Origin of the sequence: Paraburkholderia sp. JPY465 (genome assembly GCF_050436725.1) — a bacterium.
In the GTDB taxonomy this organism is placed as follows: Bacteria; Pseudomonadota; Gammaproteobacteria; order Burkholderiales; family Burkholderiaceae; genus Paraburkholderia; species Paraburkholderia youngii.
Genome location: NZ_JBNDMT010000006.1, coordinates 403,280 through 518,622 on the forward strand (window position 1 = coordinate 403,280; position 115,343 = coordinate 518,622).

The following is a 115,343-nucleotide window of genomic DNA, read 5'->3' on the forward strand; positions in this document are numbered from 1 at the left end:
GGTCGCGCCGAGCGGACGCGTCAGGATGAACGCTGCCCAGAAGATGGCGGTCCGCGACAGCCGCGACCAGTAATACAGCGCGCCGACGATCAGCAGACCCGCACCGAAGATCAAAGCGCCGTTCTCATAGCCGAGCCCCAATCCGCCTTCGTCCGATCCCGCCACCCAATCGCCCAACGCCGTACCCAATGTCTGCGAAAAGAGGATCGTCACCCAATAGAACCACTCGGCTCTGGACGTGGTTACGCTCTGCACTGACACCGTACCTTCCGATTTGTACCAGACGCCCAGGCTCGCAAGCAGAAGCGCGAAGACGATCATGACACCGCCAGGATAGCCGACTCCCACGGATCGATCGAAGAAGTCGGCCAGCGTGGTACCGAGCGTGGTCGTTGCGACGATAGTCGCCCAATAAAGCGTGGCATTGAACCGCTCTGCCCTGATCTGCCCTGCGACCAGCGCAATAAAAATAACTGCAAAAATTGCGGTGCCGATCAGATAACCCAATTTGAGTGACATAGTCACCCAATCGCCGCCCGTTTCACCAAGTGTCGTGGCCGCGATTTTGATGATCCAGAAGCCCAGCGTGACCTGAGGGACTTTGCTGACTGCATGCGCGCGAATTTCCGATTGGCTGCTATTCATGTGAGGTGCTCACTATTTTCGTGGCTTGAACATAGGCTCAACCTTCGCAGAACAACGCTTAACAGACCCTTAAGCATTCCCGCAGAACTTTCAACGCAGCTCCAGCCACATCGGCTGATGATCGGACGAGCGGCTGTGCGGATCGACATCGCACGACGCAATGCGTGTGCCCAGGTCTTGCGTGACGAAAACGAAATCGCACGCGAAAGGTCCGTCGGGCCATTGCTCGCGATCGTACAGGCCGACCGTCGCGGCACGCGGCTCGCCAGGGTGCGCGCGGGCCCACGCATCGACGAAGCTCGGCGCGTCGGCGATCGGTTCGAGCATCCGGCAAAAGGCGCTGTCTTCGAATGCGCTGTTGAAGTCACCGCAGACAACCGCGCTGACCGGGCGCGCCGTATCGGCAAACGGGCTGTCCGGCTTTTCACCCCGCGCGGGAAAGTGCGCGTGATTGCACGCTTCCTGATGCAACTCGCGCAGTCTTGCGACTTGCGCGAGCCGCTGTTTCTCCGAATAGAACTCGAGGTGCGTGCTGATGACACGAAGCGGACCGACGTCGGCTTCGAGCACCGCTTCGAGCGCGACGCGCAGCATCGACGGCTTGGCGGGATCGGCAGGCCACGGCAGCGAATGGCGCAGCACTTGACGAACCGGTAAGCGGGTCACGATGGCATTACCGAACTGCCGCCGATGACGGCTCGCGCCCAGCGACGGAAGATCGGAGCCGATCGCATCGAGCACGGTCATCTCCGGCAGAAGAGCGGCAAGTTCGGCAAACTGATCGGACGATGGCGCGCCTTTCAGTCCACCTGCCGCCGGTGCTTCGTTGAAGCCGCGCGTGACTTCCTGCAGACACAGCACGTCGAAGTCGCATAATGCGCGTGCTTCCCGCACGATCCGGCCGAGGTCGACGCGGCCGTCGACGCCGCAACCCCACTGAATGTTCCAGTCGACCAGCTTCATGATGGCCTCCTTGAAAGCTCCGACTATAGGTCATCGCTGCGCTTGGCGCTGGCACGGGTCGCCGGGTCACTGAAAGTTAGCGATGAAATCGTGCAGTAAAAATTGTCAGTGAAAGTAAGCGCCAAAAAATGCCGTGCGCGCGATGAATTATGCTGACCTTCATCCCGCGACCGGCTCAATTTCCTTAGAAAATAATGAATAGCTTCGATTTATCCATCGAAACATATCTATCCAACATACATTTCAGTCATTTCGCGACGCTATCCATCCAAGCCATCGACAACCTGTACACCTTCAAAGGTCTCGTACTCGTTCCCGTGCTGTGGTGGATGTGGTTTCAGCAAGACGAATGCCGCGAATGGCGGCGAGAAATGGTTCTCGCGACGGTTGTCAGCGGCCTCGCGGCGCTCTTCGTCGGAAGACTGCTGACTCACTGGTTGCCGTTCAGGGTGCGCCCCGTCTATAACCCCGAACTGCATCTGAGCTTTGCCAGCGGCGATATCAAAAACGCCGTGCTGACCAACTGGAGTTCCTTCCCGAGCGATCACGCGATGCTATGGATGGCGGTCGCTACCGGCATTTTCCTCGTGTGGCGGGGCATCGGCGTGCTGGCGCTTCTCTATACCGCGCTGTTCATTTGCCTTCCGCGCGCCTATCTCGGCTTTCACTACCCCACCGATTTGCTGGTGGGCGCCGCGGTGGGGATCACGATCACCTTGATCATGACGCGCGATGCGATACGCCCGCGCTACGCGACGCCGGTGCTGCGATGGATCGACCTCCATCCGGGGCCCGCGGCAGCGCTGGCCTTTGTGCTCTGCCTCCAACTCGTCACGCAGTTCGACGAACTGCGCAGGCTCGCAAGCGGCATATTGAAGCACCTATGATGGAACGTAGCGCGCTTCGTTCAGATCCGACAGTAGCGTGGGACCGGTCGGTCGCCAGCCCAAACGCGCCTGCGTCTGCGCGCTCGATGCCGGCATATCGAGCGCGGCGAACATCGCCATCCATCCGAAGTAAGCCTGCGCTTCGCCGCGTGCGATCGAGACGACCGGCAACTTCAGGCCGCGCCCCAGCGCCTCGGCGATCTCTCGTGCACTAACACCCTCTTCGCCGACCGCGTGATAGCGCGCACCGCGTTCGCCCTTCTCGATCGCAAGCCGGTACAGCCGCACGACATCCGACAGATGCCCCGCCGGCCAGCGATTACGTCCTTCCTCCACATATGCGCACACGCCTTTGTCCCGAGCGATCTGGATGAGCGGCGTGATGAGGCCCTGCCTGTATGGGTTGTGCACTTGCGGCAAGCGCATCACCGACACGTTGACGCCGTCCTCCAGCAGCGCATTGCCGGCGAGCTCGGAGCCGATGCGCGGGTTCGGGTGGCTGGTGTTGAACACGTCCTCGGCGGCCGGCTGCCCGTTATCCCGGCTGCCGACGCCCGTGCCTGATGTGATCAGAAGCGGCCGATCCGAGCCCGCCAGCGCCGCGCCAAGCGCTGCGATCGCACGCTTGTCCTTCTCGCAGTTCTCCACGAAGTGCGAGAAGTCGTGATCGAAAGCAAGGTGTATGACGGCGTCGGACTTCGCAGCGCCGCTGCGCAGGCTGTCGGTGTCTTCGAGCGTGCCGCGGTGCACCTCCGCGCCCGCTGCGACGAGCGCCTGCGCGCCCTGATCGGAGCGGGTCATCCCGATCACCTGATGCCCGGCTTCGATAAGTTCGGGCACCAAAGCCGAGCCGATAAACCCGGTTGCGCCTGTCAGAAAGATTCGCATGGTCAAGTCTCCAGAATAGCCACGGACGCACTATGCGATCATTCGCTATGCTATTGAAGTAGTGAGCTTATCCCGGTAAAGCGACTAACAGGTTAATCGTCCAGTGAACACCGCCCAATCCCTCGGAGACTTTCTGCGCAGCCGCCGCACGCGGCTCGATCCGGCCAGCTTCGGCTTCTCGGGCCGCCGGCGTACGCCCGGATTACGCCGGGAAGAAGTGGCGCAGCGCGCGAATATCAGTTCGACCTGGTACACCTGGCTCGAGCAGGGCCGCGGCGGCGCGCCGTCCGCCGCGGTGCTGGAGCGCATCTGCGCGGCGCTGATGCTGACCAACACGGAGCGCGAACATCTGTTCATGCTGGGTCTCGGGCGCCCCCCGGAAGTGCGCTACCGCTCCACCGACGCAGTGGATCCGCGCTTGCAGCGCGTGCTCGATTCGCTCGAAGCCAGCCCGTCGATCATCAAGACGGCGACGTGGGACGTGGTCGCGTGGAATCGAGCGGCGGCGGTCGTGCTGACCGACTACAGCGCGCTACCGCCGGGCCAGCGCAACATCCTGCGCTTCCTGTTCGGCGACCCCGACGCCCGCGCAAAACAGCATGACTGGGAGAGCGTCGCCCGCTCCGTCGTGGGGACGTTCCGCGCGGACGTGGCACGCGCGGGGCTCGCCTCCGAGGTCGGCGATCTGGTCGACGATCTGTGTCGCGAGAGCCCCGACTTCGAGCGCATGTGGCGCGAAAACCAGGTATTCGGCCACAGCGAAGGCCAGCACGTTAAGCGCCTGCTGCATCCTGCGTTCGGGACCATCGAAATGGAATATTCACTGTTCGCCGTCGATGGCCGGCCAGATCTGAGCATGCTCGTCTACACCCCGCTCGACGCGCGAATCGCCAGGCGCATCCGTAGCGCCGTTTCATCGATGGACGAGACTGACAGCGCCGCGCCTCTGACCACCGCGTGATCGGCTTCGACGGTCTGGCGCGACCGACGGATCGCACTTCGGCCCACAAATTGCTTGTACGGCATCGCACAACCTTCGCGTAAAAAAATGCCTGAGCAAAACAGGGAGCAAAGCGACGATTCGTCGTCTCGCCGCCAGCGCAGCGGCGGCACGCTCGTGCTTGGCGCATTGGGTGTCGTATTCGGCGACATCGGCACGAGTCCCATCTATGCATTGCGTCAAGCCGCCATCGAAACCGGTTCGATCGACGTGCAGGTCATCATGGGTACGCTGTCGATGATCGTATGGGCCGTCGTCATCGTCGTCATGCTCAAGTACGCGTGGTACGTGATGCGCGCCGACAATGAAGGCGAAGGCGGCATCATCGCACTGACGGCGCTGGTCCGATCGGGCTATGAGGACGAAGGGCGGCGGGTGCCGCGTGCGCTTCTGCTGGCGGGACTCTTTGGCGCCGCGATGTTCTATGGCGATTCGACGGTAACGCCGGCCGTATCCGTGCTGTCGGCCGTCGAGGGACTGAGCGAGATCAGTCCCTCGTTCGATCCATGGGTCGTGCCAATCGCAGCAGCCATCCTGATCGCGCTCTTTTCGTTTCAGCGACGCGGCAGCTCGGTGGTCGGGCGCGCATTCGGTCCCGTGATGGCCGTGTGGTTTCTGTCTCTTGCCGCTGTGGGGTTGTATCGGATCGCGCAACATCCCGTCGTGTTGCATGCGCTATCGCCGCGATGGGCCATATCGCTGATGATCGGCCATCCCCGCATGGCGTTCGCGATTCTCGCCGCCGTGATTCTCGCGCTGACCGGAGCGGAAGCCTTGTATGCCGACATCGGTCACTTCGGACGCCGCGCGATCCGCATTGCGCTCTTCGCCATCGTGTTTCCGTCGATCATCATCGGCTACTTCGGGCAGGCAGCGACCTTGCTGTTCGTGCCCGGCTCTTTTCAGCAGCCGTTCTTCCACGCCGCGCCGTCGTGGGCGCTCGTGCCAAGCGTCATCATCGCGATGCTCGCGACGATCATCGCTTCGCAAGCGGTGATTTCAGGCGCATTTTCAATGACGAGTCAGGCGATCGAATTGGGCTTTCTGCCGCGCCTGCGGGTCGTCGAAACATCGACGGAGCAGCGCGGACAGGTCTATGCGCCCGCCGTCAACCTGATCCTGTTCGTGGCGGTGGTGTTTCTCGTGCTGGCGTTTCGAAGCTCGTCGAACCTGACTTCGGCGTACGGCATCGCGGTCGCACTGACGATGCTGATCACCACGATCCAGATGATCAGCGTGTCGCGCAACGTCTGGCATTGGCCCGTCTACGGCGTGGCGCTCGTGAGCGCGCCGTTGCTCGTCGTCGACGTGACGCTGGTGTCCGCGAACGTGCCGAAAATCGCTTCCGGCGGCTGGTTTCCTGTCGCCGTCGGGCTGATTCTTTTCGTGCTGATGTCGACATGGAATCGCGGTCGCGAGATTGCCGCAACCCATGCGAACGAAGCCGATGCGCTCGACGCATTCCTGCGCGACGCGCTAGCCGGTCCCGTACCTCCGGCGCGCGAGCCAGGCACGGCGGTTTATCCGGGCAACGCATCGGGCAAGACACCGGCGACATTCAGGAGCAACATCCGCCACAATCGCGTGCTGCACGAGACGACGATTTTCTTCGCCAACATATCGGAGTCAGCGCCGCGTATCGATGACGAAACGCGCATCGACGTGCGAGACCTCGGCCACGGATGCTTCGAGATCATTGCGCATCATGGATTCGTCGAGCGCCCTAACCTGCCGCGGCTGCTCGAATCGCTGGCGGGCCGGTTCGATGGCTGGCACTACGATCCCAGGCACACCACGTTTTTCCTGCCGCGCGATGAAGTCATCAAGGGACGTTCGCACGGCAGCATGACGCGCTGGCGCGAGGCGCTGTTCGGACAGATGGCGTTTCATTCCACGCCCAGCGCGGAATACTATGGGCTTCGAGCGGAAGACGTCGTTGAACTGGGCATTCAGGTGGCGCTTTGAACCGGTGAGTCAGCTACCGTTCACGATGGAGAGTCGACGATCACGATGACCGCCTCGCTGGCGGCAAGCAAATTGGCGCCCTGGACGAAGGCGTCACCGATGCGCGTGGTTACCGTCGATAGCAGCACCATGCCCGCGCGCGATTGCACGGTGGAAGCTTCGGCGCCCATGTTCAGCGCGATGAACAGACATTGATTGCCGTAGCGCCGCTCGTAGGTCAGCACGTCGCCGTCGGCAACGACATTCTCTATCGCGCCCCGCACGAGCGCGGCGCTGCTGCGGCGCAGGCTCAGCAAACGCCGATACAGCGACAACATGCTCGACATGTCGCCGTCCTGTTCGCGCACGCTCGTCGCGGTCGCAATCGGCAACCACGGTCTGCCGTCCGTGAAGCCCGCATTCGGCAGCGAGCCATCCCATTGCATAGGCGTGCGCTCGGGATCGCGTCCCTGGCAAATGCCCGGTTGCCGCAACTCCGCCGGGTCCTGAATCTCATCGGACGCGATATAGCCGTCCATCATGCCGATTTCATCGCCGTAGTAGAGCGTCGGCGTGCCTCGTAGCGTCAACAACAGCACAGCTGCTACCCGTGCCTGTGCCGCGCCGACGCGCGACGCAATGCGCGGATTGTCGTGGTTTCCCAGCACCCAGTTCGGCCACGCGTATTCGGGCAACGCAACGTCGTAATCGCGGATCATGCGGGCGATGTTTTCCGCATTCCATCTCGCGCTGAGCAACTGAAAATTGAACGGCATATGCGCTCCTTCGCCGTTCACGCCGTAATACTTCACCAGTTGCGGGACAGTCAGATAGATTTCGCCGATCAGCACGCGCTCGCCGTACTCGTCCAGCGTGGCTCGCATAGAGCGCACGAGTTCATGTACTTCCGGCTGATCCTCGGTGTAAGTTTGCAACAGTCGATGATGGTCCGGCTCGCCGGGCAGATAGCCTGGATTGGGGGGATTGTCGCGAAACTGCGCGTCCTTGATCAACAGCCACAGCACGTCCACGCGGAAGCCGTCCACGCCGAGATCGAGCCAGAAACGCAGCACCTGATCCATCGCGCGGCGCACTTCGGGGTTGCGCCAGTTCAGGTCAGGCTGCTCGCGCAGAAACGCGTGATAGTAGTACTGCCCCGTCAGCTCCTCCCACTCCCACGCCGAGCCGCCCATGCGGCTCAACCAGTTGTTCGGCGGCCCGCCATCGGGCGACGGATCGCGCCACAGATACCAGTCCCGTTTCGGATTGTCTCGCGACGAGCGGCTTTCTTCGAACCACGGATGCCGGTTCGACGAATGATTCGGCACGAAATCGAGCAGCACCTTGAGCCCGAGCCGATGCGCGTGGCCCATCAATTGCTTGAACCCGTCCAGAGTGCCGAACATCGGATCGATGTTGCTGTAGTCCGCGACGTCATAGCCAAAGTCGGCCATCGGCGACGGGTAGATCGGGGAGATCCACACCGCATCGACGCCTAGCGCCGCGACATACTCAAGGCGCGCGCTGATGCCGGACAGATCGCCGATGCCATCGCCGTTGCTGTCCTGAAACGAGCGCGGATAGATCTGATAGATCACACCGCGTTGCCACCACGCCAGCTCCGACATTGCAATTCCTCTTCACGATCGATCGTTTAGGCGCCACGCGCGGAACCTATGCTAAATGACCTCTGGTACAAGAACACGATCATTTATTGCCTCTCGGTAGGCACCTTCATGGACGCGAATGGCGACGGCGTCGGCGACTTCCAGGGCCTGATGCGCAGACTCGATTACCTGCAAGGGCTCGGCATGACGACGATCTGGCTGATGCCCTTCCACCCATCGCCAGGACGCGATAACGGTTACGACATTTGCGACTATTACAACGTCGATCCGAAGTACGGCACGCTCGGCGATTTCGCCGAGTTCACGCATGCGTGCGCCCAGCGGGGCTTGCGGGTGATCATCGATCTCGTCGTCAATCACACGTCCGACCAGCATCCATGGTTCCTGGAAGCACGCAGCGATCCTGCCTCGAAATATCGCGACTGGTATGTCTGGTCGGACGACAAACCGCCCGATGCGCAACGCGGCGTGGCGTTTCCGGGCGTGCAGAAGTCGACCTGGAGTTTCGACAAGCGGGCAAGACGCTGGTACTTCCATCGCTTTTACGATTTTCAGCCGGACCTGAATACCTCCAATCCGCATGTGCAGGCGGAGTTGCTGAAGATCATGGGCTTCTGGATTCAGCTTGGCGTGTCCGGATTCCGCATGGACGCGGTGCCCTTCGTGATCGCGACGAAGGGTCCGAAGGTGCGCTGCCCTGCCGAGCAATACGACATGTTGCGGACGTTTCGCGAGTTTCTGCAGTGGCGCGAAGGCGACGCGATCATTCTGGCCGAAGCCAACGTGCTGCCCAAATCGGATCTCCAGTACTTCGGCGACGAGGGCGAGCGCTTGCCGATGATGTTCAACTTCCGCGTCAATCAAAACACCTTCTACACGCTCGCGACGGGCAACACGAAGCCGTTGAAGGACGCGCTGCTTGCGACGAAGCCACGGCCGCCGACCGCGCAATGGGGGGTGTTTCTGCGCAATCACGACGAACTCGATCTGGGCCGGCTCACGCCCGCTCAGCGCGAGGCAGTGTTCGCCGCGTTCGCCCCGGACCCTGACATGCAGCTGTATGGGCGCGGCATCCGCCGCAGACTTGCGCCGATGCTGTCGGGCGACAGACGCCGCCTTGAACTCGCCTACAGCCTGATGCTGAGTTTGCCGGGCACGCCCGTGTTCCGGTACGGCGATGAAATCGGCATGGGCGACGATCTGCGCCGGCCCGAACGCCAATGCGCGCGCACGCCGATGCAATGGTCGGGCGAGCCGCAAGGCGGCTTCACCAGTCATTCAAAGCCGCCTGTCCCGACGATCTCCGGCGGGGCTTATGGCTTCGAGCGGGTCAACGTGGCGCAGCAGCGGCGCGATCCCGATTCGTTTCTCAACTGGACCGAGCGGATGATTCGCATGCGCCGCGAAGTGCCGGAAGTCAGCTGGGGGGACTTCGAAGTGCTGCCCACCTCGCGAAACGACGTGCTCGCGCTCGGTTATCAGTGGCGCAACAACTCCGTGCTGTTTCTGCATAACTTCCGCGCCGAAGCGTGTACCGTCGAATTCCGCCTGAGCTCCAACGAACCTGGCCGCGATTCGCTGATCAATCTTCTGTCCGACGACCACAGCCGCGCTGACGATGACGGCTGTCACACGGTGCTGCTCGAGCCGTTCGGATATCGATGGTATCGGGTGGGCGGCCTCGACTATCTGCTCAAGCGGAGCGAGGTCTAACAACGACGAGCCACGGCTAAACTGATACGATCGCATGCTCCTGGTCGTTCGCGGACTCACGCGACTTGCCGACTCACGCGAATGCTCAGCCTGCTCGACTCATCGGATACGCAATCGGAAAAAGGGATGTCATGGCAAAGGATCAAATAGTCTGGGGAATTTTGGGCGCCGCAAAGATCAACGACAAGGTGGTCGTGCCCATGCACAACGCGCCGAAGTGCCGGGTGAAAGGCATCGCGTCGCGCTCTCTGGAGAAGGCGCGGGAAGCCGCGGCCAAATATGGCCTGGCTGTCGCATACGACGGTTACGAGGCGCTGCTCGCGGACCCGGAAATCGACGCGGTCTATATTCCATTGCCCAATCATCTCCACGTGGAATGGACGATCAAAGCGGTCGAGGCGGGCAAGCACGTGCTGTGTGAGAAGCCGATCAGCCTGGACGCGCAACAGGTCGAACGACTGATCGCAGCGCGCGACAAGAGCGGCCGATACATCCAGGAAGCCTTCATGGTTCGCACGCACCCGCAATGGTTGAAGGTGCGGACCTTGATCGACGAAGGCGCAATCGGCGAATTGCGGGCAGTGACCGGCGGCTTCACCTATTACAACACCAACGAAGAGAATATCCGCAACAAGAGCGAGCTAGGCGGCGGCGGGCTGCTCGATATTGGTTGCTATCCGATCACGACGTCGCGCTTCACGATCGGGCGTGAGCCACGGCGCGTAGTAGCGCTGGTCGAGCAGGATCCTGCCTTCAAGGTAGACCGGCTCGGCTCCGTGCTGATGGACTTCGATGGCGTGCAGGCGAGTTTCTTTTACTCGACTCAAACCTATCCGTACCAGCGGATGCAATTTCACGGTACCAAGGGGCGAATCGAAGTCGAAATTCCATTCAATGCACCAAACGATCGACCGACGCGGCTGCTAATCAGTGAGCACAATAGCGACGGTGTCGCGACTGATCGCTGGCTGGAACTTCCGGTGTGCGATCAGTACGGCGTAGCCGCCACCACGTTCGCGGAAGCGATCCTGAGCGGAGGCCCGCAAGCTATTGCGCTGGAAGATGCGCGCGCGAATATGCGGGTGATCGATGCCGTGTTCCGCTCGGCTCAGTCAGGCGCGTGGGAAAAAATCGCACAAGATTGAAGTGCAATGCTCGGGGGCACTTGCGCGGGTCAACGCGCGGGAAGTGCCCCTGCTGTCTGATCTCTACTTGGCTGGCGCAGTCACATCGCAATCGCCGCCATGGGTGCCGCTGCCAGTGTTTTTCAGCGTCAGCACGAGTCTGCTGCCCCGGTTTGCCGTCATGATCTGACCGTAGCTAACGGTCGGAATGAACTGGATATCCGGCGCGACCGCCACTGGCGGATTTCTCGCCCCGTCGATGGTCAGGTCGAGCTCCACGGTGATCGAGTCGATTGCGGCGCCCAGGTCCTGCTTGCGGCCGGCCTGATCTTTGCGGAAATTGCACAGGCCCTGGAGAACCTGCTCGAGGGCAGTCGGGATATCGACCGGCTTGCCCGGTGCGATCGGAGGCGTGTTGCAGCCAACGATCATGAACGGCAAAGTGCAAAGCGCTACATATCGCCAGGCTCGCATCGGCTCCCCCGCTCGATCTGGTGGACGTGGTGTCTGCCTTCCCATGCTGTCGCTGGTTCAGTGCCCAGCCGGCGCACGCGAACGCAAACGCTCAATACTTGATATTCCTGGCCGCCTGACGGCCGCCCTGCTTGGTTTGCCGCTTGTCCTGCCGGCACTGCGAATTGCTCTTCTGATCCGCGGCTCTGCACTCCTGCTTCGTATGACGGGCACCCTGGCGTGTCTCCTGGCGCACGTCGCGTCCAGCACGACGTTGCTGAGCCTGTTCGGTTGCCCAGGCGCTTCCCGCGCAAGCCATCGCGGACACGGCCATGACCGCGAGCGCGAACTGCCGGCTCCATGAAAACATGGCAGCCTCCCTGTCAGGTTGACGATGATTATTCCGGCTTTGTACAAGGGTGCCACGCGTGGATGCCGCGTCAATCGGACCAAGGTCCTAGGACCGTCGCGATGGCTTTGCCAGCTGGGCGGAGCTCAAACGGGGGTGTAGATCGAGAGTTTCAGCGACGGGTCGTCGTTCGCCTGAAACGTAGCGTATTGGTAACGTTGGTTTCCACGCTGAGGATGCGCGAGCACCTTCTCGCCAGATGCGCCGCCACGGACGTCATGCGCGATCCACCAGCCGGCGAACTCCGCACTCGACGAACGCAGGCGCTCCACTAGCTGGACGAACGATGGATCGGTGGCAAACAGATCGTGCGTTGCGCGAAAGAGCGCGATCATGCGGCGCGCTTCGTCTTCCCACGCGGGTCCGAATAGCCGCCGAGCTTCCGGTTCGATGAACATGAAAACGAGGATATTGCGGTCCGCCTCGTTCAGGCGATCGAAGCCGAGCAGATCGGCGGCCGCCCGGTTCCACGCCAGGATGTCCCACCGCCTGCCGGTCACGTATGCCGGCAGACCCAGGTCTGAAACGATGCGCGCGATTGCCGGCGGCACTTTCTCGGCAGCAAGCGTCCGCCGATCGTTGCTGCGCGCGAGCGCCCGCAGATGCGCGGCTTCCGCTTTGCCAAGCCGCAGCGCGCGAGCAAGCGCGTCGAGAGTGGCATCGGACGGGCTGACCGTTCGCCCCTGCTCCAGCCGCACATACCAGTCCACACCGATGCCCGCCAGTTCGGCAACTTCTTCGCGCCGCAACCCCGGCGTACGACGGCGCCGGCCGCTGCCGAGCCGCGCCGATGCCGGGCTCAGCTTCTCCCGGCGCGAACGCAGAAAATCGCCAAATTCACTCCGTCTCGATGCCGGCATGTTCGTCCTTGCAAGGAGGTATCGATGAATCCTGGGATAGTACCAGGCCTTGTTGCCTATTCTAGGTTCGCCAGAATGGGCTCGTCAGACCATCCTTGACGGAGAACGACGATGAAAGCTGCAATCCTGAATTCACTTGACCGGCCCCTCGCGATTACGCAGATGCCAGATCCGGAAATCGGCACGGGCGAGGTGATCGTGGATGTCGCCGCCGCGCCGGTGTTGTCGTACGCGAATGAGGTGTTCAATGGTCAGCGCCGCTATCCGCTCGAGTTGCCCATCGTGCCCGGCTGCGGCGCGATCGGTCGTGTAAGAGCGAGCGGTCCCGATGCGACTCATCTGAAGGTGGGCGACTGGGTGTTCTGCGATCCCACCGTGCGCTCGCGCGACGACGCGTTGATGCCCGATATAACGCTGCAGGGCTGGAGTTCTCGCGGAGACGGCGGCTTGCAACTGCAGCGGTACTTTCACGACGGCCCGTTCGCCGAACAGGTGCGCGTGCCGACCGAGAACGCGGTTCGTATCGCCGACATCGAGCGTGGCGAGGCGGCGCGATGGTGTGCGCTCAACGTGATGCTCGTGCCTTATGGCGGCCTGCTTGCGGCCGCGCTGCGGGCTGGCGAAACACTGCTCGTGAGCGGTGCTACGGGCAACTTCGGCAGCGCATGTGTAGCTGTCGCCCTTGCGATGGGAGCGCGCTGTGTGGTCGCGCCGGGACGCAATGAGCAAGCACTCGACGATCTGACACAGCGCTTCGGCGAGCGCGTGCGCCCAGTCAGACTTTCAGGCGATGAACAGGCGGATCGCGAACGGATGCAGCAGGCGGCTCCTTGTCCGATCGATTGTGTCATCGATCTGCTGCCGCCCTCGGCGCCGGTCACGGCCGTGCGCGCCGCGATGATGGCCGTGCGGCCGTACGGCCGCGTCATCTTGATGGGTGGCGTGGGCATGCTGGGCGGCGCCGGTCTCGAGCTGCCGTATCCGTGGCTCATGCGCAACGACATCACCGTGCGCGGCAAATGGATGTATCCGACGGAAGCGGTGACGCTGATGACGGGCCTGATTCGCTCGGGATTGCTCGATCTCCGTCATTTCGACGTCAAGACATTCCCGCTCGATCATGCCAACGAAGCGGTGTCCCACGCGGCCGCGAACGGCGGTCCATTCAGAATGACCGTGATCCAGCCATAGCCAGCGATTCAGCGAGCCCTCACTCGTCCGCCAAAAAATTCGGATGACTCGTGCGAATCTGATCGATCTGGCTCAGCGTCCCCGACAGATGTTTGCGCAACGCCGCCTGCGCGGCCTCGACATCGCCCTTGTCGATCGCATCGACGATCTCCGTATGATCGCGCACGACCGCCATCGTCTTGCCCTCCACCGGCAGATTCAGGCGCCGCAGCCGGTCGATATGGCCGCTCAGCCTGCGCACCAGATCCCATAGCTGCGGCACGCCCGCCGCCTCGTACATCTGCCGATGAAACGCCTGATCGAGCAGCGAGAACTGCTCGTAGTTCTTCAGGTCGAGCAATTCCGTTTGCCGCGCGATCGTGACGCGCAGTTCCGCGATCAGCGTGGCGTTGCGCTGCTCCGCGAGCGTGCGCACCACTTCGAGTTCGATCGAGCGGCGAAGGAAATGCGCCTGCAGCGCGGACGTCACCTTGATCTGGCTCACGACCGTCGCGTGCTGCGGATAGATATCGACGAGACCTTCCTCGCCGAGCTTCATCAGCGCGTCGCGCACCGGCGTCTGGCTGAGCCCGTAGCGGTTCGCGAGCTCGGTGCGCGACAGCACCGTGCCCGGCGTCAATTCGAGCGAAAGGATCATTTCGCGCAGTCGTTCGAAGACTTGCGGCGCGGCGTGGCGGGAGCGGTCGAGCCGGGTGACCGTCGCCGAGTGAGCGTGGTTTTTCATGGCAAAAAATTGAAGCTTGGAAGCAGGCGGACCGACGGGGGTCCGCTGAGGCACTAGTACTATAGCCGACGCCTGCCGCTTCCAGCGGCCTTGCGAGCGCGATTCGCGACGAAGTCGGCATGAGAGTTTACCCCACTAACGCACTAATATATTAGTGCTTTACGATTCGGCCCATCAAACTCCACTTATGCCGATTGCCATCATGACTCGCGACATCACCATCACGCAGGTGCGCATCACCCCGATCGCCTTCCGCGACGGCCCCCTGCTCAACGCCGCCGGAATCCACGAACCCTGGGCGCTGCGCGCAATCGTCGAACTGGAGACGAGCGACGGCCGCGTCGGCATCTCCGAAACTTACGGCGACGAACCGATGCTGCGTGTGCTCGAACAGGCGAAGTCACTGGTGATCGGCTTGTCGCCGTTCGACCTCAACCGCATGGAAGAACGCGTGCGGGGCACGATCAAGGCGACCCGGGGCGCGGTCGAATTCGAACTCGCGCCTGGCTCGCACGCGGCGAAGAACGCGCCCAAAGTCATCAGCACGCTCGAAGTCGCGATGCTCGACCTGCAAGGGCAAATCGTCGGTGCGCCGATCGTCGATCTGCTTGGCGGCAAGGTGCGCGACGCCGTGCCGTACAGCGCCTATCTGTTCTTCAAGTACGCCGAGCACATCGACAAGCCCTATGCGCCCGATGCCTGGGGCGAAGGCCTGAGCCCGGAGCAGATCGTCGCGCAGGCGCGCCGGATGATCGAGCTTTATGGCTTCCAGAGCATCAAGCTGAAGGGCGGCGTGTTCGAGCCGGCACACGAAATCGCGTGCATGCGCGCGCTGCATCAGGCGTTCCCCGGCGTGCCGCTGCGCCTTGACCCGAACGCGAACTGGACGCTCGAAACGAGCATCGCCGCCGCCCCTGAACTCGACGAACTGCTCGAGTACTACGAAGACCCGTGCCCGAGCCTCGAAGGCATGGCCGAACTGGCGAAGCACACGCGCCTGCCGCTCGCGACCAACATGGTCATCACGACGATGGGAGATTTCCGCCGCGGCGCCGAGATGGGTTCGGTCAAGGTCCTGCTGTCGGATCACCACTACTGGGGCGGCCTGCGCGCGACGCAGACGCTTGCACGCATGTGCAAGCTGTGGGATCTGGGCATGTCGATGCACTCGAACTCGCACCTCGGCATCAGCCTGATGGCGATGACGCACGTCGCGGCCAGCATCCCGAACCTGACCTATGCGTGCGACACGCACTACCCGTGGCAGGAGGAAGAAGTCATCAAGGGCGGCCGTGTGACGTTCGACAACGGCTCGGTGCGCGTGCCCACCACGCCGGGCCTCGGCGTCGAGCTCGACCGCGAGCGGCTCGCCGAACTGCATGCGCAGTATCTGTCGTGCGGCGTGCGCAATCGCGATGACCTCTCGCAGATGCGCAAGTACGAACCGGGCTTCACCGGCAAGAATCCGCGCTTTTAATTCTCGCTTCCAATCCGCGCCTACGAGGCTCGCGACGCGCAATGCGCGTCGCCATCGAAGGAGACAACCCCATGAGTAGCCCGATTGCCGACACGGCGCGGCCCGCGCTCGCCGGCGCGCTGGCGAGCGCGGTGCACAAGATCAAATGGCGCGTGCTGCCGCTGTTCGTCGTGATGTTCATCGTCAATTACATCGACCGCGTGAACATCGGCTTCGTGCGCCAGCATCTGAGCGCCGATCTGGGCATCGGCGCGGCGGCCTATGGGCTCGGTGCGGGGCTCTTCTTCATCAGCTACGCGATTTTCGAAGTGCCGTCGAACATCCTGCTGCAGCGCTACGGCGCGAAGCTGTGGCTCGCGCGTATCATGCTGACCTGGGGACTGGCCGCGGCCGGCATGGCATTCGTGCGCGGCGAGACGTCGTTCTACGCGATGCGGCTGCTGCTCGGCGCAGCCGAAGCGGGCTTCTTTCCCGGCGTCATCTACTACTTCACGCAATGGCTGCCGAGCAACGAGCGCGGCAAGGCAATGGCGATCTTCCTGAGCGGCTCGGCGCTCGCGTCGGTACTGTCCGGGCCGATCTCCGGCGGGCTGATGCTGATCGAAGGCGCGGGGTTGCGCGGCTGGCAGTGGATGTTCATCATCGAAGGCATGTTCTCGGTCGTGCTCGCGGGCTTCATCCTGCTGTGGCTCGACTCGAAGCCGCGCGACGCCGCGTGGCTCACCCGCGCCGAGCAGGACGCAGTGCTGGATGCGATCGACGAAGAGCAACGCCAGCGCGCCGCCGCGCACCCGGTCAAGCCGTCGCTCGGAACCCTGCTGCGCGATCCGCAAATACTGATCTTCTGCCTGATCTACTTCGCGGTGTCGCTGACCATCTACGGCGCGACTTTCTGGCTGCCCAGCATCATCCACAAGATGGGCCATTGCAACGACTTCCAGGTCGGCCTGTTCAACTCGATCCCGTGGCTGATCTCGATCGCGGCGATGTATCTGTTCGCGATGCTCGCGGCGCGCTTCAAGTTCCAGCAGGCGTGGGTGGCGTGCGTGCTGCTGATCGCCGCGCTCGGCATGTATGCGGCCGGCCAGGGCGGCCCGGTGTTCTCATTCGTCGCGATCTGCTTTGCCGCGATCGGCTTCAAGGCGGCCTCGTCGCTGTTCTGGGTGATCCCGCAGGGCTATCTCGACGCGCGGATTTCCGCCGCGGTGCTGGCGCTGATCAACTCGATCGGCAACCTCGGCGGCTTCGTCGCGCCGGCCGCCTTCGGCTTCCTCGAACAGAAAACCGGCTCGATCGAGGGCGGCCTCACCGGACTCGCGGTGATGTCGGTGATTGCCGCCGGGGTCGTGTTCTTCTCGCGCATGAGCCCGCGCGAAGGATTGCCCGCCTCAGCGCATTGACCGTATCGAACAACCGCATAGACACCATTTTCAGGAACCTTCAGGAGACACGATGAAAACACTAGAAGCAACGACGGCTGCCGCACGGACGGCCGTCGGACGATACCGATGGACCATCTGCGCGATGATCTTCGCGGCGACGACGATCAACTACATGGATCGTCAGATGCTTGGGCTGCTCGCGCCGCTGCTGCAAAAAGATATCGGTTGGAACCAGGTGCAGTATGCGCAGACCGTGATGGTGTTTACGGTCGCCTATGCGGTGGGTCTCGCGATCTTCGGCCGCATCGCCGATCGCGTCAGCACGAAGAAGGTCTACGGCAGCGCGATGGCGCTGTGGAGTCTCGCGGCGATGCTGCACGCGGTGGCATCGACCGTGCCGGGTTTCGCGGCTGTACGCGGTTTGCTCGGCTTCGGCGAAGCGGCCAATTTCCCGGTCGCGATCCGCACTACCGCCACGTGGTTTCCGAAGAAGGAACGCGCGCTTGCGACGGGCTTCTGGAACATGGGCGCGACGATCGGCGGCATCGTGGCGCCGGCCTTCGTGCCGATCGCCGCGGTGATGTGGGGCTGGCGCGCGACGTTCATCGCGGGCGGCGCGACCGGTTTCGTCTGGCTGGCGGTGTGGTGGCTGGTTTATCGGCAGCCTTCGGAGCATCCGTCGGTGTCGAAGGAAGAACTCGCCTACATCAATGCGGATCGCGAGGAAGTCGTCGAGCAGAAAGTCAGCTGGTTGTCGGTGCTCAAGTACCGCGAAACGTGGGCGTTCGTCTTCGGCAAGCTGCTGACCGATCCGGTGTGGTGGTTCTATCTGTTCTGGCTGCCCAAGTGGCTCAATGAGTCGCGCCATATCGATATCGCCCACATGGGCCTGCCGCTGATCGCAATCTATACGATGTCGTCGGTCGGCAGCGTGGCGGGTGGCTGGCTGTCGTCGCATCTGATGGCGCGCACCAACCGGCCGAATTTCGCACGCAAGCTCACGATGCTCATCTGTGCATTGTGCGTGGTGCCGATCGCAACGTTGTCGGCATTCCAGAGCCTGTGGTGGGCGGTGCTCGCCGTTGGTCTCGCGGCAGCGGCGCACCAGGGCTGGTCAGCGAATCTGGTCACGACGGTCGGCGACGTGTTTCCGAAGCGGGTGGTCGGCACGGTGGTCGGTATCGGCGGCGTGGCGGGGATGGTCGGTTCGTTCTTCTTCTCCGGCGTGATCGGCGAGACCTTGCAGCGCACCGGGAATTATTGGGCACTCTTTGCGGTCGGCGCATCGGCGTATCTGATTGCGCTGGGCATCATTCACCTGTTGATGCCGCGGATGACGGCGGTGAAGTTGCGCGATTGATGTAACGGTTGTCGGTGACACAACCGAAGGGCGGGGGACGCATCAGTGGCGTCCCCCGCCCTTTTTTGTCTGGACGGGGATGCAGCCGAGTTGATCCAGTGAGTGATTGGCACTCGCGCTTACTGATTGATTGGCTTTGTCAGTTCATCGAGCCGATGCGTGGTAATTCTCGTCATGCAGTCCCAAAACTCGACGAATCGCAACGATGCCTGTCCAGCCTCATACACTTCCGCATAACACTCGTTGTCGCGATAGAGGTTCCAGCTCTCCTGTGCTCTCCGGAAATATGGAAGTGCCTCGGGTTCGCCATTCGCTCGTAGCTCCTGGTCGCCGTCAACCATGATCCGCTCTATTGCAGATATCTTCTTCTCGAGCGTCTCCGAGATGCGTTCGAAATCGTGCTGAGCGCAAGCCGAAACGTCCATTGTCGCTAAGGCGTCATTCTTGCAAAATCTGTCAATTTGCTCCTGAGTTTTCCGGTGAAATATTGGCTAGCCGGCGCAGCTTTCGTGTAGTCGAACGCAGAGCCATAGATAGAGCCTGACGAATATGTATGTAGTCGGCGATGCGTAAGCGCCAAGCGACACAATTAACTACAAGTTCCAGTACTCTCGGCGTACCTGTTGGGGAAACAAGAGTGCGTTCGATTCGGTCACGCGATCTCGTGTACCTCCAACGCGCTCGGCGCTAAATGATGTGCCGGATGACGCATTCTGCTGTGTCAGCGGCGGTTGAAGCGTCTTACGACGCAATAAAAGATCCACGGATGGATCTTGAGCATGGTCATAGTGATGGAAAGCTTCAGATGCCGATCGGCAAACAGGCCAAGCAGGTGCTTCACGCGCAGCTTCTCCGATACGCTTTGCAGAATAGGGCTCGCGAGGCGGTAAGTCGGCGCGGTGATTGCGGTCTGAAACGCGATCGCGCGGAATGCCCAGCTGTATTTGAGCCGGAAGAAGAGGCGCTTGTAGTCGGTAATCGGGAGGGACGCGGTATTTTTTTCCACGCGGTCCATGATGGCAAAAAGGTCGACGACCTGCGGGTTGAAGCGTCTCGAAATTCCTGATTCACGGATCATGTACGAATAGAGGTTGTCCGGGATGAGGCGCACCACTTTCGAGTTGGCGAGCGTTTGCACCGACACGCAAACGTCTTCGAAGATGAGACCGCACGGATGTTCGGCTGCAACGAAAATGGAGCGGCGCACAAGCTTGTTCCAGCAAAAGGCTTGCAGCTTGAGTTCGAGAATTTTCTGGACGGCTTCCACGCCAGTGATAATGCCGTCGCCGGAATCGATCCGAGCGTTGACGGCGCCATCGGGACTGATGCGCTCGGCGGCGAAAATGACGACATCGGCGTCGTGCTGGTCGGCTTCGCGCAGCACGGTGGAAATGAGATCGCGATGGACGTGGTCGTCGCTGTCAACGCAAAGCACATAGTCGCCCCGCGCTTCCGATGCTGCGATTTTTCGCGTTTCAGCGAGCCCTTTGTTGTCGATGTTTCTGATTAACTTCCACGAAATGCGATCCTGTTGCGCGAGAACCCGGGCGGCGATTTCACCGGAGCGATCGGGGCTGCAGTCGTCGACGGCGATGATTTCGAAATCGGTGCTGGATTGTGACAGCAGTGAGTCGAGACAGTCCTCGATATAGTCCTCGACCTTGTAGATAGGCAGCAGAACGCTGATTCTCGGTGCGGACATAGACAATGCTCCTGGAGGTAAACGAGGCGTGAACTACCCGTTCTATATCGCAAAATCCCGGCTTCGCGACGAAATCAACTAATCACGAATCATGTTGTGGGAGCAAATCGGGCCGACCTGAAGTGCCGGCAGTCTGGGTCTACCAAGATCGCCAGCAACTGAAATAAGCAGACAATAAATTGGGTAAAACGGGACTATGGTCGCGGCGCAATCACAGGACAAGTCGACCAGCATGCGACCGGGAACGAAGTACACTACAGACTAGCTGTAAACGCATCGCTGCACCAATATCTTGTAGGAATCGGCACAAATTGGTGAGGTATTGGCGTATTCCACCACTGCGGCAGTGGATCAGGCAAGTATGTCAGATAGGAACTTTTAATGAAATCGTTTTTGCGATAATGAGACGAATATGCCAATAGTTATCAATTAAATCCGGTGTGTGAATACGTGTCATCAAATTAGCTGGATAACCCGCGCCCCAATGCTATTCGCATGAGTTTGCGAACGCCTTCATCGCGGCCGACTCTCTCTTCGGCGTTACTGATCAACCTCTGCATCACATCCGCGGGATAGATCTCGTCGAAAAGCTGATCGGATCCAGTACTGGCAAACACGTGATGCAGGAATGACCCCTTCGGTGGACAGACCCGTTTGAACACGCCAAGCTTAACCACACGATTATTCCAAAATTTAAGCGTATATGCATTGGTGCAAAGCGCAGCGCACTCTTCGAAATAGTGGGGCAAAAAGACCTTATAATAGGAATCGGCATGCACCGGATAAAACACTTTTTCAGCCAAGCCGGCCTTTGCACCATAGATCTCCGTCAAAATATGGGAGCCAGTAGCACGCCATTTTATATCGGTGTTCTCCATCGCTTCTACCCGCTGAATTACATCATGCAGCCGTGGATTCCCCGGGTCGAGGCGCAGGAGTGCGTTGCAAAGCAGATCCGGCTCTCCCCGGCCGACCAAGTCGCCCGCAATGTTCAGGTCAAATCGTCTCAGGAGAAGAATATCTGTGTCCGCCCAGATTTCATCCGTTTTGGTAAACATTATTAACCGGAAATAATCTGTGAAATGCGCCAATGAAGGAACGCCATTAACGGGAAAAGCGCTCAGCGAGTCGGCCGAAAGGATCGACTGGGCGTCCTTTTCGATCACGCCTTTTGGCAAGTTGCTGATGGGTTTATAACTATACACAGCGATTTCGCTGCCATTAGCAATGAACGTATTCAAACAAGCGATTTCATAAGGAGACAATTCCGGACCATTCCAGAACGTTGCAAATTTTGCATCGCTCATAATTTAGCCTCCTCGATTTGCTTCGTTGAGAGCATCGCCGCGTTGCTGCATACCATTGGAGACTCGGCAGTGCCGTACGCGAGAAGGTGGTTGCAACGGACTACACGATACGAGAGTTTATACAGAACTAAATGCGATCCATGGAGCATGTCTCTTTTCGCCCGACTAATGTCGCCAATGGTTGAGTGTGACTAATTAATCATTTATCGAAAATCTCCGCCGTCGACAAGTCGATCCTGACGTTCATCACAACTGCCGACGGCCTTGAACTCATTGTGAGGATGCTCTTCCTGCCGCTTTTACGACGAGTCTCGATAAGTTGACAATGCCCCCGCGACAGGTTTGCTGCTTCGAAAACGGTCTATGCCCACGGCAGCGAAACGGTATCCGCATCAATCACACGCATTATCATTCTCAACGGCTTGAGCGCCTTTCCGGAGCCCGATGTATTGGCCACGTTGTGCGCTTGATATGATGAAGCCACGGCAGATACTCTTTCAGCAGCCTCATAAAACTGACGATATCTTTCCGTCGCACCGGATTGCTGCCCTTTACCGCATGAATGAACAACATTGGATTGCCCAGTCGTCCGCTCGCATATGATTTGCCTACATCGCTTCTTTTGCCACGAATGACCTTTATCGGAGTGCCCAGCATCCCGTATTGCGCGAGCGTCTGATTCAATTCAAAATTTGGGCTCGTAGTTGAATCGTCTCCCATGCCGCTCCCAGCCGAGCCGACCGGGCGTGTATGGAACACGGAAAAACGATCAATAATGCCAACCTTTCCAAAAGAAGCGACCCACTTGGGCCACAAGAAATCGAGGCCCCAGCCTGATTTGTTCATCCCGAAGCTGTGTTTTATCGCTTGCAAGGCATTCGAAGATAAACATGGCATCATCAACTCCACGAAATTTGTTTCGCGAAATTCAAACTCGCTGTTTTGCAACGTCGTTTGGTGACCGAAATAGCTTCTCTCGTCGAGAGACGGTTGCGCGAGTGCGAAATTCTCTCGTTCTACATACTCGAAGAAGTCGTTCAGGGTTTGAACATCCGTCAGGATGTCGTCGTCCGGGAGCCAGATGTAACGATATTGCAGAATCAATTGGGCATTTTGCAACATGAAGTCGTTAAGACCTTCCCATTTTGATCCTTTGAATCGATGTATGGCTTTGGCATAGATGTCTGCATAATCTTCGTTCTTCCCGTAGTAACTCAGGATCAAATCAAAGTTTGGGGCCTGTCCGCCGCTGAACCATTGCGGATGCAAGGAACTGTCTCCACACCTCAGAACGACCAGGTACTTGTTCATCTTTCAATTTCCCTATGCATAGATGCAGATTGCGCGGCACGTAAAGACAGTCACTGGCGAAGAATTGCATTTGACTGACACCAACCGCGCGAAATCATGAAACGACACACTCCGCTCGGCGACGCGCGCCCTTGCTCATTTCCATAGCGTGCGCACTCGCCGATAGATCGCGCGACTGACACGCTTCGACGCTTTAAGCGTCCCCTTGGTGGCCTGCGGCGGGTGGTCTTCGAGCCAGCGCAACCGCGCTTCGATATCGCGTTCACGGTCCGCGTAGAGTGAAATCGGAAAGGGATGGCCGAGCCTCGCGTCGTATAGCGCGCGAGCGGCATCGACGATGTCGCGGTTCTCCTCACGCTGGGTAAAGTACGCGATGTGAACGAACGGCACGCTGCGCGTACAAACGATTCGCAGCTGCTGTCGCGCGCAGTACATATGCATCATGTGCTCGTCGTCCTGCCCACCGTCGTCGATCATGTCCCATAACCGCTTGCGAAAAAGAATGCAGCCGATCGAATAGCGCGATTCTGAGGGCACTTCGCAAGGTTCGAGCGCCCGAGTGGCGGCGATGAAAGCATCAGGCTGAAGCGTGGTCCGTTCATGTAGCCAGCGCGCGATGTGCGGATAGCCCCATATCGTGCCATTGGTGCCTTTCTCGATCTGCTCAGCAGGGATGATTCGTATCGGACAGCGACCGTCCCCGGCGGCACCGACGAAATGCGGATGCGCCTGGTTCGTAAAGTACTCGCGCTCCAGGTTCATCGCACGCATCACTTCAGGGAAGCCCCAGTTGTTGTTGTTGATGAGCGGGGTGACGTAGGCAAGCCCGTCCCCGCTTTCCTTTTCCACCTCGTCGTACGTGGCGAGCATCTTGTCGAACCACCCGCCGGCGATCGGGAACGCGTCGTCGTCCACCTTGCAGATCAGGTCGATTTCGGCGAACGCCGGCTGCGAGAGTAGTTTTTTGATCGTGCGATAAGGTGGACCAGGCGGAATATCGTCGACGACCCGAACGACGCCCGGAAAAAGCCTTGCGTAGCGCCGCGCGACGGCAAGCGTGCGTTCCGCGTCATAGCCGCCCCGACAGTTCTGAAGCAGGATGAACTCGACGCCTGTTGGCCGGTACGCCATGTGACTGGCGAGGGTCAGTTCGAGCGCTGCGTAGTCGCGACAGAGCAGGACCAGAATAGCGACTCGCCTCGACGCCGAGTTAGAACGGGATGCAGTCATGCTACTCCTTCGTAGGACGAGTACATTAGTACAAGCAAAGATCAAGTTAGAAAGAGTTAGCGGCGAAGAATTGCATTTGACCGACGCCGACCGCGCGAACCATAGAACCGTTACTACGGCGAGCCCGATGCGCACGCAAACGAAGAGACGTTCAAGTACACGCTCCAAATCTTTCAGGCAATCCAGGCAAGCTCTCGGTCGCCACCAGTCAGAGCTTTCTTACTACTGCTCCTTCGACGAGTCCCTCTACTGCTTTGAGCGCCGCACCAACGACCTGGTCCATGTTGTAATAGCGATACTGCGCCAGCCTGCCCACAAAAGTCACATCGGTAACTGTCTCCGCGAGCGCGCTGTAACGCATGAACAATGCCTCGTTTTCCTTGCGCGGAATCGGGTAGTACGGCTCGCCTTCGGCTCGCGGATACTCCTTTACAATCGAAGTCCCCTGATGCTGTTGCCCGGTGAGGTGCTTGAACTCAGTAATCCTCGTATATTCGTGATCGTTCGGATAGTTGATGGTACCCGTCGTCTGAAAACGCTCCACGTCGTTCAGATGCTGGTGTTGAAAGTGGAGGCTGCGGTACGGAAGCTTGCCAAACCGATACCCGAAATACGCGTCGATCGGTCCAGTGTACACAAGGTGTCCACATTCGATATTCGCTTTCACCACGTCATAGTCGGTCGACAGACGCACGTCGATATTTGGACTGTCAAGCATCTTTTCGAACATCGCGGTGTAGCCGTGCGCCGGCATAAATTGATAAGTATCGGTGAAGTACCGGTCGTCGTCGTTCGAACGCGTTGGTATTCGCGCAGCGACACCCGCAGACAATTCAGACAGATCGAGTCCCCATTGCTTGCGCGTATAGCCACGGAAAAACTTGTCGCACAGATCCGGGCCAACGCTGCTCAGCACCACGTCCTCGCTGGTCGTATTGACCTCTCGCGCTTCACGTACCGACTCAAGGAACGCTATCGTGTCCTGCTCGCTCAGATCGAGGCCATATAGCTTGTTGATCGTCGTGCGATTGATCGGTATCGGATACAGATCCCCGTCTACATAAGCCTTTACGCGATGCTCGTAGAAGCGCCAATCAGTAAAACCCGACAGGTACTCGAATATCCGCTTACTGTTCGTATGAAAGATGTGCGGACCATACGGATGGATCAGCACACCGTTCTCATCCTCGCGGTCATATGCATTGCCGCCAATATGATTTCTCTTGTCTACGACAAGCACACGCTTGCCGCTTGCCGCCAGACGTTCGGCACAGACCGCGCCCGCAAAGCCGGCGCCTACGATAAGGAAGTCATAATTCATCTCTGCGCATCCTCGTATAAAAAGCTGGAATCTTGCATTTGATCAGGTGGAGAGCCATTAAGGCCGTAACCAGAAATTCGGTGGCAAGCACTGACATTGCCGCGCCCTGAGCGCCATAAGCCGATGCAAGAGGCACGAGCAGGGCAAGGTTGATCAAGCCGCAGACGACCAGTATCTCGCTGACTCTCTTCTTCATGCCGAGCGGCAGCATCACCTGAACGCCCAGTACATTGTTTAGACAGATGAGCAGCGGCAGGAGGGCCATCCACTTAAGAACGATGACCGCTGGTTCGTACCCAGGGCCCACGGCGATGCGAATGATCAAATCGGCGCCGGCCCAGAGCGCGACCGAAGCGAGCAACATGGCCGAGCCCCCCAGGTAGAGCATCTTGCGCACCAGCCCAAACGCCTTTTCGGAGTCTTCGGAAAAGAGCGCCGTCACGCGCGGGTAAATTGCGTTGGCGAACGGTACGAGCGGCGCCTGGGCGACATTCCGAATCTTGTCGGCTACGCCAAAGTAGCCAACAGCGACGTCTCCCGCAATAAATCCAAGCAACACGCTATTAGTGGTGGTGTACAGACTGATCGCTGCCGTGGAAATGAACATGTGCCAGCCTTCACGAAGCGCTTCGATGACGTCCGCCATGCTCGGCATCAAGGGGATGATCAGTCGGTTTTTTGCGATCAGGATCGATGCGACGACTCCGGCAGCAATCACGCTCATCGAACTGATGAGCGACGCGATCCACGTGTCGGCCGGCGAGTGCACCAGGAAGAATGTTAGCGGAAGCAGTAGCACCCGCGCGCTCAACGTGGAGACCGTAGTAAACGTCATCTGCTCCAGGCCCTGGAAAAGCCACTGTGGAAACAGGACCGTTCCGATAACGACCGGATAGGTAGCTAGCAGAACCGGCAGCAGTTCGCGCAATCTTGCTACGAAGAAAGCCGCTACAAGCAGGATGGCGAGGCAGACCACAGCGATAAGCGCCTTTGCGCCTTGTGTCGCCCAAAAGATCTTCGATACCGCGTGCCGATCTTTTTGGACCCGTGCGACGTGAGCAGTCGCTGACCAGTTAAAACCATAGTCCGTCAGCAGCACGAGATAACCAACTAAGGCTTGCGCGAAGACGTATGCACCAAAGTGTTCCGGGCGCAGAACACGCAACAGGTAGGGAAATGTTGCAAGCGGCAGCAGCATGTTGGCTGCTTGCAGAACTGACAGCGCAACGATGTTGTGTCGGAGGGGACTCGTCATGAGTTAGCCGTTGTCAATACATCGATGAAGGATCGCTTGGAGACATACCTTTATATCCCGTGGGCGGAGTGCGAGTAAGGTCTCCGCGCAAGCGAATACCTGATCAGGCCGACGCCGGTTGGGCCTTGCTACCGGCTCCCAAACTCTTCGTCCGAGGAAGCCACCGCTACCGGCAGTAAGCCGCACGACTCGTTGACGGTGCGCCACGAATTTCATCAGAGTCGTACAACAGTGACGCATCCGCGCCGGACCCTGGTGAGTTCCGGTATCAAGCAACCAGTTCGCCAGCCTGCTCTTGCGATCGCGCGGCTCATCAGTAAACGCCACCTTTGCTGTCGATGTTTCTGACGAGCTTCCAGGGAATGCGATTCCGTTTGCGCGAGAACCTCCGGCGGCGATTCCACCGGAGCGATCGGGGCTGCTGTCATCGCCCTTGTTTCGCGAAAAACCTTGTGGGAGCAAACCGGGCCCACCTGAAATGCCGGTCGTCTGGGTCCACCAGAATCGGCAGGAACTGAAATAAGCAGACAATTGATTAAGGTAGAACGGGTTTGTGCCGTTGCGGCGCAATCACAGGAAAGGCCGACCGGTGCGGCCAGGAAACGAAGTACTCTATGAATTTGTATATGCTTCGCTGCACCAATGTCAGGAACCGGCACAAATTGGTGAGGTATTGGCGCATTCCCCACTTCGATAGTGGACAGGCCAAGTATGCCAATAGATATCTACAAACCGGTGTGAGAGCGTCGCCGCGGCGATCCTGACGTTCTCACAACAGCCGACGAGTCTGCTTTTCACGCCGCAAACGGTCTGCTCGCCGGTGTCCTGGGCGACGGCTTGGTACGGTCGCAATAGAAGACGTCATGGTGACGGAGAGCTCCGGCCGCTCGTCGCATTGCGCTTGCCAGTCACGACAGACCATGCTCGGCGACCGTTTTTCCACAGCGTGCGCACTCGCCGATAGATCGCGCGACTGACACGCTTCGACGCTTTAAGCGTCCCCTTGGTGGCCTGCGGCGGGTGGTCTTCGAGCCAGCGCAACCGCGCTTCGATATCGCGTTCACGGTCCGCGTAGAGTGAAATCGGGAAGGGATGGCCAAGCCTCCCGTCGTAAAGCGCGCGAGCGGCATCGACGATGTCGCGGTTCTCCTCACGCTGGGTAAAGTACGCGATGTGAACGAACGGCACGCTGCGCGCACAGACGATTCTCAGCCGGTGCCGCTCACAGTAGACATGCATCATGTGCTCGTCGTCCTGCCCACCGTCGTCGATCATGTCCCATAACCGCTTGCGAAAAAGAATGCAGCCGATCGAATAGCGCAATGCTGCCGGCACTTCGCAAGGTTCGAGGTCCTGAGTCGCAGCGATGAAAGCATCAGGTTGCAGCGTGGTCCGTTCATGTAGCCAGCGCGCGATGTGCGGATAGCCCCATATCGTGCCATTGGTGCCGATCTCGATCTGCTCCGCAGGGATGATTCGCAGCGGAAAGCGCTTGTCCCCGTCGGCCCCGACGAAATGCGGATGCGCCTGGTTCGTGAAGTACTCGCGCTCCAGGTTCATCACGCGCATCACCTCAGGGAAGCCCCAGTTGTTGTTGTTGATGAGGGGAGTGACGTAGGCAAGCTCGTTGCCGCTTTCCTTTTCCGCCGCGTCGTACGTGGCCAGCATCTTGTCGAGCCACCCGCCGGCGATAGGGAACGCGTCGTCGTCCACCTTGCAGATCAGGTCGATTTCGGCGAACGCCGGCTGCGAGAGTAGTTTTTTGATCGTGCGATAAGGTGGACCAGGCGGAATGTCGTCGACGACCCGAACGACGCCCGGAAAAAGCCTTGCGTAGCGCCGCGCGACGGCAAGCGTGCGTTCCGCGTCATAGCCGCCCCGACAGTTCTGAAGCAGGATGAACTCGACGCCTGTTGGCCGGTACGCCATGTGACTGGCGAGGGTTAGTTCGAGCGCCGCGTAGTCGCGACAGAGCAGGACCAGAATGGCGACTCGCCTCGACGCCGCGTTAGAACGGGATGCAGTCATGCTACTCCTTCGTAGGTGCCGACGAGCACATTGTCTAAGGAACATACAGGCGAGCATCGGGACACACTGAATTCGGCGTCGTCTACATCACGAATTTACGAACACCAAGAGTGCCGATGCTAATAACCGCGCCTCAGGGTGCAGCACCGATCGCGGCTACTAAAGAGACAAGACGGGGACACGCCGGTTCATCATAGTACAAGCAACGATGAAATGAAGTCGCATTCCATAGCGCGTCGCCCCACTTCTCGGCGGCGAACGGTTACTTTAAGTATTGAGGCAAACAACTGCCGACCGGCCACGATCTTGCGCACACAGCGCGCAAAGCGCTCTGTTCGAGCGCCAACGCCTGTAGCGCATCAGGCTCGATCGGCAATTCCGCGACAGGGATGGCGGTGGGCGGCATGGCCATCATGATGCCCAACTCGCGCTACGTTTAGAAGCCCGGGGAGCCTTGTATTTGCGTGCGAGAGCAACGTCGACTCGCGCGCGTCACCGCGACGGCGCGATGCGGCGCGCGCGCCGGGAACGCCTCGACGTCATCGAATTGCGACGGGTCAGCAGGACGCGCGCAGCGGCGCGATACTGCGAATCACTGCGCGCAATCAGAGCAGAGTGGCTATGCTTGCGAAAAAGTTACGTTTCGCTAACGGGTTTAGCAGTCAGAGGCCATAGGCATGAACCACGTGGTCGCCACCAGCGACGAAGACTTGCCCGTTCACGACCATCGGCGACGCGAAGTTGCCCTCGCCGTTTTGAGCTGGCGTGTATTGGTCGTGGAAGAGTATGGTCCCGTCCGCGGCATCCAATGCATAAAAGTGGTTGCCCAAACCGTCCGCGTAATACACCACACCATTTGCGGCGACGGGCGGGATAGCCGGGTTGAACGCGACTTGGTTCAAGCCGACTTGCGCCGTCCACACGGGTTTGGGGTTCACAGTACAGTTGCTGTCGATCGACAGTGCAATCACCCCGTGTTGGTATAAGTTGTTGCTCCCCGAACCGCCAGGGGACACGACGTAAAGCCGATTCAGCACCGGGTCGAATGCAGGAAGGCCTATGTTGCTGCCGTCGGCTGAAGTTTGGGAAATCGTCAACTTTTCAATGGGACCCTGCTGCTGAATAGTGGCTCGGTTATAAATGAACAGGTTGCCGGACTTGTTGTAGGCCGCGAGCATCGTCGGGCAGGTGGGACGCTGAAAGAGCAATGCTGTAGCGCCGAAGTCGACGTCCGTGAGGGGCGGAGAAAGCGGCGAGTTCGACGCCGCTACCGCCAGGGTCGGCGTGAGCTTCACGACGTGCTCCGCGAACGCGGCATTTTCCGGCTGGGCGAATGCGTTGCCCGTGAGTGCATAGACGACCGTCCCATCCGGCGGAATCGATACGCCGCCCATACCCCATACACCGCCCCCATCTGGCCCGGTTGCGCCGGTTGGATACCAGCGTTGCAGAATCGCAGCTGGGTTGGTGGTGGACGCGCGGACGACCTGTCCATGGTACGGCTCCGTATCGCAGGGGTCACCGGCTGTCGCCACGTATATCGACGAACCATCGGGACTGAGCGTCAAGCCGCCATAGACCATCGTTATTGGAGTAGCGTTGTTTGGGTCGAGAAGTAGCAGGTTGAAGCCCGGGAGATCCACGCCGGTCTGCAGGTTGTACGCATGCAGGTAGCCTCGCCCGCTCACAACGAAAATCCGGTTGTTGGCATGGTCGATGACGGGCGTGCCCTGCACCCCGATCTTGCCTTGGAACAGCCCCTGGCAGGCCGACGTCAAGATAGCTTGAGGGATTTGGGCGCTTTTCCAAATGATATTCCCTGTCGCGGCATTCAGTGCATATGTACTGTTCCCCTCTGTCGCAACATAGACGATATCGGTTGGCACCCCGTTGATCATCACCCCGGCAGCCAGTACCGGCTGAGTCAGGATGGCACCGTCCAGGACTTTTGAGTCCCAGTGCTTTACCATCGTCCTCACGTTGGTCTGGGTGAGCACCGTCTCGACTGAGTTATACCCAGTCCGCTGCCTGTTCATACCATACGTCGGCCAGTCGGTCGTCGTAAAGGTTGGCGCGGCGACGGCCCCTGGTGTCCGGCTCAATGTAGCGGCAGTCGCTGCTTCGGGAGCCTGGTACGGCGTATCCACCGCCGGCCCGCGATCGTCGCGGAAATTATTCGGATTGATCTTGTCTCCGCCGTTCTGTTTGTCTACGTCCGATCCGTCGAGGGCGGCGGCTGGCGGCACTTTCGGTCCGACGCCATGCGGGTGCGGGCCATGAGGGAATGGGTCCAGTGCGTTTGACGACGCCTGAGCGGCTACTGCAAGACCCGGGGCAGATGCCGCAGCCGGTGCCGCGTTCGAACTTTGCGCTTGTGCGCCCGAGCCCGCCGCGCAGGCGAGGATCAAAGCTGCAACGAGCCGAGAAGCGTCGATAACGTTGTGTGCGCTTTTCATGTAGCCACCTCTTGCAAATATTGCTGTTAGCAATGGGTAGACGGCGCACCGCGACTTCTCGCCTCGACCTACTAATTGATACGCGCTTTGCTAACGTGAGGTCAATCGTACGCCATCTAAAACCAACCGCAAGAGATGGCCGCGATGGACTACCGTCTGGCGGACGGGGAATTGTCCCTATTGAGTGATTCAAGGCTCACACACCGTTCGGCTGCTTCATCCGAATGGCCGCGCGCGCAGTTCGGCGAGCGTACTGTCCGGAAAGCGCGACTCGGCGGACATCTTGCCGAGCTGCATCGCGCGCGGATAGAACGAGCCGGGGAAGTGCGCGGTCTGGAACGGGACTCGACGCCGGCGCGCACCTGCCCGCACAGATGCTCGCCGACCGTCTGCGCGTCTCACGTTCCCCCGTGAACGAAGCGCTGCCGTAGCTACACGACAAAGGCATCTTGACGCGGGAAAAGAATCGCGGCTTCTTCGTCGCGAAGCCGCTCTCCGAATCTCTTGCGGACGTGGTCGACGAACTGCATCTTGCCGAGGCCGGCGTCGTCACGCGTGCCTATTTCCAGATCGCCGACGACCGCCTGAAAAGCGAACTGCCCGATGAATTCTCCGAGCAGCTGATCCGCACCCGCTACGGACTGACGAGCGCGCAACTGACCGCTGTGCTCGGCCGCATCGCGCGGGAAGGATGGGCTGAACGCAAACCGGGTTATGGCTGGCAGTTCTCGCCAAGGTTGACCACGCGCGACGGCCTGCTAAAGTCGTACCGGCTGCGGCTCGCGCTCGAACCGGCGGCATCGCTGGAGCCCGGCTGCCGGCTCGAGCGCAAGGTGCTGGAGCGGTGTCGTGAGGTCGAGATGCATCTGCTCGCGGGCGGCATCGAAACGGATACCGCCGACCAGTTGCACGATCGCGGCGTGCGCTTTCACGAGTCGCTCGCCGAGGCTTCGGCCAACAGCTTTTTCATCAACACGATCCGGCGGGTGAACCGCCTGCGCCGCTTGCTGTCGTATCGCTCGATGCAGCATCGCGAGCGCTACGTCGAACACGCGAAGCACCATTTGCATCTGCTCGAACTGTCGGAGCGGGAGCGCAACGAAGAAGCGTCGGAAGCGATGCGCGAGCATCTGCTGCAGACGCTCGACGCGCTGTCCCGCAGCAGCGAAATCCTTGAACCCTGAGACCGCCCTTCGCCCTGAACGCGGTCGCCACGAGAACCTCTATGACTATCGATCCCACCGTCGTCGCCGCCTTCTCGCCCACGGGCAAGCTGCGCGCGTCGATCAATCTCGGCAATCCGATCCTCGCCAATCGCGATGCCCAGTCCGGCGAGCCGTTCGGCGTTTCGATCGATCTCGCGCGCGCGTTCGCCGCGAAACTTGGCGTCGAACTGGAACTGGTGGTGTTCGATACGGCCGCCAAATCGGTGCAGGCCGTCAGCGAGGAACGCGCGGATTTCGGCTTCTTCGCGATCGATCCATCGCGCGGCGCAACGATTGAATTCACGGCGCCGTATGTACTGATCGAAGGCTTCTATCTGGTGCGCGACGACTCGCCGGTGCGGTCGAATCAGGATGTGGATCAGGCGCACAACCGGGTCGTCGTCGGCAAAGGCAGTGCGTACGATCTGTTCCTCACGCGCGAGTTGAAAGCCGCGCAGATCGTGCGCGCGCCGAGCTCGCCGAGTGTCGTGCCGACATTTATCGAGCAGCAACTGGAAGTGGCGGCAGGCGTGAAGCAGCAACTCGAAGCCGATGCGAAGCAAACGGCCGGGCTGCGGCTGCTCGACGAGCGCTTCATGGTGATCCGGCAGGCGATGGGTGTTCCGAAGAGCCGCGGCGAAGCGGCGGCTCAGGCGCTGCGGTCGTTTGTCGAGGAGGTGAAGGCGTCGGGCTTCGTGGCGGAATCGCTCGCGCGGCATGGAATCGCCGGGGCGTCCGTGGCGCCTGCCGCGTAGCGGTCGGCTCCGGGCCGACATCGCGTGGGGAGCCGGACGGGCACCGCCCCGCCACGAACCACCCCGACTAACTCTCAAACGAGCGTAGTCTGCACATCCACGTTACCGCGCAACGCCTTCGAATACGGGCAGGTCTGATGCGCGCGCTCGATCAACGCGCGCGCCACGTCACGCTCGACACCGGGAATACTGACGAACAGACGCGCCTGAAGGAAATAGGCGCCATCGGTGGTGCCGAGATCGATTTCCGTATCGACGCTCGTATCGGCAGGCAACGAAAGGTGCAGCGCGCGCGCCGCCAAACCGAGCGCGCCGATGTAACACGCCGACCAGCCGGCGGCCAGCAACTGCTCGGGGTTCGTTCCAACGCCCGCGGTGCCGGGCGATGACAGCTTGATGTCGAGACGGCCGTCCGAGCTGCGCGCGGCGCCTTCGCGGCCGCCGGTCGTGTGGGTTTTACCGGTGTACAGCACGTTTTCGATGCGGGTCATGGTGGCTTACTCCTGTTGATCCAGTGTTGTTGAGATCTGCAAATCCGGGCTCGAACTTGCGTTGGACGTATTTGAACGCTCCGACGTATCGCGCGTGTGTCTGGATCAGCGGGTTTGGTGTGCGCACGTATCCGTGGTCCGCGCAGATACATTGCGATACAAGGAGCGGCGCGCGGCAACTAGCGCACGCCATCGCGCCCGTCGCTTCGTTCAGCGACGCCGGTCGAAATACCGCCGCAGCAGATAGTTGGCGGTCGAGCCATGCAACAGCACCGACAACACGATCGCATCGAGCACCGCGGGCAGCAGCGGCGTCATCGCGCCGCGCGCATATTCGAGGCCGAACATCAGGTAGTAAAACGCGCCGACTCCGCGGATGCCCATCCATGCCATCAGATACCGCTGGCTGCTGTCGATGCGCGCACCGATCATCGCGACGACGACGGACAGCGGCCGCGCGACGAAAAACAGAAACACCGCGGGCAACACGGCGCGCACGTCGAGCATCTCGCGCCAATGCGCGGACACGACGCAGCCGATGATCAGCATCAGCGACAACTCCGCGAGCCGCTCCATTTCGCGCGTGAAGCCCATCATCGATTCGGCGAGGATCGCATGCGCCTTTTCCGGATCTTTCGCGACATCGGCCTGTTCGCCGTGCTGCACCTCGTCGAGCACTTCGGACGGATTCTTGTCGCCGGTCGAGCGCAATTCCTCGTGACGCACGGCGACGCCCGCCACGAATACCGCGACGAACGCATACGCGTGCACCAGCAGCGCCGCGCCGTATGACGTCGCCATCAGCCCTAGCGCGAGAAAGCCGTCGAGACCGATCGCTTCGCCGTAGCGGGTGCGCAGAAAGAAGATCGCGCGCGCGAACACGATCGCGAATACGCAGCCGACCACGAGCGCGCTGACGATCCCCCACAGCACCGAGCCGGCGAAATGCACGCCGCTGCCGGAGCCGAACAGGCTCGCGCCGGCAAGCGTCAGACCCAGCACCGCAAACGGATAGGCGGCGCCGTCGTTGAGGCCGCCCTCACCCGACAAAGCGAAGCGCACGGGTTCGTCGTCGCCGGCCTGCGTCACGCGCAGTTCGTTGGCGAGCACCGGGTCGGTCGGTGCGAGCGCTGCCGCGAGGAACAACGCCGCGCCGTCCGCGCGTCCGGTCAGCAAAGCGGTAAAGCCGAACATCAAGGCAACGGTGACGATCATCGCGGGCCCGCCGAGCCGCAGCGGCAACCACCACAACGGATTGCGCAGCCGCACGCGCAGATGCATGCCGATCGAGAACAGCGACACGACGAGCCCGACTTCGGCGAGCGTCGCGAGCAGCACGGTATTGCGGAGTAAATCGACACCGACGAGCCCGAACACGGCCGGCCCGACCGCCGCGCCGACCAGCAGATAGATCATTGCGCCGGTCAGCGGCAAGCGGCGGATCGGCCCGCGCGCAACCGCCATGAACGTGAGCAGTGCGCCGATCAGCAGGAACCAGACCGGTTCGTCTCTCATGGCGGAATCGCGAGCACGGGCGGCGACGGCGGCAGCCGGGCCGCGTCGCCGCTAGCGCGCGCTGCTGGCACCGTGGGGCGCGCTCGCGCCCTGCTGACTGCGCTGGCCGTGCTGAGCCGCCGCCTGGTTCGCGCGCCCCGCCTGCTCGCGGTTCGTCTGGTCGCGGCTCAATTCGCCGGGTGGCGTGCCCGACTGGGCTGCCGCGCCCGCCCCGCCTTCGGTGCCCGCGTCTTTGTCGGCCTGCGCGAATAGCAACGCTCGCGCGGCGACGGCCGGCTGAGTCCCGGCCCACTCGATCGCTTGCGCGCAGACGAAGTCACTCGCAACACTGAACATCGCGGCGACGGCAAAGCGCTGAATGACCTTCTCCATGAGCGGCTCCCCCGGTTCTGACAGTCTGGATATGCACTGTCCGAACCGTTGCAAGCCGCGTTCCTCGCTCACACACCGAATGGAAACGTCTCCGACGCGTGGCATTTTTCATCGGCGGAAACGGGCAGCGCGGTCACCGCGCTGGTGCGATCGAACCACACGAACGCATCGAACTGCCCGGCCAGCGACGCTTCCGCGTAGTGGCTATACCGCTCGGTCTCCGGACGATAAATGACGCCGATGAAGCGCTCCAGCAGCGGCGCGCGCAGCCGTTCGCACAGCGCGTCGTGCACGCCGGGCCGCAGGTCGAGCAGAAAGCGCGCGAGGCCCGTGGCGTGCATGCTGAATTCGACGCTGCCATCGAGCGATGGCCGCACGTTCTTCACTTCCATCGGTCCTCCCCAGTCGCTGGCCGCGGCGACCGTGCCGCTGTGCGTGCCGAAGCCGATCAGCGCCGCCGCGTCGCCGAACTGCGCGCGGCACAGCTGGCCCAGATTGATCTCGTCCTGCACGCGGCCCATCTGCGTGGCGCTCGCGTCGCCGATATGCGAGTTGTGCGCCCACACGACCACACGCGCCTGCGGGCCGCGACTGTCGAGCGCATGCCGCAGCGTGTCGAACATATGCGTGTCGCGCAAATTCCAGCTTTGCGGTCCGCCGTAATACATCGCGCGATAGTAGTGTTCGGCGACCGCCACGAGCCGCGCGTTCTGCGCCGCGTCGAGGAAGCGTTCGCCGTCTTCCCGCGCATAGTCGAGCCGGCTTTTCAGCAGATCGCCGAGCTGGGCGATCACGTGCTCTTCGCACTGCGCGTAGCCGCCGCTCAATGCGGCGCGCCCGTACACGGTGGGATCTTTCTGCCACGGACTGAGGCACCCATAACGCTCGCGCGCGATGCGCGCCGCGGCCGGGTCGACGCTGTCCAGATAGCGCAGCACCGCGTCGATCGATTCCGACAGGCTGTAAATATCCAGCCCGTAAAAGCGCGTCTCGCTGTCGCGATGCAGGGCATTGTGCGAGCGCAGCCACGCGACGAAGCTCATGAAATCGGTGTTGCGCCACATCCAGGTCGGAAAGCGGCGAAACGGTCGAGACCGTTCGCCGGGCATCGGCCTGTCGCGCACATGCCGGTCGATGATCGCGGCATCGGGCCAGTCGGCCTCGACCGCGATCATCGAAAAGCCGTGCCGCTCGACGAGGTGTCGCGTGATCGCCGCCCGCGCGCGATAGAACTCCGACGTGCCGTGACTGGCCTCGCCGAGCAGCACGACGCGTCGCCCGGCGAAGCGGTCGAAAAACGCCGCGAATTCCGCGGAATCGATGTCGGGTAACGGTTCGGCCGCGTCGCGAAGCGCGAGTTCGAGCGCGGCCGGCTTAGGCGCGGCCGGCTTAGGCGCGGCCGGCTTAGGCGCGACCGGCTGAGGTGCGGCCGGCTTAGGCGTGGCCCGCTCAGGCGCGACCGGCTCAGGTTCGAGCGGCGTAGGCGTGGGCCGCGAATCCGCATGCGCCACGCCGCCTGGCGCCGGCCAGCCGTCGTCGCCGACGAGCGGCACGAAGCGCACGTCCGCGAACGCATGTTCGTCGTAATCGTGTTCGTCACGCCGCACGATCTTCACGAGCCGCTGACGGCTCGGACTGCTGCCGACCGGCATCACGAGCCGTCCGCCGACCGCGAGCTGCACGCGCAGCGCCTGCGGCACACGCGGCCCGCCTGCCGCCGCGATGATCGCGTTATACGGCGCATGCGCGGCAAGACCCGCGGTGCCGTCGCCGACATGCACTTCGACGTTCTCGTAGCCGAGCCGCTGCAAGCGCTCGCGCGCGCGCTCGGCGAGGCTCGCGTCGCGCTCGATGGAATCCACCCGGCCCGCGATCTCCGCGGCGATCGCGGCCGCATAGCCGGAGCCCGTACCGATGTCGAGCACACGGTCGCCGGGCTGCAATTCGGCGGCCGCAAGCATCTTCGCGACGATGTACGGCTGCGAGATCGACTGTTCGCCGCCGATCGGCAGCGGCGTATCGTCATACGCGAATTCGCGCAGATCGGACGGCACGAACGCTTCGCGTGGCACGCGCCGCATCGCCTCGATCACGAAGTCGTCGCGCACGCCGCGTTGCACGATTTGCCGCTCGACCATCCATGCGCGCGCTTCGTCGAAATCGCCCATCGCCGCCTCCTCGCGAATGCGCAGCGCTGCGCGCCCCCCCGCATCGCGGCGGGGCCACGCGCGGGTCCGCTGCTCTTCCACGCTTCAGCAATGAGCATACCGCCGGCTTGAACCGATGGCGATGCGCGAAACGTGAAGCGCGCGCGGACCGATCCTTGCTGAGCTTTTGCACCAACGAAACGCCGGTCCGAATCCGTCGCACAACAAAGGCTCAAATTATGAACATTCCCATGCAAGTCGTGTCTTTCCTCAGCTCGCGAGGTCTGAAGCTCGCCACCGCCGAATCCTGCACCGGCGGCCAGATCGCGTCTTATCTAGCCAGCGTGCCGGGTAGCGGCGCGTGTCTCGACGTCGGCTTCGTCAGCTACTCGCCATCAGGCAAAGCAGGCTTTCTCGGCGTGCGGGAAAGCACGATGAAGCAATACGGGCTCACCAGCGAAGCGGTCGCGCGCGAAATGGCCGAAGGTGCGCTAAGTCAGGAAGGCTGCTGCGCCGACATCGCGGTATCGAACACGGGGCTTGCCGATGGCGGCGCGCATGGCAGCTCCGCTGACGGCCCGCCACCAGGCACGCAATGCTTCGCATGGTCGTTCCGACGGCCCGGCGATCGGTTCGTCACGTTCGCCGAGACGCGGCGCTTTTCGGGCGACCGCAACGACGTGCGTTCGTCCGCCGCGCTGTATGCGTTGTCGCGCGTCGAGCATTACTTCGATCAACTTCCGCGCATCGAGCGGGACCACTGAAGAGAGACCGAACGATGAATCTGCACCCTTCCTTCGACACCGGCGCGTGGCAGCAGGCAGTGATCGACGAACTCGGCGTCGAGCGCGATTTCGACGTGGCCCGCGAGCGCGAGCGGCGTGTTGCGTTCCTGAGTGACTACCTGGCGTCGCAAGGCTTGCATACCTATGTGCTTGGCATCAGCGGCGGCGTCGATTCGTCGACTGCCGGACGCCTCGCGCAGCTTGCCGTCGAACGTCTGCGTGCCACCGGCTACGAAGCACACTTCGTCGCGGTGCGTCTACCGTACGGCAGCCAACGCGACGAAGAAGACGCCGCGGCCGCCCTCGCGTTCATCCGCCCCGACGAAACGCTGACGGTCAACATCAAGGAGGCCGCCGACGCGATGCTGTCTTCGCTCAAGCGAGGCAACGTGCAGTACGTCGACGACTTTCATGAAGACTTCGTGCTCGGCAACATCAAGGCGCGGCAACGTATGGTCGCGCAATACGCGATTGCGGGCGCGCGGGTCGGCGTGGTGATCGGCACCGACCACGCGGCCGAATCGCTGATGGGCTTCTTCACGAAGTTCGGCGACGGCGGCGCCGATATCCTGCCGCTGGCAGGTCTGACGAAGCGCCGCGTGCGCGCACTCGCGCATGCGCTCGGCGCATCGGAGCGGCTCGTCGACAAGGTGCCGACCGCGGACCTCGAATCGCTGACGCCGCAGAAACCGGACGAGGACAGCTACGGCATCAGCTACCAGGACATCGACGACTTCCTCGAAGGCAAGCCGGTCAGCGACGAAGTATTGACGACGATTCGCCGCTTTTACATGGCGACGCGCCACAAACGCGCGCTGCCGGTGGCGCCGGCGCGATCGTCGGTGTCGGCGTAGAGCGCGGCGCCCGCTTATCCGGCGCGCGGGCGTTTGGCGCGCTTCGGCGCTTCGATGTCGTCGCCCGGCGTTTCCTGCAGTTGCTCTTCCGGCGCGATGCGCGAGCCCCGATCGCGATCGGCGGACTGATCGGTCGGCTCCTGCGGCGCGCCAGCGCCTTCCGCCTCGATCTGCCGGCGCGCTTCCTCCCAATGGTCGTCGGCGCGCCCTTCCGGCGACGGATCGTTTTCCCAGATCTGGTACGCCCGCGTGCGGATGCGGGCTTCGAGTTCCTTGTCCATATGTGTCTCTCCGTGAACGTGAGCGATGCCGCGGCACGGCGCCACGCGCGCCGGGTCCGAATGACGGCGAGCGACAAGCGAGCAAGGGTTGTTCCGCGCGGCGCGTTGGATCGATGGCACCAGCGCAGGAGAGCGGCGGGCGCACAACTCCACCGTGTGCCGGTCGTAAACCGGGACATGCGTTTGATGGGGATGCCGTCGTCAGCGCGGCGGAGCGCCGCGCGCTACCCGGGCCGCGCGCTCACGCCTCGGGACAGGCAAGGTCGGCCGCGACGATCCGCGCGCCGTACTCCTCGGCGGCGAGCCGCGCTTCCTCGATGCTGTTGAACGGACCGACTTCGGGGGCGCCATCGAACGGGAAAAGACGGCGGCCATCCACTTTACGGCTCACCAGCAGATCGGCATAGAATCGTCCATCGGCGCTGCGTCGAGCGGTGACGTAGATCGAAAAGTCGTCGCGCGAGGCGACTCCTGCCGCCGGATACTGCGTGAGTTTCAGCTTTCTCCTTGACATGGCTCTCCCTGCCTGCATCAGGCGATCCAGTTATGCCCTCCTGAAATCGATGTTAATGGACATGCAAACGGGTGCGTTCGTCCGTAAGCGTCGACTTGTGAACACGACTGTCGCAGCGACGCTTAAAGGCTCCAATCAGGTCTTGTCGCCAACTGCACGACTGCCCGCCTGATCCAGCCTCGCTTGCAGCGCTTCCTTGCGCGCCGCGATCTTCTTACCGAGCGCCGCGAGATCGCAGCCGGTGCGACGCAAGGCCGGAAAGAGCTCGCCTTCCTCTTCCTCGACGTGATGCCGCACCAGTTCGGCCATGACCTTGAACGTCGCGTCGAAGCCTTTGTCGCCCGGCTTCAGCGTCGTGAACTTCGCGATTAGCGTCTTCACCAGAAAATGCTCGACATAGGCTTCATCGACATCGAGCTTGTCGTCGTCGGGCAGTGCTTGCTGCGCGGCCGGATACAACAGCTCTTCCTCGATGATCGTATGCATCGTCAGCTCTTCGCATGCACGCTGCGCCAGCGCGGCTTTGGCTTCGAGCGCGTCGCGCTCGTCACCGCGCGATTTGCCGAACGCATCGAACAGCTTTTCGACGGCGCGGTGATCGGCTTCGAGCAGCGCGAGCGCGTTGGGGGTGCTGGCGGTTTCGCGTGCAGCGGTGGGTTTCGTGTCCTTAGAAGCGGATTGCGTTGCGCGGTCGTTCATGGCGGCTCCTTTGATCGGTCAAGTGCCCGCATCGAGCAAACGCCATACCGCATCACCAGTCGCGCGGCGGTACGGCGATTGCTGCTGGTGGTCCGGCGCGGCGTGTTGCGAGCCAACCTCCCTATCCTCTTTTCAACGCCCGATGAGAATCGCCCAGATCGCTCCGCTTTACGAAAGCGTGCCCCCGTTCGCATACGGCGCGACCGAACGCGTCGTGTCGTATCTGACTGAAGAACTGGTCGCCCGCGGCCACGACGTGACGCTCTATGCGAGCGCCGATTCGACGAGCGCCGCGCGGCTCGTGCCGATCTGTCCGCGCGGTCTTTGGCGCGACGCGAACGTGTGGGACACGCAAACGCATCACGTCAGGCAATTCGCGCGCGTGATCCGCGACGCGGATCAATTTGACGTCGTTCATTTTCACGGCGAGCCATTGCATTTCGCGTGGGCCGAGCGCTTGCCGTGCCGGACGCTGACGACGCTGCACGGCCGTCTGCTGCTGCACGATCATGGGCCTCTGTTCCGCGAATTCGGCGGCGTGCCGGTGGTGTCGATTTCCGCGAGTCAGCGCCGGCCGGTGCCGTGGGCGAACTGGCAGGGCACGGTACATCACGGCTTGCCGCTCGACGAGTTCTCGTTTCAACCGATAGCCGGTTCATATCTGCTATTTCTCGGCCGCATGATGCCGGAGAAACGTCCCGATCTCGCGATCGAAATTGCCCGGCGCAGCGGCTTGCCGTTGAAGATCGCCGCGAAGATCCATTCCGGCGAGCGCGACTATTTCCGCGAGCGCATCGATCCGCTGTTGCGGCGCTCGACAGCGTTCACCGAATACCTCGGCGAAGTCGGCGGCCTCGCGCGCCGGCGGTTGATCGAGAACGCACGCGCGTTGCTGCTGCCGATCGAATGGGACGAGCCGTTCGGCATGGTGATGATCGAGGCGATGGCGTGCGGTACGCCGGTGATCGCGTTTCGCCGCGGCGCGGTGCCGGAGTTGATCGAAGACGGCGTGAGCGGCCTGATCGTCGATAACGTGGACGCGGCGGTGCAAGCGGTTGCGCGCATCGACAGCATCGAGCGCGACGCGTGCCGCCGCTCGTTCGAGCGCCGCTTCACGGCCGCGCGCATGACCGACGACTACCTGACGATCTACGACGCGCTGCTCGCACGCGACACCCGAGACCACCCGCGCGCGACGGGCAGTCAGCCCGCGCCGGTGTAATCGCGATTCAGGTGCGTTCGGGCGCCTCGGTGCGATCGTCATGATCGTCGGACTCCGTCGCATAGCGACGCGATTGGCCGAGTTGCCGGCGCAATTCGTTAACCTCGTTCTTCAGATCGATCATGCGCAGTTCGCGGCCGATCGCCACCTTGTTGAACCGCTCGAGTTCCTCGTTGCGCGCGCGCAGGTCTTCCTCTGCGCGCGCACGTCCGACCACCGCCCAAGTACGCTCGGCCATCAGTTCGAGAAACATCAGTTCCTCGGGCGCCCACGTGTGCGCGGTGTCGAAGTGCATCGTCAGCGCGCCGAGCACGCGGCCCGACTGCACGAACGACATGTTGGCCCACGCGCCGATGCCGAGCGCGTGGCACGCGCGCCGCTCGGCCGCGCTTGCGGCGGGATCGGCCATCACGTCGTTGCTCCAGCCGCTGCGGCCGGTGAACAGCGCCGCGGTGAGCGCAGGCCCGGCGTCGTTGATCGCGCAGCGGCGGCCCAGCATATCGGCCGTGCCTGCGAGCGCGTCGGTCGCGACGATTTCGAGTTCGTCGGGGCCACGCGCTTCCGAGTAGTTGACGCGCGCGGCGCCGAACTGCTGACGCAGCATCCGGATCGCCGTCGAGCGGGTATTGCGGTATCCGGACAGCCCGCGCAGCGCGTTGGCGAAGCGCACCATGAAATCGTGCATCGCGCTTTCGCGCAGCACTCTTTCCGCGTGCTTCAGGTCCGAGATGTCGGTTACCGTGACGGCCACGCCGCTCGTGCCGGTCTGCGACAGAAACGGGCGAATGCGCCGCAGGAACCATCCGCCGCAGGCATTGCGCACCTCGGCTTCGCGCGGTGTCCCGCTCTGCATCACCGCGAGCACGTCGCGCAGGAAATTCACGTCGTCGACCTTCGGCGAAATATCGGCGATGCCGCGACCGACGTCGCCCGTTTTCAGCGGAAATATCTCGCAGATCGAAGGCGTGAACCAGCGCACACGCAGCGTCTCGTCGAGAAACATCGCCATCACTGCGCCGGCGCTCAGCACGCCGCTTTGCATCTCCAGTTCCGCAATCTTGCCGGTGAGCCGCGCATTGGCCTGGTTCAGATCGTCGTTGACGAGATTGAGCTGCTCGTTCGCGGCTTTCAGTTCCTCGTTGAGCACCTGCAACTCTTCGCGCGACGCCTCCAGTTCCTCGCGCGAGATGCGGATCGCTTCGCTCCACTCGCTGGAAGCCGCGACATCCGCAGCGTGGCTCGGCAGCGCAACGGGTTCGGTGGCACCGGGCCGAATCTCGCGCGCGCGGGAAATGAACGCTGCGAGCAGCCGCGGCGCGGCGCCGTTTTGTGCGCCTCGAATCGGTGTCAGCCGGATCTGGAACGCGTGCGTGATGTTCCCTTCGTCACGCAGGCCGTTGACGATCGTCGGCTGACCGTCTTCGAGCGCCATCTTCGCGGCCGCCTTCAGGCTCGACGCCAGTTCGCGCTGCGTCAGTTCGAGCAGATTGTCGGTTGGCTGGCCGGCTGGGACGCGCAGGAATTTTTCCGTATCGCCATACACACGCAGCACGCGGAATTCGTCGTCGATCAGCACCGACGGGAAATCCCGCTGCGAATGCGCGCTCGAATGACCGATGAATGGCACGGCGCTCGCGCGCAAGCTTGTCGCGACACGCAACGGGAAGCGGACCTCGACGTCGCTCGCCGGGCCTGTCTTGCGGTAAATATGCCAGCGGCTCGACACGACGTTGAAGCCGCCTTGCCGCGACAACAGCGGCTCGCCCTTGCCGAGAAACAGATAGCCGCCCACCTTCAGCGAACTGTGCAGCAGGAACACGACGCGCTTGACCGCTTCGGGGTCGAGATAAATCAGCAGGTTGCGACAAGTGACCAGATCGAGGTTCTTGAACGGCGGATCGAGCAGCAGGTCCTGCGGCGCGAATACCATCTTTTCGCGCAGGTGGCGTTTGACGCGCCAGTTGCCGTCGGTGGAATAGAAGAACTTCTGTTGACGTGCCGTGGAGACGTTCTTCAGCGCGTCGCCCGAAAACGCGCCGCGGCTCGCTCGCGCGACGATTTCCGGCGACGCATCGGTCGCGAACACCTGGAAATCGAACGGACGGCCGGTGTTTTCAGCATGCTCTTGCAGAAGCATCGCGACCGAATACGCTTCTTCGCCGGTCGCGCAGGCTGGTGTCCAGGCCCGCACGACATCGCCCGCGCGGCGCTCGCTCAGCATCGGCTCGATGACCTCATGCCGCAGCACGTCCCAGGCGGGCGCATCGCGGAAGAACTCGGTCACGTGAATCGGAATGCCGCGGATCAGCGCTTCGAGCTCGGCCGGGTCGTCGCGCAACAGCGACTCGTAGTCGCCGAACGATTCGGCGCGCCGTAGATCCATGCGCTGCTGGATGCGCCATAGCAGCGGGGTCGCCTTGTAACCACCCAGATCGAAGCCCGCCTGCTTGCGGATCATCCCGACGATCTCATCGAGCGTTCGCGTAATCTCGCCGGTCCACGCGACTTCATTGGCCGGCCGCACATAGGCGGGTGACGCGCAGCGCAGCAGCTGTTTCGCGATCTCGCCGACCGGCAGGATATAGTCGGCGGCGCCGCGCGAAATCACCGCTCTCGGCATGCTGTCGTTCATCGTGGTGACCGGGTCCTGCACGAGCACCACGCCGCCGGCACGCTTCACGCAGATCGCGCCGGCCGCGCCATCGGTGCCGGTGCCGCACAGGATCGCGGCGAGCGCATGGGAGCCGCGATCTTGCGCGAGGCTTTCAAGGAATGCGTCGATGGTGTCGATGCCGGGGCGGCGGCTGCCGCCGTCGACCGGCCGCGTGCGAAAGAGGCCGCCTTCGAGAGTCAGTACGTCGTCGGAACCCGCGACGTACACGTGGTTCGGCTCGGGACGCTCGCCGTTGTTCGCGGCACGGACCGGCAGCAACGTCCACTTGCTGACCAGATTCACGAGCTCGTTCGATCCACCCGGCAGCTGGTGTTGCACGACGACGAGCGCAAGCGCAGGTTCGGCGGGCAAAGCCTGAAGCAGGCAATGCATCGCCTCGATGCCGCCGGCGGATGCGCCAATGCCAACGACGTGGCAGCTTTCCGCTGGCGCGGAAGCTTGAATCGGAGTCGCCATGAGTGTGAGCTTGCGCAGGAACGTCGTATCGTGCCGGCCATGTCCGGCACGCCTGTCCTAGATGTTCATCATATGCCTGTGCGTGGTTCGCGGCGCTTTCGTCCCGCGTGGCTGATTTGTGGCGGAGGCTGAAGACCGGGGTCGACGCAAAGGACGTTTTCACCGGCGACGGCGCAATAAAAATGCCCGGACGGCATATCGCTTGCTCATTAAGTTGACTGACACGAAAGGCCCGCTTTCGAGTCCTGCTTCCACGTCCCGGAGTCCACTTGACCCACCGTGATTTCATCGTAATCGGCACGTCCTCGGGAGGGGTCGACGCGCTGCGTGCGCTTGCGTCGCAGCTTCCCGTCGATATGCCCGCCAGCATCGCCGTCGTGCTGCACATCGGCGCGCACGGCAGCATGCTGCCCACGCTTCTGAACCAGGCCGGCCCGCTACCGGCCAAGCACGCGCAGGATGGCGAACATTACGCGCCCGGCAGAATTTACGTGGCGCCGCCCGATCGGCACCTCGTGGTGGAGGACGGCCAGCTGCGGCTGCTGCATGGCGCGAAAGAAAACTTCGCGCGCCCCGCGATCGACCCGCTGTTTCGCAGCGCGGCCGCGCAGATGGGACCACGCGCGATCGGCGTGATCCTGACCGGCCTGCTCGACGATGGCGCCGCGGGCCTCGAAGCGATCCAGGCGTGCGGCGGCACGACGGTCGTGCAGGACCCCGACGACGCGTTCGCGAGCGAGATGCCACGTCACGCAACGCCCTTCGCCGACCACGTGCTGCCGCTTCAGCAACTGGGCCCATGTTTGGTAAAACTGACCGGCGGCATTGCCAATCCGCCGGTAAATCTCGGCCCGGCGCAACGCGAGGCCTCCGACCGCGTCGTCCTCGAACAGCGCGCGTGGCTGTCCGGCACCGCGCCGTTCGACGCGATCGAGGGACTGGCGGCGCCGTCGACTTTTACATGCCCCGAATGCAACGGCACGCTGTGGCGCATCACCGCTTCGCGCGTGCTGCGTTACCGCTGCCATACCGGCCATGCATACTCGGCCGCATCGCTCGACGACGGCCGCATGACCGATGCTGAGATGTCGCTGCGCAATGCGCTGCGGGCGCTGCGCGAGCGCGAAATGTTCAGCCGTGAGCTCGGCGCACACTTCGCGGCGATAGGAGACACCGCCGCACAACAACGCGAGGAGGACAACGCCCGGCGCGCGGGCCACGCGGCCGAACTCTTGCAGTCGATGCTGCTGGAAAAATGAGTGCAATGCGGGATAATAGCGATCCGGGCCGAGCAAGAAATGGGCTCGTTGCCCTATAAAAATCCACCGCTGAACACTATCCTTTTCCAAGAAGGGACACGCAGCCATGTCAAAGAAGCGAGGGCAAACTCTGCCTAGCCAGGCACTCTACCCGATCGTCGGTATCGGCGCATCGGCGGGGGGGCTTAACGCGCTGACGGAATTCTTCGAGGCACTGCCCGCGCATACGTCGATGGCCTTCGTCGTGGTCGTTCACCTGTCGCCGGACCACGAAAGCAATCTGGCCTCGCTGCTGCAGAAGGTCACCAGCATGCCGGTGCAGCAGGTCACGGGCCCCACGCAAATCGAATCGGACCACGTTTATCTGGTCGCCCCCTCGTTCGAAATGATCATGGTGGACGGCTACCTGCGCGTCACGCAGAAGCAGTCCGAAGAAGGACGCCGCGCGAGCATCGATCTGTTCTTCCGCACGCTCGCCGAGGCGCACCGCGAACGCGCGATCGGCATCGTGATGTCGGGTGCGGGCTCGGACGGCTCGGTCGGCCTGTCGCGCATCAAGGAAATGGGCGGCATCACGCTCGTGCAGGACCCTTCCGAAGCCGAATACGACAGCATGCCGCGCAGCGCGATCGCGACCGGCATGGCCGACTTCGTGATGACCGCGGCGGAGATGCCGCAGCGCCTGCTCGATCTGTGGTCCACCGCGCGGGAAATCCACCTGCCGGCCGTGCAGCCGGACGAGCCCGAGGAAGATACGGTCAACGAGTCGGCCGAGCGCGCGCTGCGCGAGATCATGGTGATCCTGCGCACCCGCACCGCGCACGACTTCCGGCATTACAAACGGGCTACGGTTCTGCGCCGTATCGAACGCCGGCTGCAGGTCAACGGCATTACGGATTTGCAGGCGTATCGCGATTATCTGCATCTGCACCCTGAAGAAACGCAGGCGCTGCTGCAGGACATGCTGATCAGCGTCACCAATTTCTTCCGCGACAAGGAAGCGTTCGACGTGCTCGAGCGCGAGGTGTTGCCGCCGCTCTTCGAAAACCGCGGCGAACAGGACCGCATCCGCGTCTGGTCGGTGGGCTGCGCGACCGGCGAGGAAGCGTATTCGTTGGCAATGCTGCTGCAGGAGCGCTCGCTTAAGTCGCCCGAGGGCGTGTCGTTCCAGGTATTCGCAACCGATATCGACGAGCGCGCCATTGCGTTCGCGCGCGTGGGCCTGTACCCGGATTCGGTCTCGGCCGACCTGACGCCGGCGCGCATCCGCCAGTTCTTCACCAAAGACGCCGCGCACTTCCGGATCAAGAAAGAGCTGCGCGAACACATGCTGTTCGCGCACCATAACGTGCTCAGCGACCCGCCGTTCTCGCGGCTCGATATGATCTGCTGCCGCAATCTGCTGATCTATCTGGACCGCGAAGCGCAGATCGAAATTCTGAAGATGTTCCACTTCGCGCTGCGGCCCGGCGGCGTGCTGTTTCTCGGCAGCTCGGAGTCGGCCGACAGCGTGAGCTCGATGTTCACCGTGGTCGACAAGCGCAACCGCATCTACCGCGCGAACATGGCCGTGCGCGGCGACACGCCGATGCCCATCGCGATTTCGGGCACGATGAGCTCGCGCCCCCTCGTCACCACCGTGCAGCCGCCCGGGCGCCGGCGCTTTTCATTCGGTGATCTGCATCAACGGCTCGTCGAGCAATATGCGCCGCCCAGCGTGCTGGTGAGCCGCGAATCCGAAATCGTTCATCTGTCCGACCGCGCCGGGCGTTTTCTGCAATATTCGGGCGGCGAGCCGTCGCATAACATCGTGGCCGCCGTGCGTCCGGAACTGCGGCTCGAACTGCGTACCGCGATCTATCAGGCCTTGCACACGAACCGCAGCGTCGAAGCGCGCCGCGTGCACATCGAGCGCGATGGCCGTTCTTACTTCGTCAACATGACCGCGCGGCCGGTGCACGACCCGGAAGCGAACGCGGACTTCGTGCTGGTGCTGTTCGACGAGGTCGAAGACAGCATGGCCAACGCCGAAACGGCGTCGGCCGACGTGCAGAAAGACCCGATCATCAGCCAGCTCGAACGCGAGCTGCAACGCACGAAGGAGCAGCTGCAGTCCACCATCGAGCAGTCGGAGACCTCGACCGAGGAGCTGAAGGCGTCGAACGAGGAATTGCAGGCGATCAACGAGGAACTGCGCTCGGCGACCGAGGAGCTGGAAACCAGCAAGGAAGAGCTGCAATCGATCAACGAAGAGCTGACTACGGTCAACGCGGAGCTGAAGTCGAAGGTCGAGGAAACCGGCAAGATCAACGACGACCTGCATAACCTGATCGCCGCGAACGACATCGGCACGATCTTCGTCGACCGCAACATTTGCATCAAGCGCTATACGCCGCGCGCCACCGACGTGTTCAGCATCATTCCGTCGGACATCGGGCGCTCGCTGCTCGACATCACCCACCGCCTCGAATACGACAAGCTCGCCGACGACGCGGCCGAAGCATTCGAATCGCTGCGCCTGATCGAGCGCGAGCTGAAGAGCAATGACGGGCGGTGGTATCTCGCGCGCTTCGTGCCCTACCGCACGACAGAAGACCGCATCGACGGCGCGGTGCTGTCGTTCATCGACATCACCGGCCGGCGTCAGGCGGAAGACCGGCTGCGCGAAGGCGAACGGCGCATGCGCCTCGTCGCCGAGGGCACCAAGGACTACGCGATCATCACGTTCGACGAAAACGGCGTGATCAATAGCTGGAACGCGGGCGCGGAACGGATTTTCGGCTATTCCGAAGCCGAAATGATCGGCCAGTCCGCCGACATCCTGTACACCGACGAAGACCGCGCCGCGAACGTTGCGCAACGCGAGTTCGCCGAAGCGCGTCTGAACGGCCGCGCCGAAGAGGAGAGCTGGCATCTGCGCAAGGACGGCACGCGCTTTTTCGCGAGCGGTGTGCTGTCCCGTCTCGACGAGCCGGGTCTTAGCGGCTTTGCGAAGATCACGCGCGATCTCGGCGAGTTCGCCAGCGATCCGACCTCGGGACGCGGCACCCACGTCGAAACGCTGCGCGCGGCGAGCGAGCGCGAAGCGCAGCGGCGCCGCGACGAATTCCTGGCGGTCGTCTCGCACGAGCTCAAGCATCCGCTGAACCTGATATCAGCGAGCGCCGAACTGATCGCGCGCGCGCCCGAAACGCGCCAGAACCTGAACGTGTCGCGCGCGACCGATACGATCCGCCGCACCGTGATCGGCCAGGCGCAAATCATCGACGACCTGCTCGATATTTCGCGCGTGCGCACCGGCAAGCTGTCGGTCGTGCGCACCGTGGTCGACATGCGCGAGATCGTGCAGCGCGTATGCAGCGCGGTGCAGGACGATGCCGCGCAGCGCGGCATCACATTGAGCGTCGAAGTGACCGATGCGCCCGTGATCATTCATGCGGATCTGACGCGTATCGAGCAGATCGTGTGGAATCTGATCAGTAATGCGCTGAAGTTCACGCAGCGCGGCTCGATCCAGGTGTCGTTGCAGGTCAATGACCACGCAGAGGCCGTGCTGCGCGTCAGCGATACCGGCACCGGCATCGAGGCCTCGCTGCTGCCGCATATCTTCGAGATGTTCCAGCAGAGCCGCGATCCGGCCTCGCGCCGCGGGGGCCTCGGCATCGGCCTTGCGTTGGTGCGCGATCTGGTCAACCTGCACGGCGGCGCGGTGCGCGCGGAGTCGGAAGGCATCGGCCGCGGTGCAACCTTCACGGTGACGCTGCCTACCCACCGGCTCGCCACCCGCACGAGCGCGGGGATCGAAATCACCGGCGAGCCGCTGAAAGGCACGCGCATCCTGATGGTCGACGACGACGCCGCGACCGTCGAAACCTTCAAGCTGCTGCTGGAAAGCGAGGGCGCCGAAGTGCGCACCGCGACGAGCGGCGAGGAAGCGCTGACGATCATCAACGGTAACGCGCCCGATATCATCCTGTCCGACATCGGCATGCCGGGCATGGACGGTATGGAGTTCATCGGCAAGCTGCGCAGCATGCCGGCGATGAAGTCCGTGATCTGTATCGCGGTTAGCGGCTTCGGCCAGCAGGCGGACGTCAGCGCGGCCGAAGATGCGGGCTTCGACGCGCACCTGAAAAAGCCGGTGGTTCTCGAAGACCTGCTGAGCATTTTCGCGCGGCTGCGCAGTTGAATCCGCCGCCCGGCGGCGCGCAGCGCGTCTAGCCGTTGCTTTGCGACGGCGATGCGTTGCGCGACCCGACCCTTGCAACGGCCGCGTTGACCTTGATCGGCGGCTGCTTGTCGCCGAACGGCGGCTCGACGACGAAGCGCTCGATCACGCCCGGCTCGAACACCAGGCAGCAGGTCGATCCGCCGTACTGGAAAAACCCCAACTCATCGCCCTTTCGGACGCGTTGCCCCGGCAACGCCTCGATGATGCACGACGACACGTCCGCCATGCCGACGAGCACGCACGCCACCTGCCCCACCGCCGGATCGTCGCATTCGATCACGATCACCGCGCGCGCCGCGAGCGCCGTGATGTAGCCCTGCGAATCGTTGAGCCCGCTCGGGTCTTCGCCTTCGCTATCGGCGGTCGAATAGTAGCTGCCGTCCGCCGCGTACGCGCGCGAGATCACGCCACTGACCGGCGCATGCCAGCGGTGATAGTTGAACGCGCTCAGAAACGCCTGATACACCGAGCCGCCCTCGAAGCGCCGCGCCAGTTCGCGTTCGCGCGAGCTCAGCATGTCTTCGAGCGAATACGGCTGCGACTTGATCCAGAACGTGTCGCGCAGCTGCACACCGTGCTGCACGTTGTACGGCGTCGCCTCGCACGCGCTGACGATCAGCCTGTCGTTGTCCGGCTCCTCGACCGGCCGCATGCCGGGACGAAAGCGCCGGGTGAAGAAATCGTTCCACGACGTAAAACCCCAATACGGTTGCTCGGGATCGCAAACGAATTGGGCGAGGCCGATCCGTTGATCGGCCTCGGCACTGAACCAGCCGTCGGGCGACGACGGATTCAAATGTTCGCGTGAATGCGGACCGCTCAGAAAACCGCACCAGCAGTTCAGCACGTGTTTGAGTTGCGCGTTGAGCGCCGGGTCGCGAAACAGCGCATAGCCGGACGGCATGCACATCGGCCAGTCGAGCACCGCGTTCAGAGGACAATGAATCAGATTGGATTCGCTGAACGGCGGCGCGTACGTCATCAGGTAATCGACGACCGTCATCAGCTCGTCGATCGTTGCATAGCCGAGCACGTAGCCCGCTTGCTGTGCCTGCATGATGGCCCGCGTCATATCCATGCGCAGCACCGGATCGCCTTCGATCAGCGCCGCGAGTTCCGCGACGGCGCGCGTGCGTGGCGCGGTGCGCGCACGTTCGCGCGCTTTCGCGGCCAGCGCGGTCCGGTAGCGCGCGAGATGCGCTTCCTCGCTCGGCAGCCATCCTCCGAGCCGGCGCCGTTGCGTGCGCGGGCTCGCCACTTCGTCGTTCGTCATGCTTGGCCTTTCTGGTCTGAGTTGGGGATCATTTGGCGCGCGGCGTGCCGAGGCTGTCGTCCGGTTCCTTGCGCCCGCCACGGATCTGCTCCACGCAGGTCGCGACCGCCTCGGCCACGTTGGCCACTTCCTGCTGCATGTCCTCGTCGCGATCGAGCGCTTCATGGCTGGTCGCGTAAGGCTCGTAATAGCCGATAAAGCGATCGAGCCGCGACTTCGCGCCCGCTTCGACGAAGCCCATCCAGTCGAGCCAGTCGGCGAGCGCCCTGCGCGAGTCCTCGATGCCGGCGACGTCGCCATGCACGACGACGCCATAGGCCCGGCCCGCCAGATGTTTCGGATAGTCCCAGCCGGCCAGTTCGAGACGCTTCGCTTCGTCGGGTTTCTTGCCGTGCGTCGAGGTGGGATCGGGATTGCCGCCGTCGGCGCAAACAAGGCGATCCATCATCAGCTTCAGCGGCGCGGACACCTGATACCAGTAGACCGGCGTCACGATCAGCACGCCATGGCAGGCGGCAAAGCGCTCGTAGATCTCGTTCATCCAGTCGTTGACGAGCCCGAGCGAATGGTTCGGATAACAGCTGCATGGCCAGTGACACAGCGGCATCGCGGTCGACACACAGCCTTTGCACGGGTGAATATGCAAGTCGCGATCGGAGTTCAGCTGCGACAGGTCGAGGAAATCGACGTCGAAGGTCCGGCGTTCGAGCGCCTGTTGCGCGATCTTCGCGAGCCGGAAGCTCTTCGACATCTCGCCGGGGCACGTGTAGTCGTTACGCGAGGACGCGTTGATCACGAGCACGCGCGAGCGCGTCGCCGGATCGCGCTGTCGCGCCTGCGCCGCCTTCATGCGCTCGCTCGCCGCTCGCCATTCGACCGACAGGTCGTAGTCCGGGTCGGCGAATCCCGGGCCGGCCTTTTCGGTGACCGGCGCCTTGCGGCCGTGTGAGTAAGCATCCCACGCGATCGCTTCGAGCCGCGCGAGCGATGCGTCTTCCGCGCGGAACGCCGGGTCGTAGAAGCGGGCCATGAAACGCTCGCGAAACGCGTCGCGAGACATTGCTTCGGTTACCTGACCTTTGCGGACTTCGACGGTATGGATGTGATCGGGCGGTTTTGCAGGCGGGCTCATGGCTGAATTTGTAAGCAGTAGTAGAAACGCAGGTCAGCAAGGGCTATTCCAGCACCGCCCCGTCGCGCGCCGCGACGGCGGCACGGAGCTTGCTATTCGCCGGTATGGAATCGAACCAGCGCCTGCTCGTCATCTCACCGCATCTGGACGATGCGGTCCTCAGTTGCGGACTTCTGCTCGCCGCGCATCCCGGGACGGTCGTTTGCACGGTTTTCACCGCGCCGCCCGCCGAGAAAATCACGACCGACTGGGACCGCGCGGCCGGTTTCGCCGACGCATTCGAAGCGATGCGCACGCGTCAGGCGGAGGACCGGGAGGCGCTGGGATTGCTGTCGGCGATGCCCGTGCATTTGCTGTTCCGCGACGCGCAATACCATGCGTCGCCCGGTACGGACGAGCTGATTACGGCGTTGAGCCAGACCGTTGCTCATGCGAAACCCACGCGTGTCCTGATGCCGTTGGGACTGTTCCACTCGGATCACGTTATGGTGGCCGATGCCTGTCTGGCACTGATGCGGCGCCAGCCTGCGATGCGCTTCATCGCCTATGAGGAAGTGCCCTATCGGCGCATACCCGGCGTCGTGCAAGCGCGCCTATGCGACCTGGCGACCCGCGGCTATGCCGCTGACGCGCCGCACGCGCTGGACGTGCCCGGCACGACGAAACACGAGCGTATGAAGCGCGCGGCACTCGACGCCTATCGCAGCCAATTGCGCGCGTTCGGTCCCGAAGGACAGGCGAGCCTCTTTTCGGCCGAACGCTATTGGCAGCTCGGCCACGGTGAATCCAGTCGACACCCGCAAAACGCGTGACGCACGGCACGGGGTTTGCTTCGCCGTCGCTGTCCAACCGTCGAAGCGATTGCACAGCATGCGAACAAAAACCGCCCACCCGCGCATTTCGATCGTCGTTCTCACGTATAACCGTGCGGGCGAATTGCTCACCACCCTGGAACGTCTGCTCGCATTACCCGAAAGCCCGCCCATCATCGTCGCCGACAACGGCTCCACCGACAACACGGTCGCACTCGTCGAAGCGCGCTATCCGAGCGTTCGCATCGTCGAATGCAACGGCAATCTCGGCGCGGCGGGCCGCAACCATGCGGTCGCGTGCGTCGAGACCGACTATGTCGCGTTCTGCGATGACGACACCTGGTGGGAGCCCGGCTCGCTCGAACGCGCGGTGCAATTGCTCGACGCCTGGCCCCGCGTCGGCGTGCTCAATGCGCGCGTGGCCGTCGGCGCTGACCACGCGACCGATCCGACCTGTGCGTTGATGCGCGCAAGCCCGCTGGGACGTGTCGGCCTGCCCGGGCCTGCTTTGATCGGCTATATGGCGGGCGCGTGCGTGTTTCGTACCGCGCTGTTTCGGGAGGTCGGCGGCTATGAGCCGCGCCTTTTCATCGGCGGCGAGGAAACGCTCGTTTCACTCGACGTGCTCGCGTCGGGACATGCGATCGCCTACTGCGAGCAGTTGACGCTCCAGCATCGTCCGTCGCCGGTGCGCGACAGCGCGTTGCGGCGACGCATGCTCGCCCGCAATGCCGCGTGGGTGGCATGGCTGCGTCTGCCGTTGGGCGAAGCGTTGAGCGCGACGTTGCGCGCCCTCGACGTATTCGCGCGAGAAGGCACGCTGGTGCGCGACGGCATCGAATTGCTGGCTGGGCTTGCGTGGACCGTGCGAGAACGCCGGGTGGTCCCGCAGTCGATCCTCGCGATGCGCGACCGCGTGCGCGCGGCCGAGCGCAATCTCGACGCGTCCGCAACGACGTCCGTGGTAGGAAGCCCGACGCGCCGACCTGAGACCTGAATCACGCGCTTTCCTTATCCTGGCAACGTCGAGTCAGCGCTCGACGGCACAGGCGCGAGCCGACGGATCGCGGCGATCAGTTCTTCAGGCGGCACGGGCTTGTTCAAATGTGCGTCGAAGCCCACGCCGCGCGCGTGCTGTTCGTCGAGTGCGTCCGTGTAGCCGGTCAACGCAATCGCGGGCAGTGGCGGTGGCCTGCCCGGCAAGGACGGCCGCTCGCCTTCCAGTTCGCGCAAGCGGCGCAGCACGTCGTAGCCATCTTCGCCGGCCAGCACCAGGTCGCAGAGCAGCACCTGCGGCCATTGCGCCGGGTCCGTCGCGCGCAGCCAATCCAGCGCTTCGCGGCCGGATGCGAACAGCCGCACACGTGCGCCGCTCGTGCTCAGCACCGCTTCGAGCGCGTCACGTGCTTCTTCCTGATCGTCGATCGCGAGCACGAAGAGGCCGTCGAGCGAAGCTGGCTCGGCCGAATCCGCTCCGGTGGACTCTGAAGCCAATGGCGGCTGCGCATCCGCGACCGGCCGCAGCGGCAGCATCGCCACATACGCGAGCCGCCCATTCAGCGGGGTCAGCGTGAAGCTGCCGCCCGCAGCCGCCAGCGCGCTTTCCAAATGCCGCGCCGTCGCCTGCGATAGCTCGGCCGGTTTGTCGCCCATGCCAAGCACGCTAAACCATACGTGATTGCCGTGACGCTCCGCGCGCAATGCGATGCGCTGTCCCGGCTGCGCCTGCGCGATCTCGTTGCGGCACAACTCGGCGATCAGCGGCTGCAGCACGCTCGGATCGCGCGGTCAAGCGCAGTTCGTTGTCGGTCGGCTCTGCGTAGACGACCACGCGCTGCGCGGCGATCTCGTCGTGCAACGCATCGATCACACCCGCCGTCAATGCGCTGACGCTGACCGACCGAGCAGTCAGCCGGCGCTGCGCGTGTTCGAGTTCGCCCTGCTGCCATTGCAGCGACCACATCTTCGCGTACACAGCCTCGCGCGCGAGCAGCTCCCGATGCGTGCCCTGCTCTACCACCTGGCCATGCTCCATCACCAGAATCCAGTCCGCGTCGACGACAGTAGAGAGCCGATGCGCGATCACGATCGACGTACGGCCTTGCGCGAGACGCGTCAGCTCGGTCTGGATCGCGCGCTCGGAGCGCGTGTCGAGCGCCGAGGTCGCTTCGTCGAACACGATGATGCGCGGGTCCTTCAGGATCGCGCGCGCAATTGCGATACGCTGCCGCTCGCCGCCCGACAGCCGCACGCCGCGCTCGCCAACGCGCGTGTCGTAGTGATCGGGCAAGCGCTCGATGAATTCGTCGAGCTGCGCGGCACGCGCGGCGCGCACCACGTCCGCACGTGTCGCCGACGGACGTCCATACGCAATGTTGTAGGCGATCGTTTCATTGAACAGCACGGTGTCCTGCGGCACGATGCCGATCGCCTCGCGCAGACTGCGCTGCGTGACCTGGCTGATGTCTTGCCCGTCGATGCGGATCATGCCGCGCTCGGGCCGATAGAGCCGGAACAACAGCTTCACGAGCGTCGATTTGCCCGAGCCGCTGCCGCCGACCACCGCGAGCGTCTTGCCCGGATACGCATGGAAGTCGACATCGCGCAGCACCTGACGCGCGGTGTCGTAGCCAAAATCGACGTGCTCGAACTCGATCAGCCCCGCGCCGACCTTCAGCGGCTGCGCGTCGCGGGCATCGATATCCTCGCCGACGCGGCCGCGCGCGGCCAGAATCACGAACATGCGCTCGACGTTGACGAGCGCGTCGTTGGTCTCACGAAACACGAAGCCGAGCGTGTTCAACGGCATGCAGACCTGAATCAGGTAGGCGTTGACCAGAATCAGATCGCCGACGCTCATGCTGCCGGCCACCACGTGCTGCGCGGCGAGCAGCATGACCCCCGCCACCCCGAGCGCGATCACCGCGCTCTGTCCCACGTGCAACGCGGTCAACGCGTTCTGGTTCGCGATGCGCGCGTGGACCCACTTTTCCAGCACGTCGCCGAGCCGTCGAGTTTCGCTGTCTTCGGTCGCGAAGTACTTGACCGTGTCGTAGTTCAGCAGACTATCGACGAGCCGGCCGTCCGATTGCGCTTCGAGCAGATTGACCGCGCGCTGGAACGCGACGCGTCGCCGCGTGAACACGAACGTATAACCCGCATACAGCACGAAGGTCGCGACGATCACGAGCATGAATTCGCGCGCGTAGGCGTGCACCATGATCGCGACGATCACCGCGATCTCGAAGAAGGTCGGCACGATCGTAAACAGCGCGGTGCCGAGCAAAAATCCGATACCGTCGGCGCCTTTCTGCACGTCGCGCACGATCGCGCCCGTCTCGCGCCGCGCATGAAAGCGCGCGCTCAACCGATGCAGATGCGCGAAGGTCCGCTCGGTCAGCGCCGCGACCGTGCGCTGCACGACGATGCTGAACACGACGTCGCGCGCCTCGTTCAGCGCGTCGCCGAGAAAGCGCAGCAGCGCATAGGCGAGCACGAGGAACACCGGAAACGCCGCATGCGCGAGCGGATGGCCGAGTTCATCGACGATGTGCTTCAGCGTGAGCGGCATCAGCACGGTCGCGAGCCGGGCCGTGATCATCAGCGCGAGCGCCCCGCTGGTCTGCCAGCGATAACGCCATACCGCATGCGCGAGATCGCCGACGATTCGGCGCGTCAGTTCGGAGCGAGGCGGCGGGACGGAATTCGGCATGGGATCCTGGTCGGGGGCGCGCCCGGATAAAAACGTCGCACAAATGGGGCGTTCAGCAAGTGACGCGCCCGGCGGCGAGCGAAAAATGACCGGTGTACGGCAACTCTCGCCGCGCAACTCTTACCTGTTCATTGCGCGCAATCCTCCGCCCATCCTAGTACCGCGGCGCCACCAGCGGTGCGAAGTTACATGATCGTATGTAGAAAAAGGGAACGCCACAGCGCTTCCCTGTCTGCACGAAAAAGGGCACGCCACAGCGCTTCGTCCGTCCGCACCAACGTCTACCGTCGTTTCCCGGCACCGCAGGATCCGAATGGCACAGCGAATGCTCGGGGCCGGTGAAACGATTCCTCAATATCGAAGAACGCGCATCTCAGGAAGGAGTGCAAATGAAGATCGCCCTGATCAGTGAACATGCGTCGCCACTTGCTGTCGCCGGTGGCGTCGATAGCGGCGGCCAGAATATCTACGTCGCGAACGTCGCGCGTCAGCTGGTGGAAATGGGCCATCAGGTCGACGTGTTCACGCGTCGCGATCGCGCACTCGTGCCCGAGCGCGTCGACATGGACGGCGTACGCGTGATTCATGTGCCTGCCGGACCGCCGCGACAATTGCCGAAGGAACAATTACTGCCGTTCATGGACGAGTTCGCCGCGTTTCTGATCGGGTTCTTTCGGCGTGAACCTCAGCCGTACGACGTGATGCACGCGAACTTCTTCATGTCCGGTCTCGCCGCGCTGAAGGTCAAGGCTGCGCTCGGCGTGCCGCTGATCACGACCTTTCATGCGCTCGGCCGCGTGCGGCGCATCCATCAAGGCGCGAATGACGGCTTCCCCGACGAGCGCTTCGCGATCGAAGACGAACTGGTCGCACGCTCGGACGTCGTCGTCGCCGAATGTCCGCAGGACCAGGCCGATCTGCTCGAACACTATCGCGCCGATCCCGCGCGCATCCAGATCGTACCGTGCGGTTTCGACGATGAGGAGTTCCGGCCCGTCGAGCGCGAAGCCGCCCGCCATGCGCTCGGCTGGAGCCCGCACGACTTCATCGTGCTGCAGCTAGGCCGGCTCGTGCAGCGCAAAGGCATCGACAACGTGGTACGCGGCGTGGGCGTGCTGAAGCACACCTTCAACGCGGCAGCGCGGCTGTACGTGGTCGGAGGCAATTCGGACGCGCCCAACGAAATCGCGACACCGGAGATCGCGCGCCTGCGCGAGATCGCACGCGAATGCGGTGTCGCGGACGAGACGTGCTTCGTCGGCCGGCGTGGTCGCGCGCGGCTGCGCTACTTCTATAGCGCCGCCGACGTGTTCGTGACGACGCCGTGGTACGAGCCGTTCGGCATTACGCCGGTCGAGGCGATGGCCTGCGCGACGCCGGTGATCGGCGCCGATGTCGGCGGCATTCGCTATTCGGTGGTCGATGGCGTGACCGGCTTTCTGGTGCCGCCGCGCGATCCGCACGCGCTCGCGGCGCGTCTCGACCACTTGCGGCGCGACCCCGCGCTCGCGCGCCGGATGGGCGAAGCGGGCCTCGAACGGGCGCGGACCGGTTTTACCTGGCGCGGCGTCAGCGAAGCGCTCGCGCAAATCTATGCACGCGCGGCAAGGCTCGCGCCGAGCAAAACATCGCTCGACGTCGGCTCCGAGCCGGCGCAGCTACCGCTGCGAGCAGCAGCCGGAGCGTCGTTCCGTTGACGACGGCGCACGCCGCGCGAACGCGCACGGCGTGCGCATTTGGAACGCGCCGCGGCCGGTCCAGCGGCTACGGCGCGCCTTTTTCCGACTTTCGGCCCACGCTCGCAAATACCACCAACCATCATGACGGTACCCGCTGTATTCATCGACAAGGACGGCACGCTGCTCGAAGACGTGCCCTACAACGCCGATCCCGCGCTGATGCGTTTCGCGCCCGGCGCGCGCGAGGCGCTCGCGCTGCTCGCCGCCTACCCTTATGCGTTGTTCATGATCAGCAATCAGTCCGGCATCGCGCTCGGCAAGTTCGAAGACAAAGCGCTGTTCGCCGTCGAACACCGGCTGCGGCAGATGTTCGCCGAGTGCGGCGCCACGCTCGCCGGCGCGTACTGGTGTCCGCATCATCCCGAGGGCAGCGTCGAGCGTTACGCGATCGTCTGCGACTGCCGCAAGCCCGCGCCCGGCATGCTGCTGCGCGCGGCCAAAGAGCATGAACTCGATCTCGCCCAAAGCTGGTTCGTCGGCGACATTCTCGACGACGTCGAAGCAGGCAATCGCGCCGGCTGTCGCACGATCCTGCTCGACAACGGCCACGAGACCGAATGGCGGGCCGGCCCGCAGCGCACACCGAATGCGCGCGCGGCCGATTTGCACGAGGCCGCGCAACGCGTCGTGTTGAACGGTCTGCCGCCGGGCAGCGCGGCACGCCGCAAGGAGGCGCCGCGGTGAACGCACCTCTGCCACTTGCGCCGCCCACGCTCGCTCATGCGCGCGTGCCCGACACGTCGCAGCCGGTGTGCTGGGGCGACGAGGTCAAACGGATTCTGTGCGTGCGCCTCGACAATCTCGGCGACGTGCTGATGACGACGCCCGCGCTGCACGCGCTGCGCGAGTCCGCCCGAGATCGCCATCTCACGCTGCTCGCGTCGCGCAGCGGCGTCGCGCTCGCGCCGTTTCTCGACGACGTCGACGACGTGATCGAATACGACGCGCCGTGGGTCGCGCCTGCGTCGACCGTGACGCGCGATCTGCTCGACGATCATCGGATGCAGCAGCGGCTGAAGCGCGGCTGCTTCGACGCAGCGGTGATTTTCACCGTGTATAGCCAAAGCCCGTTGCCGGCCGCGATGCTGTGCTATCTCGCGGGGATTCCGCGCCGCCTCGCGCATTGCCGCGAGAATCCGTACTCGCTGTTGACCGACTGGCTGCACGAACCGGAGCCGCAGCAGCGCACGCGGCACGAGGTGCAACGCCAGCTCGATCTGGTGCGTCACGTCGGCGCGCAGTCGAACGACACCGCGATGCGTTTTCGCGTGCCGCCCGCCGCGCGCCGGTCGCTCGACGCGAAACTGACGACCCTCGGCATCTCCCGCCACGACGAGTGCATCGTGCTGCATCCAGGGGCGACCGCCGCATCGCGCCGCTATCCGCCCGAGCGCTTCGGTGAAGTCGCCACACGGCTCGCGCGCGAAACCGGCGCCCCCGTGCTGTTGACCGGCGGCGCGAGCGAGCGAGCGCTCGTCGAGGCCGTGATGCGCGCCGCTGCTCCAGGCGTGTGCGCGCAGCTACACGACCTGAGCGGTGCACTGACGCTCGCCGAGCTCGCCGCGCTGCTCGAACGCGCAAGCGTGCTCGTCTCCAACAACAGCGGCCCCGTGCATGTCGCGTCCGCGCTCGGCACGCCGGTCGTCGATCTTTACGCGCTGACCAACCCGCAGCACACGCCGTGGCAAACGCCGCAACGCGTGCTGTACCGCGACGTCGAATGCCGCTGGTGCTATCGCAGCGTGTGTCCGCACGGGCATCACGCTTGCCTGCTCGGTGTGCCGATCGAAGAAGTCGTGCACGCGGCACTCGAATTGCGGCGCGCGCATGCGAACGCGCCGCGTCGAGGCGCAGCCGGGCGCACCGGCCGCGCCGATGACACGAGCACGCCGTCGCTGACGGATCAGCCAACCATTCCCTGAACTCACTCCCACTGCTAACGCCATGTACACACTCGGAATCAATGCGGTCTATCACGACAGCGCGGCCGCGCTGCTGCGTGACGGCGTGGTGCTCGCCGCCGCCGAAGACGAACGTTTCACGCACGTCAAGCACGCGAAACGTCCGGTGCCGTTCTCGACCTGGCAGCTGCCGTTCGACGCGATCGACTACTGCCTGAAAGCCGCCGGCATCACGCTCGCCGACATCGACCACGTCGCTTACTCGTACGACCCCGCGCTGTTCGGCGGCATGCCGAACAAGCCCGGCGCGACGATCGAGCTGCCGTTCGATCCGGCCGGCACGCGTCCGGACAATCCGTCCGCGTCGTCGTGGGACCCGCTCTTTCTCAGCTATATCGCGAACGCGAAGGGGCAGTTGCTCGACGGCGCGCCGCATCATCTGCGCAAGCGCTTCCAGGGTGTGGATCGCGAGCACGGCTTTGCGTGGCACTTCGTCGAGCACCATCTCGCGCACGAAGCGAGCGCGTTTCTCGCGGCGCCGTTCGACGACACCGCCGTGCTGACGATGGACGGCCGCGGCGAAGGCGTGACGACCAGCATGGGGCAATTCGTCGGCGGTGAGTACACGCGTCTGAAACAGGTCGAGTTGCCGCACTCGCTCGGCTTGCTGTACGAAGCGGTGACCGACTGGCTCGGCTTCCTCCACTCGTCGGACGAGTACAAGGTGATGGCGCTCGCGTCGTACGGCAAGCCGGCCTATGTCGACGTGTTTCGAGAGATCGTGAAGTACCGCCAGGACGGCAGCTATACCGTCGATGCGCCGCGTCTGACCGAGCGCTTCGGTCCCGCGCGCGAACGCGGCGGTCCTCTTGAGCAACGCCACTTCGATATCGCCAATTCGTTGCAGCGCGTGCTCGAGGAGACCGTGCTGGAACTCGCGCACTGGCTGCATCGGCAGACCGGTTTGAGCCGGCTCTCGATGGCGGGCGGCGTCGCATTGAACTGCGTGATGAACTCGAAGGTGCGCGATGCCGGGCCGTTCAGCGAAGTGTGGGTGCAGCCGGCGGCCGGCGACGCCGGCACCGCGCTCGGCGCGGCGCTGTGGACCGACTATCGCGAGCGTGCCGCGCGCGGCGAGCGCGAGCGTCGCTGGAAAATGGATCACGCGTATCTCGGGCCGGAATTCAGCGAAGCGGAAATCGAGCAGTTCCTGCGCTGGTCGAAAGTGCCGTACCGGCGCCTCGACGATATCGCCGGCGAGACCGCCGATCTGCTCGCGCAAGGCAAGGTGATCGGCTGGTATCAGGGCCGCACCGAATTCGGGCCGCGCGCGCTCGGGGCGCGCTCGATCCTCGCGTCGCCGATCGATCCGCACATGCAGGCGAAACTCAACGAGATCAAGGATCGCGAAGACTTCCGCCCGGTCGCGCCGGTCGTGATCGAAGAGGAAGCAAACGACTGGTTCGTGAACGGTCAAACCGCGCCGTTCATGCTGTTCATCTTCGACGTGCGCGCCGACAAGGCCGCGCGTATTCCCGCGGTGCGGCATGTAGACGGCACCGCGCGCGTGCAGACCATCAACCGCGCGCAGCACCCGCTGTACTACGACCTGCTGGCCGCGTTCAAGCAGCGCACGGGCGTGCCGATCCTCGTCAATACGTCGTTCAACACGCGCGGCGAGCCGATGGTGAATTCGCCGCGCGACGCGGTCGAGTCGTTCTGGACTTCGCCGCTCGACGCGCTCGTGATCGGCCCGTTCATCGTCGATAAGGCGGGGGGCCGCGTATGAACGCGTCGGTCATGTGTCCGGCGCCACTGCATGGCGGCGTGGCCGCGCGCTACAGCAGTGAGGATGCCGAGGAAACCGGCCGCACGCTGCGCACGCCGTCGTGCCCCGACGTGTCGGTGGTGGTGCCCACCTATCGCCGTCCCCAGATGCTCGCGAACTGCCTCGACGCGCTGTGCGCGCAGCAGTTCGCGCCCCATCGCTACGAGATCGTGGTCTGCGACGACGGTCCCGACGACGCCACGCGCGCCTGCGTCGAACGGTTCGCGCGCGAACAGGCGCCGCGTGGATTGGAGGTGCACTACCTGCCGGTCACGCGCACCCAGGGTCCCGCCGGCGCGCGCAACGCGGGCTGGCAGTATGCGCGCGCGTCGCTGATCGCCTTCACCGACGACGACACGCTGCCCGATCCGCACTGGCTGACGGCCGGCGTCGCGGCGCTCGCGTCCGGCGCCACGGCCGCCGCCGGCAGGATCGTCGTGCCGCTGCCCGAGCTACCCGAGTTGCCGACCGATTACGAAGCGGACGCGAGCGGCCTCGCGCGCGCCGAGTTCGCGACCGCGAACGTGTTCGTCACGCGCGCGGCGCTCGTCGCGACGGGCGGCTTCGACGAACGGTTCACGTCGGCATGGCGCGAGGATTCGGATCTGCAATTCACGCTGCTTACCGCCGGCGGCCAGATCGTGCGCGCCCGCGACGCGGTGGTCGTGCATCCGGTGCGGCCCGCGCGTTGGGGCGTCAGCATCGCGCAGCAAAAAAAGAGCCAATTCGATGCGCTGCTTTACCGCAAGCATCCCGAACTGTTTCGAACGCGCATCGGCTCGCGGCCGCCGCTGCTGTATTACGCGATTCTCGCCGCCGCGTTGCTCGCGATCGGCGCTGGGTTCGCGGATCTGCCGATTCTCGCGGGCGCGGGTGTGATCGCGTGGTGCTGGTTGACCGGCTATTTCTGCGCGCGTCGGCTGCGCGGGCGCAATCACGGCTGGCGCCATGTCGCCGAAATGATCTGGACGTCCATTCTGATTCCGTTCCTGTCGATCTACTGGCGACTCTATGGCGCCATCCGTTTCAAGGTGTTCTTTCCATGACCGCACCCTCGCTGCTGGCGGCGCTCGCGCCGCGCCGTATCGTCGTGTTTCGCGCGCTGCAGCTCGGCGACATGCTGTGCGCGGTGCCCGCGCTGCGCGCGCTGCGCGCCGCCGCCCCCGATGCGCAGATCGCACTGATCGGACTGCCGTGGGCGCGCGCGTTCGTCGAGCGCTATGCGGCGCTCGTCGACGAGCTGATCGTGTTTCCGGGCGCCGTCGGTTTTCCCGAGCAGCCCGAAACGGACGATGGCTTGCCCGCGTTCTTCGCGCGAATGCGCGACCGGCATTTCGATCTGGCGATCCAATTGCACGGCAGCGGCGGCGTCGCCAACGATCTGCTGCATCGACTCGGCGCGCGTGCCGATGCCGGCTTCGTGCAGCCCGATGAGGCCACGCGCGAAGGCTGCTTCATCGATTGGCCGGATGCGCTGCCGGAGCCGGAGCGCTATCTCGCGCTGATGAGCGCACTCGGCGCGCCGGTACGCGACCGGCGCCTGGCGTTCCCGCTCACCGCGCCCGACCTCGATGAGTTTGCCGCGCTGCGCGCGTATCACGGCATCGAAGACGAGCGGCTCGTGCTGATCCACCCCGGCTCGCAATTGCCGTCGCGGCGCTGGCCCGCCGAGCGCTTCGCGGCCGTCGCCGACCACCTCGCCGCCGACGGCTGGCAGATCGCGATCACCGGCACGGCCGCCGAAGCGCCGCTGACCTGCGCGGTGCTCGGCGCGATGAGCGCGCCCGCGCTGCATCTGGCCGGTGCGACGTCGCTCGGCGGGCTCGCGGCACTGACGGCGCATGCGCGGCTCGTGGTCTGTAACGACACCGGCATCTCGCACATCGCCGCGGCGGTGGCGACTGCGTCGGTCGTGATCGCGTGCGGCAGCGACACGCGCCGGTGGGCGCCGCTCGATCATGCACGGCATCGCGTGCTGGCCGACTATCCGGCGTGCCGGCCATGCATGTTCCGCGAGTGCCCGTACGGCCATCCATGCGCGCTGAACATCGGCGTCGATGAGGTGGTCGAGACCGCCCGCGAGCAGCTTGCGCGCGCGCCCGGCGCGCAGCCGGGCGCGCCCGGCAGTCTGCATGAGGGACCCGTTTCGTTGTTTTACGAGGAACTGCACCATGCTGCGTAATTGCCGCCGACTGCGCGTGCTGACCTGGCACGTGCACGGCAACTACATGTACTACTTGAGCCAGACGCCGCACGATTTCTATCTGGTGACGAAACCAGGTCATCCGCCCGGTTACGTCGGCAAGGTCGGCGTCTTGCCGTGGGGCGACAACGTGCACGAGATCGCGATCGACGACGTCGCCAATCACGAGTTCGACGTGGTGCTGTACCAGCATCGCACGCACTGGGAATACGACCGCGAGCACGTGCTGAGCGCCGCGCAGCGGGTCCTGCCGCGCGTCTACGTCGAGCACGATCCGCCGCAGGAAAACGCGTTCGCGCAATGGCATTGGGTGGACGATCCCGGCACGCTGCTGGTCCACGTCACGCACTTCAACCGGCTGATGTGGGATAGCGGCGTCACGCCGACGCGCGTGATCGAACACGGCGTCGTGGTGCCCGACGGCGTGCGTTACAGCGGCGAGCTGCAGCGCGGCATCGTGGTCGTCAATCATCTCGCGCAGCGCGGCCGGCGGCTCGGCGCGGACGTCTTCAGCGAAACCCGCACGCGCGTGCCGCTCGATCTCGTCGGCATGGACGCGCAGCGGCTCGACGGCATCGGCGAAATCGGCAATCTCGATCTGGCCGCGTTCAGCGCGCGCTACCGCTTTTTTTTCAATCCGATCCGCTGGACCAGTCTCGGTCTCGCGATCGTCGAGGCGATGACGATCGGCATGCCGATCGTCGGTCTCGCGACCACCGAGCTCGCCACCGTGATCCGCAACGGCGAAAACGGCTTCGTGCATACCGACGTCGACGCGCTCGTCGACGCGATGCTCGGGTTGCTGCGCGATCCTGGCGAAGCGCGGCGGCTCGGCGAGGGCGCACGGCGCACCGCGCTGGAGCGTTTCCATATCGACCGTTTCGCGCAGGACTGGCACGACGCGCTGCTGCACGTCACCGCGTGACGCCACGCCGCTTTTCAACGCCAATGCGCTCCAACCACAGGATCACGCACCATGAAAGAACTCACCCGCAAGCGCATTCTGGTTACCGGCGGCGCCGGCTTTCTCGGCTCGCATCTGTGCGAACGGCTCGTCGCGCAAGGGCACGACGTGCTGTGCGTCGACAACTTCTACACCGGCACGAAGGACAACATCGCGCATCTGCTCGACTGTGCGAACTTCGAGCTGATGCGTCACGACGTAACGTTCCCGCTGTATGTGGAAGTCGACGAAATCTATAACCTCGCGTGCCCCGCCTCGCCGATTCACTACCAGTACGATCCGGTGCAGACCACGAAGACCAGCGTGCACGGCGCGATCAATATGCTCGGGCTTGCCAAGCGCGTGAAGGCGCGGATTTTCCAGGCCTCGACCAGCGAAGTGTATGGCGACGCGCTCGTGCATCCGCAGAAGGAAAACTACTGGGGCCACGTGAATCCGATCGGCCCGCGCTCGTGCTACGACGAAGGCAAGCGCTGCGCGGAAACGCTGTTCATGGACTATCGCCGCCAGCATGGTCTGTCGATCCGCATCGCGCGCATCTTCAACACCTACGGCCCGCGCATGCACCCGTCCGACGGCCGCGTGGTGTCGAACTTCATGATGCAGGCGCTGCGAGGCGAACCGCTGACCGTCTATGGCGACGGTACGCAGACGCGTTCGTTCTGCTACGTCGACGACATGATCGATGCCTTCATCCTGCTGATGAATAGCGCCAACGATCCGGGCGGCCCGGTCAACCTCGGCAACCCGCACGAAGTGTCGATGCGCGAGATCGCGCAACGCATCGTCGCGGTGACCGGCTCCGCTTCGCCGCTCGAAACGCAGCCGCTGCCGGCCGACGATCCGTGGCATCGGCAGCCGGACATCTCGCTGGCCACCAAACTGCTCGGCTGGCAGCCGGGCATGTCGCTCGATGAAGGGCTGCTGCGCACCGCGCATTATTTCCGCGCGCGCATCGAGGCGAGTCGGCCGACCCCGCCGCAGCAGGTGGGCGAACGAATCTCGTGACGCGCAACAAAAAGAAGCGACCGCGAAGGTCGCTCGGGGAGCAGTGCCACGGAGGCCGCTCAAAAGCCATGCCGCGAAGGGCGTGCGGGCTATGGCATTGGGTTCATGAGGAACGGATGGTCGACTCGGCGTCGCTCGTCAGCACCGTCATCGGTCCCGCGCTCAACGCGGCCGAGATGATCGCGAGGCGATCGGCCGGGCAATCGACCAGATCGACGCTCAGCGACTCGCGTCCGCCCGCGGTGCTCACGTGCGCGGACCAGCCGCACACTTGCGCATGATGTTCGATCAGGCTCTTCCAGACTGCGACGACTCGCAGTGATCCCGGGCTTGCATAAACAGTCAGACGTTTCACGTTCATGGCTTTCATACGGCATCGCGCCGCGCCTCGGGTCCGGATCTCAACGTTTGATAATGGTATGTAGGTTGAGGTTAGACGTGTGAACTTTCAGAGCAAAGCACATGCCCCTGTCCGTAACTGATCTGTTACGGACAGGGGCATGTGCGCGCACGTCAGGGCTATCTGGCGCTTTCCACACAATCGGCCGTGCGAAACGCGCCGTGCGGAATGCCCGAACGGCGATGCGGTAAGAACGGTACGAAACAGATCGGCAGGTATTTTCTACATCGCGGGCGTGTCCGCGCGAATGCGCATCACGGTCTGGCGCGAAGTGCCGAAGCGTCGCGCGACTTCGCTGACCGACTGTCCTCTGCCGAGGGATTGCAGCACGCGTTGGCGCTGTTGTTCGGACAGCGACGGCGGCCTGCCTGTGTGTTTGCCGCTAGCGCGAACGGCCGCGAGACTATCGCGGCTGCGCAGGCTGCGGCACGCGGCATCGAGCCGTACCAGCGCGCGCAGCGCCTTCACCGCGGACGGCTCGGGACGTCCGGCCAGATCGGTATGGCCGACTTCGACGCAACGCAGCGCCGCGCCGGCCTTCCGGCACTGCATCACGGTGGCGAGAATGTCGCGCGCATTGCAGCCGAGCGCAGCCAGCTCGAGCACAACGAGCGTGTCGCGCGGCGCGATGCGCCGGATCAGACTCTGCAGTTCGGGGCGTTCGCGTCCCTGTGTGTAGGTCGGCAGATCCTCGACCACGAGCCGCGCGAGCGTGACCATGTAGCCCGCCTTGTCGAGCCGGATCAGCGCCTGCTCATGGCGAAGCGCATCGTGCGCGCCGAACAGATAGATGTGTAGTTTTTCCACGTCGCCTTCGTAGTCACGATCCGCCATTCGCGGCGTTGTTTCACCAGGAATTCCGTTAGTTCGAGCGACGACGCTTGCACGCGTCGTCACTCATCGCGCTCAGGGCTGCCGCTGGCCGCCCTGATGCGTCGGAGGAGTCTGGTTCTGTTGCTGCTGTCCGCTGTCTCGGCCGGGTTGCGCCGGGTTCGACGGTTGTCGATTGGAATTCTTGTCCGAGGTCATGAGGTTCTCCTGTGTGAGATTGCGGGTGACCGTGGCTAACCACGGCCATCGTGACTAACTCGCAATCAGCGTTCCCGGTCGCTGCGCCGCCGCGTGAGACCGTTCGGCGCGGGCATGCAGGTGCCTCGAAATGAGGCTTCTGCTGTCGACGCAAGCGACCCGGAGAAGGAATTTTGGAAGTGTATCAATCGCGTTGAGCGTCCAATACGGTTGGCGTGGGTATTGGCGCGATTGAACTGTGATTGTGTGTGAGCAATGGACGCGCGGCATGTAGCGGCCGCGGAATCCGGCTGGCGGAAAGGAATGTAGCGCCTTGCTCAATGCCCGGCGCAAAGAGGCCGTCCGGAGACGAGCCGCCGCGAAGAAAGCGACGGCTCGCTCGCCCTTTACTGAACCTGGCTGCGCAGCGTCTTCGCGGCGGCAACCATGTTCGTCAGCGCGGGAATCACTTCAGCCCACTGGCGTGTCTTCAGGCCACAGTCCGGGTTCACCCATAGACGCTGTGCTGGAATGCGCTCGGCCGCCTTTTGCATCAATTGCACGATGTGCTGCTGCGTGGGGATGTTCGGCGAGTGAATGTCATAGACGCCAGGGCCGATCTCGTTCGGGTAGTTGAAGTCGTCGAATGCGGCGAGCAGCTCCATGTCCGAACGCGAGGTCTCGATCGTGATGACGTCCGCATCCATACCGGCGATCGACGCGATGATGTCGTTGAACTCCGAATAGCACATATGCGTGTGGATCTGCGTTTCGTCACGCACGCCGTTCGCGGTGATCCGGAACGACTCGACCGCCCAGCGCAGATACTCACCCCATTGCCCGCGACGCAGCGGCAGGCCCTCGCGCAGCGCGGCTTCGTCGATCTGCACGACGCGTACGCCGGCGTTTTCCAGGTCGAGCACTTCTTCGCGGATCGCCAGTGCGAGCTGGTAGCACGACACCGAACGCGGCTGGTCGTCGCGCACGAACGACCAGTTGAGAATCGTCACCGGGCCGGTCAGCATGCCCTTCATCGGCTTGTTCGTCAGCGACTGCGCGTAGCTGATCCATTCGACCGTCATCGCCCGCGGTCGGCTGATGTCGCCGAACAGGATAGGCGGCTTCACGCAGCGCGAACCATACGACTGCACCCAGCCGAACTGGCTGAACGCGTAGCCGTCGAGTTGCTCGCCGAAGTATTCGACCATGTCGTTGCGTTCGGCTTCGCCATGCACGAGCACGTCGAGACCCAGCGCTTCCTGTTCGCGCACGCTGCGCTCGATTTCCCGCCGCATCGCGTTCCGATAGCCTTCCCGATCGAGCGCGCCGCTCCTGAATTGGCTGCGAGCGTGGCGGATTTCCGCCGTTTGCGGAAACGAGCCGATCGTCGTGGTCGGGTATGCGGGTAGTTCGAGCAGCGCGGCCTGCTTCGCCGCGCGCTCGGCATAGGCATGCTGGCGATTGCCGAGATTCGCATCGATGCGCGCGAGCGCGGCCTTCACCGCCGGGTTGTTCACGCGCGGCGACTCGCGACGCGCGGCAATCGCGGCCGCATTGGCGGCGAGCTCATTGGCGACCATGTCGCGGCCGCCGTTCAGCGCGGTGGCGAGCACCTTCAGCTCGTCGAGTTTTTGCAGCGCGAACGCGAGCCAGGAGCGGATTTCCGCATCGAGCTTCTCTTCGCTCGCGAGATCGACCGGCACGTGCAGCAGCGAGCACGACGGCGCGAGCCACAAGCGATCGCCGAGTTGGCGCGCGAGCGGTGTGAGCCAATCGAGCGCGGCGTTCAGGTCGGTCTTCCAGATGTTGCGGCCATTGATCGCGCCGACCGACAGCACACTGTCCGGGGGCAGCTTGCGCGCGGCGAGCGCGACTTCGTCGCGTGCGTTGATTGCGTCGATGTGCAAACCGTCGACGGGCAAGCCGCACGCGAGTTCGAGGTTCTCTTTCAGCTGGCCGAAATAGGTAGCGAGCAGCAGCTTGACGCCCCGTTCCTCGAAGCCTTGATACGCGGTCACGAACGCGTCGCGCCATGCCGGATCGAGTTCGGTGACGAGCACCGGCTCGTCGATCTGCACCCACTCGACATCCATCACCTTGAAATAGTCGAGCAACGCGCGATAGACGGGCATGATGCGAGCCAACAGCGCGAGTTTGTCGGAGTCGTCCTTCGCCTTGCCCAGCCATAGATAGGTGATCGGGCCAATGATCACCGGCTTCGCCTTGACGCCCTGCTCACGCGCTTCACGCAACTGTTCGAGGAAGCCGGACGTGTCGAGGTTGAACGTCGTATCGGCGGTGAATTCGGGGACGATGTAGTGGTAGTTGGTATCGAACCACTTCGTCATTTCGCCGGCCGCGACGCCGCCGCAGCAGGCGGCGTGCTCTTCGGCACCCTGCGCCGAACGGCCGCGCGCGACGCGGAAGTAGTTGTCGAGCTTGTCGCCATGAAAGCCCTGCACGCGTGCCGGCAGATTGCCGAGCGTGAAGCTCATGTCCAGCACCTGGTCGTAGAACGCGAAATCGCCGACCGGTGCGAGATCCAGTTCTTTCTGGTCGTTCCAGTGACGCGCGCGCAGTTGGGCGCCTAGCGCCTTCAGTTCGTCGCGCGACGACTCGCCCTTCCAGTAGCGTTCGAGGCCGAACTTCAGTTCGCGTTTTGCGCCGATGCGCGGGAAGCCGAGATTATGTGTCGTGACCATGGAGGCTGCCTTCCGATGAAAAAATGCAAGGAACGATGTAAGGACTGGCAGCCATGATAGGGGCATCGTTCCATGAAGAAAAATGGCATTATTTCATTTATTCATTAGTTTCGTTCATTCGAGGTGACGAGTCGCGCGTTGCATCGCGGATGTGCAATGCCATGTTTTTTCGGCCATCACGCGTCGACAATCACTTCGAAACCGCCATAGATTAGCCGCTGGCCATCAAAAGGCATCGGGTCTTTATCTGGTTGCAGCCGCGGATCGGCCATTACCGCTTTCATTCCTTCGTCTCGCGACTGATGCGACGGCCAGACGACCCAGGAGAACACCACCGTCTCATCATCCTTGCGCTTGATCGCCATTGGAAACGACGTCACCTTGCCCTCCGGCACGTCGTCTCCCCAGCATTCGACCACCTTCAACGCGCCGTGCTCCTTGAAGACGGCCGCCGCTCTTTCGGCGAACTGTCTGTAAACTTCGCGGTTGGCTGTAGGCACGGGGACAACAAATCCATCGACGTAAGTCATTCGCAAACTCCTTTTTCCCATACGGACTATAGGTGCCGGTCGGCAACGCATCGCGACGCGACCGCCCATACGCACGACGAGCGGGGAGTCAAGAAATCGACAATAGATACTGGACTGTCGACAATACTGCCTACCGTGTCGAATGTCTCAAGGTGGCCGTTCCCCGGCTTCCTTCCGGGTTTTTGCCCTCCTTTAACGAGATGCCGGGGTGCTGGGCGAAAAACAGACCAGGTGAATGGAGGCAATCGCTGGCTGTCCCGCCACTGGGCGGCCGGTGACTAGCAGCTAGCAGTCAATGGGTTAATGGCTCACCTGCCAGCGTAGGACCGGGTGACTCGTGCCGGCCGGAATGACCCACGCGCCGGTCGGTCCAAAGTCCCAGCCGACGAAGCTGGCCGGATCGCTCATCTGCGCGGTAGTGAGACCGTTGGATGCCGGCAGTTGCGGACCGGTGCCCGCGCTGACGCTGCGTGTCGTGGTCTGTTTGTCCCAGTAGACGTTGGACGCGAGCGGCACTCCAGCCGGTGAGCCCTGGACGGCGACGATGCCGCCATAAGTGCCATAATCTGGGCCCTGGAAGCTTGGTCCTAAGACTGCGCCCGACGCAAACGACTGCTCGATGAGGCCGTCATTTGAAAGAGCCAGTCCCCCAGCGCTGAATGGGCCGTACACTTGCCCCGTTGCATACGACTGCGAAATCGTTCCGTCGTTAGCGCCGACCAGACCGCCACCGGAGCCATGATTGCCGCCGCTCACCGGCCCTGTCGCATAAGATTGCACGATCGTACCGCCGTTGCCGCCGACGAGGCCGCCGAGGAGGCCGGCAGAACCGACGAACGCGCTGCTCCACGAGCGCTCGATCAGGCCGTCGTTGCGTCCCACCAGGCCGCCGAGCAACGCACCTTCGAACGCGCCGGAGCCGCGGCGGCCGGTAGTATAGGCGTAGGTAATCAAGCCCTGATTCTCGCCGGCCAAAATGCCAAGCGGGATCCCGCCCGGGAAATAGATATTGGTCGCGACCGTGGCGTTGGTCATCCCGACATTCCGCACGACACCGGTCGGCCCGATCGCGCCGAACAGTCCCATCGCCGGCTGCTCGGTGGAGCTCTGATCGAGCTGCATGAACCTGTCGATCACGTGGCCCATCCCGTCGAACTGGCCGGAAAACGGCGTGGTCGCATTGCCGAGCGAAGAGAAAGCGAAAGACGTATCGGTCGCACTGGCGTCGAGGTCTTTGCCGAGCGCATATGCGCCCCCGAGATCGAGCGCGATGTTCTGTAAATCGCCAACCGAATTGACCAGTTTGTAGCCGGTCACCTGGGTGATGAGACCGCTATACGGCGCTGCTGTCCATGCGCTGTTCGCGACGATCATGCCGGGAGTGTAGCTGCCGTTCATGTCGTAAAGCGCGCTGACGATGCCGGTACTTTTCGACCAGTCGATGGTCCCATCGCTGGTCATGCTGCCGCCGTTGTCGATGCCTGACGCGTCGGCGCGTAAGGTCAGGTTGCCCGTACCGTTGTTCGCGATGGTCGTACCCGACGTCACTGAGACGTGGCGGTACGCCGCGAGCGCGAGCGAAGCCGGACCTGACCAGCGCAGGCTCGACGCGACGCCCAGGTCGCCCGTCGCGCCGTTGGCGCCCGTCGTGGTGACGTTGACCGAGGTGCCGTCGTTCAGGCTGCGGCGCAGCGCGTGCGCGGCGGCATCATCGATCGTGAAGGCGGGGGTCAAGAGATTCCATTGGCCTGCATCGACCACTGTGTGCTTGCCGAACGTCAGTTGTGCCGCCTGGGTATCGACCGTTCCGCCGCTGCCGTCCGCGTTGCCTGCGGCGATCCTGCCGAGTTGGTCCACGCGGCCGCTGTCGGCCACCAGCCACACATGGCCATCGCGGCTGGCCGTGCCCGTCGCGCGGATGCGCGTGCCGCTGCCTGCGAGCGCATAGACGTTGCCGTCGGCGGCCTGCAGGCTGACCTGCGCGGCGGTTATCCGCCCGTTGTTGACGACCGTGCCCTGACTGCCCGTCTGAACGAACACCTGCCGGCTGCCCGCGGAGTCCTGCAACAGCAACTGGCCCCCTGTTGCCAGCTCCGCCGTGCCGTTGGGCGCTGCCACGGTGCCGGCGTTGATGACTGCGTGTCGCGCAATCAGGAACACATCGCCGCCGCTCGAACTGATCCTGCCAAGGTTGATCACGCTTGCATCGGAGTCGCCCGAAAGTGTGAGCGTGCTGCTGCCGCTCATGAATGCACTGTTGCAGACATCGAGGGTGGACGCGACGAAGCGGCCACCCGTGCTGATCACACCCGACGGACCCACGACGATGCCTTGCGGATTGATCAGATACAGGCTGCCTGTTGCACTGAGCATGCCGAGAATGGCCGAGGGCGAGCCACCTGTCACGCGGTTCAGGGTTGCGCCCGTGCCGTTGTTGAACGTCACGCTGTTGTGCCTGCCGATCGAGAAACTGTTCCAGTCGATCACGCCGCGCGTCGAACCCGGCTGCGTGATCAAAAGACCGTTGCCCTGGCTAGCTATCGTGCCCGTACCGGCGGTATATGTGCCGCCTTGCGGAAGGCGACCCGCGCCGAACGCAACAGGTGTCAGGGACAGTCCAGTCAGCGCAATGCCGACGGCAAGCCAGATGTGTCCGCGCGAGTGCTGTCGACACAGCGCGCGTCGCGGGGGCCAAGGTAGTTTCGAATGTGACATACAGCCCCCTTTCCGCTGCGTGCGGAATGGCTGCCGACAACCCGCAGAGCCGACCGGAAACGCATGAGTCGCCGTGTCTGAAGAATAGCAATCGGCGTCGCGAATGCATGCCGATATCTCAACGTTTTGCGCCGTCCAGTGCGGACTTTTGCCATCTCCTGGTGCCGCCCACACGCAAAGCGGCCGTTCAGCCAGGCTCCGCCGGGCGCTTTGTTATCGAAATGCCTGCCGGATCCCCAGCGCAATCATGAGCCCTCCACATGTGAGGTCGATCCATGCCTTCGCGCGACGATACGCCGTCGCAATCACCGTGTGCGATAGAACGAGCGCGACTGCTCCGTACCAGCATGTCGCTGATGCACCGACAGTAGCAAGCATCGCGAAGAACGTCGGCATGGAAACGTGGGTGGGCACCGCTGAGGAAAACACCGCCGCATAAAAGGCGATGGACTTCGGGTTCGCGATATTTGTCGCGATACCTTGCAGGAACGCGGCACGAAACAGAGGCGCCTTCGTTGGGTGGCGCGCTCCTGATGGGGTTGCCCGTGCCGACACAACGAGCCGCAGCCCGAACCAGATCAGATAGGCCGCGCCAGCAAGCCTAACGCCGACGGCGAGCCACGGGAAAATAGCGAACACCATTCCGATGCCAAGGATGGCGCAAGTCGCCCAGAACAGATTCACCGTCACGATTCCGGCGACAAGCGCGAGCGCATCGGAGCGTCTGCCGGCGACCGCCTTGTGAGTGACTGCGACGAAGTTCGGCCCGGGTATGACGACACCCGCCGCATACACAGAAAAGACTATCGCGATAGCAAACCAATCAACCATTGGCAGCCTCAGTGAAAAGTGGCTGTACACAACGTGGAGTTGCTTCATCGGCTAGTATTCTGAAGCAATTCACGACTGCCCGCTGCTGGCCGACTCCGGAAGCAGCAGACCAAACGCTCAATCGCTGGACGTGCGATTCGTACGCTCGCAAGCATGGCGTCACTGAACTCCAACCTTGTTCGCTCCCAACCCCACGCGATGCAAGGCTCCGCCCAGACCCAATATTTCAAGGCAAACACAGCCGCGGATGCAAAGTTGAGCGCTTTCTCGTCCTGGTGAGGGTGGAAGGAACCGAAGGCCGGTGAGGCCGCAATCTCTTGCTTGCGATATGCGCTTCCGAGTCCTGAGTGGAAAGTGCCGGAGTTCCTTAAATCAGCTCGCCCCCCGTTGCCAAGGGGCACAGGCTCTGCGATATTGAGCACCATTTCAATCCGAGGGAAGCATGGTCACTGTCAAGACAAAAGACTGGGGATTGCAGTTCAAGCACCTGGAGGCGCACATTGGTAACGTCGCCGCAGCCGTGAAGCAGCATGAGGCTGACCTCAAGGATGAATTGTCCAAAGTGGCGGCAGGAGGCGGGCAGCATGCCTATGCACGGCACGGCTGGCAGACGGGCTGGCAAGCGCAGATGGTGCGCGCGGTTGCGGGAAAAACACCAGATCAAGCCTTTGATCCCTATGGCTGCAATCCCGAGATTCGTACCTGGGGTCGAGTCATGATCGCAGACCCCGCTGGTCTGGTGATCGGACACTACGGACTCGGTGCCGATGGTCGTCGCGTAGTGGCACCGGTTCAACCCACCTTCACGCCCCTGCCTGATACGGCAGCTCCCCCGAAGGGAGCATCCGCAGGCCACTTCATTTCGCCCATGGCCCAGCACCTGGCGATGACCTCCAGCAAGACCAAACTGAAGGCCTGGGGAGTTTGGACACGTGCGCAGCGGAAAAAGGGTACTTCGACAGCATTCCACGGCGTTCGCCGTGTTGCCTTGACAGTGAAAGGCCCCGGTCCCCTGCTTGGCTTGGGCTTCAATCTCCCGAAAACGGCAACGCCCCGATCCGAAGAAGAGGCCCGCTGGCTGCTGGAGGCATTCGAACGACGCGCAACCTTCAAACAGGTGATGGATGGTTGTCCATTCAGCTCGGCGCAAGCGCGCAAATCTCTCCAGATTGCCCTGGAAACGCTGCACCACGGCTCTACGCTAGCGCTGCGATCGTTGAACCCCATCGCATTTCCCCAGCTATCCAGCTTTTTCGACGCTCTGGAACTCGAAGTCCAAGGCAGCTACGGTGTGCTCAGCGTCTGGGATCGCGTGGCATCTCCCACGGGCTGGAGCCTCGTGACAGCCTATGCCACGGGCGGCCCAACGCTTACGGAACAGATTGAACTCAGCGTGGACGGGAGCAGCAAGCCTGACGGGACCCTCACCGGCATGGTTTCCGACGGAGTGAAGACGAAAACCGGCACCGTTAAAGACGGCAAAGTTATCTTGACCTGACTGCCCCCCGATGGTTTGAAGAGTGCCTTACCTACATGTCGGCGGATTCAGGCAAGTGCGTCCGGATCTCGCGTGACAGATGTTCAGGCAGTGGCTTGCGCGGTGCCTGTTCCGCGGCTGTGCGCGGCGTTGTGAATCGACCGTTTCCTGCGGTGTGAGCACTGCGCGTCACGCTCACGCAGCGCCCTCTCCTGGCTGAGCAGCATGGCCTTCAGCGTTTCGACATCGGCGGGAAGTGGGTTCGCGCGCGTCATGCGGGCAGTTTACGCGCCGGCAACGGCGTTTACAACGCTGAGGTCGGTCGAGCCGTTCTCGTCAGTTGCCGCCAGTCGATGCCTTCCAGCAGCATTGATAGTTGCGCCGGGCTCAGGCTAATGACGCCGCCATCGGCTTGAGGCCATACGAAGCGCCCCTTCTCGAGTCGCTTCATCAGCAGGCACATCCCATCGCCGCTCCACCACAGCACTTTCAATAGATCGCCGCGTTTGCCACGAAACACGAAGACCTGCCCGCAGAACGGATCCGGTTCAAGCACCGTCTGCACCTTGGTGGCGAGACTGTTGAATCATGCCCGCATGCCTTCACGCCCGCAGCAAGCCACACACGCGTGCCGACAGGAAGACCGATCACGCATCAGTCTCCGCCGCGGCGCCCAACGTACGCAACACAACACGCAGCGTGGCTGCGTCGGGTGTGCCCTCGATACGCACGCGTGTAATACAGGCCGCAGGCACGCTACTTCGAACAATGTAGTCATTGCTCGCAGGTGAAATCGCCGAACCGAAAACCGAAACATGAGGGTCTGCTCTCGGGTCTGTTGCGGGTCTGAGCCGATCGCGTCAGGCAGTGTCGGTCAGGCAGGGTCATTCGCTCGTACCGCCGGTCGGACATTCGGACAGCGGCTCAGAATCTGCAAACGGTCACTCGTCGCACTCGGAGGCGACTGTCCGAACGACATGGAACCCGGCGCCCTAATGGGAGGCCCCCCGCTGACGCCACTACAACAGCAACGATGCTGGGGCACGTGGCCGGGAACGCCGGCACGAAGTTTTGGTGATCAATGTTGATGCAGAGGGTCTGGGCAAGAAACTACCCTACAGAATTGCCGTGCGGGTCGGGCTAGCGCCGTCGCATGCCACCGAAGCCGCGCATGCCGCTGGGCGCTTGCATGCCGCCGAAGCCACGCATGCCGCCGGACGCTTGCATGCCGCCGAAGCCGCGCATGCCACTGGACGCTCGAACGCCGCCGAAGCCACGAATGCCGCCGCTCGGGAAAGGTCCGCGGTGAAAGCCCGCGCCCACCGGGTTGCCGAAGTGGTTGTGATCCAGTTGATGGAAATGACGGAAGTGGTGGAAGTGATGGAAACGATCGACGAAGATGAAGCTCACACCCGCGCCGATGAAAATCGGCGGCCCCCACCACCACGGGTCAGGATATGGGTAGGCGGCAACCGAATACCACAACGCCCCGCCATCGGGACTCTGCTCGAACTGCCATGTCCCGTCACTTTGCAGGCACGCGCGCCCGATGATCTGTTGCATCGAACCGTCGATGTTCGCCTGACCGGCGACCGCGCGGCAATTGGTGCTGTTGGCCTGTATGGGTAAGCCGTCATATGCTTGCGCGAACGCGGGGGCAGAAAAGCTGACGTAGACGAGTAACGCCCCAAAGCCAAGTATCTTGTCCATGATGGACTCTTGCATGTATCGCCGACGTTTCGACGCGCGAAGTCGTCGGCGTCGCCCGGCACATCGGCGTGCTTCACAAATTCAAACCGCCACGAAAAAACGCGCGGCCGATGACGTGTTGCCTCACGATTAAACGATGCAGCAAGCTGGGTTATTCCGGAACGAAAATCTGTCCGGCAGGGTCAGTTTATCCAGGTGATTCAATAGTTGAAGCCATCAAGCGAACTTCAGCACCGACCCGCTCGGAACATTCGACCCGGAAGGTTGACTACCGCCGATGGCACAAATCAGGCGGGACATCGATCGGGCCTGCGGTCTGTGAACGTCCTTTTTTCTCGTTGGGCTAAGAGCTAAGGCCCCCCGCCGTACGCGGGTCGCCGAGCACCGACAGGGCATCGTCGGTCGGAGTGCCGCGAACTCCGGTCGTCGCTGCAAATATGATGGCGACGGTGCGAGTTAACACAGAGATGAGTCTGTACGTACTTGCCTCCAGCATGAAGCGCGTTATTAAGCTCCTTGTTCACAACGGCTGATTGAGACGTAGCAAGGTAACGCCGCCAATTTGACGGCGCTGCCCCCACGCTGTGGCTTAGGACATCGTTGTATTGACGGTTCATGACAGATCTTAAGCGTTGAATGTGATTGAGAAGTCGCCTACAAATCGAACCGGAAAGCCAAAAATGCAACTCGAACCCCGAAAAGGCTCATTCGCGCGTGCGCTATGTGCAGAGCGTTACAGACGAATCTAATTGAAGGTAGAGCGGCTGTATAGCGCAGACATCCTCACGCGATCGACATTAATTATTTCGCTCTTCACTCTCCCGCGCAGGCGGCGTAGCAGGCTGTGATTGACCCGGTGCGACCAACATCGACGTCAAGCGAAACCGGCTTTACTTCTGGCTAACCCGTCATGCTGAACCACGCTGACGTGGCGGACGCCCAAATTGCGCAGCCAAAAGCAAGACGCTGGAAGAAACAGTGACCGCAGACTGCATCCGGATCGGGACCTTTCGCGTATATCCCAATGCAGAAGGGGAAGGTCGATGTCGGGTTGGCGATTCGTACCGTTGGTAGCCGCGCTTGTCCTGCTCTCAGGCGAGAGTTGGGCGAAACCGTATGTACCCGAAAGCGACGGCGTGGTGCTCGAACACCTTCCAGAGAAAAACGATCCGGCGCTTGCGCAACTGAAGCGCATGCGCGCGACGCTGATGATGAACCCGCGCGATCTCAACCTCGCAGTGTCCGTCGTGCGTCGCGCTCTCGAAGCGGGGTGCAGGCTGGGCGATCCGCGCTTCTTCGGCCAGGCGCAGGCCGCGCTGGCGCCGTGGTGGGACGCGGAGGATGTGCCGCCGACCGCGTTATTGCTGCGCGCGACGCTCAAGCAAAGCCAGCATGATTTCGAAGGCTCGCTTGCCGATCTGGATAGGTTGCTGGCCGCGCATCCAGCGCTCGCGCAGGCGCGACTGACGCGCGCCACAGTGCTCAGCGTGCGCGGGCGCTACGCGGACGCGCGGCACGATTGCGAGCAACTGAGGGGACTCGTTGCACCCATCGTCGTCATGGGGTGCGATGCGACACCGGCGAGCCTGACCGGCAACGCAGCGAGCGCATACGGGGCGCTCGTGCAGGTGCTTGCGCAAGGTGCCGGCAGCCTCGATCTGCGCGAGTGGGCGTTGACGCTCGCCGCGGAAATTGCCGCTCGCCGCGGCGACTTCGATGCAGCCGAGCGACATTTCCGCGACGCACTTGCGCTCGACCCGCATGACGCTTATCTGCAGGGGGCATACGCCGATTTTCTGCTAGATCGCGGTCGTCCGCGAGAGTTGTTGCCACTTTTGCGTGATGCTGCAAAAAACGACATGCTGCTGCTTCGTTTAGTGCTGGCCGAGCAACAGCTGCCGGAATTGCGCGAGTCATTCGCTGCGCACCGTGAGGATCTTTCGGCGCGCTTTGACGCTGCGCGTCGCCGCGGGGATAGCGTGCATCGCAGGGAGGAGGCGCGCTTTCGTCTCACAGTGGAACATGACGCCAAAGCGGCACTCATTCTCGCGCGCGAAAACTGGTTGGTCCAACGCGAGCCGTCCGACCTGCGGATTCTGATCGAAGCCGCGCGCGCGGCCGGCGATGCTGATGCCCTAAAGAACGCATCCGATTGGGTCGCCGCAATGCATCTCGAAGATGTGGCGATCGCCACGCTGCTGCAGGTACGGCAATGAAACGGGTCCTCCTCGCCTTAATGCTCGCATTGCTGATAGCGCCCGCGTTTGCGCATAAGGCAAGCGACGCCTACCTCACGCTTGAGCGCAGCGGGCAAGCGCTGCGCGGTCAGTGGGATATCGCGCTACGCGATCTCGACAACGCGCTTGGGCTCGATGAGAACGGCGACGGGGACATCACGTGGGGAGAAGTACGTGCGCGAAAGCGCGATATCGCGGCATATGCGCTTGCACACCTCAAGGTGTCCTCTGCTGGCAAACTTTGTGCGCTCGAACCGGCTGGGCAACTGATCGACTCGCACACTGATGGCACCTACGCAGTGCTGACGTTCACAGGACAATGTCCGCGGGCGAGCCCAACGCTTTCTATTGATTACCGGCTGTTCGAAGGCCTTGATCCCCAGCATCGGGGACTTCTCAACTTCGTCGAGAATGGCCAGAGCCGAAGCGTCATATTTAGCGCTGACGCGCCGCACCGCATTGTCGGTACCGATACCGGCGGGCCGTTGACGCAGTTCGCGATATATCTGAACGAAGGCGTATGGCACATCTGGACCGGATACGACCACATCCTGTTCCTGCTCTCGCTGCTGCTGCCTGCGGTGCTGATTCGTGAGGGGCGTGCATGGCAGCCGGGCGCATCGTTTCGCCAGGCACTCGTCGATGTCACCAAGGTTGTGACCGCATTTACGGTGGCGCACTCGATCACACTCACGCTGGCGGCGCTATCGATCGTCGTGCTGCCTTCGCGGCTCGTTGAATCGGGCATCGCCTTGTCGGTAGTGCTGGCGGCGCTAAATAACCTGTTTCCGCACGTGACGAACGGACGCTGGATGGCGGCGTTCGGTTTCGGCCTGCTGCACGGATTGGGTTTTGCAGGCGCGTTGCACGACCTCGGCTTGCCGGCAGGTTCGCTTGCGTTGTCGCTCGCGGGATTCAATCTTGGCGTCGAAGCAGGACAACTCGCCATCGTATTCGCTTATCTGCCACTGGCGTTCTCGTTGCGGGCAACCTGGACATACCGGCGCGTGGTACTTGCCGGCGGCTCAGCGGTGACCGCGACCATCGCCATGATCTGGCTAGTCGAGCGCGCACTTAACGTTGCCATATTTGGCTCGTTGGCCGCCCCGTTATAACCTTGAAGGAGAACACCATGAGATCTGTTGCCCGCATCATGGCAGCCGTCGCGCTTTGCGCCGCGGCGCTTTGGAGCAGTGGAACACTCGCTGCCAGTCACCGCGAGGCCCCCCTGATTGCGAACGACCCGACCGCCGACAACACCGACTTTTACATGTTCCGGAGTTGGACGAACCCTAACAACGTCGTTTTCATTTTGAACGTGATTCCCATGCAGGACCCTGACGCCGGGCCGAACTATTTCAATTTCGGCGATGACGTGATTTATCGCATCAACGTCGACACCAATGGCAACGGCAGGGCCGACGACCTCGTCTATGAAATCCGCTTCAAGACCGAATTGCGCGGGGATCTGGCGAACCAACAGCTGCCGCTGTCATATGCCGCGCTACCGCCGATCACTGCGCTCGACGGCCCGGGCTCGGACGGTCTGATCCTGCGCCAGAGCTACACGGTGACGCAAGTGCGTCACGGCGAGCGCACCAATCTGGGTACCCAGACGATGTTCGCGGTCCCGTCCAACGTGGGACCGCTAACGATGCCCAATTACGAAGCCCTGGCCGCACAGGGTATCTACTTGCTGGCGAACGGCGGCAAGGTCTTTGCCGGCCAGCGCGGTGAGACGTTCTACATCGACCTGGGGGCAGTGTTCGACACTGTCAATCTGCGCCGCACGCCACCCGTGTTGACACCGGCGGAGGATGCCAACGATCACGTGAATCCTTTTGGCAATGACACGTTCTCCGGCTTCAACATCAGCTCCATTGCGATCGAAGTGCCAATCAGCACGGTGACGTCCAAACCCAATGCCGTAATCGGCGCGTACGTGTCCACATTGCGTCGGGAAGGCCGCGGAATGGACCGCGATGACGACAGAGCCGGACGTTGGGTGCAGGTGTCCCGCATGGGCAATCCACTCGTCAACGAATTGATCATTGGGACCGACACGAAAGACAAATGGAATGCGACCGATCCGGACGACGAAGCGCACTTCCTGGGTTTCTATCTCAACTCAAGGCTGGCGACTGCACTCAACCTGCGGTTCGGCTTGACGATTCCCACGACGGATGAAATACACAAGCCCTCACGCCGTACTTCGCTCGTTCGCTATGTCCGCGCTTCCGGCCACCGTATCGGCGCGCTGTCTGATTTGGGGCGCGACTGCTTCCATCGGTTAAACAGTCTCTGATAGGTTCGCTCGGACTGCTCGGCCATGGCTCGCTCCTGCTGGCGGACGCTCTTCAGACTGTAGGCGGCAGCCGAACCTTTGCGCGAGCCATGCTGCGCCGGCATTCCAGCCTGCAGTTCCAGCGCGCGCAGCTTGTGCGCGGTTAACGCGGGACGATCCCACGCGAACGGTTCGCCACGTGTCATCACATACCAGACGATCACGGCGAGCTTGCGAGCGGTCGCTACGACGGCAATTTGTTGGCCGCGGCGATCGCGCACGCGCAGGAAGAAGGCGCGCAGTGGCCCGGGCGCCTGCGTGGCGCCCCAGGCAGCCTCGACCAGCATCGCCCGTGCGTAAGAGCGGCCGCGCTTGGTGATGTGGCCGTGCCTGGCCGGTGTTGGGCCGGATTGATAGACCGACGGATTGAGCCCGAAGTAGCTCACCAGCTTCTCCGGATTCGGAAACCGCTCGATGTCGCCGATGGCCGATAGCAGCCCGATCGCCACCGTGGTATTGACGCCGGTAATCGTCAGCATCACGCGTAGTCGCGCGTCGTCGATGGTCGCTTGCGCGAGTGCCTGCTCCACCTCACGCAGATCTTCGCCGAGGCGGTCCAGTTCGCGCAGTCGCTGCTCGATGCCCAGGCGTTCATCCAGCGGCAGCGGTTGAACGCTGAGCCATGCACGCCCCTTCCTGCCAAACAGATCGGTGGCAGGACACCGCTCGATCAGATGCGCCGCCAGCACGGCGTGAACCTCGTTCTTCAGCCGCGTGCGTTGCCGCACCAGCTGCGAACGGCGCGAGATCTGCCGACGCAACGCCAGCGTGCGCTCGTCTGGCATCCAGACTTCCGGCAGAAAGCCGCTTGCATACAGTTGTGCCAGCACGGCCGCATCGATCTTGTCCGTTTTGACGCGGGCTTCGGCGATCAGCCGGACTTGCAGCGGATTCGCAATCGCCACACGCGCGACGTGACGGCGGAGCACGTTGACGATGGCGGCAGTGTTGCCGGTTGCCTCGAGCACCACGTGATCGGTGGCACGTAGGTTCTCGGCAAAGCGTTCCAGCTGGTCGCGTCGCAACCCGGTACGGCCGCCGGCATGCATCAGGCCATTCTCCAGGTACGCGATCTCGGCCACGGAGCGCGAAACATCAAATCCCACGATTCGCATAACCGTCTCCCGTATCAGATCACTGTTGGGAGCCGGTGGGGCAGCACGACAACTACGGATTCGCGCTCACAGCGCAACCGGGCGGGTCGCAGGGGCGGCCAACTACTAACACGAGCTCGCGGCTCATCATGTAACAACGGCCTGCCCACCCGAAGTGCTCCCCAGTGCCCCTGTCCCGGATGGTCACACCATACGCTCAAACCGCTGGGCGCGGGAACGCGAGGCACCGGCTATATCATGCCGGTTACTAACCGGACCGATTTGGTCAACGTGCTTCTCAAGTATCCGTCCCAACCGCAGACTGGGACGTGCGGCGCACGCGATTGCTCGGAACTTCTGCGGCTCGATCTGGGTGTTTCTCCGACACCACCTGCGCAGCAGCGTCGCCTCTCCGTTCTTGCTGGGGACAACGCCGGCTGGCCCAATGGGCGGCGCCCGAATGACGACGTGACCGATATCGCACTGAGGGTCGTTGCGGGCCGCCTGACAGGCGCGCCGACGGGCAATCTGTTGCTGGGTGATGGCGTGAACTTCAACATCGGTGCCGAAGGCAGCAACTTGACCGCGAACGGCATCTATACGATCTTCCCCTACCTGCCGACACCGCACGCAGGGAGAAATCGCCGCCACATCGACTGCGGTGAAGCGGGTGCCAATTCCTGCTGAATGGTGATCGAGGTCCGCCGCGATCCGGCATAAGGTGTTCGCGGCGGTCGACAATTGCACAAAACATCACCAATACTTAAGCAGAGAGATCTGGCAGGCACTGTGATCTGGAAGATCGTGCGCGCGGCGAGTTCGCGCTGGCCCACAATTGACCGCGGCCGGGCAAGTCCACACCGGCCGTTCCAACGAGCGCCGTGACGGTCGGCGAAAAGTTGCTCCAGGCTCTTCGGCTTACTCATCGCCGACTCTTCTATTCGTTCAGTTCAAAACGCTAACCGATTCGCTGGCGCGATTTGCAGCAGACGCGTCAGATCGGCCTCTCGGCAGCTCAGGACGCATACAAGCGGGTTTTCCGCTGAACGGACCGACACAAAATTTTGCGCTGCACACAAAAACTGAGCAAAAAGTACAGACAAACTGCCCCGTTTTGGTGTGGATGGCACTCCGGCTAGGTGCTAACTTGTGCTCGCTATCTGCCGGCAGGCAAAACTCGCCGCCCGATAACGCGGATTCGAACGAAAACCTACAAGGAGACAGCGGTGAAAAGGTTCCCCTATTGCACACTGTGTGCACTGCTGAGCGCGAGCGTGCCGATCGTGTCGGTCGCGCAAACGTGCGACGTCCCAGTCCTCAAAGTGCTTGCGCAGAAGAGTCTCGGCCTGACCGTGATGGAAAAGTCCTTGCCGGACTACCAGAAGAAGACCGGCACGAAGATCGAAATCAGCTATTTCGGAGAGAACGACCGCCGCGCGAAATGACGGCTCGACGCATCGACCGGCGCTGGGTCCTACCAGGTCTATTACGTGGATGAAGCAAACGTCTCCGAGTTCGCGACAGCGGGCTGGATCGTGCCCTTGCTGAAGTACTACCCCAAGGATGCCGATTACAACGATTTCCTCCCCGGACGCCGCGCCGTAGCGAGCTACAAGGGCGTCGCGTATTTCGCGCCGCTGATTGGCGGTTCCGATTTCCTCTTTTATCGCCGGGATATTCTCGACAAGGCACACATGCCCGTGCCGCGCACGCTCGACGAACTGGTTGCCGACATCAAGAAGCTGAACGCGCCGCCGAACCTCTACGGTTGGGTTGCGCGAGGCCAGCGCGGCTCTGGAATGAACGTCTGGCGCTGGGCTCCGTTCATGCTGGCTGAAGGCGGAACATGGACCGACAAGGAGCAGCAACCCGCGTTCAATTCGCCGTCCGCCGTCAAGGCCACGCAGCTTTACACGGACCTCTTCAAGTACGCACCTCCCGGCTCGACCACCTACGACTGGAGCAACGCACTCGAGGCATTCCGCTCCGGCAAGGTGGCGTTCATGATCGAGTCAACTCCGTTCGCCGACTGGATGGAAGACCCCACCAAGTCGAGTGTCGCTGACAAGGTCGGCTACGTCCGGCCGCCGGCACCGCTGCCCTCCGCTGCTTACGGGCATGGCCTGGCCATTTCCGCGGTTGGCGCGAAGGACGAATGCAGCCGGCAGGCCGCAGGCAAGTTCATCGCGTGGGCAACGAGCAAGGAACAGGAGCAGGCGCGTTTGCGCGAGAACGTATTCAGCGACTACAACCGCACCAGCACGATCGAAAGCGACTACTTCCAGAAGCACGTCAAGCCGCAGATCCTCGCCGGATTGAAGGATACGACGCCGGTGTCGAAGGTCACGTTCTGGCCAAGCCCGCAATGGCCGGATATCGGCGACAACCTCGGCGTGGCGCTCGAGGAGATCTTTACGGGCACCCAAAAGGACATTCAGGGTGCGCTGAACGATTCGACCCAGTACGCGCAGGATGCCATGGAGCATGCGCGCAAGTGAGCAGCAGCACGGGGATGAACGCGAGGCGCGCGAATCCCCTCTGCGAACGGGAGCGGCAGCAGACGCTCCTGAGTGGTTCGATGCTGGAGATCTGAATGTTCAATCGCGGAAAGACTAGCCTTCCGTTCGTGTTTCTTGTACCGCCTCTCGTTGCGATGGCGGTGCTGGGATTCGTCCCGACCGTCGCGGCAATCAACCTCGCGCTCAGGAATCGCGTGCTGCGCTACCCGGATAGCGAACTGGTGTGGTTTCGCAATTTCGTGCGCCTTGCCGCCGACCGGCGCTTTATCAACTCCATTGAAGTTTCAGTGATCTGGGAGATTGTCACGGTGCTCGGTGCGGTCGCGCTCGGCATCGTCGTTGCAATTTATCTGTTCGAGCACGTGCACGGCCGGTTGCGCAATGCCATCAGTGTTTTGTTGATCATTCCCGTGCTGTTGCCACGCGTTTCCGCGGCGTTTATCTGGAAGTTCATGTACTCGCCGCTCAACGGCATCCTCAGCTGGCTGGTCGGTCTGTTCGGTTTTACGAACACGGCCTTTCTCTCCGATCCGGGGCTCGCGCTCTATGCGGTCGCGCTGGTCGATGTCTGGCAATGGGGGCTGTTCTTCTCGGTGGTCGTGCTAAAGCTGCTCGAAACGCTGCCGCCCGAGCCGCTCGAAGCGGCACGGCTCGACTATGCGAGCACCTGGCAGGTCTACGCGTACATCGCGCTGCCGATGCTCAAGGCGCCGATCATGAGTCTCGTGTTCATCAAGATGGTGGAATCGCTGCGCTCGTTCGACCTGATTTACGTAATGACCAAAGGCGGCCCGGGCGTCTCCACCGAAACGCTGGACCTGTATGCGTACTCCCAGGGGATCGGTCTCGCGGGAAAGGTGTCGTACGCATCGAGCATGGCGGTGTTGATGATGGCCGCAACAACCTTGATTTTCACGCTGATCTGGAAGCGGGTGAACAAATGGGAAGACTGATCTCCCGCAGTACGATCCTGTTGTTTGGCGTGGCGCTCGCCGTGGTGGCGGTGTTTCCCGTCCTTTGGGCGGTCCTCAATTCGCTGAAAAACCTGCTCGATATCGTCACACCTACGCCGCGTTTCATCTTTACGCCGACTCTGGACAATTACCGGCAGGTCATTTCAAGCCCGGAGGTGCTGATCGCGCTGGAGAACAGTTCCGTGATCGTGGGCACCGCGGTCGTGCTGGGCACGCTGCTCGGCGTGCCGGCGGCCTATGTGATCGCGCGTTTTCACGTTCCCGCAAAACGCGACATCCAGTTCTTTCTGTTGTCGCTGCGTTTCCTGCCGCCCGTGGCAATCGCGATTCCACTCATTGCGATCTGGGTAGACCTGGGTCTGTATGACACGCGTTTCTCGATGATAGTCACCTATCTGCTGACGACGTTGTCCACCATCACATGGCTGTCGATACCCGTATTCCAGCGTATGCCGCGCGAGATCGAAGAGGCCGCCACGCTCGACGGCTATGGACCTTACGCGGTGTTCTGGCGCATTGCGTTGCCGACCTGTGGCAACACGCTGCTGGGCGGCATCATATTCAGTTTCGTGCTGGTCTGGAACGAACTGATGATAGGCCTCGCATTGACGTCCTCGCGCAGCGCCACCCTGCCCGTCGTGGCGTCTGCCTTTACGTCGCTCGGACAGGAAGTGCCGTGGGGCGTGATCAATGCGTCGACGGTCCTGCTCGCGCTGCCACCGATCATCTTCGTGGGCGTGCTGATCCGCTTGCTGAACTCAATGCTCAAAGGAAAATGAGGAGAATGTCGTGAAGGCACTTGTACTGGAAGAAGCTCGACGCCTGAGCCTGCGGGACATCGATTTGCCGCTCGCCGTCGGGCCGCGCGACGTCAAGGTCCGCATTCATACCGTTGGCGTGTGCGGGAGTGACGTGCACTACTTCACGCACGGCCGGATTGGGCCGTTCAAGGTCGAGCAACCTATGGTGCTCGGTCATGAAGCATCGGGCACGATCGTCGAGGTGGGTAGCGAGGTGGGCCACCTGAAGGTAGGCGACCGGGTTTGCATGGAACCCGGAGTGCCGCAGTTCGACTCGCGTGCGACCATGCGCGGACTCTATAACCTGGACCCTGCTGTGCGATTCTGGGCCACTCCGCCGGTGCATGGCTGCCTGACACCCTACGTGGTTCACCCAGCCGCGTTCACCTACCGCCTGCCCGACAATGTTTCGTTCGCGCAAGGGGCGATCGTCGAGCCGCTGTCGATCGGACTGCAAGCGGCCACGAAGGCCGCCATGAAGCCCGGCGACGTGGCGGTCGTGATCGGCGCCGGCACCATCGGCGCAATGACGGCACTGGCGGCGCTCGCGGGCGGCGCGTCGCGCGTGATCCTGGCAGACGTCGTGAAAGAGAAATTGCGCCATTTCGCCGGCAATCCCGCGGTGACCACCGTGAATGCCGCCGAGCAATCGCTCGTCGACGTGGTGCGTCGGGTGACCGAAGACTGGGGCGCCGATGTCGTGTTCGAAGCGTCGGGCAACGCGAAGGTCTTCGAAACACTGCTGGATCTGGTGTGTCCGGGCGGTTGCGCGGTGCTGGTGGGCATGCCGCCAGGCCCGGTCGCGCTGGACGTGGTAGCCATGCAAGCGAAGGAAATCCGGCTCGAATCCGTGTTCCGCTACGCGAATATTTTCCCGCGGGCGCTGGCCCTGATCAGTTCGGGAATGATCGACGTCGATCCATTCATCTCCCGCAAATTCGCCTTTTCAGAAGGCATCAAGGCGTTCGAGGAAGCCGCAGCCGGTCGGCCCGAGGACGTGAAGATCCAGATCGAAATGGACTGAATCATGGCGAATATTGTCTGCGAAGGACTGACGAAGCAGTACGACGGGGGGCAGCCGGTGTTGCATCCTCTCGACCTGCACATCGACGAAGGCGAGTTCGTCGTGCTGCTGGGGCCGTCGGGATGCGGCAAATCGACGATGCTGCGCATGATCGCGGGGCTGGAGGAAATCTCCGGAGGCAGCCTGTCGATTGGCGGCCGGGTAGTGAACGATGTGCCTGCACGCGAGCGCAATGTTGCAATGGTGTTTCAGAACTATGCTCTGTATCCGCACATGAGCGTGTACGAGAACATTGCCTTCGGCCTGCGGCGCCTCAAAACGCCCAAGGCGGAGATCGACCGCCGCGTGCGCGAAGTGGCGGCCCTGCTGAATCTGGACGCCCTGCTCGAACGCAAGCCGCGCGCCATGTCGGGTGGCCAGCAGCAGCGCGCCGCCATCGCCCGGGCGATGATCAAGACGCCCTCTGTCTTCCTGTTCGACGAGCCGTTGTCGAACCTCGACGCCAAGCTGCGGGCACAGTTGCGCACTGACATCAAGCGCTTGCATCAGCGCCTCAAAACGACCACCGTCTACGTGACGCACGACCAACTCGAGGCGATGACGCTAGCCGACCGCGTCATTCTGATGCGAGGCGGTCACATCGAGCAGGAAGGCACGCCGACCGAGCTTTACCGGTATCCGCGCACGATTTTTGGCGCGGGTTTTATCGGCACGCCCGCGATGAACTTTCTCGATGGCTCCGTGCAATGCACAGGCGAGCGAGTGACTGTCTCGTCTGCCGCCGGTCACTGGCAGCTACGCGCGAACCGTTTTCGGCGCTTGCAGGACGGGCAGACGATCAAACTGGCAGTCCGGCCTAATTTCGTACGGATTCCAGAATCCGGGACAACGGACGGAGATCTCGTGCTCAACGGTGCGGCGGAGCTCGTTGAAGTGTTGGGCGCGGAAGCGCTCATTACCGTTGACTGCTCGGGTGAACGTGTAACCGCACTGGTTCCGGCGAGTGCCGCGCCTCATACCGGAGATCACGTCAAGCTCGCGTTCCACGAACGGGATCTGCATGTTTTCGACGTCGCGACCGGAGAAAATGTTTCGCTCGAGCCGGCAGATGAGGCGGCGGCGCCCCTACCCGCCGCGCGCCTGCACGCGGCGTCCGGCCTCGGAGTACATTAGCGTGCAAGCGCGCGCATGTCACGCGAAGTGAGAGTTGCTGTGGAGGCGAGAACAATGAATCCGGATCTCGAATTGGTCCATACCCGTCAGGACGAGTCCTTTCGCGCCTGGGTGCACGACTATCCGCATACGGTCGCGAAATGGCACTTCCACCCGGAATACGAAGTGCACGTGATCCGTGCCTCCTCGGGGAAGTTCTTTGTGGGGGACCACATAGGGGACTTCCAACCCGGCAATATCGTGTTGACTGGCCCGAATCTGCCGCATAACTGGGTGACGGACAGCGACGGCGGTGCCAGCGTGCCGTCCCGCGACCTCGTGCTGCAGTTCTCACGCGATGCCGTCGACAGGATGGTCGCGGCTTTTGCCGAACTCAGTCCTGTGATGGCGCTGATTGACCAGGCGTCGCAAGGCATGCAGTTTCCGGACGCACTCGGCCTCGCGATCGCCCCTGTCATGCAGGAACTCTCCGGTGCGCACGGTGCGCGACGCGTCATGCTGCTGATGTCGATCTTCGATCAGTTAATCGCCTGCAGCAGCAGGAAGCTGCTCGCCGGACCGGCGTACAACGTCAGTGCGCAGCGCTATATGTCGTCGACCATCAACCAGGTACTGTCTTATATCCAGCAGAATCTCGCCGGAAACCTGCGCGAAGTCGACGTCGCAGAAATGGCGGGCATGAGCGTCAGCAGTTTTACGCGTTTCTTCAAACGTCACACCGGCTGCACGTTCATCCAGTATCAGAATCGGCTGCGCCTGAATGAAGCCTGTGAGCTGCTCATGTGTTCGGATCTCGGAGTGACCGAGATCTGCTACCGCGTTGGGTTCAATAACGTATCAAACTTCAACCGGCAGTTTCTCACGCAAAAAGGGATTCCGCCTTCGAGGTTTCGCGCGTTGCACCGACTCAACGACGCTCCGTCACGCGAACACAAGGCTGCGGCCTGAGACCATGCCAGGCGGCGCGGCCGCCTACTCACCGTTGGGAATACACCTTGAGTTATCTGGGAATCGACCTCGGTACGTCCGAGGTGAAGGTAGTGCTCACCGATGCCGACTCGAACGTCATCGCCAGCAGCCGGGCTGGACTGCGTGTCGACAATCCTCACCCCCTCTGGTCGGAGCAAAGCCCTCAGGACTGGTGGAACGCCACGCTCGACGCCATAGCGGCAATCCGCGCCGAGCACCCTCGCGTGTTCGGGGCACTGCGCGGTATCGGCCTCTCCGGCCAGATGCACGGTGCAACGCTAGTCGATCGCAGTGGCAATGTTCTGCGTCCGGCGATCCTCTGGAATGACACACGCGCATACGCCGAGTGCGTGGAGCTCGAGGCGCTCGTGCCCGATTCCCGCAGTATCACCGGGAATCAGGCCATGCCGGGCTTCACGGCGCCCAAGCTGCTTTGGCTCTCGAAGTACGAGCCCGCTGTCTTTCGTGCCGTGCACAAGGTGCTGCTTCCGAAGGACTACATTGCGTGGCGCCTGACTGGCGAGTTTACCTCCGACATGTCCGACGCCTCGGGAACCCTCTGGCTCCACGTCGCGAAACGGGACTGGTCGGACCGCATGCTCTCCGCGATCGGTATGTCGAGGGAGAACATGCCTCGGCTGGTTGAAGGCAGCGAGCCTGCAGCCCAACTGCGGGGAGAACTTCAGCGCGAGTGGAGCCTCGACGGCAGCGTGACGGTTTGTGGCGGCGCAGGTGACAACGCCGCGAGCGCAATTGGCATTGGTGTTGCCCGGCCGGGCGATGCGTTTCTGTCGCTGGGGACATCAGGCGTGCTTTTCGCCGCGACCGACGGCTATGCACCGAACCCGGGGCAGGCGGTCCATGCGTTTTGCCATTGCGTGCCGCAGCAATGGCATCAGATGAGCGTGATCCTCAGCGCAGCGGCGAGCCTGCACTGGCTGTCCGGTTTGCTTAAGAGCAGCGTTGCCGAACTGATCGAGATCGCACCTTCGGGACAAAGCGCCACAGCGCCTATTTTTCTGCCCTATTTGAACGGAGAACGCACGCCGCACAACGATGCCACTGCAAAGGGCATCTTCTATGGCATGACGTCAGCGCACGGTGCTCAGCATCTCGCCTACAGCGTGATGGAAGGTGTCGCGTTCGCGATGGCGGATGGATACGCCGCGTTGCAGGCTGCGGGAACGACGCTGAGCGCCGCCTCGTTTGTGGGCGGTGGCTCGCGCAGCGCATTCTGGGGGAAACTCTGTGCTTCCGCACTGGGCTTCGAACTCAATCGGAATGAAGGCAGCGAACTCGGCGCGGCACTTGGAGCAGGTCGCCTCGCTCGTCTTGCATGTGAACGGGAAACACTTGCTGCCGTGGTCAAAACGCCGGCCGTCGTTGAAAGATATGAACCCGACCCGGCGCTTCGGAGCGTGCTGGGAGACCGGTTCGCACGGTATCGGCGGCTTTATCAGGCATTGAAATCCGAGTTTCGTACCTGACCGGCTGGAGGACATCAGGCGCGAAGCGTTCGCCTGGCCATCCGCTGCCGCTTCACGAAACGCTTGCTGACCACCTGGTTGACAGCCGACTCGACGTAGCTCGAGAGGATCGGCTGGCCATGGTGGCAGGCGTTTCCGGTCACACTTCCCTAGTTCTTTCTTCTGTGCCGGGGCGTGGTTGTGTCCGCCACGACGGCCTTGTGGACCGGTGTCTTGTCCTTCCAAGCCCAGCAGCGCGGGACTCCGACAGCAATTCGGCTATGTCGACGACGTTCGCGGTTTGCCTTTCATGGTGCAATTTCTCTTTTCCGCTTCAAAGCGATGGCTCTTTGTCGTCTCCGCGCTGATTCGGTCCTAAATTCGTTACCGGTAACCAACCGCATTGCACGCGCCAAAACCAGTCGCTATACTGGCTCCGCGATCAATTGGCCTGACCAGAATAATTGGCCTGACCGCTGCAGCGATCAATACAGACCGATAGCGGCGCACTGCCAGTGAAGCCGCGTCATGTCGCGAAGAAAAACCATAGGAGACGACAGAATGTTCCGTAGAGGAATCGATGTCAGGGCCGCGCTCGTGCTCGCAGCGTGCATGGTCGGCAGCGCGGCGCACGCACAGGTCGCCATCGGCGATACGTCGCAAAAGAAAATCGCGCTATCCAACAGCTTCGCGGGCAACGCGTGGCGCCAGTCGATGCTCAAGAGCTGGAACACGGTCGCGCAACAGGCGGTGAGCGACAAGAAGATCGCCGCCGCGCCCGCGTTCACGACCGCTGAAAACCAGGTGACCGAGCAGGCGCAGCAGGTGCAAAACCTGGTCCTGCAAGGCTACAACGCGATCGTGATCGACGCCGTGTCGCCCACCGCACTCAACGGTACGATCAAGAAGGCATGCGCGGCGGGCATCGTCGTCGTGTCGTTCGACGGTGTGGTCGACGAGCCGTGCGCGTATCGCATCAATTTTGATTTCAAGGGCTGGGCCGAACAGGGCGTCGACTACCTGGCGACCCGCTTGAACGGCAAAGGCAACGTCCTGGAAGTGCGGGGCGTGGCCGGCATCTCCGTCGACAACCTGATGCATGAAGGCGTGCTCGAAGGGCTGAAGAAGCATCCGGGCCTGAAGCTCGTCGGCTCGGTGAACGGCGACTGGACGCAGTCGGTCGCGCAGAAGGCCGTCGCGGGCATTCTTCCGACGCTGCCGCAAGTCGATGGCGTCGCGACCGAAGGCGAGATGTCGTTCGGCATCGCGCAGGCGTTCAAGGCAGCCAATCGACCCACGCCGCCGATGATCATCGGCAGCACCTACCCGGAACTCCAGTGGTGGAACGAGCAGGCGAAGACCGGTTACCAGTCGCGCTCGCTGTCGAACCCGCCGGGCGCTGTGTCGTTCGCGTTCTGGGTCGCGCAGCAGGTGCTCGCCGGCAAGCACATTCCGAAGGACGTAACGATCAACGTGCCGCTGCTCGCAATCTCCGAACAGGAATTGCCGGCGAAGCTCGCAGCGACGCCGCCCGGCGGGCTCGCCGACGTGACCTACACGTTACCGCAGACCGTGGCCTTGCTCGACAAGAAGTAAGCGCGTCCGGTCACATCCCAGCAAGCAATTCGAGCAGGCAGTTCGCGTCGCCAGGCATGGAGGCATGTGAATGGGAGCAACATCAAGCAACGAGCAGCAGCGCGCGCTGATTCGCTTCGAAGGCATCGGCAAGGTCTTCGGCCGGGTACGCGCGCTCGCCGACATCGACTTCGCGTTCCAGCGCGGAGAATGCGTCGGGATCGCGGGACACAACGGCGCCGGCAAGTCCACGCTGATGGCGGTGCTGGCCGGCGTCTATCCGCCGACGCAGGGGCGCATCGTCGTCGACGGCCAGCCCGCGCCGCATTACGACGCGAACGCCGCGCGCGATGCGGGCGTGCGCTGCGTGTTCCAGGAGTTGTCGCTGTGCGCGAACCTGACGGTCGCCGAGAACATGACGATCGTGCATCCGCAATTGCGCGGGCGCGGCTGGCGCCGCGAGGCGACCGCGCTGATGCGCGAGAAACTCGATGAAATCTTCCCCGGCAATGGGCTCAAGGGCAACGAGCTGGTTTCCGACCTGACGCTCACGCAACAGCAGATGGTGGAGATCGCGCGCGGCTTCACGGTGACAGACACACCGGTGCGGCTCGTGATTCTCGACGAGCCGACCTCATCGCTCGACGCGCATACCGCCGATCAATTGCTCGCGTTCGTGCGACGCGCCGCGCAACGCGGTATCACGTGCGTACTGATCACGCACATGCTCGGCGAGATCGAGCGTGTCGCGGATCGCGTGGCCGTGATGCGCGACGGCGGCATCGTCGGCGTGTTGCCGCGCGAGGCGTCGAGCCGCGCGGCGATCATCCAGGCGATGGGCCAGCAGCTCGAAGCGGACAAGACCCCCACGGCCGCGCGCTCGAGCAACGCGCGCGGCGGCGAACGCGCGTTCCGCTGGAACGTCGGCGCACATAAGCGCACGTCGATAGAGGCATCGCGCGGCGAGATCGTCGGCTTTGCGGGACTCGCCGGACAAGGGCAGACGGAGGCGCTGCTCGCGATCTACGAGGCCGCGACGCGTCACGGCGCCGCCCGCGTGAAGGCCGCGTTCGTCGCGGGCGACCGCGGCCGCGACGGCGTGTTTCCGGTCTGGTCGATTGCGCAGAATCTGGATCTGCGGTGGCTACTCGGCGGCGCGAAAGCGCGGCGAGGTCTGGTTGATCGCACCGCGGCGCGCGCGCTCGTCGAAGCGTGGCGCACGAAGATCGGCATACGCGGCGCGCCGATGAACGCGGGCATTCTGTCGCTGTCCGGCGGCAATCAGCAGAAGGTGCTGTTCGCGCGCGCGCTCGCGTCGGACGCGGAGTTGATCCTGATGGACGATCCCACGCGCGGCGTCGACGTCGGCACGAAGCGCGATATCTATCAGCTCGTGCACGACGAAGCGCACAAGGGCCGCACCTTCATCTGGTACACGACCGAAAACGAAGAGCTGTCGCATTGCGACCGCACGTATGTATTCCGCTCCGCCGCGGTCACGCGTGTGCTCTCTGCCGACCAATGCACGGAAGAAGCGCTGCTTGCGGCGAGCTTCGAGGAGCAGGCCGCATGACGCCCGCGCGCTTTACAGTCGAACGCTTCACTGTCCAAAACACTCAGGCGCGCCTGCGCGCACTGCTTCCGGCGATCTCGCTGATCGCGGTGCTGGTGCCGATCGTGATCATGCAGCCTGCGGTGATGAGCTACTTCGGCAGCAGCCTGCTGCTCAATCTCGCGGTGCCGATCGTGCTCGCGACGCTCGCGCAGCTCGCGATCATCACCGTCAACGATCTCGACCTGTCGATCGGTTCGTTCGTGAGCCTGGTCGCGTGCATCGGCGCGACGCTGCTCGCGAAAGAGCCCTGGCTCGGCGTGCTCGCGCTGGTCGGCTGCGTGCTGGCGTATGCGGCCGTCGGCGCGCTGATCGAGCTGCGGCAAATCCCGTCGATCGTCGTGACGCTCGGGCTTTCGTTCGTGTGGAGCGGCCTCGCGATCGTGCTGCTGCCTTCGCCTGGCGGCACGAGCCCCGGCTGGCTCGGCACCGCAATGAACTACCAGACGCCGTTGATCGCGGCGCCGATCGTGTGGTCGGTGGTGATCGCGATCATCGGCCATGTGCTGCTTATGCGCACCTCGGCCGGCGTGCGGATTCGCGGCGCCGGCGGCAATCCCCGCGCGATGCGTCGCTTCGGCTGGTCGCTCGTGCGCAGCAAGGCGACGCTGTACGGGATCGCGGGCATCTTCGGCGTGCTGTCTGGGCTGTCGTTGCTCGGCCTCACGACCTCCGCCGACGCGAATCTCGCGCTGCGCTACACGCTGCTGTCGATCGCGGCGGTGATCCTGGGCGGCGGCGAATTCATCGGCGGACGCGTGTCGGTGATCGGTGCCGTGCTCGGCGCGATAACGCTGACGCTTGCGGCATCGTTCCTCGCCTTCCTCAACATTTCGGCTGACTGGCAGGTCGGCATGCAAGGAGCGATTCTGATCATCGTGCTGTCGCTGCGCGTGCTGCTTCAACGCGGGGAGCGTCAATGAAATCGCAGACTTCGGACAGCGCGATCGGTGCCGGCGACGGCGTCTTCACGCGCTTGAGGGAACTTCAGGCGCCGTGGGCGTGGTCGTTCGTCGGCGCGGTGCTGGTGTGGTTCGGCATCGTCGGCGTGTTCGGCTTCGGCATCGCCAGCAACGTCGCGCAAACGGCGCTCACGTACGGCGTGTTCATGGTGTTGGTCGGTCTCGGACAGATGCTCGTGATCACGTCGGGTGTCGGCAACATCGACCTCTCGGTGCCGTCGACGATCGCCCTCGCCGGCGTGATCGGCATGCACGTGATGGGCGGATCGGACGCGCGCGTCGCCCTCGGCGTCGCAGCCGCGCTCGGCGTCGGCGTCGCGGTGGGCCTCGCGAATTATTTGCTGATCCGGTTGCTGCGCATTCCGCCGATCATCGCGACGCTGTCGTCGAGCTTCATCATCCAGTCGATCGCGATCACGCAAGGCCGGCAGCTGCTGCCGCCGCCGCCCGCGCTCGGCGCGTTCGCGACCGGCCGGTTCGTCGGCGTGCCGTACATCGCGCTTTTTGCGCTCGCGCTGTCGGCGGCGCTCGCGGTGCTGTTGCATCGCGCGGTGTATGGCCGCAGGCTTTCGGCGATCGGGCAGAACGCGCGGGCCGCGTGGCTCGCCGGAGTCGACGTGCACCGCACGCGCTGCGTCGCGTACGCGTTGTGCTCGATGATCGCCGCGCTCACCGCGCTGCTGCTCGCGGCGACTTCGGGCGGCGCGTCGCTCGACATGGGTGTCGAGTACATGCTGATCTCGATCGCCGTGGTCGTGATCGGCGGCACGCTGGTCGCCGGAGGCAAGGCGACGATCGTCGGCGTGTGGGGCGCGTCGATGTTCCTGTACCTCACCAACGCCGCGCTCAATGCGCTCGGCGCCGACGCGGGCGTGCGCGCGATCGTCTACGGCGTGCTGATCGTCGCGGTGACGGTCGCGGCCGGCGGAAAGACCGTGCGGTGAAGCCGCGCGAACCCGCATGAACTGCTTTTCGAATCTCCACAAAAAACGAGAGGGGACATGAAATCCAGCGACTACGAAGTGCATGACTCGCGTTTCAGGCGGCTGCTTCAGCCCAACGCGTTCCTGGCGCGCGTCACCGATCAGAGCCTGTGGGCCGAAGGACCGGTGTATTTCCCGGCGACCGACCTGCTCGTCTGGAGCGACATACCGAACAACCGGATGCTGCGCTGGGCGCCGGGCATGGGCGTCGGCGTGTTTCGCGCGCCGTCGAACTACAGCAATGGCAACACGCGCGACCGCGAAGGCCGGCTCGTCACCTGCGAGCACGGCACGCGGCGCGTGACGCGCACCGAACACGACGGCAGCGTGACCGTGCTCGCGTCGCACTATGAAGGCAAGCGGCTCAATTCACCGAACGATGTCGTCGTCGATTCGAGCGGCAACATCTGGTTCACAGACCCGGACTACGGAATCCTGAGCGACTACGAAGGGTATCGCGCTGAGAGCGAGATCGGCCGGTGCAACGTTTATCGTGTGTCGGCGGACAGCGCACGAGTGGAACTCGTCAGCGACGAGTTCGTGAAGCCGAACGGTCTCGCATTCTCGCCGGACGAATCGCGGCTCTATATCGCGGATTCCGCCGCGTCGCACGACGACGACGCGCCGCGTCATATCCGTGTGTTCGACGTGGCGGGCGACGGACGTTTGCGCAATGGACGGGTGCTGGTCGGGATGAAAAGCGGCGTCCCGGACGGCATGCGCGTCGACGAGCACGGCAACGTGTGGACCAGCGCGGAAGACGGCGTGCACTGCTATGCGCCGGACGGCACGCTGCTCGGTAAGATCCTCATTCCCGAGGTAGTCGCAAACCTCACGTTCGGCGGAATCAACCGCAATTGCTTGTTCATCGCGGCGACCTCGTCGATTTATTCGCTTTACGTCGGGGTGCGCGGCGCGGAGCGTTGAAGCGTTACACCATCAAAACAACCGGAGACAAAAATGAAGATGACAACAATCGCCGTAGCGCTGTGCATCGCCGCCGCATCGGCAAGTGCCTCGGCTCAGGTCGCGACGGGCGACACTTCGTCGCAGAAGCTCGCGCTGTCGAACAACTACGCGGGCAACAGCTGGCGCCAGCAGATGCTCAAGAGCTGGGCTAACGTCGCGGACCCCGCGGTCAAGCAAAAGATCGTCGCGGCCGCGCCGAGCTTCACGACTGCCGAAAGCCAGGCGACCGAGCAGGTCCAGCAGATCCAGAACCTTGTTCTGCAGGGCTACAAGGCGATCGTCGTCGACGCCGTTTCGCCGACCGCACTCAATGGCGTGATCAAGCAGGCTTGCGGAGCGGGCGTGACGGTCGTGTCGTTCGACGGAATCGCGACCGAGCCCTGCGCGTACCGAATCGCGGTCGACTTCCAGGGCATGGGCCGCATGCAGGTCGATTACCTTGCGAAGCGTTTGAACGGCAAGGGCAATCTGCTGGAGATCCGCGGACTCGCGGGCGTGTCGGTGGACGACGAGATCCACCAGGGCGTCGTCGAGCAGTTGAAGAAGTATCCCGGGCTGAAGATCGTCGGCTCGGTACACGGCGACTGGACGCAGACGGTCGCGCAAAAGCAGGTCGCGGGCATTCTGCCGACCTTGCCGCAGATCGACGGCGTCGTGACCCAAGGCGGCGACGGCTTCGGCGCCGCGCAGGCGATCAAGACGGCGGGACGGCCGACGCCGATCATCATCCTCGGCAACCGTCAGGAAGAACTCGCGTGGTGGGCCGATCAGAAGAAGAGCGGCTACGAGACGATGTCGGTGACGATTCCGCCCGGCGCGTCGACGTTCGCGTTCTGGGTGACGCAGCAGATTCTGGCCGGCAAGAAGGTGCCGCACGATATCCGGATGCCGGTGCTCGAGGTGAAGCCGGAAGAACTCGATGCGGTGCTCGCGAAGACGCCGGCCGGTGCGCTGGCGAACAAGGAATACACGCGCGGCGAGGTGGTCGCCGTGATTGATGGGAAGAAGTGAGCTGGCGGCACCTCGAGCACCCACACGGCCATCGCTCTGAGCCACAGACGACGCCCGGATCGTAGGAGCCGCACCGGTGTCTTTGACGGCTAGCGGCTATGCGAGCGTCGTTTTGGGCAACGCTTCAGCCGCGCGACGGCGCGGCTGGGCGTCGTGCTGACATTCACGAAGCTTTCCTCAAACTCGGCTGTTGCCTGATCTGCTGGAACACTCTGCAGCGCGTGCAGCAGTCTTGATGAAACTGTCTCTTAGGCCGGAGAGACTCTGCTTCGCGGCGTGGCGGGTTACCCAGAGTCGACGAATGGAAAATACCCGATAAATTACAAACCCCCAACCGGAGACGTTTCGCACGATGAACAATAAGTTTGCCTTTCCCCGTGTTTCGATGATCGTCGCAGCTGCGGCGCTGGCCTTCAGCGCGATGTCGGCTGAAGCGCGCGTGTTCCGCGTCGCCGAAGTGCACGGCGACACCTTCCCGACCAATGTGGCGGTGAAGCATATGGGCGAAGAAATCAGCAAGGCGACCAACGGCAAGGACACCGTGAAGGTGTTCGGCAACAGCGCACTCGGCTCGGAGAAAGACACGATCGACCAGGTCCGCATCGGCGCACTCGACATGACGCGAGCCAACGGTGCTTCATTCACCGAGATCGTGCCGGAAATCATGATCCCGTCGCTGCCGTTCCTGTTCCGTGACATCGATCATTTCCGCAAGGTCATGTACGGCCCGGAGGGCCAGAAGATCCTCGACGCGTTCACGGCGAAGGGCATGATCGCTTTGACGTTCTACGAGAGCGGCGCGCGCTCGATGTACGCGAAGAAGGCGATCAAGTCGCCGGCGGACATGAAGGGCCTGAAGGTCCGCGTCCAGCCGTCCGAGCTGGTTGTCGACGAAATCAAGGCGATGGGTGGCATCCCGACGCCGATGCCGACCGCGGAGGTGTACACGGGCCTGAAAACCGGCATCGTGGACAGCGCAGAAAACAACTTCCCGACTTATGAAGAAGGCAAGCACTTCGAAGTCGCCACGGTCTACTCGGAAACCCAGCATACGATGACGCCGGAAGTTCTGGTGTTCTCGAAGAAGGTGTGGGACACGCTGTCGCCGCAGGAGCAGCAGATCATCAAGAAGGCCGCGGCCGACTCGGTGCCGGTGTATCAGCAGTTGTGGACCGCACGTGAAGCCGAAGCGCAGAAGACCGTCACCGCAGGTGGCGCAACGATCATCCCGGCAGCGCAGATCGACCGTGCAGCGTTCGTTAAGGCGACCCAGCCGGTGTGGGCGAAGTACGAAAAGACCCCCGAAATGAAGCAGATCGTCGACGAGATCCAGGCGATCAAGTAAGTCTCGCTCCCTGGCGGCAATGGTCCCGCGAGATTCTTCGCGGGACCTGTAGCGCAACAATAGAAACGGGTGCCAATCGTAACGACTTCCAGCTGCCGCATAACAGCTTTTCTCGGAAACATCTCATTGAGGATAGAACCACCGACCAGTGATTAAATTAATGAGAGTGTATGGGCATGGGATGTGTTCAGCGAGATCCAATTCAGACGCCATTCGCAGACTGCATCGTCCAGCGATGGCTCCCAGCGCTGCCAGACCTGCAACATGAGATCGATGCTCCATTTGCAAACTTTCTGGAATCGTGAGATCTGCCAGGAGTATTCCCCTCTTCCGGTTTTTTCCGACGCACTGACCCTTCCTACGCAAGCCTCCGTCAAATCCGATTTGCCAGGTGAGCGCAATTCCAGAGCGAGCACAACCCACTGCTGCCCTCGCCCCCGACCGGCCTTTTAGGGCAGCAACCAGCGGACTGAGATGGGCCATCTCGACTACACATAAGACGACCATTCAATGTGGGCAACGCACCGGGCATCCACCACTGCACGCGTCACTCACACTTGCGAATGCCGGGGGGCAAGCTGTGACGGCCAGGTGTAAAACGACTTCAGCGCTGGTTCGCCTGGCTGACCTTGACGAAATGAGTGCGTACCTGAATGGCGACTTCGCATCCCATGTCACATTTTGTTCCGTCAAGCGCGGGCGCGCCGCTAGCTATATGCTGAGCGCTCGTGACACCAAAGATCTCATTGCCGTTGTCGACAACGACCATTTTTTGCGTAAGCGTGCTCCCATTGTGAAAGTCGAGTCGCAGGTCGCCAGTACAATCCGCATTCACGGTGTATGTGAGCGTTTCGTTGTCCTGGAATGAATCGGGCGGCGAGCCCGGCCTGACTGTGCCGTTGAGCATGGCATAGTCAATCTGTGTGCCGGCTCCGGCACCATCAAATTTCGCAAGGGCAACGCCGTCGATAAGGTTGGGAGTGGCGTACCGGTGGAGCAGCTGACTCGGTGCGGTCCCCGTGAGGATGCCGAGCGCCTCTTCGTGGACTTCGACGCCGTATGCGCCCCTCAGGCTCGCGGTTGTGCATGCGTGATTCTGCGCCTGGACCACACCGCTCAGTGACGCCAAGATAATCGAGGCGGTTGCGGCTTCTTTCAGTAGCCTGCCAGTCATCTTCGCCTCCTGTCTTTTGCCGATTCAGTCACAAAATAAGTATCTAGTGACCACTGTCGGCGTTGCATTTCGGTAGATGACCGCAGGTAGCCGACACCGAGCGATCCATATTGCCGCTTGCACTTGTGCTCCCTGAAACCCCGCCATATCCGGAGTTACTGCTAGCATTGGTCGATGCCGGTTGCTCATCTTGTTGCGTGGATGCATCCTGAGCTTGGGCCAAGCTCGCAAGCGAGAGAACGCCCAAGAGCGCTGCAGACGCGAAAATTGTCGTCTTCATGGCTTACCTCCTTCAGTAGGAAATCAGGTTCAGTTACGGCGGCTGCTTTGGCCTAGCCGGAGGACGTAGCAGCCGACATCAGTTGCCGATGCACGGATGATCCGTATATGCGTATTCGCGATGCTGTCGGTTCGAGCATGCGTTGGATATGGGGTGGGTTCACTTTAATCTCGGCATCAGGATTAAAACGAGGTCGGTAACGACACTTGAGCTGGAAAGATCGGCACATGGTGTCTACAAGGGGGCGCCCCGATTAACCCAACGATAGTTCGGAAAACCGACGGTGCGCGTGTATGCACTGCGTGTCCCCACCGTTCGATAACAGTGCGGTTTTCGCAATATGCGTGCGAAAAGAGAAGAATTTGAAATATCGCGCGGTGAATTACACCCCCCCTTGTGTCGAATTATGCTGCATTATTTTGCGGAGCAATCCCGTCAGTTGTAGTGAGATCGGTTATTTGATGTTCGGCATCAAATGTTCCTTAGTGAGCGAACAAATGCTCGGTGTCGCTTTGCGACTACTCGTTACAGTGACTTCTTAAGAGTACACGCACACGCTGGGAATGGATGCAGGTCGACGCGTTAAACGCGCTGCCAGCGCCGAACGTCGCGTTGGGCGGGCGGTGCTCCAGGCCCCCGGCGCCGCGGGCACAAATCTCCCGCGAGCTTCCGCCACGTGGACCATACATTTGTTCGGCATGTAACAGAACACTTGTTCCCATCGACGTGCTCGCGGACCGCTAACACAATGGGCGTATGCTGAGCGTGACCCTCCGAGGAGGCCTTCGATGGCGTCCAGTACGCAAACTCGATGTGATTCTGATGTGGGCGAAAAACCCGGGGCCAGAATGTCACTGAGCGCAAGCAAAACAGCTCACAAAATCGCGTGCCGCAGATTCGGTGAACTTGTTGATCTTGTCCGAGGGCCGATTGCGGCACTCAGTGCCGAGCAGAATCTCCGCGTCAAACGCGATTTATTGGAATCACTGTCTCGTCGAGCGGTATATTGGATGGCGTTGGCGCTGTTAGGAAGCTTGTTCGAGCTCAAATCTGGCTATTGGATAATACCCGACTATTGGATCAAGGCGTCGGATATTTATCGTTTGTTCCGTGTGGCCTGGATCTTCGGACTGTGGGGGATGGCCGCTCCCATGGCAATATATTTACTGAAAAGGACCATGGCGCTTCCAAAGCACGCGGACGTCAACGCGGTCGAGCAGATGCACGGGGCATGGGCTGCATTGGTCATACTGACATCGGTGTGGTGGGCGGCGGGTAGCTTTGGGTTAATCCCCCTCCAATTCCAGTTTCATGGTACTGGTTCCGGCAGGATTGGCTTCCTGGAGCTGACGCTGATCAGCTATACATTTACTGTGCTGCTGCTCGCTCCTAGTCTTCGTGCAACTTTAGGTTCACTCGTGCTGGGCTCTATCCCATTCGGATTTAGCGTGGGAAGTTATCTGTTATTTGCACGGCCAGTATGGTTTGCCTGGTATATGGGTCAACTAATTGGCTATTGTCTCATCGCATGGTTTCTTTGTTACAACCAGGAGCGCGCATGTGTAAAAGAGATTATTCTCGAAGAGGCGCGATCGCAGGCGGAGGCGGCAATGGCGGAGAAGAACCAATTTATCGCTGCAATAAGCCATGATTTGCGCCAGCCGCTCACAACGCTCGGCTTAAAGTTGAATTATATCGAGCGGACCATTGAATCGACCAGGCTGGCCGAAGACGTCTCGATTGCGCAAAGGCAAGTGGATGCGATGGAAGGGATGATTAACGGCACACTGGATATCTGCCGTCTCGAGTCCGGCACCTGGAGTGTAGAAATTCAGGAGGTGGGGCTGCCTTCCCTTTTACACGGCATAGTTGTGGATATGCAGCCGCTAGCCCTGGCGAAGGGGCTGAAGTTAAGACTCCATAGCCGGCCCTATCTGACCCATACGGATCGACACGCGTTGGACCGGATCGTCCGAAATATGCTGGCCAATGCCGTCCGTTACACGCCTTCCGAACAGGGAGGAAAGAAGGGGCATATTCTGGTGGGTTGCCAAAGGCGGGGCAACCTCGTCAGGATAAGCGTCTGGGACAACGGAATCGGTATCCCCGAAGATAGACAGGCCGATATCTTCAAAAGCTATGTACAGGTCGATAATCCCGAGAGGGATCGTGAAAAGGGATTCGGTCTGGGTCTGTCCATCGTTCAGGGTCTCGCGAACCTTCTTGGTCACAAACTGGACATGAATTCGACGCCAGGACGGGGATCGCGTTTTTCGGTTACGGTCCCCTTCGCAGGACGCATACCGCCTGAGTTGCTGGAGGTTCAGACGGTTGAAAGCGGCGACCTGGACCTGACCAATATGGTCGTGGTGGTCATCGAGGACAATAACGACTTGAGAATCGAAATATCGATGCGCCTGATCGAGCATGGATGTTACGTCGTGGCGGGAGAATCATCATCCGACGTGATCGAGCAGTTGCGCATCGAAGCCTTGGCAAGTGGTCCGCACTTCATCCTCTCTGACTACCGGCTGAAAAACGAGGACGGTATTGCCGCGATTGCGGCAGTCCGCGCTGCTACCGACGCTTCGACCCCTGCGATCCTGTGGTCGGGAGACACCTCGTCAGCTGTGCTCAAAAAAGTAGCCGCCAGCGGCATGAAGCTTTTATCAAAACCGGTTTCTGAACAGACCTTATTGGCCTTGCTGGCGAAACATAAGCCAAAAACATCGACCGAAGGCAGGTGAAGGTGATGGCGGTGAAACGTAACTAGCACAAAGGGGCGTATGCTGAAAGTGCCCCTCCGAGGAGGCCTTCTATGGCGTCCAGTACTCAAACACGATGTGATTCTGACGTGGGCGAAAAGCCCGGGGCCAGGATATCACTGAGCGCAAGTGAAACAGCTCACAATGTCGGTCGCCGCAGATTCGGTGAATTTGTCAATCTTGTGCGGGGACCGGTTGCGGCACTCAGTGTCGAGCAGAACCTCCTTGTCAAACGCGATTTATTGGAATCACTGTCGCGTCGAGCGGTGTATTGGATGGCGTTGGTGTTGTTCGTAAGCTTGTTCGTGTTCGTACTTGGAAATTGGATCAAGACGTCGGACATTTATCTTTTGTTCCGTGTCGTCTGGATCTTCGGTCTGTGGGGGATGGCCGCTCCCATTGCAATATATTTACTGAAAAGGACCACGGCGCTTCCAAAGCAAGCGGGCGTCAACGCGGTCGAGCGGATGCACTGGGCATGGGCTGCATTGGTCATACTGACATCGTTGTGGTGGTCGGCCGGTAGCTTTGGGATAGAGCCACCCATTTTCTGGGCCTACCACGGTGATATTCATATTATTTTTCACAGGACTTTCTTCCTAAAGCTGACGCTGATGTGTCATGTATTTACTGTGCTGCTGCTCGCACCTAGTCTTCGTGCAACTTTAGGTTCACTCGTGCTCGGCACTATCCCATTCGGATTTAGCGTGGGAGGAAGTCTGTTAATTAATCGGCCAACTTTGTTTGAGTCGCTTACGGCTCAACTAATTGGCTATTGTCTCATCGCATGGTTCCTTTGTTACGATCAGAAGCACGCATGCGTAAAAGAGATTATTCTCGAAGAGGCGCGATCGCGGGCCGAAGCAGCAAGGGCGGAGAAGAACCAACTTATCGCTGCAATAAGCCATGATTTGCGCCAGCCGCTCACAACGCTCGGCTTAAAGTTGAATTATATCGAGCGGACCATTGAATCGACCAGGCTGGCCGAAGACGTCTCGATTGCGCAAAGGCAAGTGGATGCGATGGAAGGGATGATTAACGGCACACTGGATATCTGCCGTCTCGAGTCCGGCACCTGGAGTGTAGAAATTCAGGAGGTGGGGCTGCCTTCCCTTTTACACGGCATAGTTGTGGATATGCAGCCGCTAGCCCTGGCGAAGGGGCTGAAGTTAAGACTCCATAGCCGGCCCTATCTGACCCATACGGATCGACACGCGTTGGACCGGATCGTCCGAAACATGCTGGCCAATGCCGTCCGTTACACGCCTTCCGAACAGGGGGGAAAGAAGGGGCATATTCTGGTGGGTTGCCAAAGGCGGGGCAACCTCGTCAGGATAAGCGTCTGGGACAACGGAATCGGTATCCCCGAAGATAGACAGGCGGATATCTTCAAAAGCTATGTACAGGTCGATAATCCCGAGAGGGATCGTGAAAAGGGATTCGGTCTGGGTCTGTCCATCGTTCAGGGTCTCGCGAACCTTCTTGGTCACAAACTGGACATGAATTCGACGCCAGGACGGGGATCGCGTTTTTCGGTTACGGTCCCCTTCGCAGGACGCATACCGCCAGAGTTGCTGGAGGTTCAGACGGTTGAAAGCGGCGACCTGGACCTGACCAATATGGTCGTGGTGGTCATCGAGGACAATAACGACTTGAGAATCGAAATATCGATGCGCCTGATCGAGCATGGATGTTACGTCGTGGCGGGAGAATCATCATCCGACGTGATCGAGCAGTTGCGCATCGAAGCCTTAACAAGTGGTCCGCACTTCATCCTCTCTGACTACCGGCTGAAAAACGAGGACGGTATTGCCGCGATTGCGGCAGTCCGCGCTGCTACCGACGCTTCGACCCCTGCGATCCTGTGGTCGGGGGACACCTCGTCAGCTGTGCTCAAAAAAGTAGCCGCCAGCGGCATGAAGCTTTTATCGAAACCGGTTTCTGAACAGACCTTATTGGCCTTGCTGGCGAAACATAAGTCAAAAACATCGACCGAAGGCAGGTGAAGGTGATGGCGGTGAAACGTAAGGCGTGGAGTCGCAGCGATCTTCACGGCAGTCCCTTAGCTGGCCCACTTCCTCCGGCCAGCTCGGCATTGACTTTAAGTGCAGCTTCAACCCGGTTCCTGACTTGAAGTTTGTCGTAAATAACACAGGAGACCTGTCTGACGTGTCCCTCGGTGATGTTAAGCTCTCTTGCGATCTGTTTTCCTGACAGGCCACCTGCAATGCAACGCGCCACGTCCCACTCCCGTGGAGAGAGTCCAAGATGATGCTGATTGCGGATAGCTGAAGGCGCTTGCGTCGGGCAGGCAAAGCGCATCAAGAGTTCCTCCGGAATCCAGAGTTCACCTCCTAAAATCCTGCTCAGTCCAATGAACATTTTTTTGTGTGCGCCTCCCTTCAAAATGATTCCTCGAGCAGCGTAATCCCGCATGCACATTCGCAAGATTTCAACTTCATCATCGTTTCCAGGAGCGAGTCCCGTGCAGACGACCACGGGAACATTGGATGGATTGCCAGCCTGGAAACGTTCCAGCGTCGTGGCGCCACGGTTCTCACCGTCCAGGTTGAGATCCAGGAATACGAGGTCTGGCGGAGGTGCCTTGCTTATTTCTTCAAGCGCGCTGGCAAGCGTGAATACGGGTGTGACTTCGATTGGGACTACGCTCAACTCCGATGCGTGGGTTTGAACATATTCGGAAAGAGCAACACAAAGAATTTCGTGGTCATCGACCCATAGAATTTTCATGGCCGCTTCCCCCTCGATACCTCAGAGAAAAACAATCGATTGCGCTACGTTTCTGCGCGGCACCGCTTGATAGTTAACTCACTGGCATTCTCCGACCGTCGAAATTCGTGCATGGAGCGCCGCAGTATGCGCGTTCGCCCGGGTCAGGTCGGTGGGCTCGAGGCAGTTTTGGCCGCCTGGCGCTGCGGCGCCGCAGCAGCGTCGACAGCACCGCGCGATCGAGCAAACCTTTCAGAGTCGTCATCGCCTGCTTCGCCTCGTCGAGGGTCTGATTCTTGCTACACGTTACCGGGCCGGTGGCGCGACATAACGAAGAGGATACATCGCGTCCCGGAAGGGAGGAACATTACACTGAAATCCCCCGTCAAAGAACTCGCATTTGGCCGGCGTTTCCGGGAACGCATCATTGTCTCGTCGCGGAAATCGCCTTTGCGGGCACGCCGATCGAAATCGTCAACGGCCATCTGCGGTCGTGCTCGCGGGATGGCCTCACGAGCTGTTGATCTCGGGATCGCAAGCGGCTAAAAAAGCCAGCCGACCATCTGCGTGCGTTGTGGTGCATTGGCAGCAATCAAGCGTGCTTCTTCCGAAGGTCTGCAACGGCCAACGTCGGGCAAATCGGTTCATATGAACGGACGGCCGATCACCCTGAAAAACGACAGCGAGGCCGCCTTATATCGAAAGGCTAGTCCGGGTCATTCGAGCGAACGCGTAGCGGATGTTTGGAGCGCCGGCATACATAAGGTCTAGACCAGGATAGCGGACGAATTCAACTGGCTTCGTCAACGGCTGAGCGCTTCAATCTTTCGCTGCGAGCCGTCCGGCATCGCCCAGGATCGTCATTGACCTAGGAACAACAACTGACTCGCCGCTTCTACCCATGAATGGTCGGCCATTCCGGTTGTTGCCCCGACCTTATTTTCCGCGCAGCACTGGAATCCCCAACTGCGCCATGACTGTGGCGATGTGGTCCAGGCATTTCTCGACGTTCGTGTTGTACCGATCCGATAGCGTCGGGTCGGATCGCTTCGGATCGGTGTACTTTCTCTGCTTGATGTCCAGGTAGCCGGCCGCCATGTCTAGCTGACTGGTCTGTCGCTCGCCCTTAATGAAGTTAATGATGCCAAGGCTCCGATCCTTGCGATGCGCCGTATCGAATCTGTCATTAAGGTTGAATGAGACCGATCTTTTGATTCCGGTGCTTTTTAAATCCCAAACTGGCCGTTCGCCGACGGTGGTCGTGTGTGCCATGTGCACATACTTCGCGCTGTCTACACGGCCCGATGCCGCTGCAGTCGGATCGTCCTGACCGTAGTAGGCGAGGAAGTCATTTTCCGTGGAAAAATGCTCGATGGCGGCGCGGCACATTTTGCAGGGCTTAAGCGTCGAGTAGATGCGTGCGCCTGCCGGCAAGCGCTTGCCGTACATCAGCAGCGCGCTGGTTTCCGCGTGCAGCAATGGATGGTCACTGTTCTTCTTTCCCCAGGCCAGGATCTGCCCCTGCGAGGACACAATCAGTGCGGCCACGCCGGTGTTCCCTCCCTTACCAAGGAGCAAGCGGAACGCCGCCGACAGATACAGACGGTGGACGTTGTGGACACCTGTATGAGGTGCGCTCAACTCGGCCGGGGGAGTGCGCTGAGAGATGTCGACGTTCGGTCCCGCGACATGGAGCTCGTCGGCCAGGAGGCGGACGTCGCGGAGCATCAAGTCGTGCCCCGTGCTTGTCCCGGATAGGACGTAGGCGCCGTTGATCTCGACGGACGAAATTTTTTGGAAACCGACTTTCGTCTGCTGATCCTCATCCGTGAGCAGGCCCAGCGCGGCTTTTTCCCAAGCGGTAGCGTCCTGATCGCTCTGAATCTCCTTGATCTGCTTTGGCGCGAAGCTGTTTAACAGAAGACGCATTCCCGGCGGGATGAGGTCGTCTTCGGTCGCGCAATAGGCGCCACGCTTGCTGCCATATTTCGGTACGGTGCGTGCACTGCCCATCTTCTTTCTCCAATGAGGCCGGTCGAGCGCGCCAGCCGCGCGACGTCGATATAGGCGATGACCGGTTGCTTTGCGCTGTCGAATTCTCCGCATTGAACTTCAAGCAACGGTCGACCATGGAGGCTCGGTGAGCGAGCCGATGCGCAATCACGCTTGCCCGCGACTACCCTATTTCATACTCGAGTTACTCGAGTCGTTTCGATAGTCGCCAGCCTTAACCGTGACCGCCGAAAAAGCCACCGGCGCCGCCGCAAGTGAGACTGCGCCTATCCTGCTTTTGAGCTTTGGCCAGCTGGTGGGATCGTACTTCGCCGTTTCCTTGACGCAGCACCATTTTTCACAGGTGGCATGCGCCGCCAATATCTTCGTGGCCTCGGCCTCGTTTGAACCCTTGTGCCCTCCGTATTCCTTTACGGTATCGCTGGTGCCTTTCTTAAGGCTTTCCTTCAATTTATGCATATCGACGGACTGCTTTTTTTCCAGATCTCCGATCCATTCTTCCACGTGATCCAGAGCTGTTTTGAATTTCCCCAATTCGTCCCGAAGTCTTTGATTTCGACGTTCGACCTGTTGAATCAGAAGCGCCATCGCATAAATGTCGTCGCAGGTCCGGTCCGCAGGCTGCTTTTTATTGAACTCCGCGATGCCGCCGTTCAGCGACTCGAACGCATGTGCGACCTTCCATCGATACCGGTCGAGGTTTTCTACGGTCAGATCCTTGATTTCAAATTTTGCCAGGTTGGCCTTATCCCCGGCAGCTTTAGCAGCATCGAGGTTACTTTCGAGCCTTTTCCCGCGAGCGAAGTCACTGACGCCCTCGATGATCGCTCCCGCGACCGAGCCGACAACGGGCACAGGGATCAGGGACAGAAACAGCTTTCCGATGCCAATGGCAGCCCCAATACCCTTGCTGGCGGCAGACCCCCTATCTGACGAAAAGAGGCTGGTAAAAGCACTGCGGGTGCTGTGAAAGAGCCTTGAATGAAGAATCTGCTCATCCCAGCTTTTGTTATTGACTTCCGCTTCAGCCTGCACAAACGGATCTGCGTTAAACCGCTCAGCCATGTCACCCCCGATCAAGCTTGATATGAACGTACTGTTGTGAGTTCGGAAAATTCAAAATGAATCCATTATTCGAGTCCGAGCATCGCAAAGAATCGCGAGGTATCTCCTTCGGTGCGCAAGACCTCGCGCATCAGATCCGGCAAAGACATCGCACCCCACGAGACCGCGCGCCGCAGCAAATATGGAGTCGGGCTATGCGGCTCGTGCTCGGCCAGGTAACTGGCCACGAGTTCGATCAGGTCATAGGCCTGCGCGCGGCTCTCCACTCTCGCGGGCGAAGACCTCACAGCAGCGTTCGGCGACGGTAATTCCAGCGTGGCATTGCTCATGGCGTTTTCCATCGATGCGAGGTGTGAAGCCGCGCTCGACGCACGCGCGGGGTTGTTGCCGGCGTCGTCCGCCGCGATTGTCTGCGGCGCGGCGGATAGCGCCTGAGAACCGCACAGGCTGCTCACGGCGCGTGTCAGCCGCATCAGAACGTCATCGACCCGGCCAAGATGGGGCGAGTCTTCCTGCAAAAATTCATCGAGCAGGTTCCCGAAATTCCCCCACGCCGCTCGCGCCAGTTCCAGTTGTTGATGAAGCGATACGAGCGCGGGAAGGTTGCGCCCCCGCTTCACGTGCTTGTCGAGTAGATCGCGTGTGAGGCTTGCCGCCCCGGCATCGCCGCCGTCCAGCACGACACGCTGCCACTCGTCGAGATTGACCTGCGCCGGCTCGCGCTCGTCGATGACAAGTAGCGGCACGTGCAGCGTCAGCACGAGAGCGAGCGTGTCATTGAGCCAGACGAATGGCGCCACGCGTGCATCGGCATCGCCCGCTTCGAGCATCGGCCATGCACTTGACCAGTAACGCTCGGCGAGTGCCGTCAGCAAGCGTGTGCCAGTCATCAGGCCTTCGACACCATGCAAATTCGTCCATGCCTCGCACAGCCAGGCCGCGAGCTGAAAGTCCTTGCTGCGCGTCGCGAGAGCGTCGCTGCTCAGCGCCGCGACGCGCTTCCAGTCCGCCTTGACGAGCGGGCGCTCCCATTCGCCCATTGGCACGCTCGCGTCATCCTGGTGTCGCGCTTCGCGGATCTGCTGGTACACCGGGTCATAGCGCAGCGAAACGCCTGCGCCGTCTTCACTACCGGGAACGGGCGCCAACAGCGCGTCGAAATCCACGTTGAGGCCCGGCTCGACTTCCATAGGGAATGCCTGTTTCATAGTGCGCTCCATTCCGGCGCGTGCACCGGGAAACTGCCCGGCCACGGCAGCGGTGTTTTCTTGCCGGCGGGCATCAGCGCGATCCGCAAATACACGCGCCCATGGGCCTGCTTTGGCAATAACGAAAGGTCGACGGGGTTCGCCGTGCCCAGCGGGAACTCGATTTTCAACAGTTGCGAAGCGCGTTCGCCGCGACCGCTGGCGTCCGCCGCGCGCTGGCGGTTGATGAACGTGATGAGCGCCCACGGATCGGAGAACTGCCAGGTGAGCGTGCGCCCGTCGGTCGAGTAGGCGCGCTGCTGCGCGTCCTCTGCCGCCGCCAGCGGCGAGTCCTTCGCGAAGCGCAGCACGAGCGAGACCGGCGTGCCGAAGTCCCAGTGCAGCGCGTGCGGGGCGTCATTCATCGACAGGCTTTGCGAGCCGATGGTGAGCGTCCAGTCGATGATCTGGTTCGCCGCGACTTCGCCGTTCCGGTTCGCGCGAAACTCGACGTTCACGTCGTAACCGGTGGCCGCTCCATCGTCGGACGGATAAAGCGGCGCGAGCAGCGTCTTCACTTGATCGAAGTTCTCGATGAACTGGCGCACCTTGTAGTTCGTCATCGCCGACGACGCTCCCGCACCCGACGCATGGAACGTCTCCGAGACCGGCTCGTAGTGCTTGAGCACCTGCCCCAGTTCGCCGAAGTCGACCACCCCCGGCATGCCGGTATTGCGCGTGGCCACGCGCAGCATGTCGCCGTTGTCGAACGGCATGCGCCCTGCCACGCTCTCGTTGAACGCCGTGGCGAAATTGCCCCACTGCCGACGCATGTCGAACACATAACCCTGGTTGCAACGCGCGAGCAGGCGATCGTACAGCCGTGCGTGCAGCGTGGCGAAGTAGTCATCACCGCCGCTCGTGGTCGGCCGGCCGGTGAACTTCGACATGCAGCCCGCCGGCCCGGGATCGGCCGCCACCGAGAGCGCGAATTGTTCGAGACGCAACAGGCTGCTGTTCGGGTTCTTCAGGCGATAGCGCTCCAGGTCGCGGTTGATTGCCTGCCAGCGCTGCGCGAGCGGCGATGCGGCGTCGCTCGCATTGAGCGCGGCGAGATACACCGAAGCCTGCTTGCCGAGCATCAGCGCGCGCGACGACTGCTGGTCGAGATACGGCGCGAGCGCGGCCGCGTCGGCTACGCCGAACGCCGCGAGAATCGGCGAGCGCGCGCTGTGCGCACTGTCGGCACTCGCCTCCTGGCGCGTCGCGTACAGCTCGGATTGCGTGAGCGCGTCGTCCACGCGGCGCAGGTGCGCCATCGCGTCGTTCGAGGCGAGCGTGTCGATATCCTCCAGCTGCGCGTTCGCGTGAAGCTCGGTAAGCAGCGCCTCGATCCGCGCGAGTCGCATGCGCGCCGCCTCGAACGCCGCGCTGTCGACATCGGCCGGCGCCGTGGTCACGTTTGCGGCCGCCGCGGTCTGGTCGAGAATCAAACGCGCGAACTGGAGATCGAGTGCGGTCTCGATGCCGGGACGCGCCGCCGCCGGCAGATTCGCAAGACCCTCGGCGAGGAAACGCTTGCGCACGTCGCCCAACGCGAGCGCCTGGTCGAGCTGCGCGCGGTCCCACACGATCGTCGAGCCGTCGGCAAGGGTGGGCAATTCACGGTTGCGCGGCGCGACCATGAACGGCTGACTCAACAGCCCCGACAGGCCGTCGCGCAATGCGGCCCGGCCCGGCGAGATGTTATAGCGCGCGTCCTTGTCGATCCAGACGATGCCGCTATCCGCACTGCCAAAGCGCAGCGAAAACTCGCTGCGAAAGGCCTGGAAAGCACTCTCGTCGCGATGGCGAATCTGCGTCGCGAGGTCAGTGCCGAGCAGGCGGCTCTGCGCCACGTGCGCGAGCGTGCGGTCGTACGTCGGCCCCGGGGTGAACTGCGTCTGGTGAATCCATCCGCCCTTGCCCGAAGCGAGCAAGTCGCGCTGCGTGTCGATCCCTGCCACCACCGCGCGATAGCCGTCCGTGAGCTTCGTGAAGTCGCCTGCGCCCGAGTCGGCTACGGTCAGGCCGCCCAGTCGATCGGAGATGGCGCGCTCGGCGACCAGCAGCGGATTGCCCGTGAACAGGGCGGCGTCGAGTTGCTGCGCGCCCTTGTCGAGCGTGCAGCGCAGCGCCTGCTGCACGGCCGCGAGATTGACGCCGGCCGTACCGTTGCCGGTCACGCTGCGGCGGTCCTGATCGCGGTAGAAGTAAGGCACGCTGCCTGCCACGTTGCCCTGAAGGTCCGCGCCGAGCGCGTAGCGCACCACGAGCCGCAACGAGTCCGCGTTGTCGGCCGCCGGTTGCTGCAATCGCTGCAGCGCCTGCAGCGCGGCGTCGAGTTGATCGACGTTGTGCACATAGAGC

Annotated in this window: 91 protein-coding genes and 5 pseudogenes (2 of these 96 running past the window's edge); 48 read left to right on the top strand and 48 right to left on the bottom strand. The window is 62.3% G+C overall.

Annotation, left to right across the window (positions count from 1 at the left end; genetic code table 11):
* Both QFZ94_RS35060 and QFZ94_RS35065 read right to left on the bottom strand, forming a co-directional pair.
* Positions 1-645, bottom strand: the 5' portion of a protein-coding gene (locus QFZ94_RS35060; RefSeq protein ID WP_368584189.1) for a COG4705 family protein. Its footprint begins 141 nt before the window's first position; 645 of the gene's 786 nt are visible here — the first part of the coding sequence; the start codon lies at positions 643-645; its stop codon lies off the left edge, out of view.
* A 90-nt stretch (positions 646-735) separates the two neighbouring features.
* The gene (locus QFZ94_RS35065; RefSeq protein ID WP_410850979.1) at positions 736-1,608 is read right to left on the bottom strand and encodes an endonuclease/exonuclease/phosphatase family protein; all 873 of its coding nucleotides are present in this window, start codon (positions 1,606-1,608) and stop codon (positions 736-738) included.
* A gap of 194 nt (positions 1,609-1,802) precedes the next feature.
* Between QFZ94_RS35065 and QFZ94_RS35070 the strand changes: the two genes are divergently transcribed.
* On the top strand, positions 1,803-2,495 hold the full coding sequence (locus QFZ94_RS35070; RefSeq protein ID WP_429462685.1) for a phosphatase PAP2 family protein: 693 nt from the start codon (positions 1,803-1,805) through the stop codon (positions 2,493-2,495).
* Here QFZ94_RS35070 and QFZ94_RS35075 read toward each other — a convergent pair.
* Positions 2,490-3,383, bottom strand: coding sequence for an SDR family oxidoreductase (locus tag QFZ94_RS35075; protein ID WP_410850978.1), 894 nt, complete (start codon positions 3,381-3,383; stop codon positions 2,490-2,492). The genes QFZ94_RS35070 and QFZ94_RS35075 overlap by 6 nt on opposite strands.
* Before the next feature lie 103 nt (positions 3,384-3,486).
* Here QFZ94_RS35075 and QFZ94_RS35080 point away from each other — a divergent pair, with 103 nt between their 5' ends.
* Both QFZ94_RS35080 and QFZ94_RS35085 read left to right on the top strand, forming a co-directional pair.
* Positions 3,487-4,344: a helix-turn-helix transcriptional regulator gene (locus tag QFZ94_RS35080; RefSeq protein WP_368584193.1), complete on the top strand. Its 858-nt coding sequence runs from the start codon at positions 3,487-3,489 to the stop codon at positions 4,342-4,344.
* A gap of 87 nt (positions 4,345-4,431) precedes the next feature.
* Positions 4,432-6,348: a potassium transporter Kup gene (locus QFZ94_RS35085; RefSeq protein WP_429462688.1), complete on the top strand. Its 1,917-nt coding sequence runs from the start codon at positions 4,432-4,434 to the stop codon at positions 6,346-6,348.
* A 20-nt stretch (positions 6,349-6,368) separates the two neighbouring features.
* Here the strand turns inward: QFZ94_RS35085 and QFZ94_RS35090 are convergent, their stop codons facing one another.
* Positions 6,369-7,955, bottom strand: a complete 1,587-nt coding sequence (locus tag QFZ94_RS35090) for an alpha-amylase family glycosyl hydrolase (protein ID WP_429462690.1) — start codon at positions 7,953-7,955, stop codon at positions 6,369-6,371.
* 48 nt (positions 7,956-8,003) lie between these two features.
* Here QFZ94_RS35090 and QFZ94_RS35095 point away from each other — a divergent pair, with 48 nt between their 5' ends.
* Together QFZ94_RS35095 and QFZ94_RS35100 are read left to right on the top strand one after the other, a co-directional pair.
* A complete protein-coding gene (locus QFZ94_RS35095) occupies positions 8,004-9,668 on the top strand; it encodes an alpha-amylase family protein (protein WP_429462692.1) in 1,665 nt (554 codons plus the stop codon).
* Positions 9,669-9,733: 65 nt separating this feature from the next.
* Positions 9,734-10,813, top strand: a complete 1,080-nt coding sequence (locus tag QFZ94_RS35100) for a Gfo/Idh/MocA family protein (RefSeq protein ID WP_429462694.1) — start codon at positions 9,734-9,736, stop codon at positions 10,811-10,813.
* A 63-nt stretch (positions 10,814-10,876) separates the two neighbouring features.
* Here the strand turns inward: QFZ94_RS35100 and QFZ94_RS35105 are convergent, their stop codons facing one another.
* From QFZ94_RS35105 to QFZ94_RS35115, 3 genes are all read right to left on the bottom strand, one after another.
* Positions 10,877-11,224, bottom strand: a complete 348-nt coding sequence (locus tag QFZ94_RS35105) for a hypothetical protein (RefSeq protein WP_429462696.1) — start codon at positions 11,222-11,224, stop codon at positions 10,877-10,879.
* Positions 11,225-11,357: 133 nt separating this feature from the next.
* Positions 11,358-11,615, bottom strand: a complete 258-nt coding sequence (locus tag QFZ94_RS35110) for a hypothetical protein (protein WP_176366812.1) — start codon at positions 11,613-11,615, stop codon at positions 11,358-11,360.
* A gap of 125 nt (positions 11,616-11,740) precedes the next feature.
* Positions 11,741-12,514 carry a helix-turn-helix transcriptional regulator gene (locus QFZ94_RS35115; RefSeq protein WP_410850974.1) on the bottom strand — a complete coding sequence of 258 codons (774 nt, stop codon included), beginning with the start codon at positions 12,512-12,514 and terminating at the stop codon, positions 11,741-11,743.
* A 111-nt stretch (positions 12,515-12,625) separates the two neighbouring features.
* Between QFZ94_RS35115 and QFZ94_RS35120 the strand changes: the two genes are divergently transcribed.
* Positions 12,626-13,705 carry an alcohol dehydrogenase catalytic domain-containing protein gene (locus QFZ94_RS35120; protein WP_429462699.1) on the top strand — a complete coding sequence of 360 codons (1,080 nt, stop codon included), beginning with the start codon at positions 12,626-12,628 and terminating at the stop codon, positions 13,703-13,705.
* Positions 13,706-13,724: 19 nt separating this feature from the next.
* Here QFZ94_RS35120 and QFZ94_RS35125 read toward each other — a convergent pair whose 3' ends face one another.
* Positions 13,725-14,429, bottom strand: a complete 705-nt coding sequence (locus QFZ94_RS35125) for a GntR family transcriptional regulator (RefSeq protein ID WP_410850972.1) — start codon at positions 14,427-14,429, stop codon at positions 13,725-13,727.
* A 202-nt stretch (positions 14,430-14,631) separates the two neighbouring features.
* Here QFZ94_RS35125 and QFZ94_RS35130 point away from each other — a divergent pair, with 202 nt between their 5' ends.
* The 3 genes from QFZ94_RS35130 (at position 14,632) to QFZ94_RS35140 (ending at position 18,648) form a co-directional block, all read left to right on the top strand.
* The gene (locus QFZ94_RS35130; RefSeq protein ID WP_429462701.1) at positions 14,632-15,906 is read left to right on the top strand and encodes a glucarate dehydratase family protein; all 1,275 of its coding nucleotides are present in this window, start codon (positions 14,632-14,634) and stop codon (positions 15,904-15,906) included.
* Positions 15,907-15,977: 71 nt separating this feature from the next.
* Positions 15,978-17,306 (top strand): MFS transporter, encoded by a 1,329-nt coding sequence (locus QFZ94_RS35135; RefSeq protein ID WP_429462703.1) that lies wholly within the window; start codon positions 15,978-15,980, stop codon positions 17,304-17,306.
* 52 nt (positions 17,307-17,358) lie between these two features.
* Complete coding sequence (locus QFZ94_RS35140) at positions 17,359-18,648, top strand: MFS transporter (RefSeq protein ID WP_429462705.1); 1,290 nt, start codon at positions 17,359-17,361, stop codon at positions 18,646-18,648.
* A 119-nt stretch (positions 18,649-18,767) separates the two neighbouring features.
* Here the strand turns inward: QFZ94_RS35140 and QFZ94_RS35145 are convergent, their stop codons facing one another.
* The 10 genes from QFZ94_RS35145 to QFZ94_RS35190 all read right to left on the bottom strand — a co-directional run bounded on the left by QFZ94_RS35145 (position 18,768) and on the right by QFZ94_RS35190 (position 31,630).
* On the bottom strand, positions 18,768-19,073 hold the full coding sequence (locus tag QFZ94_RS35145; protein ID WP_368584205.1) for a lysozyme inhibitor LprI family protein: 306 nt from the start codon (positions 19,071-19,073) through the stop codon (positions 18,768-18,770).
* 296 nt (positions 19,074-19,369) lie between these two features.
* Positions 19,370-20,350 carry a glycosyltransferase family 2 protein gene (locus QFZ94_RS35150; RefSeq protein ID WP_410850967.1) on the bottom strand — a complete coding sequence of 327 codons (981 nt, stop codon included), beginning with the start codon at positions 20,348-20,350 and terminating at the stop codon, positions 19,370-19,372.
* Positions 20,351-20,811: 461 nt separating this feature from the next.
* Positions 20,812-21,657, bottom strand: a complete 846-nt coding sequence (locus tag QFZ94_RS35155; protein WP_429462707.1) for a hypothetical protein — start codon at positions 21,655-21,657, stop codon at positions 20,812-20,814.
* 414 nt (positions 21,658-22,071) lie between these two features.
* A complete protein-coding gene (locus QFZ94_RS35160; RefSeq protein WP_429462709.1) occupies positions 22,072-22,968 on the bottom strand; it encodes a hypothetical protein in 897 nt (298 codons plus the stop codon).
* 135 nt (positions 22,969-23,103) lie between these two features.
* Positions 23,104-24,333: a hypothetical protein gene (locus tag QFZ94_RS35165; RefSeq protein WP_429462711.1), complete on the bottom strand. Its 1,230-nt coding sequence runs from the start codon at positions 24,331-24,333 to the stop codon at positions 23,104-23,106.
* 73 nt (positions 24,334-24,406) lie between these two features.
* Entirely contained in the window at positions 24,407-25,519 is a 1,113-nt protein-coding gene (gene glf, locus QFZ94_RS35170; protein WP_429462713.1) for a UDP-galactopyranose mutase, read from the bottom strand.
* Positions 25,509-26,774 (bottom strand): flippase, encoded by a 1,266-nt coding sequence (locus QFZ94_RS35175; RefSeq protein ID WP_368584211.1) that lies wholly within the window; start codon positions 26,772-26,774, stop codon positions 25,509-25,511. The genes glf and QFZ94_RS35175 overlap by 11 nt, the downstream gene beginning before the upstream one ends.
* Before the next feature lie 861 nt (positions 26,775-27,635).
* On the bottom strand, positions 27,636-28,802 hold the full coding sequence (locus tag QFZ94_RS35180; protein ID WP_429463631.1) for a hypothetical protein: 1,167 nt from the start codon (positions 28,800-28,802) through the stop codon (positions 27,636-27,638).
* Positions 28,803-29,464: 662 nt separating this feature from the next.
* A complete protein-coding gene (locus QFZ94_RS35185; protein WP_429462714.1) occupies positions 29,465-31,258 on the bottom strand; it encodes a PQQ-binding-like beta-propeller repeat protein in 1,794 nt (597 codons plus the stop codon).
* Between the two features lie 216 nt (positions 31,259-31,474).
* Complete coding sequence (locus QFZ94_RS35190) at positions 31,475-31,630, bottom strand: hypothetical protein (RefSeq protein WP_368584299.1); 156 nt, start codon at positions 31,628-31,630, stop codon at positions 31,475-31,477.
* On the opposite strand from QFZ94_RS35190, the pseudogene QFZ94_RS35195 reads away from it, so the two are divergent.
* Both QFZ94_RS35195 and QFZ94_RS35200 read left to right on the top strand, forming a co-directional pair.
* Positions 31,600-32,442: pseudogene (locus tag QFZ94_RS35195) on the top strand (GntR family transcriptional regulator); the annotation flags it as partial. The gene QFZ94_RS35190 and the pseudogene QFZ94_RS35195 overlap by 31 nt on opposite strands.
* A gap of 41 nt (positions 32,443-32,483) precedes the next feature.
* Positions 32,484-33,218: an ABC transporter substrate-binding protein gene (locus tag QFZ94_RS35200; RefSeq protein ID WP_429462715.1), complete on the top strand. Its 735-nt coding sequence runs from the start codon at positions 32,484-32,486 to the stop codon at positions 33,216-33,218.
* 74 nt (positions 33,219-33,292) lie between these two features.
* Here the strand turns inward: QFZ94_RS35200 and QFZ94_RS35205 are convergent, their stop codons facing one another.
* The 4 genes from QFZ94_RS35205 to QFZ94_RS35220 form a co-directional block, all read right to left on the bottom strand.
* Positions 33,293-33,709, bottom strand: a complete 417-nt coding sequence (locus QFZ94_RS35205) for an organic hydroperoxide resistance protein (protein ID WP_429462716.1) — start codon at positions 33,707-33,709, stop codon at positions 33,293-33,295.
* Positions 33,710-33,919: 210 nt separating this feature from the next.
* A complete protein-coding gene (locus tag QFZ94_RS35210; RefSeq protein ID WP_410850959.1) occupies positions 33,920-35,224 on the bottom strand; it encodes a cation:proton antiporter in 1,305 nt (434 codons plus the stop codon).
* A gap of 51 nt (positions 35,225-35,275) precedes the next feature.
* Entirely contained in the window at positions 35,276-35,596 is a 321-nt protein-coding gene (locus tag QFZ94_RS35215; protein WP_429462717.1) for a hypothetical protein, read from the bottom strand.
* 68 nt (positions 35,597-35,664) lie between these two features.
* Positions 35,665-37,764: a protein-L-isoaspartate(D-aspartate) O-methyltransferase gene (locus QFZ94_RS35220; RefSeq protein WP_429462718.1), complete on the bottom strand. Its 2,100-nt coding sequence runs from the start codon at positions 37,762-37,764 to the stop codon at positions 35,665-35,667.
* Between the two features lie 218 nt (positions 37,765-37,982).
* Here QFZ94_RS35220 and QFZ94_RS35225 point away from each other — a divergent pair, with 218 nt between their 5' ends.
* Positions 37,983-38,507, top strand: coding sequence for a CinA family protein (locus QFZ94_RS35225; RefSeq protein ID WP_368584218.1), 525 nt, complete (start codon positions 37,983-37,985; stop codon positions 38,505-38,507).
* Positions 38,508-38,521: 14 nt separating this feature from the next.
* Complete coding sequence (gene nadE, locus QFZ94_RS35230) at positions 38,522-39,382, top strand: ammonia-dependent NAD(+) synthetase (protein WP_429462719.1); 861 nt, start codon at positions 38,522-38,524, stop codon at positions 39,380-39,382.
* A 14-nt stretch (positions 39,383-39,396) separates the two neighbouring features.
* Here the strand turns inward: nadE and QFZ94_RS35235 are convergent, their stop codons facing one another.
* The 3 genes from QFZ94_RS35235 to QFZ94_RS35245 all read right to left on the bottom strand — a co-directional run bounded on the left by QFZ94_RS35235 (position 39,397) and on the right by QFZ94_RS35245 (position 40,876).
* Positions 39,397-39,663: a DUF2934 domain-containing protein gene (locus QFZ94_RS35235; RefSeq protein ID WP_429462720.1), complete on the bottom strand. Its 267-nt coding sequence runs from the start codon at positions 39,661-39,663 to the stop codon at positions 39,397-39,399.
* Between the two features lie 241 nt (positions 39,664-39,904).
* Complete coding sequence (locus QFZ94_RS35240; protein ID WP_368584221.1) at positions 39,905-40,177, bottom strand: DUF6723 family protein; 273 nt, start codon at positions 40,175-40,177, stop codon at positions 39,905-39,907.
* A gap of 135 nt (positions 40,178-40,312) precedes the next feature.
* A complete protein-coding gene (locus tag QFZ94_RS35245) occupies positions 40,313-40,876 on the bottom strand; it encodes a hemerythrin domain-containing protein (RefSeq protein WP_429462721.1) in 564 nt (187 codons plus the stop codon).
* A gap of 142 nt (positions 40,877-41,018) precedes the next feature.
* On the opposite strand from QFZ94_RS35245, the gene QFZ94_RS35250 reads away from it, so the two are divergent.
* Complete coding sequence (locus QFZ94_RS35250) at positions 41,019-42,098, top strand: glycosyltransferase family 4 protein (protein WP_429462722.1); 1,080 nt, start codon at positions 41,019-41,021, stop codon at positions 42,096-42,098.
* A gap of 7 nt (positions 42,099-42,105) precedes the next feature.
* Here the strand turns inward: QFZ94_RS35250 and QFZ94_RS35255 are convergent, their stop codons facing one another.
* The gene (locus QFZ94_RS35255; RefSeq protein ID WP_429462723.1) at positions 42,106-45,228 is read right to left on the bottom strand and encodes a CheR family methyltransferase; all 3,123 of its coding nucleotides are present in this window, start codon (positions 45,226-45,228) and stop codon (positions 42,106-42,108) included.
* 269 nt (positions 45,229-45,497) lie between these two features.
* Between QFZ94_RS35255 and QFZ94_RS35260 the strand changes: the two genes are divergently transcribed.
* Together QFZ94_RS35260 and QFZ94_RS35265 are read left to right on the top strand one after the other, a co-directional pair.
* Entirely contained in the window at positions 45,498-46,487 is a 990-nt protein-coding gene (locus tag QFZ94_RS35260; protein WP_368584225.1) for a chemotaxis protein CheB, read from the top strand.
* Positions 46,488-46,593: 106 nt separating this feature from the next.
* Positions 46,594-50,676: a CheR family methyltransferase gene (locus QFZ94_RS35265; protein ID WP_429462724.1), complete on the top strand. Its 4,083-nt coding sequence runs from the start codon at positions 46,594-46,596 to the stop codon at positions 50,674-50,676.
* A gap of 28 nt (positions 50,677-50,704) precedes the next feature.
* On the opposite strand, the gene QFZ94_RS35270 is transcribed toward QFZ94_RS35265, so the two are convergent.
* Positions 50,705-51,991, bottom strand: a complete 1,287-nt coding sequence (locus tag QFZ94_RS35270) for a phosphatidylserine decarboxylase family protein (RefSeq protein WP_429462725.1) — start codon at positions 51,989-51,991, stop codon at positions 50,705-50,707.
* A 28-nt stretch (positions 51,992-52,019) separates the two neighbouring features.
* A complete protein-coding gene (locus tag QFZ94_RS35275; RefSeq protein WP_429463633.1) occupies positions 52,020-53,051 on the bottom strand; it encodes a flavodoxin family protein in 1,032 nt (343 codons plus the stop codon).
* Positions 53,052-53,227: 176 nt separating this feature from the next.
* Here QFZ94_RS35275 and QFZ94_RS35280 point away from each other — a divergent pair, with 176 nt between their 5' ends.
* Both QFZ94_RS35280 and QFZ94_RS35285 read left to right on the top strand, forming a co-directional pair.
* Positions 53,228-53,935, top strand: a complete 708-nt coding sequence (locus QFZ94_RS35280) for a PIG-L deacetylase family protein (protein ID WP_429462726.1) — start codon at positions 53,228-53,230, stop codon at positions 53,933-53,935.
* 58 nt (positions 53,936-53,993) lie between these two features.
* Positions 53,994-54,932, top strand: coding sequence for a glycosyltransferase family 2 protein (locus QFZ94_RS35285; protein ID WP_429462727.1), 939 nt, complete (start codon positions 53,994-53,996; stop codon positions 54,930-54,932).
* Between the two features lie 14 nt (positions 54,933-54,946).
* Here the strand turns inward: QFZ94_RS35285 and QFZ94_RS35290 are convergent, their stop codons facing one another.
* Both QFZ94_RS35290 and QFZ94_RS35295 read right to left on the bottom strand, forming a co-directional pair.
* The gene (locus QFZ94_RS35290; protein WP_429462728.1) at positions 54,947-55,708 is read right to left on the bottom strand and encodes a response regulator; all 762 of its coding nucleotides are present in this window, start codon (positions 55,706-55,708) and stop codon (positions 54,947-54,949) included.
* A complete protein-coding gene (locus QFZ94_RS35295) occupies positions 55,599-57,647 on the bottom strand; it encodes an ABCB family ABC transporter ATP-binding protein/permease (RefSeq protein WP_429462729.1) in 2,049 nt (682 codons plus the stop codon). Before QFZ94_RS35295 ends, QFZ94_RS35290 begins: the two co-directional genes overlap by 110 nt.
* Before the next feature lie 389 nt (positions 57,648-58,036).
* Between QFZ94_RS35295 and QFZ94_RS35300 the strand changes: the two genes are divergently transcribed.
* The 8 genes from QFZ94_RS35300 to QFZ94_RS35335 all read left to right on the top strand — a co-directional run bounded on the left by QFZ94_RS35300 (position 58,037) and on the right by QFZ94_RS35335 (position 67,290).
* Entirely contained in the window at positions 58,037-59,344 is a 1,308-nt protein-coding gene (locus QFZ94_RS35300; protein ID WP_368584230.1) for a glycosyltransferase family 4 protein, read from the top strand.
* A gap of 123 nt (positions 59,345-59,467) precedes the next feature.
* A complete protein-coding gene (locus QFZ94_RS35305) occupies positions 59,468-60,070 on the top strand; it encodes a D-glycero-alpha-D-manno-heptose-1,7-bisphosphate 7-phosphatase (RefSeq protein WP_429462730.1) in 603 nt (200 codons plus the stop codon).
* Positions 60,067-61,308 carry a lipopolysaccharide heptosyltransferase II gene (waaF, locus tag QFZ94_RS35310; protein WP_429462731.1) on the top strand — a complete coding sequence of 414 codons (1,242 nt, stop codon included), beginning with the start codon at positions 60,067-60,069 and terminating at the stop codon, positions 61,306-61,308. The genes QFZ94_RS35305 and waaF overlap by 4 nt, the downstream gene beginning before the upstream one ends.
* A gap of 22 nt (positions 61,309-61,330) precedes the next feature.
* A complete protein-coding gene (locus tag QFZ94_RS35315; RefSeq protein WP_429462732.1) occupies positions 61,331-63,076 on the top strand; it encodes a carbamoyltransferase family protein in 1,746 nt (581 codons plus the stop codon).
* Positions 63,073-64,161 (top strand): glycosyltransferase family 2 protein, encoded by a 1,089-nt coding sequence (locus QFZ94_RS35320; RefSeq protein ID WP_429462733.1) that lies wholly within the window; start codon positions 63,073-63,075, stop codon positions 64,159-64,161. The genes QFZ94_RS35315 and QFZ94_RS35320 overlap by 4 nt, the downstream gene beginning before the upstream one ends.
* Positions 64,158-65,297, top strand: a complete 1,140-nt coding sequence (locus QFZ94_RS35325; protein ID WP_429462734.1) for a glycosyltransferase family 9 protein — start codon at positions 64,158-64,160, stop codon at positions 65,295-65,297. Before QFZ94_RS35320 ends, QFZ94_RS35325 begins: the two co-directional genes overlap by 4 nt.
* Entirely contained in the window at positions 65,287-66,243 is a 957-nt protein-coding gene (locus QFZ94_RS35330) for a glycosyltransferase family 4 protein (protein ID WP_429462735.1), read from the top strand. The genes QFZ94_RS35325 and QFZ94_RS35330 overlap by 11 nt, the downstream gene beginning before the upstream one ends.
* Before the next feature lie 51 nt (positions 66,244-66,294).
* Positions 66,295-67,290, top strand: a complete 996-nt coding sequence (locus QFZ94_RS35335; RefSeq protein WP_429462736.1) for a UDP-glucuronic acid decarboxylase family protein — start codon at positions 66,295-66,297, stop codon at positions 67,288-67,290.
* 103 nt (positions 67,291-67,393) lie between these two features.
* Here the strand turns inward: QFZ94_RS35335 and QFZ94_RS35340 are convergent, their stop codons facing one another.
* The 7 genes from QFZ94_RS35340 to QFZ94_RS35370 all read right to left on the bottom strand — a co-directional run bounded on the left by QFZ94_RS35340 (position 67,394) and on the right by QFZ94_RS35370 (position 75,476).
* Entirely contained in the window at positions 67,394-67,651 is a 258-nt protein-coding gene (locus tag QFZ94_RS35340) for a hypothetical protein (protein WP_429462737.1), read from the bottom strand.
* A 261-nt stretch (positions 67,652-67,912) separates the two neighbouring features.
* A complete protein-coding gene (locus tag QFZ94_RS35345) occupies positions 67,913-68,524 on the bottom strand; it encodes a recombinase family protein (protein ID WP_410842502.1) in 612 nt (203 codons plus the stop codon).
* A gap of 72 nt (positions 68,525-68,596) precedes the next feature.
* Positions 68,597-68,719, bottom strand: a complete 123-nt coding sequence (locus tag QFZ94_RS35350; RefSeq protein WP_013094087.1) for a hypothetical protein — start codon at positions 68,717-68,719, stop codon at positions 68,597-68,599.
* 386 nt (positions 68,720-69,105) lie between these two features.
* Positions 69,106-71,400, bottom strand: a complete 2,295-nt coding sequence (gene metE, locus QFZ94_RS35355) for a 5-methyltetrahydropteroyltriglutamate--homocysteine S-methyltransferase (protein WP_429462738.1) — start codon at positions 71,398-71,400, stop codon at positions 69,106-69,108.
* 176 nt (positions 71,401-71,576) lie between these two features.
* Complete coding sequence (locus QFZ94_RS35360; RefSeq protein ID WP_008920469.1) at positions 71,577-71,930, bottom strand: DUF1428 domain-containing protein; 354 nt, start codon at positions 71,928-71,930, stop codon at positions 71,577-71,579.
* Between the two features lie 300 nt (positions 71,931-72,230).
* Entirely contained in the window at positions 72,231-74,645 is a 2,415-nt protein-coding gene (locus QFZ94_RS35365; protein ID WP_429462739.1) for a filamentous hemagglutinin N-terminal domain-containing protein, read from the bottom strand.
* A gap of 213 nt (positions 74,646-74,858) precedes the next feature.
* The gene (locus QFZ94_RS35370) at positions 74,859-75,476 is read right to left on the bottom strand and encodes a LysE family translocator (RefSeq protein WP_429463636.1); all 618 of its coding nucleotides are present in this window, start codon (positions 75,474-75,476) and stop codon (positions 74,859-74,861) included.
* A 442-nt stretch (positions 75,477-75,918) separates the two neighbouring features.
* Between QFZ94_RS35370 and QFZ94_RS35375 the strand changes: the two genes are divergently transcribed.
* Complete coding sequence (locus QFZ94_RS35375) at positions 75,919-76,974, top strand: hypothetical protein (protein ID WP_368584242.1); 1,056 nt, start codon at positions 75,919-75,921, stop codon at positions 76,972-76,974.
* Between the two features lie 40 nt (positions 76,975-77,014).
* Here the strand turns inward: QFZ94_RS35375 and QFZ94_RS35380 are convergent.
* The 3 genes and pseudogenes from QFZ94_RS35380 to QFZ94_RS35390 form a co-directional block, all read right to left on the bottom strand.
* A pseudogene (locus QFZ94_RS35380) lies at positions 77,015-77,228 on the bottom strand (IS66 family transposase); the annotation flags it as partial.
* A gap of 29 nt (positions 77,229-77,257) precedes the next feature.
* Positions 77,258-77,527, bottom strand: a pseudogene (gene tnpB, locus QFZ94_RS35385) (IS66 family insertion sequence element accessory protein TnpB); the annotation flags it as partial.
* Positions 77,528-78,093: 566 nt separating this feature from the next.
* The gene (locus tag QFZ94_RS35390) at positions 78,094-78,663 is read right to left on the bottom strand and encodes a hypothetical protein (RefSeq protein ID WP_429462740.1); all 570 of its coding nucleotides are present in this window, start codon (positions 78,661-78,663) and stop codon (positions 78,094-78,096) included.
* Positions 78,664-79,706: 1,043 nt separating this feature from the next.
* Here QFZ94_RS35390 and QFZ94_RS35395 point away from each other — a divergent pair.
* The 3 genes from QFZ94_RS35395 to QFZ94_RS35405 are packed head-to-tail and all read left to right on the top strand — an operon-like array spanning position 79,707 to position 83,205.
* On the top strand, positions 79,707-80,879 hold the full coding sequence (locus QFZ94_RS35395) for a tetratricopeptide repeat protein (RefSeq protein WP_429462741.1): 1,173 nt from the start codon (positions 79,707-79,709) through the stop codon (positions 80,877-80,879).
* The gene (locus tag QFZ94_RS35400; protein ID WP_429462742.1) at positions 80,816-82,015 is read left to right on the top strand and encodes a HupE/UreJ family protein; all 1,200 of its coding nucleotides are present in this window, start codon (positions 80,816-80,818) and stop codon (positions 82,013-82,015) included. Before QFZ94_RS35395 ends, QFZ94_RS35400 begins: the two co-directional genes overlap by 64 nt.
* Positions 82,016-82,032: 17 nt before the next feature.
* Positions 82,033-83,205: a DUF4331 domain-containing protein gene (locus QFZ94_RS35405; RefSeq protein WP_429462743.1), complete on the top strand. Its 1,173-nt coding sequence runs from the start codon at positions 82,033-82,035 to the stop codon at positions 83,203-83,205.
* Here the strand turns inward: QFZ94_RS35405 and QFZ94_RS35410 are convergent.
* Complete coding sequence (locus QFZ94_RS35410) at positions 83,124-84,359, bottom strand: IS110 family transposase (RefSeq protein WP_429459802.1); 1,236 nt, start codon at positions 84,357-84,359, stop codon at positions 83,124-83,126. The genes QFZ94_RS35405 and QFZ94_RS35410 overlap by 82 nt on opposite strands.
* A gap of 237 nt (positions 84,360-84,596) precedes the next feature.
* On the opposite strand from QFZ94_RS35410, the gene QFZ94_RS35415 reads away from it, so the two are divergent.
* The 16 genes and pseudogenes from QFZ94_RS35415 (at position 84,597) to QFZ94_RS35490 (ending at position 101,720) form a co-directional block, all read left to right on the top strand.
* Entirely contained in the window at positions 84,597-85,025 is a 429-nt protein-coding gene (locus QFZ94_RS35415; RefSeq protein WP_429462744.1) for a DUF4331 family protein, read from the top strand.
* A 539-nt stretch (positions 85,026-85,564) separates the two neighbouring features.
* Positions 85,565-86,836, top strand: a pseudogene (locus tag QFZ94_RS35420) (ABC transporter substrate-binding protein).
* Between the two features lie 95 nt (positions 86,837-86,931).
* The gene (locus tag QFZ94_RS35425; protein ID WP_184129560.1) at positions 86,932-87,810 is read left to right on the top strand and encodes a carbohydrate ABC transporter permease; all 879 of its coding nucleotides are present in this window, start codon (positions 86,932-86,934) and stop codon (positions 87,808-87,810) included.
* Positions 87,798-88,610, top strand: coding sequence for a carbohydrate ABC transporter permease (locus tag QFZ94_RS35430; RefSeq protein WP_410850935.1), 813 nt, complete (start codon positions 87,798-87,800; stop codon positions 88,608-88,610). The genes QFZ94_RS35425 and QFZ94_RS35430 overlap by 13 nt, the downstream gene beginning before the upstream one ends.
* Before the next feature lie 10 nt (positions 88,611-88,620).
* A complete protein-coding gene (locus tag QFZ94_RS35435) occupies positions 88,621-89,655 on the top strand; it encodes an NAD(P)-dependent alcohol dehydrogenase (RefSeq protein WP_368584250.1) in 1,035 nt (344 codons plus the stop codon).
* A 3-nt stretch (positions 89,656-89,658) separates the two neighbouring features.
* Entirely contained in the window at positions 89,659-90,828 is a 1,170-nt protein-coding gene (locus QFZ94_RS35440) for an ABC transporter ATP-binding protein (RefSeq protein WP_410850933.1), read from the top strand.
* A 54-nt stretch (positions 90,829-90,882) separates the two neighbouring features.
* Positions 90,883-91,776 (top strand): AraC family transcriptional regulator, encoded by an 894-nt coding sequence (locus QFZ94_RS35445; protein ID WP_410850932.1) that lies wholly within the window; start codon positions 90,883-90,885, stop codon positions 91,774-91,776.
* 47 nt (positions 91,777-91,823) lie between these two features.
* Positions 91,824-93,284: a xylulokinase gene (xylB, locus tag QFZ94_RS35450; protein WP_429462745.1), complete on the top strand. Its 1,461-nt coding sequence runs from the start codon at positions 91,824-91,826 to the stop codon at positions 93,282-93,284.
* Between the two features lie 540 nt (positions 93,285-93,824).
* On the top strand, positions 93,825-94,859 hold the full coding sequence (locus QFZ94_RS35455; protein WP_429462746.1) for an ABC transporter substrate-binding protein: 1,035 nt from the start codon (positions 93,825-93,827) through the stop codon (positions 94,857-94,859).
* A 70-nt stretch (positions 94,860-94,929) separates the two neighbouring features.
* Positions 94,930-96,411 carry a sugar ABC transporter ATP-binding protein gene (locus QFZ94_RS35460; protein ID WP_429462747.1) on the top strand — a complete coding sequence of 494 codons (1,482 nt, stop codon included), beginning with the start codon at positions 94,930-94,932 and terminating at the stop codon, positions 96,409-96,411.
* Entirely contained in the window at positions 96,408-97,373 is a 966-nt protein-coding gene (locus tag QFZ94_RS35465; RefSeq protein ID WP_152853071.1) for an ABC transporter permease, read from the top strand. Before QFZ94_RS35460 ends, QFZ94_RS35465 begins: the two co-directional genes overlap by 4 nt.
* Positions 97,370-98,356, top strand: a complete 987-nt coding sequence (locus QFZ94_RS35470; RefSeq protein ID WP_429462748.1) for an ABC transporter permease — start codon at positions 97,370-97,372, stop codon at positions 98,354-98,356. The genes QFZ94_RS35465 and QFZ94_RS35470 overlap by 4 nt, the downstream gene beginning before the upstream one ends.
* 57 nt (positions 98,357-98,413) lie before the next feature.
* Positions 98,414-99,322, top strand: a complete 909-nt coding sequence (locus QFZ94_RS35475; RefSeq protein WP_429462749.1) for an SMP-30/gluconolactonase/LRE family protein — start codon at positions 98,414-98,416, stop codon at positions 99,320-99,322.
* A gap of 33 nt (positions 99,323-99,355) precedes the next feature.
* The gene (locus QFZ94_RS35480) at positions 99,356-100,375 is read left to right on the top strand and encodes an ABC transporter substrate-binding protein (protein ID WP_429462750.1); all 1,020 of its coding nucleotides are present in this window, start codon (positions 99,356-99,358) and stop codon (positions 100,373-100,375) included.
* 149 nt (positions 100,376-100,524) lie between these two features.
* Positions 100,525-100,611 (top strand): annotated as a pseudogene (locus QFZ94_RS35485) (IS5/IS1182 family transposase); the annotation flags it as partial.
* 116 nt (positions 100,612-100,727) lie between these two features.
* A complete protein-coding gene (locus QFZ94_RS35490; protein ID WP_368584257.1) occupies positions 100,728-101,720 on the top strand; it encodes a TRAP transporter substrate-binding protein in 993 nt (330 codons plus the stop codon).
* A 604-nt stretch (positions 101,721-102,324) separates the two neighbouring features.
* On the opposite strand, the gene QFZ94_RS35495 is transcribed toward QFZ94_RS35490, so the two are convergent.
* Positions 102,325-102,894 (bottom strand): hypothetical protein, encoded by a 570-nt coding sequence (locus QFZ94_RS35495; protein ID WP_429462751.1) that lies wholly within the window; start codon positions 102,892-102,894, stop codon positions 102,325-102,327.
* Positions 102,895-102,937: 43 nt separating this feature from the next.
* Positions 102,938-103,174: a hypothetical protein gene (locus QFZ94_RS35500; RefSeq protein ID WP_429462752.1), complete on the bottom strand. Its 237-nt coding sequence runs from the start codon at positions 103,172-103,174 to the stop codon at positions 102,938-102,940.
* Positions 103,175-103,962: 788 nt separating this feature from the next.
* Here QFZ94_RS35500 and QFZ94_RS35505 point away from each other — a divergent pair.
* Positions 103,963-105,921: an ATP-binding response regulator gene (locus QFZ94_RS35505; RefSeq protein ID WP_429462753.1), complete on the top strand. Its 1,959-nt coding sequence runs from the start codon at positions 103,963-103,965 to the stop codon at positions 105,919-105,921.
* A gap of 71 nt (positions 105,922-105,992) precedes the next feature.
* On the top strand, positions 105,993-107,945 hold the full coding sequence (locus tag QFZ94_RS35510; RefSeq protein ID WP_429462754.1) for an ATP-binding response regulator: 1,953 nt from the start codon (positions 105,993-105,995) through the stop codon (positions 107,943-107,945).
* Between the two features lie 43 nt (positions 107,946-107,988).
* Here QFZ94_RS35510 and QFZ94_RS35515 read toward each other — a convergent pair whose 3' ends face one another.
* The 5 genes from QFZ94_RS35515 to QFZ94_RS35535 form a co-directional block, all read right to left on the bottom strand.
* Positions 107,989-108,690, bottom strand: a complete 702-nt coding sequence (locus tag QFZ94_RS35515; protein ID WP_429462755.1) for a LuxR C-terminal-related transcriptional regulator — start codon at positions 108,688-108,690, stop codon at positions 107,989-107,991.
* 915 nt (positions 108,691-109,605) lie between these two features.
* Positions 109,606-110,682, bottom strand: a complete 1,077-nt coding sequence (locus QFZ94_RS35520) for a Bd3614 family nucleic acid deaminase (protein ID WP_429462756.1) — start codon at positions 110,680-110,682, stop codon at positions 109,606-109,608.
* A gap of 168 nt (positions 110,683-110,850) precedes the next feature.
* The gene (locus tag QFZ94_RS35525) at positions 110,851-111,747 is read right to left on the bottom strand and encodes a hypothetical protein (protein ID WP_429462757.1); all 897 of its coding nucleotides are present in this window, start codon (positions 111,745-111,747) and stop codon (positions 110,851-110,853) included.
* A gap of 65 nt (positions 111,748-111,812) precedes the next feature.
* The gene (tssA, locus tag QFZ94_RS35530; RefSeq protein ID WP_429462758.1) at positions 111,813-112,955 is read right to left on the bottom strand and encodes a type VI secretion system protein TssA; all 1,143 of its coding nucleotides are present in this window, start codon (positions 112,953-112,955) and stop codon (positions 111,813-111,815) included.
* Positions 112,952-115,343: the 3' portion of a type VI secretion protein IcmF/TssM N-terminal domain-containing protein gene (locus QFZ94_RS35535; RefSeq protein ID WP_429462759.1), read on the bottom strand. 1,802 nt of this gene lie beyond the right edge of the window; 2,392 of the gene's 4,194 nt are visible here — the last part of the coding sequence; the start codon falls outside the window, past its right edge; its stop codon occupies positions 112,952-112,954. Before QFZ94_RS35535 ends, tssA begins: the two co-directional genes overlap by 4 nt.

Coding starts and splice junctions, on each gene's coding strand:
- QFZ94_RS35110 (WP_176366812.1), bottom strand. CDS start 11,615: ATGTTTTCATGGAGCCGGCAGTTCGCGCTCGCGGTCATGGCCGTGTCC.
- QFZ94_RS35330 (WP_429462735.1), top strand. CDS start 65,287: ATGCTGCGTAATTGCCGCCGACTGCGCGTGCTGACCTGGCACGTGCAC.
- QFZ94_RS35240 (WP_368584221.1), bottom strand. CDS start 40,177: ATGTCAAGGAGAAAGCTGAAACTCACGCAGTATCCGGCGGCAGGAGTC.
- QFZ94_RS35440 (WP_410850933.1), top strand. CDS start 89,659: ATGGCGAATATTGTCTGCGAAGGACTGACGAAGCAGTACGACGGGGGG.
- QFZ94_RS35130 (WP_429462701.1), top strand. CDS start 14,632: ATGACTCGCGACATCACCATCACGCAGGTGCGCATCACCCCGATCGCC.
- QFZ94_RS35365 (WP_429462739.1), bottom strand. CDS start 74,645: ATGTCACATTCGAAACTACCTTGGCCCCCGCGACGCGCGCTGTGTCGA.
- QFZ94_RS35430 (WP_410850935.1), top strand. CDS start 87,798: ATGGGAAGACTGATCTCCCGCAGTACGATCCTGTTGTTTGGCGTGGCG.
- QFZ94_RS35220 (WP_429462718.1), bottom strand. CDS start 37,764: ATGGGCGATTTCGACGAAGCGCGCGCATGGATGGTCGAGCGGCAAATC.
- QFZ94_RS35425 (WP_184129560.1), top strand. CDS start 86,932: ATGTTCAATCGCGGAAAGACTAGCCTTCCGTTCGTGTTTCTTGTACCG.
- glf (WP_429462713.1), bottom strand. CDS start 25,519: ATGAATTATGACTTCCTTATCGTAGGCGCCGGCTTTGCGGGCGCGGTC.
- QFZ94_RS35370 (WP_429463636.1), bottom strand. CDS start 75,476: ATGGTTGATTGGTTTGCTATCGCGATAGTCTTTTCTGTGTATGCGGCG.
- metE (WP_429462738.1), bottom strand. CDS start 71,400: ATGGTCACGACACATAATCTCGGCTTCCCGCGCATCGGCGCAAAACGC.
- QFZ94_RS35325 (WP_429462734.1), top strand. CDS start 64,158: ATGACCGCACCCTCGCTGCTGGCGGCGCTCGCGCCGCGCCGTATCGTC.
- tssA (WP_429462758.1), bottom strand. CDS start 112,955: ATGAAACAGGCATTCCCTATGGAAGTCGAGCCGGGCCTCAACGTGGAT.
- QFZ94_RS35125 (WP_410850972.1), bottom strand. CDS start 14,429: ATGAAAAACCACGCTCACTCGGCGACGGTCACCCGGCTCGACCGCTCC.
- QFZ94_RS35520 (WP_429462756.1), bottom strand. CDS start 110,682: ATGGGCAGTGCACGCACCGTACCGAAATATGGCAGCAAGCGTGGCGCC.
- QFZ94_RS35075 (WP_410850978.1), bottom strand. CDS start 3,383: ATGCGAATCTTTCTGACAGGCGCAACCGGGTTTATCGGCTCGGCTTTG.
- QFZ94_RS35415 (WP_429462744.1), top strand. CDS start 84,597: ATGCCGGTTACTAACCGGACCGATTTGGTCAACGTGCTTCTCAAGTAT.
- QFZ94_RS35090 (WP_429462690.1), bottom strand. CDS start 7,955: ATGTCGGAGCTGGCGTGGTGGCAACGCGGTGTGATCTATCAGATCTAT.
- QFZ94_RS35315 (WP_429462732.1), top strand. CDS start 61,331: ATGTACACACTCGGAATCAATGCGGTCTATCACGACAGCGCGGCCGCG.
- QFZ94_RS35280 (WP_429462726.1), top strand. CDS start 53,228: ATGGAATCGAACCAGCGCCTGCTCGTCATCTCACCGCATCTGGACGAT.
- QFZ94_RS35145 (WP_368584205.1), bottom strand. CDS start 19,073: ATGGACGTTTCGGCTTGCGCTCAGCACGATTTCGAACGCATCTCGGAG.
- QFZ94_RS35465 (WP_152853071.1), top strand. CDS start 96,408: ATGACGCCCGCGCGCTTTACAGTCGAACGCTTCACTGTCCAAAACACT.
- QFZ94_RS35305 (WP_429462730.1), top strand. CDS start 59,468: ATGACGGTACCCGCTGTATTCATCGACAAGGACGGCACGCTGCTCGAA.
- QFZ94_RS35210 (WP_410850959.1), bottom strand. CDS start 35,224: ATGAGAGACGAACCGGTCTGGTTCCTGCTGATCGGCGCACTGCTCACG.
- QFZ94_RS35250 (WP_429462722.1), top strand. CDS start 41,019: ATGAGAATCGCCCAGATCGCTCCGCTTTACGAAAGCGTGCCCCCGTTC.
- QFZ94_RS35200 (WP_429462715.1), top strand. CDS start 32,484: ATGACTATCGATCCCACCGTCGTCGCCGCCTTCTCGCCCACGGGCAAG.
- QFZ94_RS35410 (WP_429459802.1), bottom strand. CDS start 84,359: ATGCGAATCGTGGGATTTGATGTTTCGCGCTCCGTGGCCGAGATCGCG.
- QFZ94_RS35295 (WP_429462729.1), bottom strand. CDS start 57,647: ATGCCGAATTCCGTCCCGCCGCCTCGCTCCGAACTGACGCGCCGAATC.
- QFZ94_RS35300 (WP_368584230.1), top strand. CDS start 58,037: ATGAAGATCGCCCTGATCAGTGAACATGCGTCGCCACTTGCTGTCGCC.
- QFZ94_RS35135 (WP_429462703.1), top strand. CDS start 15,978: ATGAGTAGCCCGATTGCCGACACGGCGCGGCCCGCGCTCGCCGGCGCG.
- QFZ94_RS35205 (WP_429462716.1), bottom strand. CDS start 33,709: ATGACCCGCATCGAAAACGTGCTGTACACCGGTAAAACCCACACGACC.
- QFZ94_RS35390 (WP_429462740.1), bottom strand. CDS start 78,663: ATGGACAAGATACTTGGCTTTGGGGCGTTACTCGTCTACGTCAGCTTT.
- QFZ94_RS35515 (WP_429462755.1), bottom strand. CDS start 108,690: ATGAAAATTCTATGGGTCGATGACCACGAAATTCTTTGTGTTGCTCTT.
- QFZ94_RS35270 (WP_429462725.1), bottom strand. CDS start 51,991: ATGACGAACGACGAAGTGGCGAGCCCGCGCACGCAACGGCGCCGGCTC.
- QFZ94_RS35480 (WP_429462750.1), top strand. CDS start 99,356: ATGAAGATGACAACAATCGCCGTAGCGCTGTGCATCGCCGCCGCATCG.
- QFZ94_RS35505 (WP_429462753.1), top strand. CDS start 103,963: ATGGCGTCCAGTACGCAAACTCGATGTGATTCTGATGTGGGCGAAAAA.
- QFZ94_RS35265 (WP_429462724.1), top strand. CDS start 46,594: ATGTCAAAGAAGCGAGGGCAAACTCTGCCTAGCCAGGCACTCTACCCG.
- nadE (WP_429462719.1), top strand. CDS start 38,522: ATGAATCTGCACCCTTCCTTCGACACCGGCGCGTGGCAGCAGGCAGTG.
- QFZ94_RS35180 (WP_429463631.1), bottom strand. CDS start 28,802: ATGACTGCATCCCGTTCTAACGCGGCGTCGAGGCGAGTCGCCATTCTG.
- QFZ94_RS35525 (WP_429462757.1), bottom strand. CDS start 111,747: ATGGCTGAGCGGTTTAACGCAGATCCGTTTGTGCAGGCTGAAGCGGAA.
- QFZ94_RS35475 (WP_429462749.1), top strand. CDS start 98,414: ATGAAATCCAGCGACTACGAAGTGCATGACTCGCGTTTCAGGCGGCTG.
- QFZ94_RS35070 (WP_429462685.1), top strand. CDS start 1,803: ATGAATAGCTTCGATTTATCCATCGAAACATATCTATCCAACATACAT.
- QFZ94_RS35350 (WP_013094087.1), bottom strand. CDS start 68,719: ATGACCTCGGACAAGAATTCCAATCGACAACCGTCGAACCCGGCGCAA.
- QFZ94_RS35245 (WP_429462721.1), bottom strand. CDS start 40,876: ATGAACGACCGCGCAACGCAATCCGCTTCTAAGGACACGAAACCCACC.
- QFZ94_RS35155 (WP_429462707.1), bottom strand. CDS start 21,657: ATGAGCGATGCAAAATTTGCAACGTTCTGGAATGGTCCGGAATTGTCT.
- QFZ94_RS35150 (WP_410850967.1), bottom strand. CDS start 20,350: ATGTCCGCACCGAGAATCAGCGTTCTGCTGCCTATCTACAAGGTCGAG.
- QFZ94_RS35225 (WP_368584218.1), top strand. CDS start 37,983: ATGAACATTCCCATGCAAGTCGTGTCTTTCCTCAGCTCGCGAGGTCTG.
- QFZ94_RS35395 (WP_429462741.1), top strand. CDS start 79,707: ATGTCGGGTTGGCGATTCGTACCGTTGGTAGCCGCGCTTGTCCTGCTC.
- QFZ94_RS35335 (WP_429462736.1), top strand. CDS start 66,295: ATGAAAGAACTCACCCGCAAGCGCATTCTGGTTACCGGCGGCGCCGGC.
- QFZ94_RS35120 (WP_429462699.1), top strand. CDS start 12,626: ATGAAAGCTGCAATCCTGAATTCACTTGACCGGCCCCTCGCGATTACG.
- QFZ94_RS35235 (WP_429462720.1), bottom strand. CDS start 39,663: ATGGACAAGGAACTCGAAGCCCGCATCCGCACGCGGGCGTACCAGATC.
- QFZ94_RS35360 (WP_008920469.1), bottom strand. CDS start 71,930: ATGACTTACGTCGATGGATTTGTTGTCCCCGTGCCTACAGCCAACCGC.
- QFZ94_RS35185 (WP_429462714.1), bottom strand. CDS start 31,258: ATGAAAAGCGCACACAACGTTATCGACGCTTCTCGGCTCGTTGCAGCT.
- QFZ94_RS35095 (WP_429462692.1), top strand. CDS start 8,004: ATGCTAAATGACCTCTGGTACAAGAACACGATCATTTATTGCCTCTCG.
- QFZ94_RS35085 (WP_429462688.1), top strand. CDS start 4,432: ATGCCTGAGCAAAACAGGGAGCAAAGCGACGATTCGTCGTCTCGCCGC.
- QFZ94_RS35115 (WP_410850974.1), bottom strand. CDS start 12,514: ATGCCGGCATCGAGACGGAGTGAATTTGGCGATTTTCTGCGTTCGCGC.
- QFZ94_RS35500 (WP_429462752.1), bottom strand. CDS start 103,174: ATGAAGACGACAATTTTCGCGTCTGCAGCGCTCTTGGGCGTTCTCTCG.
- QFZ94_RS35105 (WP_429462696.1), bottom strand. CDS start 11,224: ATGATCGTTGGCTGCAACACGCCTCCGATCGCACCGGGCAAGCCGGTC.
- QFZ94_RS35065 (WP_410850979.1), bottom strand. CDS start 1,608: ATGAAGCTGGTCGACTGGAACATTCAGTGGGGTTGCGGCGTCGACGGC.
- QFZ94_RS35405 (WP_429462743.1), top strand. CDS start 82,033: ATGAGATCTGTTGCCCGCATCATGGCAGCCGTCGCGCTTTGCGCCGCG.
- QFZ94_RS35460 (WP_429462747.1), top strand. CDS start 94,930: ATGGGAGCAACATCAAGCAACGAGCAGCAGCGCGCGCTGATTCGCTTC.
- QFZ94_RS35495 (WP_429462751.1), bottom strand. CDS start 102,894: ATGACTGGCAGGCTACTGAAAGAAGCCGCAACCGCCTCGATTATCTTG.
- QFZ94_RS35375 (WP_368584242.1), top strand. CDS start 75,919: ATGGTCACTGTCAAGACAAAAGACTGGGGATTGCAGTTCAAGCACCTG.
- QFZ94_RS35340 (WP_429462737.1), bottom strand. CDS start 67,651: ATGAACGTGAAACGTCTGACTGTTTATGCAAGCCCGGGATCACTGCGA.
- QFZ94_RS35140 (WP_429462705.1), top strand. CDS start 17,359: ATGAAAACACTAGAAGCAACGACGGCTGCCGCACGGACGGCCGTCGGA.
- QFZ94_RS35510 (WP_429462754.1), top strand. CDS start 105,993: ATGGCGTCCAGTACTCAAACACGATGTGATTCTGACGTGGGCGAAAAG.
- QFZ94_RS35445 (WP_410850932.1), top strand. CDS start 90,883: ATGAATCCGGATCTCGAATTGGTCCATACCCGTCAGGACGAGTCCTTT.
- QFZ94_RS35470 (WP_429462748.1), top strand. CDS start 97,370: ATGAAATCGCAGACTTCGGACAGCGCGATCGGTGCCGGCGACGGCGTC.
- QFZ94_RS35285 (WP_429462727.1), top strand. CDS start 53,994: ATGCGAACAAAAACCGCCCACCCGCGCATTTCGATCGTCGTTCTCACG.
- QFZ94_RS35255 (WP_429462723.1), bottom strand. CDS start 45,228: ATGGCGACTCCGATTCAAGCTTCCGCGCCAGCGGAAAGCTGCCACGTC.
- QFZ94_RS35345 (WP_410842502.1), bottom strand. CDS start 68,524: ATGGCGGATCGTGACTACGAAGGCGACGTGGAAAAACTACACATCTAT.
- QFZ94_RS35455 (WP_429462746.1), top strand. CDS start 93,825: ATGTTCCGTAGAGGAATCGATGTCAGGGCCGCGCTCGTGCTCGCAGCG.
- QFZ94_RS35175 (WP_368584211.1), bottom strand. CDS start 26,774: ATGACGAGTCCCCTCCGACACAACATCGTTGCGCTGTCAGTTCTGCAA.
- QFZ94_RS35490 (WP_368584257.1), top strand. CDS start 100,728: ATGAACAATAAGTTTGCCTTTCCCCGTGTTTCGATGATCGTCGCAGCT.
- QFZ94_RS35215 (WP_429462717.1), bottom strand. CDS start 35,596: ATGGAGAAGGTCATTCAGCGCTTTGCCGTCGCCGCGATGTTCAGTGTT.
- QFZ94_RS35320 (WP_429462733.1), top strand. CDS start 63,073: ATGAACGCGTCGGTCATGTGTCCGGCGCCACTGCATGGCGGCGTGGCC.
- QFZ94_RS35160 (WP_429462709.1), bottom strand. CDS start 22,968: ATGAACAAGTACCTGGTCGTTCTGAGGTGTGGAGACAGTTCCTTGCAT.
- QFZ94_RS35275 (WP_429463633.1), bottom strand. CDS start 53,051: ATGTCTCGCGACGCGTTTCGCGAGCGTTTCATGGCCCGCTTCTACGAC.